The 97169-nt window shown below is 32.8% G+C and carries 90 protein-coding genes and 1 riboswitch; of the genes, 7 read left to right on the top strand and 83 right to left on the bottom strand.

Annotated elements, in window-relative coordinates; translation table 11 throughout:
• The 26 genes from HNR33_RS17330 to HNR33_RS17205 all read right to left on the bottom strand — a co-directional run.
• On the bottom strand, nucleotides 1-680 hold a 680-nt coding region (locus HNR33_RS17330; RefSeq protein WP_429085681.1), incomplete at its 3' end, for an amidohydrolase family protein.
• Nucleotides 681-725: 45 nt separating this feature from the next.
• Nucleotides 726-1592 carry an isocitrate lyase/PEP mutase family protein gene (locus HNR33_RS17325; RefSeq protein ID WP_429085677.1) on the bottom strand — a complete coding sequence of 289 codons (867 nt, stop codon included), beginning with the start codon at nucleotides 1590-1592 and terminating at the stop codon, nucleotides 726-728.
• 21 nt (nucleotides 1593-1613) lie between these two features.
• Entirely contained in the window at nucleotides 1614-3029 is a 1416-nt protein-coding gene (locus HNR33_RS17320; RefSeq protein ID WP_429085674.1) for a glutamate mutase L, read from the bottom strand.
• 1 nt (nucleotide 3030) lies between these two features.
• Nucleotides 3031-4188, bottom strand: coding sequence for a 2-methylaconitate cis-trans isomerase PrpF family protein (locus HNR33_RS17315; protein ID WP_429085671.1), 1158 nt, complete (start codon nucleotides 4186-4188; stop codon nucleotides 3031-3033).
• 27 nt (nucleotides 4189-4215) lie between these two features.
• Complete coding sequence (locus tag HNR33_RS17310; RefSeq protein ID WP_429085668.1) at nucleotides 4216-6075, bottom strand: cobalamin-dependent protein; 1860 nt, start codon at nucleotides 6073-6075, stop codon at nucleotides 4216-4218.
• Nucleotides 6075-6593 carry a LeuD/DmdB family oxidoreductase small subunit gene (locus HNR33_RS17305; protein WP_429085665.1) on the bottom strand — a complete coding sequence of 173 codons (519 nt, stop codon included), beginning with the start codon at nucleotides 6591-6593 and terminating at the stop codon, nucleotides 6075-6077. Before HNR33_RS17305 ends, HNR33_RS17310 begins: the two co-directional genes overlap by 1 nt.
• A 4-nt stretch (nucleotides 6594-6597) precedes the next feature.
• Complete coding sequence (locus HNR33_RS17300) at nucleotides 6598-7803, bottom strand: 3-isopropylmalate dehydratase large subunit (protein ID WP_429085663.1); 1206 nt, start codon at nucleotides 7801-7803, stop codon at nucleotides 6598-6600.
• 16 nt (nucleotides 7804-7819) lie between these two features.
• Nucleotides 7820-9226, bottom strand: a complete 1407-nt coding sequence (locus HNR33_RS17295; RefSeq protein ID WP_429085661.1) for a hypothetical protein — start codon at nucleotides 9224-9226, stop codon at nucleotides 7820-7822.
• A 2-nt stretch (nucleotides 9227-9228) separates the two neighbouring features.
• Complete coding sequence (locus HNR33_RS17290) at nucleotides 9229-10125, bottom strand: NAD(P)-dependent oxidoreductase (RefSeq protein ID WP_429085659.1); 897 nt, start codon at nucleotides 10123-10125, stop codon at nucleotides 9229-9231.
• Between the two features lie 433 nt (nucleotides 10126-10558).
• Complete coding sequence (locus HNR33_RS17285) at nucleotides 10559-11617, bottom strand: PTS sugar transporter subunit IIC (protein ID WP_429085656.1); 1059 nt, start codon at nucleotides 11615-11617, stop codon at nucleotides 10559-10561.
• A 27-nt stretch (nucleotides 11618-11644) separates the two neighbouring features.
• Nucleotides 11645-12625, bottom strand: coding sequence for a xanthine dehydrogenase family protein molybdopterin-binding subunit (locus HNR33_RS17280; RefSeq protein WP_429085654.1), 981 nt, complete (start codon nucleotides 12623-12625; stop codon nucleotides 11645-11647).
• A gap of 1 nt (nucleotide 12626) precedes the next feature.
• Entirely contained in the window at nucleotides 12627-13901 is a 1275-nt protein-coding gene (locus tag HNR33_RS17275; RefSeq protein ID WP_429085651.1) for a xanthine dehydrogenase family protein molybdopterin-binding subunit, read from the bottom strand.
• A gap of 18 nt (nucleotides 13902-13919) precedes the next feature.
• Nucleotides 13920-14384, bottom strand: a complete 465-nt coding sequence (locus HNR33_RS17270) for a (2Fe-2S)-binding protein (protein WP_429085648.1) — start codon at nucleotides 14382-14384, stop codon at nucleotides 13920-13922.
• 38 nt (nucleotides 14385-14422) lie between these two features.
• Nucleotides 14423-15295 (bottom strand): FAD binding domain-containing protein, encoded by an 873-nt coding sequence (locus HNR33_RS17265; protein ID WP_429085645.1) that lies wholly within the window; start codon nucleotides 15293-15295, stop codon nucleotides 14423-14425.
• Nucleotides 15296-15810: 515 nt separating this feature from the next.
• Nucleotides 15811-17382, bottom strand: coding sequence for a sigma-54 interaction domain-containing protein (locus HNR33_RS17260; protein ID WP_429085642.1), 1572 nt, complete (start codon nucleotides 17380-17382; stop codon nucleotides 15811-15813).
• Nucleotides 17383-17563: 181 nt separating this feature from the next.
• Nucleotides 17564-18823 carry a Glu/Leu/Phe/Val family dehydrogenase gene (locus tag HNR33_RS17255; RefSeq protein ID WP_429085639.1) on the bottom strand — a complete coding sequence of 420 codons (1260 nt, stop codon included), beginning with the start codon at nucleotides 18821-18823 and terminating at the stop codon, nucleotides 17564-17566.
• A gap of 371 nt (nucleotides 18824-19194) precedes the next feature.
• Nucleotides 19195-20007, bottom strand: coding sequence for an Asp23/Gls24 family envelope stress response protein (locus tag HNR33_RS17250; protein WP_429085637.1), 813 nt, complete (start codon nucleotides 20005-20007; stop codon nucleotides 19195-19197).
• 216 nt (nucleotides 20008-20223) lie between these two features.
• Complete coding sequence (locus HNR33_RS17245) at nucleotides 20224-22239, bottom strand: methyl-accepting chemotaxis protein (RefSeq protein WP_429085635.1); 2016 nt, start codon at nucleotides 22237-22239, stop codon at nucleotides 20224-20226.
• 366 nt (nucleotides 22240-22605) lie between these two features.
• The gene (locus HNR33_RS17240) at nucleotides 22606-23361 is read right to left on the bottom strand and encodes an ABC transporter permease (protein WP_429085632.1); all 756 of its coding nucleotides are present in this window, start codon (nucleotides 23359-23361) and stop codon (nucleotides 22606-22608) included.
• On the bottom strand, nucleotides 23358-24311 hold the full coding sequence (locus tag HNR33_RS17235) for an ABC transporter ATP-binding protein (RefSeq protein WP_429085629.1): 954 nt from the start codon (nucleotides 24309-24311) through the stop codon (nucleotides 23358-23360). Before HNR33_RS17235 ends, HNR33_RS17240 begins: the two co-directional genes overlap by 4 nt.
• Before the next feature lies 1 nt (nucleotide 24312).
• Complete coding sequence (locus HNR33_RS17230; RefSeq protein ID WP_429085626.1) at nucleotides 24313-24771, bottom strand: GyrI-like domain-containing protein; 459 nt, start codon at nucleotides 24769-24771, stop codon at nucleotides 24313-24315.
• A gap of 16 nt (nucleotides 24772-24787) precedes the next feature.
• The gene (locus HNR33_RS17225) at nucleotides 24788-25645 is read right to left on the bottom strand and encodes an AraC family transcriptional regulator (RefSeq protein WP_429085623.1); all 858 of its coding nucleotides are present in this window, start codon (nucleotides 25643-25645) and stop codon (nucleotides 24788-24790) included.
• A 282-nt stretch (nucleotides 25646-25927) separates the two neighbouring features.
• On the bottom strand, nucleotides 25928-27145 hold the full coding sequence (locus HNR33_RS17220) for an FAD-binding protein (protein ID WP_429085621.1): 1218 nt from the start codon (nucleotides 27143-27145) through the stop codon (nucleotides 25928-25930).
• 19 nt (nucleotides 27146-27164) lie between these two features.
• The gene (locus HNR33_RS17215; RefSeq protein ID WP_429085618.1) at nucleotides 27165-27956 is read right to left on the bottom strand and encodes an electron transfer flavoprotein subunit beta; all 792 of its coding nucleotides are present in this window, start codon (nucleotides 27954-27956) and stop codon (nucleotides 27165-27167) included.
• A gap of 21 nt (nucleotides 27957-27977) precedes the next feature.
• Entirely contained in the window at nucleotides 27978-29117 is a 1140-nt protein-coding gene (locus HNR33_RS17210) for an acyl-CoA dehydrogenase (protein ID WP_429085615.1), read from the bottom strand.
• Nucleotides 29118-29470: 353 nt separating this feature from the next.
• Nucleotides 29471-30112, bottom strand: coding sequence for a redox-sensing transcriptional repressor Rex (locus HNR33_RS17205; protein WP_429085612.1), 642 nt, complete (start codon nucleotides 30110-30112; stop codon nucleotides 29471-29473).
• A gap of 244 nt (nucleotides 30113-30356) precedes the next feature.
• On the opposite strand from HNR33_RS17205, the gene abc-f reads away from it, so the two are divergent.
• Nucleotides 30357-32273 carry a ribosomal protection-like ABC-F family protein gene (abc-f, locus tag HNR33_RS17200; protein ID WP_429085610.1) on the top strand — a complete coding sequence of 639 codons (1917 nt, stop codon included), beginning with the start codon at nucleotides 30357-30359 and terminating at the stop codon, nucleotides 32271-32273.
• 407 nt (nucleotides 32274-32680) lie between these two features.
• On the opposite strand, the gene tsaD is transcribed toward abc-f, so the two are convergent.
• Nucleotides 32681-33730: a tRNA (adenosine(37)-N6)-threonylcarbamoyltransferase complex transferase subunit TsaD gene (gene tsaD / locus HNR33_RS17195; RefSeq protein ID WP_429085608.1), complete on the bottom strand. Its 1050-nt coding sequence runs from the start codon at nucleotides 33728-33730 to the stop codon at nucleotides 32681-32683.
• Between the two features lie 527 nt (nucleotides 33731-34257).
• On the opposite strand from tsaD, the gene HNR33_RS17190 reads away from it, so the two are divergent.
• On the top strand, nucleotides 34258-34425 hold the full coding sequence (locus tag HNR33_RS17190; protein ID WP_429085605.1) for a hypothetical protein: 168 nt from the start codon (nucleotides 34258-34260) through the stop codon (nucleotides 34423-34425).
• A gap of 54 nt (nucleotides 34426-34479) precedes the next feature.
• Here the strand turns inward: HNR33_RS17190 and HNR33_RS17185 are convergent, their stop codons facing one another.
• From HNR33_RS17185 to HNR33_RS16985, 41 genes are all read right to left on the bottom strand, one after another.
• Entirely contained in the window at nucleotides 34480-34701 is a 222-nt protein-coding gene (locus HNR33_RS17185) for a hypothetical protein (protein WP_429085603.1), read from the bottom strand.
• Nucleotides 34702-34763: 62 nt separating this feature from the next.
• Complete coding sequence (locus HNR33_RS17180) at nucleotides 34764-35492, bottom strand: Yip1 family protein (RefSeq protein ID WP_429085601.1); 729 nt, start codon at nucleotides 35490-35492, stop codon at nucleotides 34764-34766.
• 71 nt (nucleotides 35493-35563) lie between these two features.
• Nucleotides 35564-36784: an ABC transporter permease gene (locus HNR33_RS17175; protein WP_429085598.1), complete on the bottom strand. Its 1221-nt coding sequence runs from the start codon at nucleotides 36782-36784 to the stop codon at nucleotides 35564-35566.
• 20 nt (nucleotides 36785-36804) lie between these two features.
• Nucleotides 36805-37518, bottom strand: a complete 714-nt coding sequence (locus HNR33_RS17170) for an ABC transporter ATP-binding protein (protein ID WP_429085595.1) — start codon at nucleotides 37516-37518, stop codon at nucleotides 36805-36807.
• Entirely contained in the window at nucleotides 37515-38807 is a 1293-nt protein-coding gene (locus HNR33_RS17165; protein ID WP_429085592.1) for an efflux RND transporter periplasmic adaptor subunit, read from the bottom strand. The genes HNR33_RS17170 and HNR33_RS17165 overlap by 4 nt, the downstream gene beginning before the upstream one ends.
• Before the next feature lie 354 nt (nucleotides 38808-39161).
• On the bottom strand, nucleotides 39162-40442 hold the full coding sequence (locus HNR33_RS17160; RefSeq protein ID WP_429085589.1) for a uracil-xanthine permease family protein: 1281 nt from the start codon (nucleotides 40440-40442) through the stop codon (nucleotides 39162-39164).
• A gap of 147 nt (nucleotides 40443-40589) precedes the next feature.
• A complete protein-coding gene (rimI, locus tag HNR33_RS17155) occupies nucleotides 40590-41033 on the bottom strand; it encodes a ribosomal protein S18-alanine N-acetyltransferase (RefSeq protein WP_429085587.1) in 444 nt (147 codons plus the stop codon).
• Nucleotides 41026-41748 (bottom strand): tRNA (adenosine(37)-N6)-threonylcarbamoyltransferase complex dimerization subunit type 1 TsaB, encoded by a 723-nt coding sequence (gene tsaB / locus HNR33_RS17150; protein ID WP_429085584.1) that lies wholly within the window; start codon nucleotides 41746-41748, stop codon nucleotides 41026-41028. Before tsaB ends, rimI begins: the two co-directional genes overlap by 8 nt.
• A gap of 331 nt (nucleotides 41749-42079) precedes the next feature.
• Nucleotides 42080-42547: a tRNA (adenosine(37)-N6)-threonylcarbamoyltransferase complex ATPase subunit type 1 TsaE gene (gene tsaE / locus HNR33_RS17145; protein WP_429085581.1), complete on the bottom strand. Its 468-nt coding sequence runs from the start codon at nucleotides 42545-42547 to the stop codon at nucleotides 42080-42082.
• A gap of 196 nt (nucleotides 42548-42743) precedes the next feature.
• Complete coding sequence (locus HNR33_RS17140; protein ID WP_429085578.1) at nucleotides 42744-43346, bottom strand: ECF transporter S component; 603 nt, start codon at nucleotides 43344-43346, stop codon at nucleotides 42744-42746.
• 119 nt (nucleotides 43347-43465) lie between these two features.
• Nucleotides 43466-43583: riboswitch (FMN riboswitch) on the bottom strand.
• A gap of 51 nt (nucleotides 43584-43634) precedes the next feature.
• A complete protein-coding gene (locus HNR33_RS17135) occupies nucleotides 43635-44795 on the bottom strand; it encodes an amidohydrolase (RefSeq protein ID WP_429085576.1) in 1161 nt (386 codons plus the stop codon).
• Between the two features lie 38 nt (nucleotides 44796-44833).
• Nucleotides 44834-47086 carry an ATP-binding protein gene (locus HNR33_RS17130; RefSeq protein ID WP_429085573.1) on the bottom strand — a complete coding sequence of 751 codons (2253 nt, stop codon included), beginning with the start codon at nucleotides 47084-47086 and terminating at the stop codon, nucleotides 44834-44836.
• A gap of 193 nt (nucleotides 47087-47279) precedes the next feature.
• Entirely contained in the window at nucleotides 47280-49433 is a 2154-nt protein-coding gene (locus HNR33_RS17125) for a Tex family protein (protein ID WP_429085571.1), read from the bottom strand.
• Nucleotides 49434-49579: 146 nt separating this feature from the next.
• Nucleotides 49580-51715: a methyl-accepting chemotaxis protein gene (locus HNR33_RS17120; protein WP_429085568.1), complete on the bottom strand. Its 2136-nt coding sequence runs from the start codon at nucleotides 51713-51715 to the stop codon at nucleotides 49580-49582.
• 147 nt (nucleotides 51716-51862) lie between these two features.
• A protein-coding gene (gene prfB / locus HNR33_RS17115; protein ID WP_429085565.1) for a peptide chain release factor 2 occupies nucleotides 51863-52967 on the bottom strand; the annotation gives its coding sequence in 2 pieces (ribosomal slippage) (nucleotides 51863-52891 and nucleotides 52893-52967; 1104 coding nt in all).
• A 17-nt stretch (nucleotides 52968-52984) separates the two neighbouring features.
• Entirely contained in the window at nucleotides 52985-55726 is a 2742-nt protein-coding gene (gene secA, locus HNR33_RS17110) for a preprotein translocase subunit SecA (RefSeq protein ID WP_429085562.1), read from the bottom strand.
• An 82-nt stretch (nucleotides 55727-55808) separates the two neighbouring features.
• Complete coding sequence (locus HNR33_RS17105) at nucleotides 55809-56402, bottom strand: DUF5317 domain-containing protein (RefSeq protein ID WP_429085559.1); 594 nt, start codon at nucleotides 56400-56402, stop codon at nucleotides 55809-55811.
• A gap of 127 nt (nucleotides 56403-56529) precedes the next feature.
• On the bottom strand, nucleotides 56530-57063 hold the full coding sequence (gene hpf / locus HNR33_RS17100) for a ribosome hibernation-promoting factor, HPF/YfiA family (protein WP_429085556.1): 534 nt from the start codon (nucleotides 57061-57063) through the stop codon (nucleotides 56530-56532).
• A 1319-nt stretch (nucleotides 57064-58382) separates the two neighbouring features.
• Nucleotides 58383-58607, bottom strand: coding sequence for a DUF1653 domain-containing protein (locus HNR33_RS17095; RefSeq protein ID WP_429085553.1), 225 nt, complete (start codon nucleotides 58605-58607; stop codon nucleotides 58383-58385).
• Nucleotides 58608-58627: 20 nt separating this feature from the next.
• Nucleotides 58628-59941: a GGDEF domain-containing protein gene (locus tag HNR33_RS17090; RefSeq protein ID WP_429085550.1), complete on the bottom strand. Its 1314-nt coding sequence runs from the start codon at nucleotides 59939-59941 to the stop codon at nucleotides 58628-58630.
• 237 nt (nucleotides 59942-60178) lie between these two features.
• Nucleotides 60179-60832 (bottom strand): hypothetical protein, encoded by a 654-nt coding sequence (locus HNR33_RS17085; RefSeq protein WP_429085547.1) that lies wholly within the window; start codon nucleotides 60830-60832, stop codon nucleotides 60179-60181.
• 194 nt (nucleotides 60833-61026) lie between these two features.
• A complete protein-coding gene (gene flgN, locus HNR33_RS17080; RefSeq protein ID WP_429085544.1) occupies nucleotides 61027-61527 on the bottom strand; it encodes a flagellar export chaperone FlgN in 501 nt (166 codons plus the stop codon).
• Entirely contained in the window at nucleotides 61514-61906 is a 393-nt protein-coding gene (gene fliS / locus HNR33_RS17075) for a flagellar export chaperone FliS (protein WP_429085542.1), read from the bottom strand. The genes flgN and fliS overlap by 14 nt, the downstream gene beginning before the upstream one ends.
• A 29-nt stretch (nucleotides 61907-61935) precedes the next feature.
• Nucleotides 61936-63582, bottom strand: a complete 1647-nt coding sequence (gene fliD, locus HNR33_RS17070) for a flagellar filament capping protein FliD (protein ID WP_429085539.1) — start codon at nucleotides 63580-63582, stop codon at nucleotides 61936-61938.
• 17 nt (nucleotides 63583-63599) lie between these two features.
• A complete protein-coding gene (locus HNR33_RS17065; protein ID WP_429085537.1) occupies nucleotides 63600-63974 on the bottom strand; it encodes a flagellar protein FlaG in 375 nt (124 codons plus the stop codon).
• A 264-nt stretch (nucleotides 63975-64238) separates the two neighbouring features.
• Nucleotides 64239-65426, bottom strand: coding sequence for an HD-GYP domain-containing protein (locus HNR33_RS17060; RefSeq protein WP_429085535.1), 1188 nt, complete (start codon nucleotides 65424-65426; stop codon nucleotides 64239-64241).
• Nucleotides 65427-65898: 472 nt separating this feature from the next.
• Nucleotides 65899-66096, bottom strand: coding sequence for a YjfB family protein (locus tag HNR33_RS17055; RefSeq protein ID WP_429085532.1), 198 nt, complete (start codon nucleotides 66094-66096; stop codon nucleotides 65899-65901).
• Nucleotides 66097-66136: 40 nt separating this feature from the next.
• Nucleotides 66137-67234 carry a dTDP-glucose 4,6-dehydratase gene (rfbB, locus tag HNR33_RS17050; RefSeq protein WP_429085530.1) on the bottom strand — a complete coding sequence of 366 codons (1098 nt, stop codon included), beginning with the start codon at nucleotides 67232-67234 and terminating at the stop codon, nucleotides 66137-66139.
• A gap of 20 nt (nucleotides 67235-67254) precedes the next feature.
• Nucleotides 67255-68133, bottom strand: coding sequence for a glucose-1-phosphate thymidylyltransferase RfbA (gene rfbA / locus HNR33_RS17045; RefSeq protein ID WP_429085527.1), 879 nt, complete (start codon nucleotides 68131-68133; stop codon nucleotides 67255-67257).
• Nucleotides 68134-68271: 138 nt separating this feature from the next.
• Nucleotides 68272-68811 carry an acyltransferase gene (locus tag HNR33_RS17040; protein WP_429085524.1) on the bottom strand — a complete coding sequence of 180 codons (540 nt, stop codon included), beginning with the start codon at nucleotides 68809-68811 and terminating at the stop codon, nucleotides 68272-68274.
• Between the two features lie 19 nt (nucleotides 68812-68830).
• Complete coding sequence (locus HNR33_RS17035) at nucleotides 68831-69907, bottom strand: DegT/DnrJ/EryC1/StrS family aminotransferase (RefSeq protein ID WP_429085521.1); 1077 nt, start codon at nucleotides 69905-69907, stop codon at nucleotides 68831-68833.
• 12 nt (nucleotides 69908-69919) lie between these two features.
• Nucleotides 69920-71650, bottom strand: a complete 1731-nt coding sequence (locus HNR33_RS17030) for a glycosyltransferase (RefSeq protein ID WP_429085519.1) — start codon at nucleotides 71648-71650, stop codon at nucleotides 69920-69922.
• Between the two features lie 91 nt (nucleotides 71651-71741).
• Nucleotides 71742-72434 (bottom strand): acylneuraminate cytidylyltransferase family protein, encoded by a 693-nt coding sequence (locus HNR33_RS17025; protein ID WP_429085516.1) that lies wholly within the window; start codon nucleotides 72432-72434, stop codon nucleotides 71742-71744.
• 11 nt (nucleotides 72435-72445) lie between these two features.
• Entirely contained in the window at nucleotides 72446-73603 is a 1158-nt protein-coding gene (neuC, locus tag HNR33_RS17020) for a UDP-N-acetylglucosamine 2-epimerase (protein ID WP_429085514.1), read from the bottom strand.
• Complete coding sequence (gene neuB / locus HNR33_RS17015) at nucleotides 73600-74598, bottom strand: N-acetylneuraminate synthase (RefSeq protein ID WP_429085511.1); 999 nt, start codon at nucleotides 74596-74598, stop codon at nucleotides 73600-73602. Before neuB ends, neuC begins: the two co-directional genes overlap by 4 nt.
• A 2-nt stretch (nucleotides 74599-74600) precedes the next feature.
• A complete protein-coding gene (locus HNR33_RS17010; RefSeq protein ID WP_429085509.1) occupies nucleotides 74601-75233 on the bottom strand; it encodes an acetyltransferase in 633 nt (210 codons plus the stop codon).
• Nucleotides 75233-76282 carry a nucleotidyltransferase family protein gene (locus HNR33_RS17005; protein WP_429085506.1) on the bottom strand — a complete coding sequence of 350 codons (1050 nt, stop codon included), beginning with the start codon at nucleotides 76280-76282 and terminating at the stop codon, nucleotides 75233-75235. Before HNR33_RS17005 ends, HNR33_RS17010 begins: the two co-directional genes overlap by 1 nt.
• A gap of 11 nt (nucleotides 76283-76293) precedes the next feature.
• Nucleotides 76294-77439: a LegC family aminotransferase gene (locus HNR33_RS17000; RefSeq protein ID WP_429085684.1), complete on the bottom strand. Its 1146-nt coding sequence runs from the start codon at nucleotides 77437-77439 to the stop codon at nucleotides 76294-76296.
• 36 nt (nucleotides 77440-77475) lie between these two features.
• Entirely contained in the window at nucleotides 77476-78456 is a 981-nt protein-coding gene (locus HNR33_RS16995) for an NAD-dependent 4,6-dehydratase LegB (protein WP_429085503.1), read from the bottom strand.
• 88 nt (nucleotides 78457-78544) lie between these two features.
• Complete coding sequence (locus HNR33_RS16990; RefSeq protein WP_429085500.1) at nucleotides 78545-80407, bottom strand: motility associated factor glycosyltransferase family protein; 1863 nt, start codon at nucleotides 80405-80407, stop codon at nucleotides 78545-78547.
• Nucleotide 80408: 1 nt separating this feature from the next.
• Nucleotides 80409-81020 (bottom strand): DUF8042 domain-containing protein, encoded by a 612-nt coding sequence (locus HNR33_RS16985; protein WP_429085497.1) that lies wholly within the window; start codon nucleotides 81018-81020, stop codon nucleotides 80409-80411.
• Nucleotides 81021-81190: 170 nt separating this feature from the next.
• Here HNR33_RS16985 and HNR33_RS16980 point away from each other — a divergent pair, with 170 nt between their 5' ends.
• Entirely contained in the window at nucleotides 81191-82249 is a 1059-nt protein-coding gene (locus tag HNR33_RS16980) for a hypothetical protein (RefSeq protein WP_429085496.1), read from the top strand.
• Between the two features lie 517 nt (nucleotides 82250-82766).
• On the opposite strand, the gene hag is transcribed toward HNR33_RS16980, so the two are convergent.
• The 13 genes from hag to HNR33_RS16915 all read right to left on the bottom strand — a co-directional run bounded on the left by hag (nucleotide 82767) and on the right by HNR33_RS16915 (nucleotide 94095).
• Complete coding sequence (gene hag / locus HNR33_RS16975) at nucleotides 82767-83609, bottom strand: flagellin Hag (RefSeq protein WP_429085493.1); 843 nt, start codon at nucleotides 83607-83609, stop codon at nucleotides 82767-82769.
• 182 nt (nucleotides 83610-83791) lie between these two features.
• The gene (gene csrA / locus HNR33_RS16970) at nucleotides 83792-84019 is read right to left on the bottom strand and encodes a carbon storage regulator CsrA (protein ID WP_429085492.1); all 228 of its coding nucleotides are present in this window, start codon (nucleotides 84017-84019) and stop codon (nucleotides 83792-83794) included.
• 3 nt (nucleotides 84020-84022) lie between these two features.
• Nucleotides 84023-84475 carry a flagellar assembly protein FliW gene (fliW, locus tag HNR33_RS16965; protein WP_429085490.1) on the bottom strand — a complete coding sequence of 151 codons (453 nt, stop codon included), beginning with the start codon at nucleotides 84473-84475 and terminating at the stop codon, nucleotides 84023-84025.
• Nucleotides 84476-84543: 68 nt separating this feature from the next.
• Nucleotides 84544-85095, bottom strand: a complete 552-nt coding sequence (locus HNR33_RS16960) for a DUF6470 family protein (protein WP_429085488.1) — start codon at nucleotides 85093-85095, stop codon at nucleotides 84544-84546.
• 30 nt (nucleotides 85096-85125) lie between these two features.
• Nucleotides 85126-86070 carry a flagellar hook-associated protein FlgL gene (flgL, locus tag HNR33_RS16955; protein WP_429085486.1) on the bottom strand — a complete coding sequence of 315 codons (945 nt, stop codon included), beginning with the start codon at nucleotides 86068-86070 and terminating at the stop codon, nucleotides 85126-85128.
• 25 nt (nucleotides 86071-86095) lie between these two features.
• Entirely contained in the window at nucleotides 86096-87568 is a 1473-nt protein-coding gene (flgK, locus tag HNR33_RS16950) for a flagellar hook-associated protein FlgK (RefSeq protein WP_429085484.1), read from the bottom strand.
• Nucleotides 87569-87576: 8 nt separating this feature from the next.
• Nucleotides 87577-89028, bottom strand: coding sequence for a flagellar hook-associated protein FlgK (gene flgK, locus HNR33_RS16945; protein WP_429085483.1), 1452 nt, complete (start codon nucleotides 89026-89028; stop codon nucleotides 87577-87579).
• Between the two features lie 17 nt (nucleotides 89029-89045).
• A complete protein-coding gene (locus tag HNR33_RS16940; protein WP_429085481.1) occupies nucleotides 89046-89540 on the bottom strand; it encodes a flagellar protein FlgN in 495 nt (164 codons plus the stop codon).
• A 17-nt stretch (nucleotides 89541-89557) separates the two neighbouring features.
• Entirely contained in the window at nucleotides 89558-89848 is a 291-nt protein-coding gene (gene flgM, locus HNR33_RS16935) for a flagellar biosynthesis anti-sigma factor FlgM (RefSeq protein WP_429085480.1), read from the bottom strand.
• A gap of 75 nt (nucleotides 89849-89923) precedes the next feature.
• Nucleotides 89924-90337 carry a TIGR03826 family flagellar region protein gene (locus HNR33_RS16930; RefSeq protein WP_429085478.1) on the bottom strand — a complete coding sequence of 138 codons (414 nt, stop codon included), beginning with the start codon at nucleotides 90335-90337 and terminating at the stop codon, nucleotides 89924-89926.
• 106 nt (nucleotides 90338-90443) lie between these two features.
• A complete protein-coding gene (locus HNR33_RS16925; RefSeq protein ID WP_429085476.1) occupies nucleotides 90444-91199 on the bottom strand; it encodes a ComF family protein in 756 nt (251 codons plus the stop codon).
• Between the two features lie 7 nt (nucleotides 91200-91206).
• The gene (gene recD2 / locus HNR33_RS16920) at nucleotides 91207-93432 is read right to left on the bottom strand and encodes an SF1B family DNA helicase RecD2 (protein WP_429085474.1); all 2226 of its coding nucleotides are present in this window, start codon (nucleotides 93430-93432) and stop codon (nucleotides 91207-91209) included.
• 72 nt (nucleotides 93433-93504) lie between these two features.
• A complete protein-coding gene (locus HNR33_RS16915; RefSeq protein WP_429085472.1) occupies nucleotides 93505-94095 on the bottom strand; it encodes a hypothetical protein in 591 nt (196 codons plus the stop codon).
• A 229-nt stretch (nucleotides 94096-94324) separates the two neighbouring features.
• Between HNR33_RS16915 and HNR33_RS16910 the strand changes: the two genes are divergently transcribed.
• The 4 genes from HNR33_RS16910 (at nucleotide 94325) to HNR33_RS16895 (ending at nucleotide 95483) form a co-directional block, all read left to right on the top strand.
• Nucleotides 94325-94447 (top strand): hypothetical protein, encoded by a 123-nt coding sequence (locus HNR33_RS16910; protein WP_429085471.1) that lies wholly within the window; start codon nucleotides 94325-94327, stop codon nucleotides 94445-94447.
• Between the two features lie 23 nt (nucleotides 94448-94470).
• Nucleotides 94471-94608 (top strand): recombinase family protein, encoded by a 138-nt coding sequence (locus tag HNR33_RS16905; protein WP_429085469.1) that lies wholly within the window; start codon nucleotides 94471-94473, stop codon nucleotides 94606-94608.
• 152 nt (nucleotides 94609-94760) lie between these two features.
• Complete coding sequence (locus HNR33_RS16900; RefSeq protein WP_429085467.1) at nucleotides 94761-95240, top strand: hypothetical protein; 480 nt, start codon at nucleotides 94761-94763, stop codon at nucleotides 95238-95240.
• A gap of 78 nt (nucleotides 95241-95318) precedes the next feature.
• The gene (locus HNR33_RS16895; RefSeq protein WP_429085465.1) at nucleotides 95319-95483 is read left to right on the top strand and encodes a helix-turn-helix domain-containing protein; all 165 of its coding nucleotides are present in this window, start codon (nucleotides 95319-95321) and stop codon (nucleotides 95481-95483) included.
• A gap of 369 nt (nucleotides 95484-95852) precedes the next feature.
• Here the strand turns inward: HNR33_RS16895 and HNR33_RS16890 are convergent, their stop codons facing one another.
• Complete coding sequence (locus tag HNR33_RS16890) at nucleotides 95853-96134, bottom strand: hypothetical protein (protein WP_429085464.1); 282 nt, start codon at nucleotides 96132-96134, stop codon at nucleotides 95853-95855.
• A 372-nt stretch (nucleotides 96135-96506) separates the two neighbouring features.
• Nucleotides 96507-97169, bottom strand: a 663-nt coding sequence (locus HNR33_RS16885; protein WP_429085462.1) for a transposase, incomplete at its 5' end; no start/stop codon positions are given.

Below are 97169 nucleotides of genomic sequence, written 5' to 3'. Positions count from 1 at the left end.
GCTGTTGGTCCTCCGTTTATGTGTGATACTACATCTGGATTTGTGTTCATTACATCATCTGCTGTTACTGTACTGCTTCCTGGTATTGATGTTCCTCCTGTATGCATCATTACTTTAAAGCCATTTTTCTTTGCCCATTCTACCATTGGTGCTGCTTCTTCTGGTTTCTTTACTGAGCCTAGTCCTACTTCTCCTACTAGCCATACTCCTTCTTTTGCTAGCTCTTCAAAGTCTTTCTCTACTAAACCTTTTTCAAGTATTACTGCTCCACCGTGTAGTTTTACTCCACCTGGTCTTGCATTTTTTGAGCTCTTATGTCCTACTATTGCTAATGCTTTTGTTCCTGCTGGATCTTTTGGTCTGCCTGGTGTGTGTGGCTCTCCTGCTGATATCATTGTTGTTACTCCACCATGTAGTGAGCTGTTCATAAATCCTATTGTGTTTTGTCTTGGTGTAAAGTCACCTAACACAGGATGTACGTGTGAATCTATAAATCCTGGTGCTACTGTTGTTCCTTTTGCATCTATTACTTTGTCACATGCAAATTCTTTTAAGAGGCTTTCGTCTCCTACTTTTTTTATCTTGCCATCTTCTACTATGATTGTATTTGCTTTTGATACAGGATTCTTTACATCTCCTGTAACTAAGATACCTATGTTTTTTATAGCTAATATTGACATAATACTGCCTCCCTTAATTAGAATCAGAGAATCTTAATTTGTTAATTATTCTCTAACAAACTTTTCTTCAAGCTTTGCAAACTCACCTAAGCCTACTAAGTCATTGAAATCTGGGAAAGTTATCATTTTATCAATAAAGTTTGCAGTTGTTTCATCAGCCTTTAAAGCATCCATAAGTTCGAACATAGCTTTTGATACAACATAAGTTGATGCAGTTGGGTATATAACTAAGCTGTAGCCTAATGCTTCTAATTCACTGTTCTTAAGAAGTGGTGTTCTTCCGCCTTCTACCATGTTTGCTAATGTAGGAACTTTTATTTCTTCGTGTACTCTTTTCATTTCTTCTTCTGTTTCTAATGACTCAACGAATATTACATCTGCACCCGCTGCTTCATAAGCCTTAGCTCTTCTTATTGCTTCATCTATTCCGTGAACTGTTCTTGCATCAGTTCTAGCGATTATAACGAAATCTTCGTCTTTTCTAGCTGCTTTAGCTGCTTCGATCTTACCAACCATTTCTTCCATGCTTACTACTTTTCTTCCTAACATGTGTCCACATCTTTTTGGAGCTACTTGGTCTTCTAATTGAATAGCAGCCACTCCTGCAGCTTCGTACTCTTCAACTGTTCTCATAACTGTTATAGCATTACCAAATCCAGTGTCTCCATCAGCGATTACTGGAACATCAACAGCACTTGCCATTTTTCTAGCTCTATCTAACATTTCAGTCATGCTTAATAAACCGATATCTGGCTTTCCTAATGCACTTGCTGCTTGACCATATCCTGTCATATATACAGCTTTAAATCCTGATTTTTCTATAACTCTAGCAGTTAAAGCGTCATGCGCTCCTGGTGCTACTAATATTTCCTTAGCGTTTAATAATTGTCTTAATACAGTTGTCTTTTTCATTGTTTTACCTCCTAGTATTGTTTAAATTCCAAATTGCTTTCTAAGAACTTGGAACGCATATTCTTCATCAATTTGTGATATAATGCCTCCAGTATACAACAAGTAGTTCTCATCTATTAGTATTTGTGGGTCATTTGGCAAAAGGGAAATTCCCTTATCTTTTAGTGCATTTTTTATAATGCTCTTACTTTCTTCAGGAGTTCTGTAGGCAAATATCCCACCTACACCTATGATTGTTCTTACATTTCTTAAGTCTCTTCCTACAGGCATTCCTGGCGATACACCTGTTATAGGATCTGCCACTGTTGAAATATAGCCTGCATGTCTTTTTAACGCAACCTCTACAGCTGTCTCTGCTAAAAATGTATCAAACATATATTCTTTGTCATCTTCTGCAATATGCATTGGATTTTCTTCCATACACTCACAATAATTAGTGAATTCTTCTAATAGCTCTTCATCTTTAATGCCTCTTTTGAATAATATGGCTTTAGGGTTAACTGTATCAAGTATACCCATAGCACTAACACGCATTCCTAAGTTTCCTTCAACAGTTCTATATGAAATCTGCTTCTCATTGCTTACTATTAAACCAATCTCTTCATCCTCAAGATTTGCAAGACCAGGTATAACCGAGTGAACATCAGTTGTAGCTCCACCTAAGTCAACAACGATTATCTCTCCTATCCCCTTATCAAGATACGTTCCCTTTGCTAATAACTCTGATGCCATAAGAACAGCTCCTGGGGTAGGTATAATCTTGTCGTTAGTTATTTCTTCCTGTAGTATACTCAAGCCTTGAGCTTTCGTAATCTGTTTAATAAATTCTCTATGAATAGACTCTCTTGCTTCATCAACTTTTAGCTGATGAATAGTTGGCATGATATTAGGAACTCGTATATGCGCTATACCACCTTCTCTTAATATTCTTGCCGCCTTACCTTGAGCGCTGATATTTCCAGCTATTACTACAATACCTTTTACCTTGCTTTCAACTATTAACCCAGCGTTCTCTATAAGTGATGATTCATCACCAAAGTCAGTTCCCCCAGCTAAAAGTATGATATCAGGGTTTATCTCCTTTAAAATCTCCACTCTATATTCAGGAGGATCTTCATTAGATACTATTTCAAGTATCTTTGACCCTGAGTTCATAGCTACTTCCTTTGCAGCCTTAGCAGTAACTCTTGCCATATATCCCATAGCCACCATTCTTAAGCCTCCAGCTGCACTACTGGAAGAAAGCACATGTTTAGCTTCTATCTTATCTTCATTTAGAAGCTCTTTTATCTTGTCACGACCTGCTTTTATTCCTTTGTACACATTATCGACTGTAGTTGGCGACTGCACAGTCGCCACTAATTCACAGTCTTTAAATAGCCTTTGCTTTGTATAGGTGCTACCTATATCTATGATCAAGTAGTCATATTTACACATGTTATTCCCTTCCTTCAACAGTGTAACAAGTTCCTTCCATGATTCTTCTTGCAGTTCTGCTTATTGCAGCTTTTTCTAACTTCCAGCCTTCAGCTTCTTTGCTTGCAGCAACATCTATTGTTATTACACCTGCTGGATGCCCTATTCTAAGAACACTGTCTTTACCTCTGTTCTTAGCGTTCATTGCCTCATTTACAATTGTTCCTTCTATTCTTGCTGCTGAACCTGTACATATAGTAGCTGTCCCTGCATAAGTCTTATGAACAACCTGCATGAACATCAATCTAGAAACAAAATCTACGTCATTTTCGCTTATTTGCTTACCTTTTGTAAAGTCAACATAGTCTTGCGCTGGAGATACGAAAGCTATCATTGGGAATGCTGGAGCTTCTTTAACGGCATTCTGCCACTCACTAACTAATCCCATCATAACTGCTGCTTTTCCTCTTATCTCTTCTAGTGTAGCTAACATTGCTTTATTTTCATCAATTTGTGCTGGAGTTTCAATTCCTGTTAATCCTAAATCTTTTGCTCTTACAAATACAACTGGGTTTGCTGCATCTACTAAAGAAGCTTCGATTTCACCATATCCTGTTACTTCGATTTTATCTATTGGGTTTCCAGTTGGAAGAAACTTTCCTGTAGCTGCTCCAGCAGTATCTGAAAAGTCAATTGTTATCTCTGAGCCTGTTCCAGGAACTCCAGCTATGCTATAGTCTCCTGTAACCTTAGCTTTACCGTTTACAACTTCAACTTTTTCAACTAATATCTTTCCTGTGTTTGTGTTGTGTACTCTAACAGTTGTGTAAGGCTCTTCAACCTTTACAAGCCCTTCATCTACTGCAAAAGGTCCAACTCCTGCAGAAATATTTCCACAGTTTCCTGAGTAATCTATTTTTGCTGCAACATATGATACTTGTCCGAATGTATAGTCTACATCAGCATCTGGTCTAGTAGATGGTCCAATAATAGCTAGCTTACTAGTTAATGGATCTGCTCCACCTAAACCATCAATCTGTCTAATGTCAGGACTTCCGAATATCTTTAATATTAATTCGTCTCTTTCTTGTTGGTCTTTTGGTAGGTTTTCTTCTTTAATAAAAATCCCTTTACTTGTTCCAGCTCTCATTATAACAACAGGTGTTTTTATCTGTTCCATATTTGACCCTCCCTTATTAAAAACAAATTATTTATTTTTTTTCTTCTCTATTTGCTCTTCAATCCATTTTACACATTCATCAAGATCTGTACCAGGTCCAAAGAATCCATCAACACCAAGGAATCCTGTTCCCTCATCATGGATTTTCTTTTCATACATAGCATGCTCTTCTTCTTTTTCAGCAATTCTTCCGCCTGCCATTAGAACTACATCATCTCTAATTCCAAGCTCTTTTAATCTATTTTCTACCCTTGGGAATAGTGTCATTCCTAATCCAAGTAGGTTACTTACTCCAACAACACTTGCTTTAGTTTCTGCTGCTACTTCAGCAACTGTTTCAGGCAAGTTCATACCTCTTAAGAATATTACTTCGTATCCTGCTTTTTGTATTGCCTCTTTAACCATGTTTATTCCTACAACGTGAGCATCTGCTCCAACAGTAGCTAATACTATCTTTTCTTTCTTAGTTATAGAATACTCTTTTGGAGCTTCTACATTTTCTTTAGTTAATGGCATATATTTCTCATCTACACCTAATGGAGTATATCCTGGAAGATATCTTCTGATACCATCTGCATCTCTATTTGTCTTAACAAATCTCTTAAGATCCCATCCTCCAGCTCTAGGAGTGTCAAGAATACCATTTTTACCTGCTTCTACTATTAAATCTATAAGCTCATGCTCATCATATTGCTTCCAGAACTCTTCATTAATTTCTTCAGGCTTTAACATAGTAGTTCTCTTTAATGCTGCTGTTAAAACTGCCATTGCTTCAGTCTTAATTTCTTCTTTTCTTTCATCTATAAATGGATCATGAATTTCAACCTTATAAGTTCCTTCAAATACATTTTGTGTAGCCCAGATAGCCTTAGCCATTGACTCACCAGTAGGTATCCCAACATTTTCAGCAGCCTTTGGTCTATAGAAGTTAGCTCCAGCTAGCTTAGCAGTAACTGCCATTCTTGCAAAGTGAGCTTGCTCTGCTATCAAGTCTGCTGGTGGATTTTGGAACGTTTCAGGTACTGCTATGATAAATTCACTCCAAATAGTTTCTCTAAATGCTTTTACTAAAGCTAAGTCAGCAAGAATATTGATACCAGCTACGTTCATTTGAATAGCACTTAATGCTCTATCTAATCCAGCTTTAACAGCTAATCCTTCAGATAATAAAATCATAGCTAAAGCCATACCATCTGTACCCATTATATTGTTGATGTGCTTATGAGTATCAAGCTGAATAAATATGCTATTTTCAGCACAGATTTGAATTGCCTTGAATCCATTTTCAACTTTTGTTCTGAAGTCATGAATTCCTCTTCCTCCAAAGTGAACGTGAACAACTGGGCCTAAGTCTGTACCATCGAATCCAGCTATTAATGCATTTAGTACGTTAAGGTGCGTAGTATCTCCAGTAGCATTTATTCTTATTGGATGCTTTGAACCTCCACCCATTTGAACAAATTCTCTTTCACCAGCTGGTGTAATTCCACCTTTTCCTCTTGATTGCTCAATTAGCTCTATACCATCAAGTGGATCTATATGTCTAGTTGCTTCTGAGTGTACGAACTGGAATAATGTAATCCCAAGCTTTTCAGCCATTTCGTACATATGTCCCGACTCCCTGAAAGTTTCTTCTGCACTATTTCTTCCAAGAATAGGGTTCTGAACAGGGTTTCCTGTTTTAACTGCTTGTCTTCCAAGCTCTGTTAATCTATATCCACTTCTAACTACTCCATTAACTTCTCTTGGATAAGCGTCAGGTAATCCTTGAACATCTCCATTTTCATCAACATATGGCATTTTAACACCAAAAGCTTTTTCATACGCCTTAATTCTTTCAATATCTTCTTTAACAATTCTCTCAGTATTTGGTCTTGCTTTAGCCATTAGATAGCACCTCTTTCCATTAGTTTCTTTCTAACTTTATTTATTAATCCACCAGCTTGAAGAGTTTCAAGTGTAGTTTCTGCTATTTTATCAAGCTTATACTGATTATGTGTTCTCAAGTTGGTTATTAAACCATTTATCAAGTCTATTTCAAATTCATCGTTATCTTGAGCTTCATTTTTTATTTCGTTTATATATTCACAAGTAACTACAGGAAGTCCTATATTTATAGAGTTTTTCCTAAAGATTCTTGCGAATGACTTAGCTATTACAATTCCTACCCCTGAACTTTTTAATGCAACTGGTGCTTGTTCCCTGCTTGACCCACAACCAAAGTTGTCATCAGCAATTATAATATCACCATCATTAACCTTCTCAGGAAAATCTGGAATTATGCTTCCTCTTAAAGTAACTTTTTTAAGCTCTTCTACCGGATATGACATAGCATATCCAGGAAGTATTTGGTCAGTATCTACATTTTCATTTAGCATAAATGCTTTTCCTTTTATCTTGTCCATTTCGCTACCCCTCCAATGGAATTACAGTACCTGGGCTTGTTATGCATCCCTTTACTGCACTTTCTGCTACAGTTCTAGGTGAAGCTAAGTATATATGAGCTTCTTTATGTCCCATTCTGCCTGGGAAATTTCTATTAGTTGAAGATATAGCTACATCTTCTTTTGCAAGCAATCCTTGGTGTGCTCCAAAGCAAGGACCACATCCAGGGTTAGTAACCATTGCTCCTGCTTCTCTAAATATCTTAGTTAAACCTTCATCTTCCATCCTGTCTAATATTCTTTTTGATGCAGGAACTATTATCATATTAACGCCATGAGCCACTTTTCTGCCCTTTAATACTTCAGCAGCTATCTTCATATCAGAATATCTTCCATTTGTACAGCTTCCTATAACTGCTTGGTTAATTTTCTGACCTTCAACCTCTTTAATAGGCTTAACATTTCCAGGTGATGACGGACATGCAGCTACTGGTACAATATCTGATGCTTTAATTACATAAGTCTCAGTCACAGCACCTATTTCTTCGTCGCCTTGATCTATATATCCTATCATAGCACCCATCTCTATCATCATGTTTGAAATAGTCATTTTTTCATCATTATCTAACCCAAGAATAGTACTACCACTGAATATTACTGCTTTATCAGTAAATCCATTAGTTCCAAACTTTCCTATTACGTGTAATATTATATCTTTAGCATAAACTCCAGGATTTAATTGTCCTTCAACATTTATTAGATAAGTTTCAGGAACTTCTAAGTCAAGCTCTCCTAACGCCATAACAGCTGCGAGCTCTGTAGACCCTACTGGTATAGCCACTGCACCATATGCACCTGCAGTACAAGTATGAGAGTCTGCTCCTACTATTATATCGCCTTTTTGATATAGATTTTCTTCATGAATTACCTGATGGATAACACCTTCAGATCTTCCATAAACTATCGAACCAAATCTATCACAGAAATCATGTACAGTTCTATGTTGAATTCTTGAATCTACAGAAGCACAAGGGATATTATGATCCATAACAAACGCTACTTTTTCTTTACTGAAAACCTGTTTTACTCCTATTTTTTCAAATTGCTCTATTGCTAAAGGTCCAGTTACGTCATGAGCTATTACTAAATCAACCTTTACACTTAGCTCTTCTCCTACCTGTACCACTTCTTTATTAGCTTTTTTAGCAATTATTCTTTCAATAATATTCACTCACGTCACCTTCTTTCTATGCTTCGACTAATACAATACCTAATTTATTAGCTATATCAACAGCTTCTTGTCTAGAAGGAGTAGCATCTCTAAGCACTAATCTTCCGCCACCTCTATTTAAAGCGTCTACCATGTATGTTCCTTGGTCAGTCTCTATTGTAACTCTTTGAACTTGGTACTCTTCATCTTTAACTATTTCAACTTCTATTCCTTCTTTTTCTACAAGATCTATTACTTCCTTATACATTTTACCGTCAGCTGTAGATGAACCACATACTGCTCCCATTAGTACTCCAGGAACATTTATTCCTCTACGAGCAAATAATTCTGGGTAAAGCTCTATTTTAACTTTTTTAATTTTCCCTTTTGCTAAGAAGTGAGCTATTCTTCCTGTATTTGTTGGAGAACCAACAGCCTGGCTGCTTCCTCCTACAACTGCCTCTCCTAATGTATTAGTAATTGGTCTAGCCCCTTCAGCTAATTTCTTAGCTACTTCCTTAGCTTTAACAAGTGTTTGTTCAATTTTAGCTTTTTCCTCATCTTTAATTGATTGAGGTATAAGTCTTTCAACTGGCTCTTTTGTTTTAAAGAATGGCTGCATAAATTCTACTACAGTAGGAACAATAGCCTTTCCTGATATAGGATGAACTTCAGTAGCCATAGCTAACATTACGTCAATAGGTACATTTACTTCCATATCAGTTTTTGCTGCTAGTCCTGCTGCTAATGTTCCCATAAGTATAGCTCCACCTATGTGAGTTGCACATAATGCAGGAACCATAACTCTCGGAGTACAAGGAACACCTATAGTAGGAGAAATCGCTATTACCATTGCTCGTTCTGTAGCTCTTGCACTTCCACCATATAGTTCTACTGTTGCAGCAGCTACTGCAGCTGAACCAGCACCGAAGCCTTCCATGTTACATCCAGTTGTTGTTTTACCAACTCTGAACATTGATCCTACTTTTAGTAATATTGCTGCTATTTCCGCTACTCTTTCTCTTTCATACCCTGTGTCATACATAGCTTTTATAAACCCTGTATAAGGACATGAATCGCCAGTACCAGCACATGGATTTAATCCTATACCATGATTTCCTACTTGAGCTGCAATAGTGTTCACCAAAGCTTTATCAACAAATTCATCTTTAAATAATCTAAAGCCTTCCATATTGTTTAGTTGTGCTCCAGTTGTTCCAAGTAACAAGCTGCTTCCAGTAGTTAAACCTATTTCAACAGCATGTAGGTTATGCTCAAACTCTTTTAAAACTTCTTCTAATATTTCTTCTCTATTTTTACCTGTTTGTACTTCTGCTTCAGCAAGTACTACATCAACAAATCTTACACCTTTTTTATCTGCAATCTCTATTATATCCCCGAGAGTTAAAGGCATTTTTTCTTCAATCATAGTTTTAATATCCATAATTAAGCTTGCTCCTCTCTTACTTCGATATTTCCCCATTCTTCATATAGTTTTAATACCGCTGATATATCTTCAGTACCTAATCCTTTTGCTCTTGCAATTTCATACATTTGTTGAGCTAAATTTCCCATTACCAACGGCATTTTCATGTCTTTAGCTGTATCAACAGCAAGTTGTAAATCCTTATATTGTAAATCTATCATAAAACCAGGTTCAAAATTACCTTTAGCTATAAAGTTTGAATATTTCGCAGTTAAAGCATAAGAACCACCTGAGCTTTGGCTTATAATATCATATAAAACCTCTGGCTTAAGTCCAGCTTTTACTCCTAGTGCTAATGCTTCTGATACAGCTACCATATTAGCTCCTAGTAGTAAGTTATTTACAAGCTTTACAGTATCCCCAGCACCAACATCACCAACATGGTTTACTTTTTTACCAACACAATTTAAAACAGGAAGAACTTTTTCAAATGTTTCTGTTTTTCCTCCTACCATGATAGTTAATGTACCTTTCTCAGCTCCTGAAGCTCCACCACTTACAGGTGCGTCCATTACTTCCACACCTTTTTCGCTTGCTTTTCTAGCTATATTTTGTATAGACTTCGGAGTGATGCTGCTTAAGTCAACTACTATCGCACCTTCTTTTGCTCCTTCTAACACTCCGTTCTTTCCAAGAATAACAGCCTCAACTATTGCCGAGTTTGGAAGAGATGTAAAAATAACATCTTTTCCTTCTGATACTTCTGCAGGTGTATTAGCTTCTTTTGCTCCAGCATCTACAAGCTCTTTTACTGCATCCTTATTTAAGTCAGATACTGTAAGCTCATATCCACCTTTAAGCACATTCATAGCCATTCTTTTCCCCATAACTCCTAAGCCTATAAAACCAATTCTCATACCATACCCTCCTAAAGTTTATAATTAATTTCAAAAATAATCATTCATATGCTTCTATCATATAGCAATAACCATGCCAACTATATTGTTAATAAATAAGCTAATTTTCGTCAATGTATTTATATAATCATTTCATATTTGAAATGCTAATTTGCTATTTCGTGAGTTGATTGTGATTTACTGTTTTTTACGAATTTCAAACTTGAAATGACATTTCAAATTTGAAACGGTATTTCGGCGTGCGTTTCATTACATTTTGTTAACAATTATATAATTTATCTAATCCATATTTTCTTAATAAGTCTATTTGATGTTAAGTTTCTAATTACATCAAATAGAAGTGTACATGGTACACTTCTATTTGAATTAAATTATGTGGTTATGTTATTTGTCTAGCTTTTAGAATCTTAAAACCTACTTAATAACTAAATGATTATAAGTTAATTTTTAGGTCGCCTTCTTTAATCCAGTTTTTCTTTCTCATAAAGTTAGCTATTAATGGAGTAAGAACTGCAGGGATAGCAATGTGTAATAATAATATACCTATATACATTGATGCTCCACCTTTTCCTGCAGCTTCCATAGAAGTTATTGTACTAAGCTGTCCAACTAGACCACTAGTTCCCATACCTGCTCCTATTGGAAGGTTTTCCATTTTAAATATTAATGTTGATAAAGGTCCTGTTATAGCTCCTACTAATATTGGTGGAATCCAAACTTTCCAGTTTCTCACAATGTTAGGCACTTGAAGCATTGATGTTCCTAATCCTTGAGCAACAAGTCCACCCCAACCATTTTCTTTAAAGCTCATTACAGCAAATCCAACCATTTGAGCTGAACATCCTGCAGTAGCTGCGCCAGCTGCTAGTCCCCCAAGACCAAGCATCATACAAATTGCAGCACTACTGATAGGAAGAGTTAACGCTATACCCATTATAACTGATACTAAAATACCCATGAAGAATGGTTGTAATCCTGTAGCATACATTATTAACTTACCTAATCCAGTCATAAATGCAGCAACACCAGGTCCAACAAATGTTCCAACAAGAACACCAGAAATAATAGTAACTGCTGGTGTAACAAGAATATCAACTTTTGTTTCTTTTGAAACCATTTTACCAAGCTCAGCACCAATTACTGCTGCTAAGAATGCTCCAACTGGTCCACCTAATGCGTTTCCAGCTGCTCCAGTAATAACAGAAGAGAATAATACTAATGGTGGAGCCTGTAGACCATAAGCTACGGCAACCCCTATGGCCGCACCAGTCATATCTTTTGCTATAGGCCAAATAGTTTCGCTTAAAAATGGGATTCCTAATTTACCACCTATAGTGTTCATGATAGTACCAATTAATAAAGACGAGAAAAGACCTAGTGCCATGAAGCTTAGGGCATCAACCAAATACCTTTGAACAGAAATTTCAATGTTCTTTCTTTTCAAGAAGCTCTGTTTTTTTACTTCATTTGCCGTGTTTTCGTTTTTACTCATTTTACAACCCCCGTTTCAATTAATTTTTTATTTTTTCTTTAATGCCTCTATTATATTTTCAGGTGTTACAGGAACTTCAGTAAACCTAACTCCAATAGCATCATAAATAGCATTTAATATTGCTGGTATTACTGGTATTAAAGCAGGCTCTCCTAATCCCTTAGCACCATAAGGCCCTGTTAATGCTGGGTCTTCTACAAGTATTGAATGAATTTCTGGCATATCCATCGCTGTATATACTAGATATTTAGAAAATCCAGGATTTTTAATAACTCCATTTTCTACTTCAAGCTTTTCTAATAGTGCAAGTCCTATTCCCATAGCACAACCGCCTTCAATTTGTCCTTCAGCCATTTTTTTGTTTATAGTCTGACCAACGTCATGGGCAGCAACTACATTTAACACTTGTACTTCTCCTGTATCTGTATCAACTTCTACTTCTGCAATGTTAGTTGCGTATGCATAACAAGCATATGGGATACCTTGCATATCAACAGGATCTAACAAAGTTGTCTCAGGGTTGAAAGAACCACTTCCTAATGCAATTTTACCTCTTTTTTTCATTTCACCCATAAGAACTGAAAAATCCATTTGCTTTGATTCATCATTTTTAACAAATACTTTTCTATTTTTTATATCAACTTGTTCTGCCTCTACGCCTAGAACATCTGCAGCTACTTCTAATAAAATATTCTTTGCCATCTTAGCAGCTTCAACACATGCATTTCCTGAGATATATGTTTGTCTACTTGCAGATGTAGCTCCACCTTCTGGCGTAACTCCTGTGTCGGCAGCAGTAACATTTACATCTTCATAGTTAACTCCTAATGTTTCAGCTACAATTTGTGCCATTACTGTTGAAGAACCTTGACCTATATCAGCACACCCAACTAATGCTGTTACAGATCCATCTCCATGTACCTCTACAAAGGCTGCAGCAGGATTTGGTAATCCTGTGTTACCTATTCCATACCACATACAGCCTACTCCAGTTCCTCTTTTTTTCATCCTACTTCACCTCTCCTTCGCCTGTTATTACTTCTTTAGCTTTTTCTACTGCTTTTTCAATTGTTTCAACTATACCCACACCATCAGTTAATAACTGTCCTGTAGGTGTGTAAGAACCAACTTTTAATGCATTTTTTAATCTCAGTTCAATTGGATCCATACCTAACTTTTTAGCAAGTAAGTCCATTTGTCCTTCATGAGCTATAGATGCCTGAGGTACACCAAATCCTCTGAACGCTCCTGCCATTGGATTGTTAGTGTATGCAAAAGTAGCAGTCATTTTCACATTTGGTACTTCATAAGGACCAGTTAAATGAGTCATAGCTCTTGCTATAACAGCAGGACCGTATGATGCATATGCTCCTGTGTCTCCAGTAATATGGGCCTCTAGAGCAAGTATTTTTCCGTCTTTTGTTGCTCCACTTTTAAGTTTCATAGTCATTGGGTGTCTCTTTGAAGAAACCATCATTGATTCTTCTCTGTCTCTAACAAATTTAACAGGTCTTCCAGTATAATATGCTAAAAGTGATGCATGACATTGTACAGATATATCAAGTTTTCCTCCAAAACCGCCACCTGTTACAGCTTGGATACTTCTAACCCTGCTTTGTGGGAATTTAAGCATTCTTGCAACTTCACCTCTATCGAAATGAGGATTTTGAGTTGAACTCCAGAATGTTACGATACCATTTTCATATTTAGCAATACCAGCTTCAGGCTCGATGAACATATGAGCAAAATAATTTGTTTTATATGTCTCCTCAACTATTACGTCACACTTTTCAAACGCTGAATCCACATCTCCTCTTACAAGGTTTTTTGTTTGAAGAACATTTGTGTTTCCGTGGATTTTATGAGAATCTTCTTTAAAAGCATCTTCTATAGTAAATATAGGCTCTAATTCTTCATATTCTACTTCTATTAGCTCTAATGCAGCTTCTGCAATTTCTTTAGTTTCAGCAGCAACTATTGCTAATGCATCACCTATTCTTCTGATTTCGTCATCAACTAGTATAGGTTCGTCTTTAAAAATAATACCTACTCTATTATCGCCAGGAATGTCTTTGTACGTTAATACAGCTGCAACTCCTGGTAACGCTTTTGCTTTACTAGTATCAATATTTTTTAAAATAGCAGAAGCTACTTTACTCCTTTTTACTGCTCCATAAAGCATATTTTCTAATTCCATATCAGCTGCAAATAAAGCTGTACCTAGTACTTTGCTTAACGAGTCTTTTTTTCCGACACTTTTACCAATTATGTTTAACTTATCCATACAACATCCTCCTTTCAATTACTTATCTCTAGCTATTTCAACAGCTTCAATTATTTTTTTGTATCCAGTACATCTGCATATATTTCCAGACATTGCTTTTTTGATTTCTTCTTTAGCTGGATTAGGATTCTTCATCAGTAAAGCCTTAGCTGAAAGAATCATTCCTGGTGTACAGAATCCACACTGTACAGCACCAGCATCAATAAATGATTGTTGAAGCTTGTCTAACTCTCCATTCTTCGATAATCCTTCTAATGTAATTACAGAACATCCATCAACCTGTGGCGCTAATACTATGCAAGAGGTTACTGCTTTTCCGTCCACAATAACAGTACATGCTCCACATTCACCCTCTGAACATCCTTCTTTAACACTTGTAAGTTTGAAATCTTCTCTAAGCATATCTAATAATCTTTTATTTGGATCTATCTCAATAGTTACATCTTCATTGTTAAGGTTTAACGATATTTTTACTTTTTCCAAGTTATAATCCTCCTCTATATATACTTATACTCTTAGTGTTAATTTAAGTCTGCTAAAATATTAGCAAACATTTCTCTAGCAATACCCTTCATGCTCTCTCTCTTGTATAGCGCTAAGTTTTTGAAAGGTGAATTAGTAACACTTACATCAGTAATTTCAGATATTTTTTCTATACATTCTTCTATATTTTGCTCATTTAATTCTTTGCCTATTAATAATTCTTCCACTTCTCTAACTCTTACTGGATATCTAGATATAGCACCTAATGATATTTGAGCTTTTGTGCATTTATTGTCAGCATCTTTCTCAATCATTGCACCAATGCTTATTACAACTATTGCTAACGCTTTTCTTTTTCCTAACTTTCTAAAGCTAGTTGCAGCATTTTCACTTGGTACATCAAAGAATATTTCTGCTAAAACCTCATCTTTTTTAATTTGACTATTTCCTTCTCCCTTGTAGAAGTCTTCAAGCTTCATTGTTCTATCGCCTTTAGCACTTTTCAATACTACAGATGCGTCAAGAGCCATAAGTGCAGCTATAGAATCTCCAGCAGCAGAAGCATTAACGATATTTCCTCCAATAGTTCCTAAATTTCTTATTTGTGTAGAACCAACTTCGCCACAAGCTATAGCTAGAGCCTTAGCTTTTTTTACTAACAACTCACATTTTTCTAATTCACTAAAAGTTGTCATTGGACCAATTTTAATAAGACCATTTTCTTCTTTTACGTACTTTAGTTCATCAACTTTACTTAGATTGATTACCGTCTCAGGACGTATAACCTTTTTGTTGATTTGAACAATCAAGTCAGTTCCTCCAGCAATTACATGAGTGTTACAAGTAGCATTTTCTAATAGCTTAACAGTCTGCTCCACTGTAGTTGGAGCATAATAATTAAATTGTTTCATTTTATCCCTCCTGTATAGTCAGCATATTATAATGAGCATAAAGCTTATTAGCTTTATAAATCCAACAGGATTTATATTAACAAAATACCCACATTAATACAATATCAAACGCGATAATTGTCGAATTATAGTGTTCTTATGGAAAACGTTAACAATTCTGACTCCTGTTGATAACTTTTTCACATTTTATTAAAGCAATAAGTATGCCAATTTTAAAATTAGTACTAAAGTCATTAATAAAAGCTTATTCATCAAAATAATAAGAATCTTTAAATGGAAAAAACGCTCCATAGCTATTTCAGTTTTGAAATATTATAAGAGCGTTTTTTGTATACATTGAATTTACTTAAGTGTAAAGCGTTTCAAGAATGCAATGCAGCGTTTCATTATTGAAACACCATTCTACTCTATATCCCTTGAATCATTTTTTTACATTAATAAAGCGAAACTGATTGTTAGATATGTGATTGCAAAGCATTTCAGTTCTGCAACATAGTTTTTCGTCATTGAAACGTTTATTCTTCTATACCGTATTGTTTTATCTTCCTCCATAATGATGTAGTGCTAATCTTTAAATATTCTGAAGTTTTTGTTTTAATTCCGTTATTTATTTTTAATGCCTTCTCAATTATTTCCTTCTCATAGTCTTTTAACATATCATCAAGACCATTCTCATTTACTTCTTGAGAGCTATACCCTTCCTTGAGCTTTCTAGGAAGGTGTTCAACTTTTATTATTTTGTCATTTCCTATGACATTAAATGTTTTCTCTATACAGTTTATAAGCTCTCTAACATTGCCTGGCCAGTTATAGCTGACTATTATACTCATGGCCTCTTCATCTATTCCTTCAACGAATTTTCCAAATATCATGTTCATATTTTTAATAGTGTCGTTCACCATCAAAGGTATATCCTCTTTGATATATCTCAGTGGGGGCAAATGAACATCAAGAACATTTAGCCTATAATATAGATCTTGCCTAAATTTACCTTCTTTTACTAAAGCCTCCAAGTCTTTATTTGATGCAGATATAACACGAATATCTAATTTGACGGTTTTGCTACTTCCAATCCTTGTAACTTCCCTTTCCTGTAAAACCCTCAATATTTTTGACTGAAGATCAAGATGCATTTCACTGATTTCGTCCAGAAATAAAGTTCCTCCATTAGCTTGCTCGAAAACTCCTGGAGCTCCTCCTTTTTTGGCACCAGTAAAAGCACCTTCTTCGTATCCAAAAAAATTACTTTCCATAAGATTTTGAGGAATAGCTGCACAGTTTATGGCAACAAATGGCTTACTAAACCTGTCACTTGCATTGTGTATAGATTGAGAAAAAACTTCTTTACCAGTTCCAGTTTCACCGAAAATCAATACATTAGAACTGGATTGAGCTGCTATTTTACAAACTTCTTTTGCTCTTTTTATTTCATTGCTGTTTCCTATAATATCGGAAAAATTGTATTTAGCATTCTGATATTTTTTCACTTCATTTAATAAATTTTGATTCTTGAGAACGTGGTCTTCGTTATTAAATCCAAATCCAAAATTAACTCCCATAGGTATCCTAACAGCACTTGCTCCACTTATATAGTTTGATTCACCAATTATTGGTTTTTGCTTTTTCATGGCTTCATTAGCATCTTTACTTATTGTACCTAAAAACTTTGTATTCACTTCTCCATTTGAATTGACTGACGCGAGTCTTTTCCCTTCCCCATCAAAAACAACAGCTTCTCCACCAGCTACTCTTGCAATAAAAGGAAGAGCATCAATAAGAGATTTCTTTAGTGAATTACTATATCTTACACGTTCAACGTTACTACAACACAATACATAATCACCTATAGGGATACACCATGTTTCAGCACCAATCTCCAGCTGAGACATTCCATATACAGTCTGTTGCTCATCTGCCGTCTGTTTTGCCAAATCATAACAAACACCCTTTAGTTCTTCTATTTCTCGTCCAGATGAATCTACAGTCTTTATCCTTTCTCCGTTCTTATCAGTAAGCGCTGCATATCCAGACGTAACTCTTGCAACAGTAGGAAGTGCATCTAGAAGTATCGTTAATATTTTATCCATAATGTGGAAATAGAACCTCCTCGTTGTTTATTTGCTTTCAGTTTTTTGTCGAATAATATATTTTTTAAGTTGTATACATTATATCAGATTATTAATTTTTTTTAAACAAAAGAGGTTTTAAACATAAAAAAGAACCCTGAAATTTTTTCAGAGTTCTTTTTATATCAAACTATTTTATATTCTAGTACCATCCTCTAGCTTTCATAGCATCTGCAACTCTCTTAATAGACATTACATAAGCAGCAGTTCTCATGTCAACATTGTATTGATCTTTAATAGCATTGATATCATTGAAAGCTTTTACCATTAAGTATTCTTGTTTTTCTTGTACTTCTTCAAATGACCAGTAGTAGTTTTGTAAGTTTTGTACCCATTCAAAGTAAGAAACTGTAACTCCGCCTGAGTTAACTAAAATATCAGGAACTACTAATATTCCTTTTTCATTAAGAGCCTTGTCAGCTTCAGGAGTAGTAGGTCCATTTGCACCTTCACATACGACCTTAGCTTTTATCATATTAACGTTATTGCTTGTGATAGAGTTTTCTAGTGCACATGGTGCAAATATATCACATTCAATTCCGAAAACTTCGTCTCTATTTAATTCTTTAGTTCCGTGTCCAAAACCAGTTATGAATCTATTTTTACTTTTAGCTGAGTATTCCATCAACGCTTTAACATCTATTCCGTTTTCATCAACTAAGCAGCATGAATAGTCTGATATAGCAACAACTTTAGCTCCCATTTCATGTGCATAGTACGCAGCAAAGCTACCAACGTTACCAAATCCTTGAACTACAACTTTTGAACCTTTTAAATCCATTCCAAGATATTTAGCAGATTCTCTCATCATAAGAGCTACACCATAACCAGTAGCTTCATTTCTTGCTAATGAACCGCCAAATGCAACAGGTTTTCCTGTAATAATTGCAGGGACATTTTCGCCTCTCATCTTAGAGTATTCGTCAACCATCCATGACATGATTTGTGGATTAGTGTTTACATCTGGTGCTGGTATATCTTTCTTTTCACCTATTACTGGTGCTATAGCTTTTATATATTCTCTAGATAATCTTTCTAGTTCTCCTTCAGATAATTCAGATGGATCAACAGTTATTCCACCTTTTCCTCCACCATATGGGATACCAACAACGCCACACTTAAATGTCATCCATGTAGACAATGCCTTTACTTCGTCAAAATTAACTCCTGGATGGAATCTTACTCCACCTTTTGCTGGACCAACTGCATCACTATGTTGAGCTCTGTATCCAGTAAACACTCTAATGCTTCCGTCATCCATTTTTACAGGCATAGATACTTCTAAAGCCCTTAAAGGTTGTTTTAATAGTTCAAATACAGCTTCATCTGCACCAAGTACATCACAAGCTGATTTGATTTGTTGCTGAACAATTTCAAAAGGATTTAACGTTTTTTCTGCCATTTAATAGGCCCCCCTTAAAACTAAATTTATTTTAGTTTGTAGTTCATCAATTTCCTTATTAGTTCAAACATAATAATCCAGAGCATTATGTATCAAGCATTGTATCTAAGGAAATTAACGAGCTATTAATGCCAATTCTGCAAAGCTGTAATCCTGAACAAATAAAACGTTTTCATAAAAGCTTAGAATTTCCCTTAAGCTACTCACACTGCAATTATAGCATATAAGATTTATCATGTAAACATTATCAAAGGACAACATTTGTTACGTTTTTGACATATTATAGGATAAAATATGGACTATTAATAAAAAAATACTTACCTATAAGCCTCTTTTTAATTAATAGTCTAACTCATATAATAGTTCCTACACTAAAGCTTTATCATTTTTTTAACATTTACATCAACAGAAATAATATTTAAGGATGTCATATAATCTATTTCTTGAATTACTTGATATTGTAGATTCTTTATCATAGAGACAATTGGAATTCCATGTATGACTTCTATATCTATATTTATCATTATTCCTTGCTCAACTGTTTTTAAAGATATTGCAAGCAGTCTAGATAATCCAAACACATTTCTGGCTGAATAGTTTATTAAGTCCTTAATAACCTTATCGGATATGGTATATTTGCCCAAATAGCTAAATGTAGGCCTAACTACAGTTTTTTCATAGGACTGATCTCTTATATCTTCTTTTTTCTTCCAAATTTTAAGAGAATCAATAAAGTATCCTGAAAAATCTTTCTTTACTTCAAATGTGGGTACTGGTATTATATGCTTTCCTTCTTTTCTTCTTTGTCTTTGAGCAATTTTTATTTCTTCTTCTGATGAAATCTCTTCTATATATATTCTCTTTTCAATATCAGGCAGCTTCAAGGTTTTCGTTATTTTATCGATCATTCTATCTGATGTGCCTAGTATCAGAATTACATCAGGCATCATTATATCTATTGCTTTTATTACTTCAGTTCTATGCTCTGCATCCATAAATATAGCTCTTTTTATAGCACTAATTACTGAACCTTCCCTCTTTGCTGACTTTCCTGCTATAATTTTATTACCTTTTATAAAAAGACCATCATCAATGATGTACTCAATATCCATCTCTTTAGCTATCATTATAGCTTTATAGCTCTTCCCACTTCCACTTGATCCAATTAAAGCAATAGTCTTCATTAGTACTCCTCCAATATTGTTGAGTATATCACCATTCTAGCATATTATACATATATAAAAAAGTAATATACGTGAAGTGCACCCCAAAAGTTAAATTTATTGTCTAGCTTTTGAGGTGCACTTTAATGTCGCTTTTTTATAGTACATAAAGAACTCTTAAACTTTCTCTATGTACACTTTGTAAAAATGATTTTATTCTCACACATAATAAGGTTTTTATATCTTGAATTTGTTGATTTCGTCATTGAGCTTTAGTGATAATTCGTTGAGTTTATCTGCTGCTCTTGCAACCTCTTCAACAGCCATAGATTGTTGCTGCATTGATGCCGTTACTTCCTCAGAAGCAGCTGCAGTCTCCTCAGAAACTGAAGATATTCCCTCTATTGACTCTACAATGGAATCCTTGTCCCTGTTCATTTCAATAACATAATTAGCAATCAGCTCTATTTTTTCAGTTATTTTTTCTATAGCATTAGAGATCAAGTCAAATGAATTATTAACTTCTTCAACTGCAACAGTCTGTTCGTCAGCTCTTTTCTTAACGTCTTGCATTATACTAACTGTATTTTCACTTTCTTGTTGGATGTTTACAATTATCTCTTTTATCTGGTCAGAAGAAAGTCTAGAATCATATGCAAGTTTTCTTATCTCATCTGCAACTACCGCAAAGCCTTTTCCATGTTCACCTGCCCTAGCGGCTTCTATTGAAGCATTTAAAGCTAATAGATTGGTCTGTTCTGCAATAGAGTCAATAGTTTGTAGTATATCCCCTATATGCTTTATGTTTCCATCTAAGCTCATTATAGCTTCTTCAATGGTAATTGTCCCTTCATTATTCATCTTTGATTTTAATTTAAGCTCTTCAACAACCTTTAAGCTTGTGTTACTTGTTTCAAGTACATCTTTTGCTGACATATGCATATCATCAGAATCACTTGTAAGACGGATAAATTTTTCAGACAGATTAGATACAAGAGTTGCTCCTCTTTCAGAATCAGATGCCTGCTCAGAAGCTCCTTTTGCTATCTCTTCAACTGTTCTAGCAACTTCTTCAGCAGAAGCACTAGTTTCTTCTGATGTAGCAGCTAAATTTTGTGCTGATGCAGTAACTTCAACTGAAACCTGTTGTATACTTTTTATTAACTTAGCTAAGTTGTCAGCCATAACATTAAAGCTTTCAGCTAACATTCCAATTTCATCACCAGAACTTACCTTCGTCATAATAGTAAGATCACCATTTTTGATTTTCTCCACATTTCCTGATAACAGCTTTATTGGTTTAGTAATTGTTCTAGAAAAAATGTATGAAATAAGAACAGCAATTATCAATAATACTGCCCCAATAGCTAATATCATTCTAAGAATAGTTGACGTTTTCTCTGCTAACTCACTAAGATATATACTTGAAACTATCTTCCAGTCTAGTCTTTCCAGATCATTTATAACAGCTAATTTCTTCTTTATTTTACCATCTTCGTTAAAATCATATTCTATATACTTTACATCTTCAGATCTGATTGCATCATCAATTTCTTTTACAGAAGAAGGCTTGCCTACTAGTTCTTCATTTTTATGAATTAATATAAGTCCATCCTTGCCATACACGATAGGATATCCATCTTTACCAATCTTTATATTTGTTATTTTGCTTGATAATGTATCTAAAGATACGTCTATCCCAATAACTCCAACGAATTCGTTCTCATTACTTTTATTATATACAGGAATAGTTGCGGAAATGACCATTTTTTTTGTTGCCTTATCAACATATGGTTGCGTCCATATCAACCCCTTCTTTGCAACAGCTTCGTTATACCATTCCGCTTTAGTAGGATCATAATCTGATGAAAGCTGTGCTTGCGGATATATGTACATCGTCTTATCTTTAGCTCCAAGATATATGTTAGTTACATCTTGGTAATTTTCCTTATAGTTCTTAAAAGATTTAAGCATCCATTCACTAGAATCGGCATTTGATAAAATCGACTGTACATTTGAATCAGTTGACATAACTTCTAAACTTTGTTCTAGTCCATCAAGATAACTATTGATAGATCTATTAATCTCATCGCTTAAAGAAGTAGTAGATGCTCTGAATTGATCCTTCATTATATTAGTCGATATTAAATATGAGCCAATACCTAATACTAAAATTGGAACTGCAATAAGAATGACAAACATACTAATAAGCTTTGTACTAATACCAATTTTGATTTTTTTATTTTTTTTCATAAACTCCCTCCTTTTTTTGTAATTTGCTGCATAATTATGCCAATTCGACATTTTGCTACATTTTTCTTACATCTTATACTTCATTATTTTATCATGATAGTGAATATAAATACTATAACATTCTGTATATACATTGATACATCAGTGTTTTTTGTAAAAACTCTACATAGTTATAATATTTAGAATATTCTTTTTATATTTATACCACGATTTTTGTCGATAAAACAAATATTAAAAAAGAAAATGGCAGTTTTGGTTTATGTTTCAAAACTGCCATTCACGTCAAATTTTAGCGTATAAAAATCATCTGCCAAAGCTATAGCTTTTCTATTTCTCATAGTACGTGCATAATATATTAACTTAAAATCATTGTGCCGTTTCTTTATTCAATCTCCATAGTGCCAAAGTAAAACTACAGGCGGACATTAAAACAAGCAGAAAAATAACAGGTAAAATAAATTTAAAGGAAATAAAATCATCTAGTATCAAACTTCGTAATGCGTTGATGATAAGGGTAAACGGGTTAAGGTTTACCACTATTCTTAGTACACCAGATACATTTTCCACAGGAAATAATGCAGTGCTTAAAAAGAAAATGGGTAGTACAATTAAGTTCATAACTGTTTCATAAATCATTTCATTTGGTAGCAGCAAGCTGATAGTATAAGCCAGTCCTGACATGAAAAAAGCTGTTAAGAAAATCAATACTGTCATAAGTAAGATACCAGCGACACCCATGGTAAACTTTACCCCGAACAACAGACTTAAAACACATAGAATTATCACCTCAAGAAAAGTACACATAACGGCTTCTAGCATTTGTCCCAACACGATAGAACTTCTTCTAACCGGAGCTATAAACACTCTGTAAAAACTACCGCTTGATTTCATTAGAAAATTAATCATACCACCACTGCTGCAAGCAGCCATTGTGACAAGAATAATAATGCCCGGCAAAATATAAGCGGTATAGTTATCAATTCCTATATTTTTCATTGTTCCATTTGCAATTGTACTATATAGCACAAGCCAAATTATAGGCTGTGAAATAGTAATAATGATTGATATAGGGTTTTGAAAACGCCACTTCATGTTTCGCCAAAGCATATTAAAGACACTCATGACAACACCCCTTTTCCACTTGTTTCTACAAGATTTAAAAATATATCATCCAGACTTGGCTGTGCAATTTCGATGCCCCTGAACGGTGTATTTTGCTCTAACAACCAGCTATTGACAGCTCGAAATTCTTTTTGACTATCTTCTATTGCCACTATAATACAGTTATCCTGTACGGTAACTGATTTTAATGATATGGCATTTTGCAAGAGATCGGCACAGATTTTTGCTTGTTCTACTCTATCAAAGCAGATACGAAGAACATCTTGATGCATATACTTTCGCAGATCATGAGGAGACGCCTGAACGACCTCATGTCCATCCTTCATAATGCAGATTGTATTTGAAAGTTGATCAGCCTCCTCTAAATAATGAGTGGTCAGAAAAATGGTTGTTCCAAAATTATCGCGAATCTTCTTCATCATATCCCACATATCCATTCTTGACTGAATATCCATACCAACGGTTGGTTCGTCCAAAAACAAAATTTTCGGCCGAGACATCATGTTCATAGCAATATCCACCCTTCGCTTTACACCACCAGAATAAGAGGAAACCGGATATTTCACATAATGTTTCAATTCAAAACAACGAATCAAATCTTTCATTCTCTTTTTAGCTGTGTCGGAACTCATTTTATAGAGCCTTGACTGAAACATCATATTTTCTTCCATTGACAGGTGAGTATCAATAGAAGTACGTTGAGCGACACAGGCAATCTGTTCACGAATATAGGTGCAGTCTTTTTCTATATCCTTTTCTAGGACTTTTATTGTACCGGAAGTTTTAACAAGATAGGTTGTCAAAATATTAATAAGTGAGGATTTACCCGCACCATTTTGCCCAAGAAGAGAAAAAATCTCCCCATTCTCTACCTGTAAACTCAAGCTATCTAAAGCCCGTACGCCATCTTTATACTGCTTTACCAGATTTTCAACCTTAATTGCCATCATACTATTCCACCTCTTTTATAGGGAACAGGATCTCAGTAACATACTTGCTGGGGTTGCCTTTCAAAATCATCCCCGGCCCTTTGATAAACACCTCTCTGAATGGGAGCCGCAGCAACAAGTTATTCTTCTGTGCATATTGGTCGATAGCTGCATATGCGTTCTGCATCGTTTCATAAGGACCTACATGAGTAGCACATACCACTTTAATACGAGGCATTTCTTTTACCTCAACACCGCTTGCTGTAGGAGTTTCGGCAGTAGGAACACATAACTCCAATTCACCAACTTTCGTTTCAGAGTTCATAACATAGTAACAGATAAAAGGAGCACCGTTTGCCTTGCCGCCAATGGACTTGAACACATTTGGGAAAACCTTGTTTGCTTCCGTAACAATGCCCTTATAACGCATATAGGCTACACGAACAGGTTCAATATCTCTGATTTCAATATTGTAATTCATTTTATTCCCTCCAAATCTATTCTTTTTCTATAGCAATCCAAATTTCAGAATGCCCACCTTTTGGTTTCTCATCGCTGACAGGATAGACTTCAATATCTGGAATCTCTGCATACTTATAACCCGAAAACGGAAGCCATTCCGTCAGAAAACGTTTATACATGCTTTGAATGGACTCAGGATAGCGTCCATCACATTCTAAAACAACCCAAGTAGCAGCTGGAATTTCATATTCTACCATGCCCTCTGGTACAGGCTTATCCGTAACCACTGCAATACAGTAGAAAATATATTGTGGATTCGAATAAATACTAACACCCAAAAGGGTTTTGTGACTTTGCTCTGACAGACTGCAAATTTCTGAAAGTTGATTACCTTTCCACATTTCCTCCCAAAATCTTGGAACTATTTTTAAATTTTTCTCCATTTCTTCCTGCAGAGTAACTCTGACGCCCACAATCCGAAATGCTTCTTTTGTTTCAATTCGATACCGCATACTTTCGCCTCCCGTAACAGTAACCTTAAAACTGATTGGCGGATAAGCCTCTAATAGAACACCTTGAGCTCGTGCAGCAGCTGGAGAAATGCCATGAACATTTTGGAACGCACGATTAAACGCAGTAGGCGACGCATATCCGTATTTAAATCCTATTTCTGTAATCTTTGTGTCACAACCTTGTATTTCAAAAGCTGCTTGTGTCATTCTGCGGCGACGTATATATTCCGATAGTGAAATTCCTGCCACATATGAAAACATCCTTTGAAAATAGTAGGTCGAGCAACAGGCAATTTTTGCAGCTTCATCATAAGAAATTTTGCTGGTCAAATTGTGCTCTATATATTCGATTGCTTTACTGAGTTGCATAAGCCATTTCACATTAATCATCTCCTTGATAAAAGGTTATCAGAATAAAAATTTTATATCCTCTCTTTTTTTGCTCAGTTTTGTAAACTTTAAATATGATATATGATCTTACCTCTCACATGAAAAAAGAGATACCATTTCGTGTGAAACAGTATCCCTTATCTTTGTAACTATTCAGTTTTTATCTTGTTCTTGTTTGCTGATACCCCATAAACGTTGACTTTACTGTGTTTTCCTCACCAGCCTTATGGAACATTAGTGTTAACTACCTCTTATTAATTAATATTTAATTTTCTATGATAATGCTTTTATAGCACTAACTATATCATCTACATTATCTAACGCTTCAATAATAGCTGGTATTATCTCATTAACATCACCAACTATCCCAAAATCAGCAATTTTAAAAATAGGAGCATCTGGATTCTTGTTTATAGCAACTATACAATCAGCTTCTTGCATACCTGCTAAATGCTGAATAGCTCCGGAAATACCACAAGCAATGTAAAGTTTAGGTCTAACAGTCTTTCCTGTCTGACCAACTTGATGTGAATGTTCAACCCATCCCTCATCAACAGTTGCACGGGAAGCACCTACAACTCCACCTAGCTTTTTAGCAAGCTTTTCAACTAACTCAAAGTTTTCTCTAGTACCCAATCCTCTACCACCAGATACGATAATTGGAGCTTCTTCTAGTGCCACTTCACCTTTTCCACTCTTAACAACTTCAATAACCTCTGCCTTTATATCTGACTTGCTTAGATCAACATCTATTATTTCAATCTTTCCTTGTCTTGTTTCATCATATTGTGCTTTCTCCATTACTCCAGGTCTAACAGTAGACATCTGTGGTCTATGGTTAGGACATACAATTGTAGCCATAAGATTTCCACCAAATGCAGGTCTAGTTTGAAGAAGCTTGTTATCTTCTTCATCTATTTCAAGTCTCGTACAATCTGCTGTTAATCCTGTTCCCAGTCTAGCTGATAATCTTGGTCCTAGATCTCTTCCTATATTTGTAGCCCCAATAAGCATGATTTCAGGCTTTTTATCACTAACTAATTCTGATATTACCTTTGTGTATCCATCTGTAGTGTAAACATTGAGTAATTCATTATCAACATACAATACTTTATCAGCACCATATTTAACTAGTCTTTCAGCTGCTTCATCTAACTTACTTCCTAATAACACTGCAGTAAGTTCTACTCCAAGTGTATCTGCTATTTTTCTTCCTTCACCCATTAATTCAACAGCAACATTTAAAAGCTTACCTTCTCTTTGTTCAGCAAAAACCCAAACACCTTTATATAAAGAAACATCCACTCCGTTTCTTTCTTCTTCTTGCTTTTCAATAGCATTAACAGGGCACACCTCTACACATGCGCCACACGCTGTGCAGTTATCTTTTATAACTGCTTTGCCATTCTCCATGCTTATAGCATCGAATGGACAATTTTTTTGACATATTGAACAACCAATACATTTTTCTTCAATAACTCTGATAGCCATATTTTTCACCCCTCTATTATCAGATAATTTGTCTTTCTTTAAGTCCTACAACTAATCTTCTAGCAATTTCTGAAGCTGTTCCAGTTAATTTTTCTCCACCAGTCTTTTTAGATTCTGGTGTGAATGATTTCTTAACCTGAGTTGGAGAACCTAATAATCCGATCTGAGTTGTATCAACATCTATATCATTAACAGTCCAAATCTTAACCTTATTTTCTCTATATGCACTATATATTCCTTTTATTGATGGATATCTTGGCTCGTTAAGTTCTTTGATGGCAGTGAGTAAAACTGGCATTTCAGATTTTATTACAAAATATCCGTCTTCTAATGCCCTTTGAGCTTTAATTTCTTTACCATCTATGTCAAGCTTTTCTACATAAGTAATCTGAGGAATTCCAAGATGTTCAGCTATTTGTGGCCCAACCTGAGCAGTATCTCCATCTATCGCTTGTCTTCCACAGAATATAATATCAAAGTCCCCTATTTTCTTAATAGCTGCAGCAAGAGTTGTTGATGTAGCCCAAGTATCAGCACCTGCAAAAGCTCTATCACTTAAAAGAATGGCTTCATCAGCACCCATAGCTATAGCTTCTTTTAAAGCAACCTCCGCCTGAGGTGGTCCCATAGTTAACAAGATTACTTCCGCATCATCATACATATCCTTTATCTTTAATGCTTCTTCCAAAGCATTTTTATCGTCAGGATTTATAATACTAGGCACTCCTTCACGTATCAGTGTACCTTTTACAGGATCAATTTTAACTTCATTAGTATCAGGAACCTGTTTTACACAAACAATAATTCTCATAGCATCTCACTCCTTTTTTTCCTATTTCAATACATTAGCTGCTATTACCATCTTTTGAACTTGTGAAGTTCCTTCATATATCTCAGTTATTTTAGCATCTCTCATCATTCTTTCAACAGGATAATCTCTTGTATAACCATATCCACCATGGAGTTGAACAGCCTTAGTAGTAACTTCCATAGCTACTTCAGCAGCAAAAAGCTTTGCCATGGCTGCATCCTTGCTATAATCTAATCCAGAAGCCTTTCTATATGCAGCATTATAAACCATAAGTCTAGCCGCCTCTATTCTGGTAGCCATGTCAGCTATCATCCATTGGATACCTTGGAACTGTCCTATAGATCTTCCGAACTGTTGTCTCTCTTTAACATATTTAACGGCTTCATCTAATGCACCTTGAGCTATACCTAATGCTTGTGCAGCGATTCCTATTCTTCCTCCATCTAGAGTAGCCATGGCAATACCAAAGCCTCTTCCTTCTTTTCCTAATAGATTTTCCTTAGGAACTCTGCAATTTTCAAATATAAGTTCAGTAGTAGAAGATGCCCTAATACCCATTTTATCTTCTTTTTTGCCTATTTTAAATCCAGGATAATCTTTCTCAACTATAAATGCACTTATACCTCTAGTTCCTTTTGGTTTATCTGTCATAGCAAAAATAATGTAAACGTTTGCTTGTCCCCCATTTGTAATGAATATCTTAGTACCGTTTAATACATAGTCATCACCATCTAAAACCGCAACTGTCTGCTGTCCTGCTGCATCTGTACCAGCATTAGGCTCTGTAAGTCCAAACGCTCCTAAATACTCACCTTTCGCCATTGGAATCAAGTATTTTTGCTTTTGCTCTTCAGTACCAAATTTGTATATAGGCCAGCAAGCTAATGATGTATGTGCAGAACATATTACGCCTGTAGTACCGCAAACTCTAGAAAGCTCCTCAACAGTTATTGCATATGCTACCTCATCTCCACCTGCACCACCATATTGTGTCGGTATAGGAATGCTTAACATGTTATACCTCGCCATCTTTCGTACGTTTTCCATTGGAAACTCTTCTGTTTGATCAATCTCTGCAGCCATAGGCTTTACTTCATTTTCAGCAAATTCTCTGATAACCTTTCTTACCATTTCCTGCTCTTTAGTCAAGCTAAAATTCACTGTCTTTCCCTCCTCATCATAATCAATTAATATAAAAAAATGTTGATATTTTTTTAACTATTTTGGACAATCTAAATATTCATCTACCTCAATTATACTTTATAATTATTTTTTATTCCATATGGTTTGTTAATTATTTATCTTACAAATCCTTAACAATATAAGTGTTTTTCAATATACATGCTATAATTTGTTACATTTCGGTAATATTTTTTTGACTATTGTATGTAAGAATAGATTTAATACAATTATTATATTTTTGTATCCATGCAAACATCTATATTCTGTTAATAATATAACGTTAATTTTTTAATCTACTAAAAAAAATAAAGACCATCATTATTAGTGATGGTCTATTTCTGAAGTTTATTCTCTTTCAATAAGTAAGATAATATAAACAAGCTTTCATTTAAATGAACATTTTCTACAACCACATCATCTGGTACTCTTAAGTCTGTTGGAGCAAAGTTCCATATCCCATGTATTCCGCTATTTGTGAATTTATCCGCAACATCTTGAGCTTGGTCCTTTGGAGTAGTAATTATACCAATCTCAACCTTATGTTCAGCTATAAACTTCTCAATATGATCAATGTCTAGAACTTCAATATCTCTAATCTTTAATCCAATAACCTTTGGATTCTTATCAAACATTGCTAAAAGCTTAAAACCCGAATCCTCAAATCCTTTGTAATTAGCAACTGCTTGACCTAAATTACCTGCACCTACCAAAATAGTGTTATAAGCTTTTTCTAGTCCCAAAATTTTTCCTAATTGTTTATGTAACTCCTCAACATTATATCCATACCCTTGTTGTCCGAAGCCTCCAAAATTATTTAGGTCCTGTCGTATTTGAGAAGCAGTAAATCCTGTTATCTTGCTAAGCTCATGAGAAGAAATTCTATTAATGTCTTTATCTAACAGCTCTCCTAGATATCTATAGTATTTGGGTAATCTTCTTATAACGGCCATTGATACTCTACTATCTTTTCCCATTCTTTTTCACCACCTACTTTTCTCAATTTCATAAGTCTACAAATATTTTTTTAACATTATATCATCAGGATACCTATATGTCAATTTGTATACATTGCATTTTCAGCGGTTTGACAATGCATTGCCTTCATAATACCAATTTTTGTTTATTTTTTATCTATCTATTATATTTCCCTTTTATTTTATTTCTAAACTATTTTTGATAAAATTAAAGTAATAATGTTTTGATCAAGGAGGAAATACCGTGATAATTCTATCATGTAATAATATAGCTAAGAGTTATGTAGTAGATAATATAATTGAAGGTATAACATTTGCAGTAAATGATGGTGAAAAAATAGGTCTGGTAGGGCTAAATGGTGCTGGGAAGTCTACACTTTTCAATATACTAGCTGGTAAAATCGGCATGGATTCAGGTGATATATATATTTCTAAAGATTGTACCGTTGGATATTTAGAACAAAATACCCAAATTGAAAGTGAAAATTCAATATTTGATGAAGCTTTAATAGTTTTTCAGCCATTAATTGATATGGAAAAAAAACTAAGGAGCTTAGAGCATAATATAAGTATTGAAGGACAAGACCCAAACTCAAACAAGCTTGAAGCGTTGATGGAAGAGTATGCTCATCTGACAGAAGAATTTCAGAATAAAAATGGATATGGATATAAAAGTGAAATAAAAGGCATATTGAAGGGGTTAGGATTTTCAGAAGAACAGTTTTCTCAACCAATGTCTCAATTAAGTGGAGGTCAAAAAACAAGAGTATCTCTTGCAAAGCTTCTACTTAGAAAACCTGACATATTACTATTAGATGAGCCTACAAACCATCTTGATATACAAGCTATAGACTGGTTAGAAAAATATATAAAAGAGTACAAAGGAGCTGCTATAATAATCTCTCATGATAGATATTTTCTAGACAATACTGTTTCAAGAGTTTTTTATCTAGAAAATAGAGGCTTAAAGATATATAACGGTAATTATACTGTTTTCATGAGAAAAAGAAAAGATGAACTTGAACTTTTAGAAAAAAAATACGAAGAACAACAAAAGGAAATTGGCAGGCAAGAAGAAATAATAAGAAGGTTCATGTCATATGGTGGACAAAGGTATATAAGACAAGCTCAGAGTAGACAAAAAATGCTTGATAAGATAAAAAGGATTGAAAGCCCAGTCTCAGAAAACAAAAAATCAAGGATAAAATTCGAACCCAAAGTAAAAAGTGGAGATGATGTTCTGACTGTAGAAGATTTGGCAAAATCTTTTGATGATTATCAGCTATTCAGTAATGCAAATTTTAAAATATATAGGGGAGAAAGAGTAGGACTTATCGGTCCAAATGGTATCGGGAAAACAACATTATTTAAAATGATACTCCGAACCGTAGCTACCACAGATGGAGTTATTAACTTGGGGCATCATGTAAATATAGGATACTATGATCAGGAACAATCTAATCTTAATAGCGATAAAACTATTGTTGATGAAATATGGGACGAGCATCCTTCAATGGATCACTACCAAATCAGATCACTTCTTGCACAATTCCTCTTTATAGGAGACGATATATTTAAGGAAATATCAGAGTTAAGTGGTGGAGAAAAAAGCAGAGTTGCACTAATGAAACTCATGCTTTCTAAAGCAAATTTTCTATTGATGGATGAGCCAACAAATCATTTGGATATAGATTCAAAGGAAGTGCTTGAAGATGCCCTACTAAATTATGAAGGTACTCTCTTAGTAATATCTCACGACAGATATTTTTTAAATAAGGTAACTAATAAAATATTAGATTTATCCAAAGATGGTATTAGTGAATATCTTGGAAACTATGCTTATTACCTAGAAAAGAAAAATGCCCCTGTTTTTGATGAAGATCAGTACGATGATGAAAAAACAAAAACTCAACTCAAAGCAGAGCGCAAAAAAGAAAAAGAAAAAAAACAGCGTGAAAGGAAACAGCGTGATAAAATAAAGCTTTTAGAGAAAAGTATCTCAGAGCATGAACAAAGAATTAGTGAGCTTGAAGAGCTGATGTGTAACCCTGAAGTGTATTCTGATCATGAAAAAAGCCAAGAGCTTCACCAGGAAGCCCTTAATCTGAAAAAAGAACTTGAGACAATTTATGAAGAATGGATGGAGTTGACTGAAGAATAAAGAAAGATTAAATTAGATGGAATATTAATATTCCATCTAATTTTTATTTTTATAATATAAGATGTCGCTTTATGTCAACAACATATAATTCATATATTCCCATTATATTCTAAATCCCTAGGTAAAAAAATTAGTTTCCCCAATTAATCCACAAAATATTCACACAATCCACAGGTTTATCCACATTATTATGTGATATTATAAGTAAATCGTAATAATCTTTCCACATTATCCACATTGCTGTTGTTATTTATCATGTTAAGATGTGGACAAGCTGTGAATAAATAATTCGTAAATTGATGTCGAAAAATTTAGCTTTTAATTTACATAACATTATAAACATAAGAAAATTTAATTTATAGTACTATTAGATATATTCAAAATAAAAAATGTTATTTCGATATTAACTATTTAAATGCATCACCTAGCTTTAAATTCGGTATTGCATTTAGCTCTAGATTCGCTGTGTGTCCCTTTAAATATCCATAATACGCTGCACACCCTATCATAGCTGCGTTGTCTGTACATAATATCTTAGAAGGATACCTAATGTCCAAATTTTCTTTTTTTGACGCTTCATTTAACCTATTTCTTAGGCCTTCATTTGCAGCAACTCCACCTGCCATTACAACTGTTTTTGTATTATTTTTCTTGGCAGCTTTCACAACTTTATCAACTAGTACTTCTATTACTGCCTGTTGAAAGCTTGCTGCTACATCTTCAACTGAAATCTCTTCATTCTTTTGTTTTGCACTATTTAAGTAATTTAATACTGCTGATTTAAGTCCACTAAAGCTAAAATCAAAACTCCCTTCCTCTAAATATACTCTAGGAAAATCTATAGCATTCTTATTCCCCACATTTGAAAGCTTGTCAATCAATGGACCACCAGGGTATCCTAAGCCTAAAGCTCTAGCTACCTTATCAAATGCTTCTCCAGCAGCATCATCTCTTGTCCTTCCCATTAGTTCATATTCTCCATAATCTCTTACATTTACAATATGAGTATGTCCTCCGGATACTACAAGACATGTAAACGGTGGCTCAAGATCCTTATGCTCAATAAAATTTGCATATATATGACCTTCTATATGATTCACAGGGACTAATGGAAGATTTCTCCCAAATGCTAATGCTTTAGCCGTTGAAATACCTACTAATAATGCTCCAACAAGACCTGGCCCATAGGTGACTCCAATATTATCTATATCATCAAATGTTACATTTGCTGTGTCTAATGCTTGTTGAATTATAGTATTTATATTTTCTATATGCTTTCTTGATGCAACCTCTGGAACTACTCCTCCAAACTTTTTATGTATTTCTATTTGTGATGATATTATATTTGCTAAAACCTCTCTTCCGTTTTTTAAAACTGCAACTGATGTTTCATCACAAGAGGTTTCAATAGCTAATGTTATAATATTTTGTTTTTTATCAACTCTATTACTATCCAAGGCTTTCTCCTCCAATTTACCTAAAGTCTAATACGTTATATATACAACGTTGAAATTTGAATATGAATAAAAAAGAACATTCATGCCACGAAGGCTTTGAGAAAATTATAAGCTTATGAACTAAAAAATCTTAAAATTTGCAAACTCACTCCGAAAAATACTCCACTCAGACATAATGAAGTTCCAAAAATCTACGATTTTGTTGTAACTCCTTAGTCAGCGTAAGCTGAGTTTAATAAATATAAAAGCAGATTTTTTAGTTTCTTTCACCTAGTTTTCTTAGCAAAATCTCATAAGCATTCTCTTATCTTTTTTATTCATATTCAAATAGTAGCTTTTGTTTTGAATTTAATTATCTATATTATAACCTAATAATAACATAGATACTATAATCCTATGTTTATAAGTAAATTACTTCCCTAATATAGAAGCTTATGGTTAATACTACAGAATGTTTATATCATATATAAATTTATAAAGCAAATAATAATTATAAGGTAATGAATTTACCTTTGGGAGTGAAGTCTATGGCAAGAGATAATAAAGGTTTCTATTGGAAAATATCTTCTGCAAATGTCATGTCAGATGGTATGTTAAAAGAAGTAAGCTATGGAGACTTTGCACTTATGTCAGCTTTGAAGAATAAACCTCCTGAGTCTAGACATATTCACCAAAATCTCAACGAGTTTAGATAACAGAGACTATAAATAAAGCTGGGTACTATGAAAGTACCCAGCTTTATTCCAATATCAGTCAAGATCCTTATAGTCAAGCTCCATTGCCATATTAGTAAGTATCTCATCAGTTAAGTTGATATCACATTTGTGTTCATTAGTAAAATGTACACAATTCTCACAGCTTCTTTCTATCTGTCCTAGCGTCCCAATAGACGAAGTCATCGAAGCATTATTTGAAAATTCGTGCTGACTGCATCTATATGCCACTTTTTTTAATTGTTCTTTACTTGCCATAAAAAAACCTCCTTCTACAATATGTGTAATATTATTATTTGTATAAAAGAGGTTTTTATGTACTACATCATTTTTTGACTTACCATGTTTCCTGCTGCACCTAATCCAGCTGATATAAGTATATATACAATCCATGTTCCTAGAACAAGAATAGCTGCTTTTCCTTTGCTTACATTATAGGCTTTAGATATACCTATAATTGCTAATATCTGATACCAAATTATAAATATATCAATGTTAGCAAATACAGTATATATAAAGGTTCCCATCATTGACTCTGGAAGAAGGATTGCAAGAGATGTCATTATATTGAATTCACCAACTACTAATGACAATATAGTCGTAATAATGGCTCCAAGAAGCACTGGAAAATATGAATAAGCAACTATAGAAAATGACTGCTTAAATGTTCCATTGCCATCTACAAATCCCGAAAGTCCGTTAATTATTGCAGATTTTAACAGCCATGCTAATATTATTGTTACTGCAGTAATTATCATTGTTGAGTAGGCTTGAACGCTTAGTATGCTATCTAGCATAGGTGGTACTTCTACTCCCATATTTGAATACTGCTGTAGCATAATATCTCTTAAGAATTCTTTATAAAGTCCAATTCTCGCAAAGAATAGTAGTATTATGCCTGCTGGAATAACTAGCATAGGGAATAATATTTTTGGATACTGAGCAAGATTTTCAAATGCTTTATTTGGGCTGGTAAAAACATATTTCAGTCTTTCCCACCAACTAAAGGGTTTACTTTCAACTGAGTTTTGATTTAAATTTTCTGACATTATTTATACACCTCCACCCTTATGGTTATATTTTACATCATTGCATTGTTTCTATGCAATATTGTATTCTATTATTCATATCTTAATGCATCTATTGGATCAAGCTTCGCTGCCTTATTCGCAGGATAAATGCCAAAAAATATTCCTACTGCTGCTGAGAACAGCACCGCTATCAATATAGTGCCTATTGAAACTGTAGGAGGTATTCCTATGGACATGGCAATCAAGCTTTGGAATATCAGTCCGAGCAATGTACCTATGAGTCCTCCTGTACCTGATATGATCATGGCTTCTACTAGGAATTGTACTAGTATGTCTTTTCTAGTGGCTCCTATTGCTTTTCTTATCCCAATCTCTCTAGTTCTTTCTGTAACTGATACAAGCATGATATTCATTACTCCAATACCACCTACAACAAGTGATATCCCAGCTATTGCACCTACAACTTTAGATAGAACTCCTAATATCTGGTTCATCATATCCATTTCTTGCTTAGCACTATAATAAATATAATAATTTTTTCCAACATTTCTATGCTTTCTTTCAATAACCTTAACGATTTCTTTGCTGACTTCATCTATTCTATCACTATCTGCAATTCCAACTTGGAGTCCGTAATATTTATCTCCAAAACCCATTTTCTTTGTTATTGATATAGGCATGTAAAACGATGTAGTTTCACCCATGAACTGTTGATTCAAATTTTCTATTGTACCTCCTGGAGTCTGATAAACTCCTACAATAGTCATAGACATCTTAGAGTATCCTGTATCAATTGTAAGCTTTTCTCCTAAAACGTCGGTTCTCTTAAATAGCTTTTCAGCAAGCTTTTTATCAATAACACATACCTTTCTTGAACCCTTTATATCCGACTCAATTAAGAATCTTCCTTCTATAACATCTAAGTTTGTTAGTTTTCCAAAGTCTTCATTAACACCATATATATTTAGTGGAGAATCTTCCCTTCCTTTTAAAGCCGTACCAGACAAGGAAAATGATGCAGATATTCCAGTTATTTCATCACCAAATACTCTTCTAATAGTTTCTATATCCTCATCATCATAACGCTCTTCATATCTAGGATCTTCGTCCCAATTCATCATGAGTGCTACCCGGTTTGCACCATATTTTTCAAACTCACTTCCTATTTGAGCCTGGCTACCTTGACCAAGAGCAACTATAGTTATAACTGAGGATATACCTATAATTATTCCAAGCATCGTAAGAAAAGAGCGCATCTTATTTCCCCAAAGGCTGGACAGTGCAACGCTTATACTTTCCAAAAAGTTCATTCTATCACCTCAAATTACTTTCATTCATTAGCTGTCTGTGGCGCTATTATTATTTGATTTTCAACCTGTCTATCTTCAATCAGTCTACCATCTCTAAACACTACTATTCTTTTAGAATGCTGTGCAATATCCGGCTCGTGAGTTACAAGTATTATAGTAACCCCTTCCTTGTTAAGCTGCTGAAATATAGCCATAATCTCTTCCCCTGATTTAGTATCAAGATTTCCTGTAGGCTCATCAGCTAGTAGAATCGCAGGATTATTTACTAAAGCTCTTGCAATCGCAACTCTTTGTTTTTGTCCGCCGGATAGCTCATTTGGTTTGTGATGGACTCTTTCTCCCAGTCCAACCTTTTCTAGAACCTCCATAGCTTTTATTCTTCTTTCCTTTATACTTACTCCTGCATACATCATAGGTAACTCCACGTTCTTCAATGCTGAAGTACGAGAAAGTAGATTAAAGGATTGAAAAACAAAACCAATCTTTTTATTTCTTATAGCTGCTAGCTCTTTTTCATTAACCCCTTCAACACTAACACCATCCAGTATGTATCTGCCAGATGTAGGTCTGTCCAAGCAACCTAAAATATTCATGAACGTAGATTTTCCAGAGCCTGAAGGTCCCATTATAGATACAAACTCTTTTTCGTGTATATCTAGGTTTACTTCTTTTAAAGCTTCCACTTCTATTGAACCAGTTCTATATATTTTCCCAAGATTCTCTATATTAATCATTTCTGCTCACCTTTATCGTTTAGAATACTAACATCCATTCCATCCTTCATTTTATCGTTTGGATTAATAACAATCTTATCTCCAAGCTTAATTTGGTCAGATATTACTTCTTGCTTTAAGTCTCCCATTATTCCTACTTCTATTGGTATTTCTTTAAGCTTGTTATTCTCAACTTTAAATACGACCTTTGTGCCGTCTTTGTTTTCATATACAGTTTCATAAGGTAAAACCAAGGCATCTTTCTTATGAGCTGTATTTATTGATACATTAGCTGAAAAGCCAGGTTTTAAGTAATCATCCACGTTATGTATGTTTATCCTTATTGTAACATTTGTTTCTTTACCTGCATTTGTATTCATAATTGTTGCAGCTGGTGCAATATATGCTACTTCTCCCTTTATTTCCTTATTCTTAAAAGCTTCTCCAGTTATATCTACTTTTTGTCCTAGCTTTATGCTATTAATGTCATATTCACTGATATTTACTTCTATTTCAAGATTAGTTATATCATCCATCACGAATAAAGGCGTTGCAGATGTGGCTGTAATCCCTACTCTAGCATTTGAAGATACTATTGTACCATTCATAGGACTTTTTATTATTGACTGCTCCAGTGCCTCTTTTTGAGCCTTAAGATTTATTTCCTGAAGTTCAACATTTTTTCGTTGAAGCTCTATACTTGATTCAGTGTCATCATTTTCAAGCATATCATTAAGCTGTTTTTGAGCTAGTTCATATCCGTTTTTTGCAGTAATTAATGCAGTTTCGTCTGCTTCAAGCACTGTTTTGCTTATTGCTCCTGCTTCATACAACTGCTTAGAGCTTTTCACCTTTTCCTGTGCTTGATCATAGGCAAGCTTAGCATTTTCTACAGACTTTTCAAGCTCAAACGTACTAACTCCAGCTTCGGCTTTATCCTCCATGTTTTTAAGTTTTTGCTTTTCAAGTTCTAGGTTTATTTCTGCTGTCTTTATCTTGTATTCAAGGTCTTTAGTATCAAGTCTTGCAAGAATATCGCCTTCAGAAACCTTATCTCCCTCTTTTACAAGTACTTCTTCAATATTATAAGGAAGATTAGACACTATGTTTCTTTGATCCTTTGTCTTGATAATACCTTCTGTAGTTAATATAGAATCAAAGTTATCTTCTTTTTCTACGTTTACTACACTCACATATACACTTGGTTTTTCTTCTTTGTTTACTGCTTTCAGCACACCAACAGATATTATTGCTATACCTAGGACTACAGCTGCAGTAATAGCTACGATCTTTTTCTTATTTTTTGCCATAATTTTACCTCCCCATATTTCTTTCATCATGCCTTATGGCATTGCATAAAATAAACTCTCAGTAAGCAATTTAAGCCTACTTAAATAATAGACTAATATTTAGATAAAGATACTTCATTTTCCTTCAAAATATTCTAATCTTAATAAAAAATTAACAATTGAGGTCAAAAACAAAAAAAGCCTAATACATCACCACTACACTCCTGCCTGTCCACACTTGCCTTACACTTATCTAAAAGCTGAAATCAATCTTAATACTCATTATATCAAATTGGGAAAATAATCATAGTATAATTGATTGCAAGCCTATGCTATTCATGCTTAATTCACATTTTAATCTACCACTATTTGCAGTTATTCTGTTGGCAGTAACTTGTTTAATATGATACCTATTATTGCTGCCAATGCCATTCCCTCTAATGTAAAATCCAATCTCCCTAATTTGATTGGAAGTGTAGCCCCACCTAGACCAAGAACCAATATAACTGCTGCAATGATTAGATTTCTTGAACTTGTGAAATCTACTTGATTTTCAACAAGTGTTCTAGCCCCTATTGCAGCAATCATACCAAATAGAACTATAGATATTCCTCCAATTACTGCTGTAGGAATAGTGCTGATAACTGCACCAAGCTTAGGACTTAGACCAAGAATAATTGCAAATATGGCTGCTATTCTCATTATCAATGGATCCCATACTCTAGTAAGTGCTAATACTCCTGTATTTTCAGAATAAGTTGTATTTGCAGGACCACCAAACATTGCAGAAACAGCTGTTGCTACACCATCACCAACTAATGTTCTGTGAAGACCTGGGTCTTTTATAAAATCTCTTTCAACTGTAGAACCGATTGCAAGTACATCTCCTATATGCTCTATCATTGTAGCTAATGCTATAGGAGCAACAATCATGATAGTTGAAAAATCAAACTTTGGGAGAGCAAACTTAGGAAGTCCATAAACTGGAGCAATCGTAATAGGTGTAAAATCTACATTACCAATAAATACAGCAACAATATATCCACCTATTAATCCAATTATGACTGGAACAACCTTTAAAAATCCTTTTGCAAAAACACTTACAATTGTTACTATCAAAAAGCTTATAATTGCAAGGCCCCAATGATTTGAAGCCATGTCTATAGCTGTAGGAGCAAGCTTTAGTCCTATTACTATTATTATAGGTCCGGTAACAACTGGTGGAAAAAATTTTATTATCTTTTCTATACCAAAAAAATATATTAGCACAGCTAGTATAAGATAAATCAGTCCCGCTACTACTATTCCCCCTCTTGCGTAAGCTAACCCCTCTGCAACCTGAGCCCCCTGTCCATTTGAAAGTGCTTCTGCAACATCAGTTATTCCAGTTTTTAAAGCCAATACTGCAAGCATCGGTGCTATAAAAGCAAACGAAGACCCTAGAAAAGCAGGTATCTTTCTTTTAGTAATAAAGTGAAATATTAGTGTGCCTACACCTGCTAAAAATAAAGATACAGAAATATCAAGTCCAGTGATAATAGGAACTAAAACTGTGGCACCAAACATTGTAAATGTATGTTGTATCCCTAATATAATTTTCTTTGTTTTAGATATATTACTAGAATCTCTAATAGTATAATGCTTATCCTTACTCATGCATTATCCCTCCTCCTATAAATTGAATATTTCCTTAAAATACTCATTTCTTCTTTATTTAGTATTGTTTACTTGTAGGCTGAATAACATTCAAGTAAAAACAAAAAAGCAAGCAAGGACCATCCTAACTTGCTTGTTCCTACTTGCTTACTCTTTCCACATGATTATTGCATCTTCTTTTGTATCTGAATAATACCCAGGTCTTATGCCACATTCCTTAAATCCGTATTTCTTGTACAATGACTGTGCTACTATATTCGACTTCCTAACCTCTAAAGTCAGACTAGTTATTCCTCTCTCCTTGCAAATATCTATTAGCTTTTCTACAAGAAAATTACCTATACCTTGTCCTCTGTACTGGGACTCAACAGCTATGTTTGTTATATGACCTTCATCTATTATTAACCATACTCCTCCGTATCCTACTATATGTCCATCTCTTTCTGCAATTACATATTTAGCTAATTTATTAGTTGTAATCTCCAGAACAAATGCTTCCTTCGACCACGGTGTCGTAAACGACAGTTCCTCTATTCTAAGAACTCCGTCTACATCTTTTTCTTCCATTTCTCTAACCAGTATATTACTCATTTTTAACACCACAACAGCTATTTCTATTATTATATTCTCTTTGAGCTTGAGATTCTCTCAAATAATTTGGCGCCAAATCAAATAAGTCATCTGTATTTCCTTCTGTTGCTTTTGCCATTGCAAGCTCTGCTACAGAAGCCGCTCTGGCCATGTTAGTAGACTTTGGTGCAAAAATAGCTCTATCTCCTAGTTCTTTGATTAATCTATCCTTATATACAAGAGTTCCATCACCATTAAAAACTATATTTTCACTTCTTTCCTTTAATATCTGAATAAGTTCATCTACCTCTAATACACTCTGCTCCATAAGCATGCACAGGCCTCCACTGGACCATTTATATATTCCAGTAAATACTCTATCTCTTCTTGCATCCATTATAGGTACTACAATACCTTCACTAAACGGCAGATTAAAAGCTAATGCATCAAGAGTAGGTACTCCTATTACAGATTTATTAGTTGCATGAGCCAAGCCTTTTATAGTAGCAATACCTATTCTTAGACCAGTAAATGAACCTGGTCCTTGAGCAGCGGCATATACATCAATATCTTCTGGTTTTAGATTACAGCTATCTAACATTTCCTTTATCATGGGCATTATAGTTTGTGAATGAGTCATTTTTTGATTTAATATGTATTCAGCAAGTAGCTTATCATCATCAAGTATCGCACAGGTTGCTACAATACTAGATGTATCAATAGCAAGTACTTTCATATTTTATTCATCTCCTAAATATTAAATTAATGTTTAAATTTGAATACAAATAAAAAAGATAAGAGAATGCTCATGAAATTTTGCTAAGATAACTAGGCGAAAGCAACATAAAAATCTGCTTTTATATTTATGAAACTCAACCTACACTAGCTAAGGAGTTACAACGAAATCGTAGATTTCTGGAACTCCATTATGTCTGAGCGGAGTGTATTTCGGAGCGAGTTTGCAAATTTTAAGATTTTTTTGTTATTAAACCTATAATTTTCTCAAGATCTTCGTCACATGAGTGTTCTTTTTTATTTTATTAAAAAGCTGCTTTTTGGGAATCTAACTATTTATACATTTCATGTAAACCTTCTATTATCCTTTCATATTCATCCCCATATCCAGATATCAAGATTTCTCTCTCGTCTGCTGAACTTCCTTTTTTTATCTCTATATAAAGTTTATCTTTTGGTAAAATATCTTCTATTATATTAGCCCATTCTATAATTGTCACACCATCTGAATAAAAATATTCTTCATATCCTAAATCATACATTTCATCTATATCATTTATTCTATATACGTCAAAGTGGTATAATGGGCATCTTCCTTCATATTCGTTTATAATAGTAAATGTGGGACTTGTAACATATTCATCTACATCAAGTCCTTTTGCTATTGATTGAGATAAAGTAGTTTTTCCCGCACCTAAATCTCCTGTCATACATATTATTTCTCCACCATTAAGTAACCTTCCTATATTTTCTCCTAACTTTTCTGTGGCTTCAACACTGTTTATAATAATTTTAAACAATTACTTCATCCTTTCCTTCTCTCTAGGCTTTAAAAATATTATATCCACTTTACAGTGGATATACAAGTGCCCTAAGCACACAAAAAGGCATCTCAAATTGAGATGCTTTCTATTTCAAAAAAATATATATATATGAATAGAAAAGATAAGAAAATGCTAATGAGATTTTGCCGTTCTTTTTTATTAATATTCTCTCTTATCTATGAAGTGCTGGAGATACTCTTTTATAAAGAGGCAAAGTAACTAGCGAAACTAATACACCTTTTGCAAAGTTGAAAGGAACTATTCCAAACAATATAAATGTTCTATAGTCTACTACAAATTTGTTTACCTTAGCACCAAGCTCAACATATGCCTGTATAGGCATCCCATACAGCTTCGCATAGAATGGTATAAGTAAGTAGTAATTCATCACTGAAGCAATTAAGGTCATTACTATTGTTCCTGCTATCATACCAATAACAGCCATTTTAAAGCTCTTATTTTTACTGTATATATAGCCAGAAGTAAACACTAATACACTTCCAACTATAAAGTTAGCAAGCTCTCCAACTCCCATTGTTGAAGTCCCCTTTATAGCTATATGAAGTATGTTCTTTATTAGTTCTATCAATACTCCTGCAACGGGACCTAGTGAAAAAGCTCCAATAAGCGCTGGTAAATCGCTCAAGTCAATCTTAAGAAATGTTGGAGTAAACCAAAGTGGTATCTCTATATACATTATTATAAATGCAATTACTGATAATACCGATATTTTGGTCATCATTCTTGTAGATATTTTCTGTTTCATTGTCAACATAATAACCCCTCCAAGTATTATATTTCTCTTCAGAGCCATTAGACGCTAAAAAGCCCTGAAGCATCGTATCAGGGCTTGAATATCAAGATAGTCAACCTAGCATACACTAGATTAAACTTTCTAACCTTCTTCCATCCAGACTTTACTGTCGGTCTTGGAATCTCACCAAGTCAACTGCAAAAGCAGCTCGCGGACTATACCGCCGGTCGGGAATTACACCCTGCCCTGAAGATTATAAAAATATTTAATTTACAGTTTAATTATTTCATACAAGTATTATTTTGTCAATTATCTTTTATATATAATTTTTCCATCGATTATTGTAGCAAATGTTTTGCAGTCTATATCTGTAAGAGGATTTCCATCAAATATTACTATATCAGCATCCTTACCTACTTCTATGCTTCCAACTCTGTCGTTAATGCCAAGAATTTCCGCTGCATTTATAGTTATAGCTTTCAGTGCTTCTATTTCATCTAGCCCTGATTTTACTGCCAATCCTGCACAAAGCGGAAGATATTGCAGTGGTATAACAGGTGAATCTGTCATTATAGCTATCTTTACTCCTGCTTTTTGTAATACCGCAGGTGTTTCAAATGTCAAGTTTCTTAATTCAAATTTAGATCTATCAGTCAAACTAGGTCCAACAATGGCATATTTACCCTCTTCAACAATATGCTCGGCTATTAAATGCCCTTCGGTACAATGATCTAAAGTAATGTCCAAATCAAACTCCTTTGCTATTCTTAAAGCAGTAAATATATCATCAGCTCTATGAGCATGAGCTTTTAAAGGGATTTCTTTTCTTATAACCTTGACCATAGCTTCCATTTTCATGTCGAACTCAGGAGCTTTGGAAGGATCGTCCTTAGATTTTTCAAGTTTTTCTGCGTATCTCTTTGCTTTAATAATAGTTTCTCTAAGTACAGCTGCTGTAGCCATTCTAGTCATAGGGGATTTTTTTTGATTGCTATATACCCTTTTTGGATTCTCGCCAAAAGCTATCTTCATAGCTAGAGGCTCCTTTACTATCATGTCGTCTACCCTATCTCCATAAGTCTTTATAGCAGCAAATTGCCCTCCAACAACATTGGCACTTCCTGGACCTGTTGCAGCACATGTTACTCCCCCTTCATATGCCTCTTTAAAGCTTATATCCATTGGATTAATACCATCTATTGCTCTTAAATGAGGCGTTACAGGATCAACCATTTCATTTCCATCATCACCCTCAAATCCAATGCCACTTTCCCACATTCCAAGATGACAATGAGCATCTATAAACCCTGGGGTAACCATTCTTCCTTCCGCATCAATGACTTCGGTATCTAACGGCGCTACAATATCATTTCCTATTTCTTTTATCTTGCCATTTTCAATTAGGATACTTCCATTCTCATAATTTTTGTCTGCCATAGTATAAATTTTAGCATTCTTAATCAGTAACATAAAAAGCCCCCCTAAAAATTCTATAATTTAAATAAACATCAAGATAAGATTACGCTATTTACAGCTGAAGCTAATTCATCAATAGTACATGGTTTATGTAATACATAGTCGATATATCTTATCGTGTCTTCCTGCAATCCACCAGGCCATCCAGTCATCAATATGAATTTAATATCTGGATATCTATATTTTACAAACTTTGCTACTTCTATTCCATTCATAACAGGCATAGCAAGATCACATATTATTATATCATATTTACATTCTGACAGCCTATCCATAACTTCTCCACTATGCAGCTCAGTTTCTGCTTTTACATTTATAACATCAAGCATTTTAACAATAGTTCCTCCAACTTGCTCTTTATCATCAATAACGAGTGCTTTCAAATTGTCAAATTTCATCAGCTCATTTGTTTTAGTATTTATTTTATCTATCTTTTTATCTGATTTATGCTTATTAAAAGATATCTTAAATCTAGAACCATACCCTAGTTCGCTTTCTAACTCTATATCCCCATCATGATCTTCAACTATTCTTCTAACAATACTAAGTCCAAGTCCTGTTCCTCTAGCCTCTTTTGTGCTAAAAAATGGTTCGAAAATCTTCTCCCTGATTTCATGAGATATACCTGTTCCTGTATCTTGTATTTCGATAAAGACTTTATTAGCTTTATCATATGTTTTAATAATCAAAAAACCTCCATTATCCATTGCATCCATAGCGTTCATCAAAATATTTAGCACCACTTCCCTTATTTCATGTTCATTACAGTATATCTCACTTTTAGAGTTAAGCTCTCTTATCATTTCTAACCTAATTCCATTGCTCTCATATGTATTTTTCCACCTGGGTCTTGCCATTTCAATGCTGCTTTCAACTATAGAGTTTAATAAGTGTGGTGCACGAATATTGTTGTAGTGCTTTCGGTTAAAGCTCTGTATTTTATCCACTATAGCTTTTCCGTCTAATGCAGATTTGTATATTATTTCAAAATATTCCTTTATCTCTTTATCTAATTGCTTTGTTAAAGCAATCTGAGAAAAACCTAGTATTGCTGTCAACAAATTGTTAAAATCATGTGCAATTCCTCCAGCTAACTCGCCTAATGCTCTTAACTTTTCTGCTTTGATTAGTCCATTATGGTACTCTTCATTATCTTTTTGCTTTTTAAATAACGCAAGCATTGTACTTCCTACCGCCTCTAAAAAAGGCATGTGTTCATTAAAAAGAACTGAATCTTTACTAGAAAACAACAGTATTAGTGCATTTATATCCTTTTCTTTTCCTTTTATAGGTATTTTTATTACCGTCTTTATTCCGTATTTCTTGCTTATATGAGCCTTTTGCAGTTCCTTGAATCTTGTTGATGTTTCAATAGTTACACCATTACTCGAAACTTCTAATGTGTTGTTTTTATCATATTTAATTTTCGATAGTTCTTCTAAAAATCCATAAGGTAAATTATATCTCCCGATAATATCTTTACTGTCATTTTCGCCCATTAGGCTTATAATATAGCCAAAATCAACTCCAACTATATCAGTTAACTTCTTTAGCGATGTATTCAGAAGTTCATTTCCACTCTGCATATATGACATGTCTAGTATAAGCTCATTTATAAGCTCAAGCTTGTTCTTTTCTCTGTATAGTGCATTCCTATCAACAATGTCGCTTTTTAAAAATCTGAATAAAGTTTCAATTTCTTTGAACTTTTCAGGTCCATAGGAATATATAGTATCATAATTATTTATAACAAACATATCATGCAAGGAAAATAATTTATAAAAATGCTCTTCAGTAAAATTATCAAACATATATTTTGTAAAGATCATAATTTCTTTATCTTTAGCCAGACTCTTTATTTTTTTATGAAATTGATAGAGCTGCTCAATCGTTGTTCTTCTAAAATAAAAGTCATCTCTTACGCTGTGAATTATTATTTTATGATAGCCATTATCGTAGCACTTTTTTATCAGATCATCATAATACTCTAAAATGCTATCTACATCAAACTTATTGTCCCACAAATATATTTTTTCAGCTGAAATCATTACTAATTTCCCATTCTCTATAAGCGATTCATAATCCATACCCCATGATTTAATTACATTCTTCTTTTCCACAAGACCTTCTGGAGAATTATATACGCATATATAACATCCTCCATCATTTAAAACATCAGAAATTATTCCTTTTAACGGATTATTATTTGTTTCAATCAAACTAGAGCTGATAACTCCACAGAACATACCAGGTAAATATTTCAAACTCTTAAGCCGTCTATTCATAAGAATCTCCCCTATTTGATGATTTTTACCAGTTATACCAATTATATTATTCTATAATCATACTGGAATTCCTTTTTTTTATAATACACAAACAAATATTATTTTCGAAATGATTACTTTTTTGGAAAATTAAGTGTACACAAAAAGACATACCAATAGTATGTCTTTTTGAAAAACATTAAGAACCAAGTTTTTACATCTTCACTTGCTTAATACTCAAAGAAATCTTTCCTCTTTCTATATCTAAACCTATAATTTTAACTTTGACTTCATCACCAACAGATACAACATCCATTGGATTTTTAATAAATTTATTGCTTAACTCAGAAATATGCACTAATCCATCTTGTTTTACTCCTATATCAACAAAAGCACCAAAATCTACAACATTCCTTACTGTTCCAGTCATAATCATATCCAGCTTTAAATCTTCCATTTTTAGAACATCACTTCTGAAAATAGGCTTAGGCATTTCTTCTCTAGGATCTCTACCTGGCTTTTTAATCTCTTCAATAATATCTTTCAGCGTAGGAACACCTACTTCTAATTCACCTGCTAATACTTCTATGTCTGGTATTCTTTCTTCTATATTCTTAAGCTTTCCTTGTCTTATGTCATCAGTGCTATAGCCTAATTTTTCTATTAGTCTCATAGTTATTTCGTAAGATTCAGGATGTACAGCAGTATTATCTAGAGGATTATCCCCATCAGAAATTCTTAAAAACCCTGCACATTGCTCGAATACTTTATCACCTAACCTTTTAACTCTTTTTAGTTCTTTTCTATCTTTAAACTTCCCATTTTCCTCTCTATATTTTACAATATTCTTAGCTACTGAAGAAGATATGCCAGAAACATATTGTAGTAACGATGGTGTAGCAGTGCTTAAATCTACTCCAACACTGTTAACACAATCCTCAACTACATTTTTTAATGTTTCCCCTAATTTACTTTGATTCAAATCGTGCTGATATTGCCCAACACCTATACTTTTAGGGTCAATTTTAACTAGTTCAGCTAAAGGATCTTGTAATCTACGTCCTATAGAAATTGCTCCTCTAATTGATACATCTATATCCGGATATTCTTCTGTAGCCAATTTCGATGCAGAATACACAGATGCTCCTGCTTCACTAACAATTGTATAGTACACTTTCCTATCAATTTCTTTTATCATATCTGAAACTAATAGCTCTGTCTCTCTTGATGCAGTTCCATTTCCTATTGGTATAATGTTTATATCATATTTGTTTATTAGATCTTTCATAACCTTTTTTGACTCTTCTACCTTATTATGAGGCTCATTAGGATAAATAGTAGTATAATCTAACAATTTTCCAGTCTCGTCTAATACAACAAGTTTGCAACCTGTTCTATAGCTCGGGTCAATAGCTAAAATTCTAACATTCTTTACTGGTGGAACCAGCAATAATGGCTTAGTGTTTTTGCCAAAAACCTTAATTGCTTCTTCTTCGGCTCTTTCTGTCAATAAATTTCTAATTTCTCTTTCAATGGAAGGAGATATCAAACGTTTATAAGCATCTTCTATAGATTCTTTAAGTAAAGAAATTGTCACAGATTTACTGTTTATTATAACCTTTTTCATTAAATAATTAATTATATCTTCATCAGGGCTTAGCACTTTAACCTTTAGCTTTTTCTCTTTTTCTCCTCTATTTACAGCTAATATTCTATGGTTTGCAATTTTATTTACTGCCTCATTGAAACCATAGTACATCTCATAGACTGTCTTTTCTTCCTGATCTACTGCTTCACTATTTATGATACCTTTATTAAAATTCATTTCTCTTATTCTTTCTCGATACTCTGCGTTATCAGAAATGATTTCAGCTATAATATCTTTTGCACCATTTATAGCATCTTCTACAGTATTTACTTCTAATTCTTCATTAATATACGGTGAAGCTAATTGTTCAATAGTCCCACTTACAACCTCTTGCTTTAATATTAATTCAGCCAATGGTTCAAGTCCTTTTTCTTTTGCAACTGTGGCGCGTGTTCTTCTTTTTTGCCTGTATGGTCTATACAAATCTTCAACCTTTTGAAGTACGTCAGCTTTTAGTATATCTGCCTTTAGCTCTTCTGTCAGTTTTCCCTGTTCATCAATTAACCTTATAACCTCTTCTTTTCTTAATTCTAAATTTCTTAAGTATGTAAGTCTATCGTCAAACTCTCTTAATACTTCATCACTTAATCCGTCGGTCATCTCTTTTCTATATCTAGCAATAAACGGTATAGTATTACCTTCGTCAATAAGCTTTATAGTGCTTTCTACTTGAATTTTCTTTAATTTTAGCTCCTGTGTCAATTGAGATACGATATCCATTAGTTTTCTCTCCTTTTATAATAATTTCTTCCTTTATTATATACTTTGATAAAAAAAGACACAAGTAATACAGCAGTCTCATATATACAACAGTGTTTTGCAAAGATTAAGGCTAGAGGTTTTTTTCTCTAGCCTTAGTTTTTTATTTAGTCAATTTTGAATTCTTTAATCATATCTTCTAGTTTTTCTGCCATTTCATTTAGCTCTTCTGCTGATTGATTAATTTGATGTATAGCTGATTGCTGCTCTTCTGTACTAGCTAATACTGTTTGGGTTCCTGATGCTGTTTCTTGTGATATTGCACTAACTTGAGAAATAGAACTCTCTATTACTTTCATATTTTCTGAAAGCTCTTCAACGATAACTGCAAAGTCCTCTACACCCTTAAATACCTTATCAGTTTCATCTACTATGTTGCTAAATGACTTAGTTGTTTTATCGATTACTTGATTTCCTTTATTGACTTCAGCTATTCCTTCTTCCATAGACTTAGACACAAGTTTTACTTCAGTTTGAATTTCGTTTATTATATTAACTATATTTCTAGAAGCTTCTAGCGTCTGTTCAGCAAGTGCTCTTATTTCTTCAGCTACTACTGTAAATCCTCTTCCATATTCTCCAGCTCTAGCAGCTTCAATAGCAGCATTTAGAGCGAGAAGATTTGTCTGCTTTGATATATTATCTATAAAAGTTATTATTTTTCCTATTTGATTAGTATGTTCTGTTAGGCTATCTATCTGATTTGCAGATTGATTAACCTTATCTGCAATAGAATCCATTGTAACCTTTGTCTGTTCTATATCCTTTGAACCTTCTTTAGCTATCATAGATGCTTCACTTGTAGCCATTAGTATAGATTGTGCATTTTCGTCTACATTCTTTACGTTATTAGTAATACTCTCTACTATGCCTATCGCATCTTCAACACTTTTTAACTGCTTGTCTGTTCCCGAAGCTACTTGCTCTACTATCTTAGATATCTCAACAGAAGCCTCTACAGTTAACCCTGCGCTTTCATTTAGATTCTCAACATTAGACTTAAAGTTATTTACAGCTTGATTAACACTTGATATTACTTTGTATAATGAATCTAGCATCTTGTTGAAAGCATTCTCAAGATAGCCTATTTCATTAGTAGACGTAACCTTTACTCTCTTAGTTAAATCACCTTTTGCAATCTCATCAGCTATTAAAGCAAGATTTTCTATTGGGGCAGAAAATTTCTTAGCAGTAAATGAAGTTAATATTATAGTGACTAATATTGCAAGTACTATTATTACAAGTGTTCTGATAAGATTTGTAACCGCTCCTGCATTGATTTCATTTTGGTTTTGTTCTATAATAACTCCCCAACCAGTCGATGAAACAGGAGTAAATGCTCCTACTACTATAGTATTTGAATCATTTGCATAAGTATCTATATTTGTTTTTCCTTCAAGTGCTCCAATAGCTCCTTTTATTTTGTTTTCTTTAGCATTGAATTGTGTTACTACCTTGTTATTAAAGTCAGGATGCGCTATAGTTATACCTTGCTTATCAACTATGTATGCGATACCAGTCTTTCCAATCTTATTTTCTGTAGCTAAGCTGGTAATATCCTTTAAGCTAATATTTGCAGCTATAACACCTTTTGTTTGATTTAATGCATTTTTTATTGGCATTGATACAATAACTGCTGGGATTCTATCATCCATATACGAATCCGATACATATTTTTCTCCTTTGGAAGCTTTAGTAAACCATTCTTCACTTCTAGCATTTATACCTGCTCTCATGTTTTTGGTTGAAATAAGTTGATTTCCTTTAGTGTCATAAATTTGAATAGAATTAATATACTCTAGGTTGGTAGTCGTTGATATAAGAATAGTTCTAGCTTTTTGTATATCCATATTGGTAAAATCATGTGTAGTTGATAAGCTTTGTAAAACATCAAACGAGCCGTCTATGTACATATCTACCTGTTTCGCAATAGATTTGGCCATATTGAGATTCATTTCTTTTATATGGTCTGAGCTTTGCTTTCCTTCAAAATAGAAGTTTAAAAACCCTGTAAACAGTATAGGTATGATAGTTAGTAATAAAACTATTATTGCTATTTGATTTTTAATCCTACTTTGTACGTTAAGTTTTTTAGTACTAGCATTTTTCTTAAAACTCAAGTTTAGTTTTTTACTTGATTTCTTTGTAGAATTGTTGCTTCCCCTGTTTTTTTCGTTTTTTAGCTTTTTGAATTTAAGCTTTGAAAAAGTGATCTTTTTGCTTTTACCCTTAAATATTCCCATATAACCACTCCTTTGTCAAAAAACAATATGATAATATAATTTATACCATAAAATATATACAATACCTATTCTATTTCTACAAATTTTACTCTAATCCTTTATTTTAAGAGAAGAAAAAAGAAAAAAAAGCCGACACATTAGTGACGGCTACTTAGCTCTATTTTTAAGATATTCATTTATAAACAAATCTATGCTGCCATCCATTACACTTGAAGTATTTCCAGTTTCAGTATTTGTTCTATGATCTTTTACTAGACTGTATGGATGAAAGACATATGATCGTATCTGTGAACCCCAAGCAATTTGATTGTATTGACCTTGAAGGTCTTCAATTTTTTCCTTCTGCTCAGCTTCTTTAAGCTCAATAAGCTTTGCCATCAGCATTTTCATTGCTGTTGCCCTATTACTATGCTGAGACCTTTCGCTCTGACACTGCACTACTAGACCTGTAGGAACATGTGTTATCCTAATAGCAGAGTCTGTAGTGTTGACATGCTGTCCACCAGCACCACCCGATCTATATGTGTCTATCTTCAAATCGCTAGGATTTATATCTATATCTATCTCATCACCTAGCTCTGGAAAAACATCAACTGATGCAAATGAAGTATGTCTTCTCCCTGAAGAATCAAATGGAGATATCCTAACAAGTCTGTGAACTCCTTTCTCAGCTTTTAGGTATCCATAAGAATTAAGTCCTTTTATAAGCAAAGTCACACTCCTTATACCACCTTCAGTATCTGGCAATATATCAAGAATCTGTACTGAATATCCTTTACTCTCACTCCATCTCTTATACATCCTTAAGAGCATCTCTGCCCAATCTTGAGCCTCAAGACCTCCAGCTCCAGCATGTATAGATAGTATGGCATTATTTTTGTCATGCTCTCCACTCAATAAAGTATTTATTCTGAATACATCTACTTTTTCTTCAGCAGCTGCAATACTGTCTACTATATCCTTTTCTAATGATGATTCTTCCTCTTCAACAGCCAACTCTATCATGATTTCAATGTCATCAAGCTGATCAACTATTTCCTCATATTTATTGAGTTTATCTTTTAAAATATTAGCTTCTTGAACTATTTTTTGAGCTTTTTGAACATCACTCCAGAAGTCGGACTCTAAAGCCTTAGCATCTAGCTCTTCAATCTGATTTTTTAGTTTAGACAAGTCAAAGGGAAACACCTATTTCTTTTACTGTCTCTCTAAGAGTTGACAGCCTGTCTTTATAGCTTTCAATTTCTAACAAATTATCTACTCCTTCCTCTATTCGTTTTGTCCACAACACTTTTTATATTTCTTACCGCTACCGCATGGACAAGGGTCATTTCTTCCTATCTTTTCACCCTTTACTACTGTCTTCGGCTTATTTTCACCATCTCCGTGATTTGTAGCTGTAACCTCGACTACTCTTTCTCTTTCAATATTCTCAGCTCTTTGAAGATGATATAAGCTCTTAACAGTCTCTTCCTGTATACCTTTGATCATTTCCTCAAACATATCAAAGCCTTCTATTTGATAAGCTCTTACAGGGTCTTCATTTCCTAATGCCCTTAGCCCTATACCTTGTTTTAGCTGATCCATAGCATCTATATGATCCATCCATCTAGTGTCAACGGCTCTTAATAATATAACTCGTTCAAGCTCTCTAAGAACAGACTCTCCAAGTTCATTTTCCTTATCATCATACAGTTTAGCTGCTATATTGATTAAAATCTCCTTTAGGCTCTCTTTTGTAAGTTCTTCTGGTTTCTCAATATTAAACAACCCTTTTATAGGGATTAAGTTTGCTACATAATTCTCTAACCCTCTTAAGTCCCATTCTTCAGGATATTTTATTCCTTCTGTATATATACCTATTGCATTATCAATAATATTTTCAACCATTGTAAGAACATGATCTCTTAAATTTTCACCTTCTAAAACTTTTCTTCTCTCTTCATATATAACTTCTCTTTGCTTATTCATAACATCATCATATTGTAGTACATGCTTTCTGACACTAAAGTTTCGAGCTTCTATTCTTGTTTGAGCTCCTTCAATTGACTTTGAAAGCAGTTTATGTTCAAGTGGCTCATCATCTGGCATGCCCAATGATTCTACCATTCCCTTTATTCTTTCACTTCCAAACAATCTCATCAAGTCATCTTCTAATGAAACAAAAAATCTTGACGATCCTGGGTCTCCTTGACGTCCAGAACGACCTCTTAACTGGTTATCTATACGTCTTGATTCATGTCTTTCTGTACCTACTATGTGAAGTCCTCCGGCCTTAATAACATTTTGGTTTTCATCCTTTATTGCTTCTTTTGCTTTGACTAAAAGATCTCTATAAACCTTTCTAGCTTCTATTATCTCTGGATCATTAGTGTCTGCAAAGCTGTCAGCTAATGAAATCACATGGTCACTATAGCCTTTTTTCCTCATTTCACTTTTTGCAATAAATTCTGGGTTACCACCCAATAGTATGTCGGTACCACGACCTGCCATATTAGTAGCAATAGTTACTGCTCTAAATCTACCAGCCTGCGCAACTATTTCTGCCTCTCTCTCATGCTGTTTAGCATTTAAAACCTCATGCTTTATTCCTTCCTTTTTAAGCATTTTGCTTAAAATTTCTGATCTTTCAATAGAAATAGTACCTACAAGTACTGGTTGACCTATGTTATTCTTTTCCTTTATTTCATTTACAACTGCTCTGAATTTTGCTTCTTCGTTCTTATATACTGAATCAGGTAAATCCATTCTAATAACTGGCTTGTTAGTTGGTACCTCTATAACATCGACATTATATATCTCTCTAAATTCATCTTCTTCAGTCTTTGCCGTACCAGTCATACCAGAAAGCTTTTTATACATTCTGAAATAGTTCTGGAAGGTTATAGTTGCTAAGGTCTTAGATTCTCTTCTAACATCTAATCCTTCTTTTGCTTCTATTGCTTGATGCAGACCCTCACTATATCTTCTACCAAACATAAGTCTTCCAGTAAACTCATCTACTATTACAACCTCACCATCTTTTACTACATAATCAGTATCTCTTTTCATAAGATTATGTGCCTTAAGCGCTTGATTTATGTGATGAGATATTTCCATGTTCGAAGCATCAGCAAGATTCTCTATACTAAAGAATTTCTCTGCTTTTTCTACCCCTTTTTCAGTTATAACTACATTTCTAGCCTTTTCATCAACTGTAAAATCTACTGTCTCTTCCTTATGTTCTCTGTCAAATCTACTGCTCTTTTCCTCATTAGGGTCGATTATTCTTCCTTTAAGAGTTTGAACAAAAGTATTAGCAGCAAAATAGAGTTTTGTAGATTTATCTCCCATTCCTGAAATGATGAGTGGAGTTCTAGCTTCATCAATTAAGATACTATCTACCTCATCGACTACTGCAAAGTTTAAGTCTCTTTGAACCATTTCAGATTTATATATGACCATGTTATCTCTCAAATAATCAAATCCAAACTCGTTATTTGTTCCATATGTTATGTCACAGCCATAGGCTTCTTTTCTAGCAATGTTATCCATATCATGAAGTATACATCCTGTGTTGAGTCCTAAAAATTCATAAACCTTGCCCATTTCTTCACTTTGATATTTAGCAAGGTAATCATTTACAGTTACTATATGAACTCCTTTACCTGTCAAACCATTTAAATAACCAGGCAATGTAGCCGCTAACGTTTTACCTTCACCAGTTTTCATCTCAGCTATTCTACCTTGATGCAATACTATTCCACCTATTAGCTGCACCCTAAAAGGTCTCTTGCCTAGTACTCTATCAGCAGCCTCTCTGACTACTGCAAATGCTTCTGGCAGTATATCGTCTAGTGTCTCACCATTATCTATTCTATTTCTAAATCCATCTGTCTTAGATCTCAATTCTACATCCGTTAATCTTTTCATGTCTTCTTCTAAGGATTCTATTTTCTCTACTATGGGTTCTATTCTTTTTATTTCTCTATCACTATAGGTGCCAAAAACCTTTTCAAATAGCTTTTTCATGTGCTTTCACCTCAAATTAAATAATTTGCTTTATCAATATATTTTATCACTAATGTCAATATGTTACAAGAGTACACGTGCTCTACAGTCTGCCTCTATACTTAAACCTTATCATATTCGCCCTATCATAGCCTTCATTTAACATAATACTCTGTACAAACAAGAACAGGCCAAGAGCTATTATAATATCTCCAACACTAAGTATCTGAGGATATGGATAAGGCTGCGGAACTGTTATAATGTCTCCTAAAAACGCATATTTTGTACTCTCTGCTAGTGGTGTATATAATGTAACTTTTCCACCTTCAACCATAGTAGCTAAGTCACTAAACCCTATTAGCTTTAGCGATTCAACAGATATAGGTGTTTTCCCGCCATTTGTAAAAAATACAAATAGATTTGCAAGCGTACCAATAATTACAACCCAAAGTGATCTGTAATTTATATTAAGTAGTATACCTATAAATAATAATACGTAGGATGCTATGTATATTTCCTTTATATATTTAAGCACAATGTGATTACCACTTAAGCCAAATAAAATTATACCTACCTGTAAAATAACGGCCAGTATAAATGTCCAAACTTTTGTAAATCGTATGTGTGAAAACCTTGAAAGCTTCCCTCCTCTGATTAATCCAATAACTATTGAAGCTAATAAACTTTCTATAAGCAATGTGAATCTCCCCCTTTTGCTATTATCCCTATAGTAGTCTAAGTTCTATATTTTATTATAAATCCCTTTTTTTAGTCGCAGCAAAAAGCGGTAGAGATTTTTTCTCTACCGCTTTTATATCTATTTTTTAGAATTGAGGCTCTATTAAGCCATAATTTCCATCTTTTCTTTTATAAACTACATTCACTTCATCAGTATCAGCATTTCTAAATACAAAGAAGCTATGTCTTAGTAGCTCCATTTGAAGTACTGCTTCCTCTTCGTCCATAGGCTTTAATGCAAATTTCTTTGTTTTTACTATACTTGGCTCCTTATCTTGATCTGCTGGAGGAAGTGCTTGAATGTTTTCAAATCTAATTGTCTCTAGACCCTTATTTCTTTTTTGAAGCTTTGTTTTGTGTTTTCTAATCTGTCTTTCTAATACATCCACTACATTATCAATTGAATTATACATATCTTCAGTTGCTTCTTCTGCTCTTAAAATAGCTCCTGAAAAAGGAATTGTGACCTCAATAATCTGTCTATTTTTCTCAACACTTAATGTTGCATCTACTGGTACATTCTCAACAAAGTATTTATCTAACTTACTTAATTTCTTTTCTGTTACATCCTTTAGAGCGTCTGTTACCTCCATATTTTTTCCGCTAATAGTAAATTTCATATACTCCAACTCCTTTCAGTATAAATATTTGAAAAAAAGATAAAGATATTAAGTATCATTAGTATTTATTTTTATTATATATTTCAACAAATTTTCTTTATCTCCTTCAAACTTTCGAAATATTTTGTAAAATTTTCATCAATATATTTTGAAATTATTTATTCTTTATTTATATATATGATACCCACAACATGTCTTAATTAACATTAATTTTATTTTTCATATTTTTTACTTTACTTTAATGATTTCCGCATTCAACAAAATATCTGAAATTTATCCTATAATAAATTTACATTAATAAAATACCTGTCTTCAAGATGCACCATTATTAGATACTGGTTAATGTCTTACTGCATATTAAGTTAATGTTTCTACATTAAATTAATATAATGTAACACCATTTTACAATTACATACTATTTAAAACAATAAAAAATATGATATTTATGCACTTATATGCATAATAAATTACTTGTTTATCCACAGCATTGATGTTATTATTATGTGGATATAATATAGTGTGTTTTGTGGATAATGTGTATAAGTCTGTGGAAAACTGTTAATTTGTACATGCTATAGTGTGGAAAAACACGTGTGTACACAGTGGAAAACTGTCATTTCTACAAGTTTTGAGATATTGTTTGTAATTTTATCAATTTTTTAACGATTATAGTTATTCTTTTTATTGTGGATAATAAATATTAAGATACTATATATTGATATTAAAATACTTATAATTCAGCACATATAGTATAAGTATATGCAACAAAAAACAGAGATATTAGCTTCTATTTTGAATATTTATCCGATTAATTTTTCTGATGAATAAATAGAACCCCATATAGTAGAAAGGAGGTTTATATTTTCATTGTTATTTTTTTAATATTCTGAAAATAGTGTTTACAAATAGAATTTTTTGCTGTATAATTTAATTAATAGAACAAGGTAGCTCTATACCGACCAAAGATTATGAGTAAGTTGTTTATTTTTTTATTAGTGTAAGTTTAGTTAATTGAAGGATGCAATATAAGGATTTAATGTTAAGCTAAGATTTTAATAAATAGTTTGAAGATTATAAGTGTTTAACAAATTTAAAAATTACAATTAGACGTAAAAATATAAGAAAGGATTATAAAGGTAAAAGATAATTAGAAAGAGTGATAAATTGTTCAATGATGTTCCACCAAAAACGTTAGCTGGTTGGTACACCTACCTTAGTATCTATTATTAAAAGGACGGATTTTTTCTTAGATTTGAAATTATCCGTCCTTAGGTCTTTTTTGTATTTATAGTTACAGAAAATCATCTAACTGATAAGCCCTATTCCATAAGTTCAAATCTGTTAACTAATTTCCCCTCAACTTCAACCTTTTCTAGGAACATAGAGAGTGGTCTTACCCATATCCCATATTCTCCATAAAGTGCTTGATATACTACTAAATCTTCTAGCGTCTCAGAATGTTTTGCTAGGTTTAGTACAAGATAATCTTTACCTTTAAAATGCTTATATTTCTTGCCTATTTTTACATCTGTGCTATTCTCCACACAAATCTCTCCCTTGTAAGTTAATAAGACTTATTTTCCCATACACAAACTTTATTACGGCCATAACGCTTTGCTTGGTATAAAGCATTATCTGCATCACCAAATAAGGCCTGTGGATCTGCTTTCTTTTTGGGGATTATACTAGCTAAGCCAATGCTTAAAGTTTGATAATTGCTAATTGGTGAATACTCGTGCTCTATTTTAAGGTTGTGCAGTGCTTCTATAATATTATTTGCTATTTTTTTCGATTGTTCTATACCTATACTAGGAAACAACACTATAAATTCATCACCACCATAGCGAGCTACAGACCCTCCGTATTTTTCTGCTTCACTTTTTAGTAATAAAGCTATTTTGGTTAAAAGTTCGTCTCCTTTAAGATGTCCGTAATTGTCATTATACTCTTTAAAATAGTCTAAGTCTATTAAAAGTAACGAAAGCTCTTGATTACGTTCAATGCCTTTTTCCCATTCTTCTTCAAATATCTCACGAAACTTTCGTCGATTAAGTATCAACGTCAGATCATCAATATTCGAAAGTAATTCTTTTTCTTTAGCATATTTTTCTGCACTTTTCGCTTTAAATCCAAGATGTATTGCTACTGTTCCAATAATTAAATTAATAATGATAAAACTAAATATCCATATTAGGTATTCGTCTAAAACTGTATTATACTTTGACATAAATATATCTACACCTATTAGCCCTACATAATTTCCCTTTTCATCATAAAAAGGTGCATATCCAGTTATATAATCACCCCATCTATCTTTAACAACATGACAAGATGGTTTTTTACTTTTATACGCATTTAAAAACTCTTCGTCCATTACGTTATACCTATCTTTGTCTACATACCATCGGCCACCAGTGTCCTTCATTCGCACCTCATCGCTTATCACTGCATCTAATAAGTATATGCTCTGTAAAGGAGTTCCTGCTTTTGCATTGTATGTCTCTTCTTCACCATGCTCAACAGTATATTTTTCTTTTGAATCTAATAAAGGAGCTTCAAGATAAACATATTTAATATCAGAGTCTTTGATTACTGCTCTTACATCATTCTCAAACTCCATATTTATAGGATCCTTTAACACTTGGTTAAAATCTAATTCAAGCAGTCTTTTGATGTCTTCTTCTTTTAAAACAAACCTTTGTGCTATATCTTTTGCTAACAGCATTGCTTTATTACCTAGCTGTTCTTTAATGTTTTCTGCAATCCTGGCATATGAAAAATATGATAAGAACACTGTTAAACTAACCCAAACAACTATAATTACTATCAAATACTCTCTGTAGTATAACTTTACTTTGCCACCGACTAATTTTTTCACTATACAATTCTTCACCTCAGCGCAATAATTTTGTAAATATAATTATATACATGTTATCTTAATTTTCTTTATATTTCAACATTTTTCTACATAATTTTACAAATATTATGTTGCTGGTAACATAAAAAAAGACTCCATTACAGAGTCCTTATAATTTACTATATTTTTTACAACATGAGAAGTTATTGACTGCTCTATTGCTTTTAGATCATTGTTACATGAAACTTGTAAAAAAGATTAATTAGTCTTCACACAATCTACATCCCCATAGTTCCATACTGCTCTATCCTTCTCTAATTTAGCCAGGAACCATTTAGGCAATTCGAAAGAATCGTGTAAATAGCCTTTAATTAGATCAATTCTAGCATCATTACTATTCCATTTGTTAGGATGTGATTTTAAAAATACTACAAAATCTTTTGGTTTTACTCTAAAAATTCCCTTTTCACCAAATCTTTTACCTTTTATGTAACCATCCCTTACCCATCTGTATATTAAATTAGGATCTTTGTTTAACAAATATCCAATATCACCTGTAGTCAAATACTCTCCATTTCCTATTCGAGAAGGTCCCAAGCCTAATTCTAGAGCCTTTTTTTTAACAGATAATTCTGTTCTATTTAACAGTGTTGCAATATAATCTGTCGTCAGTATCCCCCACTTTTCACTTAACAACTCAATGTCTTCTAATGACCAACACGCTACTTTATTTGTTAATCCTAATCTCTTTGCTTTCTTAAATATAGAATCTCTAGTTCTATTAAGGGTCTTTGCCATATCATTTAGACTTGTTGTAGTATAGTTTTTTAATAAATATTCTACTTCGTTTTTTTCCCATCTCTGGTATCCCATATCCCAATTCTCCTTTACATTTTTTCTTATATTTGCCATATGGATATAATAGCATATTTTTACTATTACTGAGGTCGGAATTTTACTTAATAAACCCTAAATAGTTCTAAAGTCTTACGTCCAAATCTTCTAATAAAAAAACTCCTTGAACAGATATATCTGTCCAAGGAGTTCTTATAATGTATAACTATTTATTCAGTCTAACATTATTCTATTTTTTAATATTAAAGCAATTAGTTTTTCTGATCAATAAACATTGTTCCATACGAAATAGCATTGTAGCTCTTATTCATCTTTTGACCTTGCCTAAGATTTTTAAGCTTTTCTTTTGTCCCTTCAAGCTTTTCCTTCATTAATAGATTATTTTCATCATCAATTACATTTATGGCTTTTAGTGTAGCATTTATTTCATCTATTCTGATAATTAGGCTATCAATGCAAGGGTACTCTGTACTGTTTATCTGACTTATAGAATCTATGCCTAGATTAACTTTTAGCTCATTAAGTTTGAGTAAATAAGTTGAATCTATTTCGTCTATTGCATTGATTTTGCTTTGAAAAGTATTTAAAGTAGATTCAATGTCTTCCATATTCTCTTTTTCAATTGCTTCTTTCTGCTTTAGCTTAAGGTTTAAAAAGCCTTTCAATTCTTTAAGTTTTTTATCTGTTAATGAAATCATTTCGCGTATACTGCTTTCCACCATGTTATCTACTCCTAGCTTATAGAGCTCCATATTTTATCTTTCTAGCTTTTTTCATAGCTTCTTTCCATGTGTCTCTTATTTCTTCTATTAAGAGTAGTGCTTCATCTAAAAGCTGAATGTCTTTTTTTATATTAGCATCTACCAACTTTTCTAAAATAAAGTTATAAATATTTCCGAGATTATGAGATACTTCATAGTTCATATCTAGTGTATTATTTAACTCTATTATTATATCCTGCGCTCTCTTTATAGAATTATTAGCTTTTTCTACTTCTTTATTCTCTATGTGATGCTTTCCTAAATTGATAAACTTTATAGCTCCATTATAAAGCATTAAAGTCAATTCTTCAGGTGATGCTGTCATGATTGAATTCTGCTGATATTGTTGATACATATTATTATAAGTCATTACTATATCCTCACCCTTTCAAATTAATCTTACATACCACCCAACTGCTGTGCTATCCAAGAACTTTGATTATTCATCTGCTGCACAAGTTTCTCCATAGTAGCAAATTTCTGATAATATCTATCTTCTGTTCTAATTAAATCTGCATTTAACGCATCTATTCTACTATTTAGGTCACTTACATCTTCATCTAGTAAACTTATACTACCGTGAACAGTAACAAATTCTATCAGCATATTGCGACTAACGCTTTTAAATAAGCTTGATTCATCGCCTGTACCGGCCTTATTTATTACTTCTTTCATTCCATCTATCATCAAGCCATACATCCTAGTTATAACGCCACCTGTTCCTTGAACAGTTGTTGTATTGCCATCAGCATCCGTTTGTGTAATTGGCCCTGCTTCTTTAAATAACAATTCTAAAACTCCATCTACATTTTCTGATATAGCTTTTTTAAGCTTCTCTTCATCTATTTCTAGCTTTCCACCTACAGATCCTGCTGCCCATTTTTCAGTAGATATACCAATTTTATAAAGTGCATTAATCGAATCATCTTCTATTCCTTCAACTGAAGCATATAATGAGCTTCTAACCTTCTGCATAGTGCTAGATATTATAGAATCATTTCTTAAAAGTCCACTCTTTGCTTTTTCTTCCCATAATTCTATTTCTTTTTCACTCATGGCCTCTTTTTGTTCTTTAGTTAATGGAGAAAAATCTCTGTATTGCTTTTCACCAACAAGCCTACCCATTTTTTCTACTATCTCATTATACTGATCAACAAAGCCTTTTATCTTATCATACACTCCATCAGTATCTGTGTCTACTTTTATAGTTGTAGTGCCTTCAGCTTTTATATCAAAGCTAATGCCATTTATGGTAAATTGGTTAGTTGGTTGTTTTATGCCTGTTGCGCCAGCAAAATCTACTAGTGCATCAACACCATTATATTCTGTCCCTATTGAAAGATTTTTAGTTAACTTTGTTCCATCTGATGAATATGAGGTAACATTGAGCTGTAAAGCATTAATAAATGATTCTCCTTTAGATCCAGATACAGCACTTATATTAAGTACCGCATTTTCACCAGTGGTGTTTGTTTGCATGAAAAGTCTACCTATACTAGAATCATAAGATGCCTGTACCCCCGCATCTGATGAGTTAATCTTCTTGACTATTGAACTCATATTATCGGTTTTATCAATAGTAATTGTCTTTTCATTAATTTTAAACTCAAAAGTATCACCATCGTTTAATCCTGCTAATATATTATTTAAATCAGTATCCACATTTGCTCCACTAGCAGCCTTTACACCATCAGCTAGTCTATGTACTTTAACCTCGTAACTTCCATTGATAGCACCTGAAGTCGTGCTTACTTTGGCTACACTCTCGTTCGATGAGATAGCTTTCTTTACCCAGGTTAAACTACTCAAAGATTTACTGTACATATTACCTGTATATGATGTACCTGTTAATCCAAATTCTTTCTTAGTATTTAATATAAAATTTGCGAAATCTTTGTTAATTGAGTTATACAACTGCTGTCTCCATTGTAAGCGCTGTTTATCCTGTTCTACTTTATCTACTCTTGTTCTTTCTGCCTTCATAAGATCCTTTATCATTTGTTCTGTGTCTATTCCAGACAAACCAGTTAATCTTATTGTACTCACAATATCGCCTCCTTAGTTTAAATCTTCTTATCAACTATTATCCCTGCCATTTCCCATAGCTTTGCAACCATATCAAGTATTTTTTCTGGTGGGATTTCTCTTATTACTTCATCTGTGTTTGTATCTATAACCTTTACCATTATCTCTTTGGTTTTATCATGGATAGAAAACTCAAGCTTTCTATCATAGACATTTACACTCTTATTTGCTGATTCTATAGCATGAATCAATTCTTCCTCACTAACTCTTTTATTAAAGCTCTCGTTCCCAATATGTGATGGCACATTTACAGTTCTATTTTTGCTAACTACTTTAACTGGTTTATCTTCCCCTGTAAGACGCTGTGAGCCATATACTAATTGAGATGATGTAACCCCTTCAACTCGCACCATAACTCCTCCCTTTATATTTCTACTTCTAATATCGACAAGAATAAGAGTATACTTTAGATTGATAAACAAAATAAATAGAAAAATTGAAATCATGCGGCTATAATAACAAGTACTAACTCATTAATGAGATAGACTTAATAAAAGCATTAGGAAAGCACCTTAAATTGTATGTTTTATGCAATATAAGGTGCTTTCCTATGAGTAATAAATGATGAAAATATTTAATATTTTCAATTCTTATCTGCTTTAAAATAATTATATTATTTATAAGAACTCTACTGAATTTCTATACACACTTTTTAAAGAAACATTAGTAATTTGACCATCTGTTGTTCTAATTAAAATACTTGGATTTACTAGATCTATCATTATAATTTCTCCTATACTTCCTTCCTTCGAGGAAAGCTTTATTTTTTGTCCAATAAAATAGTCATATATTCTCTTTTCAAAAATATATAATATATCTAAATCAACTTCATTAAAATGTTCTTCCTTTATTCTATTTACGGCCTTTAGTGGGTTTTCGCCTTCATGTAAAGTATAATGAGTATATAGGTGAGAAATATATATAATTCTTGAGAACAATGGTATTTTAGGTACCTCTATTCTTAGAGGAAATCCTGTTTTATTAAAGTTTTCATGGTGACGAAATATTACTTTTTCACCTTCCGCATCTATGAAGTCAGAGTTTTTTAATATTGTGACACTATGTATTATATGTTTATTATACTCGCTTTGACTATCTTCCGATAAGTTGCAATGATTAAATCTTATATCAGCCGGCACTTTTAATAATCCTATATCAGCAACCATAGTCAATATAAACAATTCCTTATTTCTTTCTTTTTCTAGCTTAAGCCATTTCCCAATCATATAGCTTACAATAGCCATACTATAGCAATGCATGTATAGAGACTTGTCTTCCTTTTTCATTTTTTCTATTACCTGAAAAATTCCAGTAGTAGCATTAAAGATTTTCATAGTTTTTTCAATCTCGCATTTCAATTCATTAATTTCATCATAAATATCCTTATCTATCTTATCAAATATCTTTTCTATATTCTTTTTAGATTTAAGAAGATCTTTTCTAAAAAAATCTTTGTCTTCTACATAGCCTGTCTCAAAAATATCATCTGTTATATCCTTATTGTTTTCCTCTTCTTTTACAGGTTCACTATCAATATCTTCAATGATTTCTTCTTGAGAATCTAGTATTTCTTGTAGCTGAGTACTGCTTATTGACTCTTCGATTTTTATTCCTAAAGTATTAATATCATTTTCGCCAAGTATCTTTTGAGCTCTATTAGCTGTGGTAGAATCTTTAATTCTATATCCTTTAGCTAAGACAACACTTCCATATTTATTACGAACCTCCTCATCTACAATCATTCCCTCTTGAATCATATGTATAGGAACTAAAAACTGTCTAAAAAAAACCTCTTCTTTCTTCAAAATAATAACACTCCCCTTTAGTGCTTTTCATAAAACATATTACACGCTTTAATACTTCTGTTTATTTTCAAATGATGATTTAATATATAATTATGGCATTTCCTCCTTATTCAAACTGTTTTACTCCACATCCCATAATTGTATTGTCTAGGGATATTTTATCATAATTTTCCTACACTAAAGTCCTATTTCGTGTCATTATAGGCAAAATAGTGCTCTGGTCTCACTTGTCATTCCAACACATTCAATTACTCTTTATAGCTCTTCTTTGTTAAATGTTCTAGTAATTTATACTTGGATGAAAAAATCTCTTGGATAAATAGTATACATCCAAGAGATTTCTCAGTTTACCTAAAGATAGATTCTCAAAATTTTTTGTCCTACAGTTTTAATTGAAAAACAGTACTAAAATATTGCTTTACATGTAGATTTCGACACATTGCATAAAAATTATAAAGACTCAAAAGAGTCTTTATAATTTGATGTCAACATTACCTCCTACATGTGGAGATACAGACATTTCCATTGCTTTAGTTGATGTTTGAAGCATCTTAGTTAAATCTACTGCTTGTGCCTTAGATGCGTCCATTGACAGCTTTAATACCGAAAGGCTAGCCTGATGCTGTACGTTTGACTGGCTAACCATAGTTGACATTGCTGCTATATCCATGTTATCCACTCCTTTCAAAATTAAGTCAAAGTGCAGTCACTTAGTTATTCGTACTAGTAACTGCAGTTTCACCAAGTGTAATGCTGTTTATTCTATTGAAATACATGTCTGTATAATATTTCATGTAGTCTCCCGAAACAATATCCTCCATCCACTCTTGATTGTCTAAATACCACTGAATGGTCATAGCAATACCTTCTTTGAATGTATAAGAAGGACTCCAGTGTAATTCTTTTGTTATCTTAGAGTTATCTATAGCATATCTTCTGTCATGGCCTAATCTATCTGTCACATAGGTTATTAACTCTTCACTTCTATCGAGATATTTTAATATGAGTTTCACTATTTCAATATTTTCTTTTTCATTATTTCCACCTATATTATAAACTTCTCCTAGCTTACCTTTATGTAAAACTGTCTCAATAGCTATGCAATGGTCTTTTACATGAAGCCAATCTCTTACTTGTTTTCCGTCTCCATACACAGGAAGAGGTTTAGCTTTTAACGCATTATTAATCATAAGTGGTATTAATTTTTCAGGGAACTGATAAGGTCCATAATTATTAGAGCAGCGAGTAATATTTACAGGAAGCCCATAGGTTTCATGATACGCTCTTACCAGCATATCTGCTGAAGCTTTTGATGCTGAATAGGGGCTATTAGGAACTATGTTATTTTCCTCAGTAAAATATCCCTCTCTACCTAATGATCCATATACTTCATCGGTAGATACTTGTATGTATTTAACTCCTTCTCTGTAGTCTCTGGAATACTTATTACAAGGCTCTATTTTCCAATAGTTTTTTGCAGTATCAAGTAATACTTGTGTTCCTAAAACATTAGTTTTAAGAAAAACCTCTGGTTCTTCTATACTTCTATCTACATGAGATTCTGCTGCAAAATTAATCACTACATTTATATCATAGTTCTCAAATATTTCTTCAAGTAATACCTTGTCACATATATCACCCTTGATAAATTGATATCTTTCATCTTCAGCAATATCTTCAAGGTTCTTTAAATTGCCTGCATATGTTAACTTATCTAAATTAATAATATTATAATCATATTTTGAAAGCATGTGTTTTATAAAGTTTGACCCTATGAACCCTGCTCCACCCGTAACTAAAATGTGCATAGCATACTCCTCCAAAAAACTTAATAGATTTCCAATTCTCCTGCAATGCTTAATAAATATTTACCATATTCAGTTTTTTCATATTCTTTTCCTAAAGACACTAGCTCTTCTCTAGATATCCATTTGTTTCTATAGGCAATTTCCTCTAAACAACTAATATAAAGACCTGTTCTTTCCTGCATTGTTTTAACAAAATTACATGCATTAGCGAGACCGTCATAAGTACCAGTATCTAACCAAGCAAATCCTCTTCCTAATAATTCAACTCTAAGTTTTCCTTCGTTAAGGTATGTCCTATTTAAGTCTGTAATTTCTAATTCCCCACGTGCAGAAGGTTTAAGATTTTTAGCTCTTTCTACCACACTATTGTCATAATAATAAAGTCCTGGAACTGCATAGTGAGATTTAGGTCTGTTTGGCTTTTCTTCTATTGATAGTACATTGTTATTATTATCAAATTCAACTACTCCAAATTCTCTAGGGTCAGGCACGTAATAACCAAATATTACTGCATCGTCTTTAACTTTAGATGCATTTGCAAGTCTGGGTACAAAGCCTTGTCCATAAAATATGTTATCTCCTAGTATCAGGCATACACTATCCTCACCTATGAATTCTTCTCCGACTATAAAAGCATCTGCAAGTCCTTTGGGCTTTTCTTGGATTTTGTATTCAAATCTCATCCCAAGATTAGAACCATCTCCAAGTAAATTTTTATAAAAATCTATATATTCTGGGTTTGAAATAATAAGGACTTCTTTGATATTCGATAACATAAGTACTGATAAAGGATAGTATATCATTGGTTTATCGTAAATCGGTAGTAATTGCTTACTAATTCCTTTTGTTATGGGGTAGAGTCTTGAACCAGAACCGCCTGCTAGGATTATTCCTTTCAATTTCAATTAACCTCCATTTAATTTCGTTTATACTATGTTCAACGTTAACTTATTTCTTATATTGTTTATCTATTCCAATTTTTATCTATTAGCTATTATACTCACGCTCTCTTTCCATAATAAAGATAAAACACTTACTTACCAATATTTTTTTCTATATTCTTCAGCTAATTTCAAGATTGTATTTTTATCTCTAGCTTTCAGCTTTTTTATAGGACAACCAGCATATAAATGATACGGTTCTGTTTTACTATTAACCAAACTGTTTGCACCTATCGATGTTCCCTCTTCAATAATACTACCTGGCAATACAACAGTATTAGCTCCGACTAATGCATATTTTTTTATATTAATAGATGCAGTAAATACATTTTTAAATTCGTTTAATACAGTAGGATTATTTAAATATGCCCCCATATAGTCGTCACTACTTGTAAATATTTTTACGCCTGACGAAATACCAGAAAAATCCTCTATGATAAATTCATCATTTCCTGTTATAGTCACATAGCTAGCTATATGAACATTGTTTCCAATAACCACTCTTTTTTTAGCAATTATTAATACGAAGTCATCAATTATTACATTGTTCCCTATTTCAATATTTTCTGGATAAATTAGCTTAGAAGTATCATATATTTTTACATTCTTACCTATTTTTTTAAACTTACTGTTCATTAAAACACCTCCTTCGTTATCATACATTGTTGTTAACTATTTCTATTATTTGCAATTGTTCATTATATTTTAAAGAATCAGACAATGGTAAGCAAAGTATCTTTTTTGCTACCTCGTTTGATACATGCATTTTTTCACTATTTACATAACCCAAGTTATCTAATGAAGGATAAAAATATCTTCTAGGATAAATGTCATTGTTATTTAGATCTTTTAAACAATTACAGAGGTTTTCTTCATCCTCAAATACAACAGGAAAATAGCTGTAGTTATGACTGCAATTATCATTATAGCTTTGTAGAATAATTTTATTGTTATTGCTTAGTATATTATAATAATTGTCGTATACTTTTTTTCTTTTGCTTAATATTATATTAATATCATCCAGCACACAAAGTCCCATAGCAGCTTGAAATTCATTCATTTTTCCATTTGTACCTAAGTATTTGATTTCTTTAGTTTCATCTATACCAAAATTAATCATTGCTTTTGCTTTCTCATATAATTTATCGTCATTGATAATTAAAGCTCCACCTTCAATAGTATGGAAGATTTTAGTAGCATGAAAACTCAAAGTAGAAATATCTCCATAATTTAATATGCTTTTCCCATTATATTTTACTCCAAAAGCATGTGATGCATCATATATGACTTTTAGATTGTATTCATTTGATATTCTGGAAATCTCTTCTACATCGCATCCATTGCCAAAAACATGCACTGGGACAATAGAAGATGTTTTTTTATTTATTCTTTCCATAATCTTATTACAATCAATATTAAAAGTTTTACTATTAATATCTGAAAAAACTGGCTGCAATCCTTCCCACACTATACTACTAGCAGTCGCCACAAAAGAGAAAGGGGTAGTAATCACTTCTCCTTTTAAATTAAGTAATTTGTATGCTAAGTGTAATGCTAAAGTTCCATTAGAAACAAGAACAATGTTCTTCACACCTAAATATGTTCTCAGTCTTTTTTCAAGTTCCTGAACAAATTGACTGTTATTAGTTATTTGCCCAGATTGAAAAATACTTTCCACATACTCTTTATATTTATCTAAATTGGGTAGATATGTTTTCGTTACATTAATCATTGTCATCATTCCCTAATAAGTATTATTAATAGCTTCAATAGTTTTAGTTAACATAATTTTAAAGTCAAACCTCTTCTTTGCCTTGTCTTGTCCTCTCTTAGCTATACACTCCAAAACATGTTGATTCTTTAAAAAATAATTAATCTTACCTGCAACACTATCTAGTTGATTACAACTATACAATATAATATCCTCTCCATCATTAAAATTTTGTCTAATATAATTATTACTTTCAGTGACTACTGCAGCACCATTTATCATACTTGAAAGAATTCTTTCAGTAACTCCTTCGTGTAAATGACCTGTCATATTCAATACAATCTTGCTATTATTCATCAAATCTAACAATTCTTGAAATGTACAATTAGGATGTATTTGTAATTTCTTGTTTACATTTAGTTTTTCATATTCCTCAGAATTTCCAAAACAAACTACTTTCAAGTTTGTTTTTCCTATTTCTTTTACTAAATTATATCTTTTATACATTCTTATATAACGTTCAACAAGAGAATGTAAAGTAGCCCTTTCTTCAATTGTTATGTTTCCTATAAAGTGGCTCTTTAATATCTCGTTTAAGTTCTTCTCTATTGTGTCATTATTCTTTAAAGCCATATCTACTGTCTGATTTAATATTTCTCTTATTTCCTTACCAAAATCATTCCACGAATCTTTTATTTGACTAGGATTAATTAAGCTTCCAGAAAATAAAACATCTATTTCTCTATCATTATACTTTTTTTCAATATAATTTTTAGTTTTATAAGCATGATAAGAGGCAAAAATAGCATTTTTGTGTGGAAAATATTTATTCATATATTGAACATTCTCTTTATCTATACATACAAAAAGTGCTTTCTTAGGAGAATTTATAATACGTGATAACTGATTTACAGGATGATCTCCCAAAACTCCAATAAATGGTATTCCTAGTTTATCATATAGATTTTCATTGTTAATCTTTAAATCTATAGCTATACAATTATTAGAGAAAACGAAATCGCATTTATTATGTATAATCTTTCTATTAATCTCTTCAGCAAAATTAGGATTTAATAAGTCAATTATATCAACATTATAACCCATGCTTTCAAAGGCTTCAGCCATATAATCTATCAAAACCCGTAGAACATCATATTGCGATTGTCCTTTAAACATTACTATTCTACCTAAACTATCACTAAAACATATATTTTCATCTCTCACATAGGTATTTTTATAGTCAAATGTGTACTGATACTTTCTATATACATAAGTTTTTCTTATAGGCTTTTTGTTCAATTTATTAATGAAATCAAAGTCCTCAAACTTTGAACAAAAATTAAGATCAATCTTTTTATTAGCAATATTATTTATATATATCTTGCCATTAATAGTTTCATTTTCAATATTTTTAAAATTCCATAAATTAAAATAAAAATTATAATGCTTATCCTCAAAATCAAAATAATTACTTTCTTCTTCATCAATAAAATAAATAAAATCATCTATCAATGAATTATAACACCTATACCAAGCGAATATTAAATCTCTTAAGTTAGATAAGACAACTATCTTATTGACATTCATATGTTGGTTTTTATAAAACTCAATGATATCTGGTAGTTCGCTAAAATCAAAATCTGTCTCTTTTATGTTATCGTAAAGATACATCTTATAATCTCTTTTATCAAACTCGTCAATGATTTTATTAAATCCTTCTATGTCTTTTAAATTATTCAGAAATACCAATAGAATATTATCCATTGTTTCCACCTCCATTGCAAAAACTTAAAAGCCCATACTAACACAAAGCAACAAACAAATAATACTTTACGTGAATTTGCATAATTTGCTTTTATATTTTCATTAAATTATCTGCAATAATAAAGTCAATCTCATCATCTATATCAATTGAGCTTTTTTTGTCCATTATGTATGCATAGCTCTTTTCTCTGTAAAAATCTTTATACTTTAAAAAATAGTCGGTATTGCAAATATAAATCGCCCCATTCAATCTATAATACTTAGGCAGTTCTTGTCTTATAGTCTTAGTATCTTTGATCAAGAAGCCATCTATAGATAGCGATTCATCCAATTCATTCATATATAATGGTGAATGTTCGGCTTCGCAAACACTTACAATTGAGTTGGCTTCTTTTTCAAATAGCAATTTAATAGCATCTACTATATCTTTAGACGTTCTAAGAGGCGATGTTGGTTGTAATAACATAAAGTAATCATACTCTTTTCCAATTTCTTTAAGTATATTTATTGTATAATCTATAACATCATTTGTAGTTGCTGTATCTGTTGATAAATATTCGGGTCTTAAGGAGGGAACCGAGGCACCGTACTTTATAGATATGTCTGCATATTTATGTGAATCAGTTGATACCATAATATCATCAAAAATATTGCTATTTTTTGCTGCTTCAATACTGTAAGCAATCATAGGCTTTCCATTTAACTCTCTTATATTTTTATCTTTCAGTCCATTAGAACCACTTCTGGCTGGAATAATTGCTAGAAATTTTTTATTATTATACATAATATTCACCTTTATAAATCATAGAATTTTTTCTTTAATTCAATTTTTTTGATTAAATATTTCTTTAATATATATAACACTTTTTCTGAAACTTCTCCCTCACCATAAAGATTTTTACTATTCTTAACCTTTTCTTTAAAGTTATTTGATAACCCTAACTCTATTGATTTTTGTATTTCATTTTCTAATGGTTCACTATTTATTATGGTTTCTCCTTGTATTCTTCCTTTCTGTCTATCTCCAATGTTTATTACTGGAACTCTAAATGATGGTGCTTCTATAATTCCACTTGATGAGTTTCCCATAACTAAATCTACATACTTCATTGCTGATAAATATCTTAGTTGACCCATTGAAGTAAATGCAATCGCCTTTGTCTCATGTTTTTTTACATAATCATCTATCATAGAATTTATAATCCGTCCATCTGTATCTGAATTTGCTTTTGTAAATATTATTTTTAAATCAGCAAATCTATCTAGTGCATTAAGTAACTCTTGAAATTGATTTTTAGATGTACTATTTTCAAAAGTAACCGGATGGAACGTTACCAAAGCTGTTTTTTCCCCAAATTTGAAGTTTATGTCCTTTTCAAGTTCGTTTTTATCCAGTAATTTTAATTCCTTTATACTTTCAATACCTATTGCACCAACATTAAATACTCTATCTGGACTTTCTCCAAGTTGTATTACTCTTTCTCTATATGCTTCAGTACTAGTGAAGTGTAAATAGCTCATTTTAGTTATTGAATGCCTAAATGCTTCATCAAATGCTCCTTCGGTAGTTTCTCCTCCATGTAAGTGAGCTATCGGTATTCTAGCAACAGAAGCTGCACTAACAGCAGAAAATATTTCATACCTATCGCCTAGCACAACTATCATATCTGGTTTTAATCTTTCAAACGCATCTGCAAATCCTATCATTGCTAACCCCATTGATTTGGATATACCAACTGGGGTATCTGAGCTTAATAGTACTTCTACCTTTTCATCAATAATAAACTCATCTGCTTCTATTTCTTTAAAGGTTAGTCCGAATTCTGGTGACAGATGCATACCGGTTGCGATTAATTGAAGCTTTAGTTCTTTATCTTCATTTATTCTTTTAATCAAAGGTCTCAAGAGGCCATATTCTGCTCTTGTCCCTGTAATTACACATACTTTCTTCATATTTCTATCAACTCATCTTCACTAAAATCTCTTTTTGCTACTTTTCCAATCACTTCATCCCACCTCATCGGAGATAGTCCATCTCCTGGTCTCTTAACAGCTAGATTATATTCGGTAAATTTTTCACCTTTTTGAATATTATATCTTGCTACTATGCTTTTCCTTGCTATATCTATATTTTTCGCTTCAGATTCAGCCAATCTTTTAACCCCGTCTCCTAGAGCTTGTTCAATATTTCTGATGCATCTAACCATTTTTTTAAGTTCATCCGGTTCTAAACTTGCTCTATGATCTGGTCCTTCCATAGTTTTATCAAGAGTAAAATGTTTTTCAATAACTGTAGCACCTAATGCTACTGCAGCTATTGGAACTTCAATACCTAATGTATGGTCTGAGTATCCAACCTTTACTTTAAACGCATTTTTTATAGTGTTCATGGCTAATAAATTAACATCTTTTATAGGTGCAGGATACTCTGTGTTACAGTGTAATACAGTTATGTCTGTAGTCCCATATTTTCTAAGTATTTCTAGAGCATTTTCTATATCTCCGAGGTTTGACATTCCCGTAGATAATATTACTTTTTTCTCTAATGCTCCTATTTTTCTTAAATAAGGCAAATTTGTTATTTCCCCTGAAGGTATCTTAAATATTTCAACACCTAGATTATTGAGTAAGTCAGCACTTTCTAAATCAAATGGTGATGATAAAAACATTATATTTTTAAGCTTGCAATAATTAATCAACTCTTTATGTTTTTCATGATCTAGTTCTAACTTTTTTATCATTTCAAATTGGTTTTCTTCTGAACCAGTTGTCACTTCTTGATAATCAGCTTTTCTTGCATTTTTAGTTACTAATTTTTCGGCTTTAAAGCTTTGAAATTTAACTGCATCTGCTCCCGCTTCACTAGCTTTATCAATTAGTCTCTTGGCTAGTTCTATACTTCCATTATGATTTACTCCTGCCTCTGCTATAATAAACGTTCTTTTCATACTTACACCTCTCTACAAGGATTCCCATATGCTTTAGAATTATTTCTTACATCTTTTACAACCACAGATCCAGCTCCTATAATTGTGTTTTCACCGATTATAATATTTTGAACTATTGTTGAATTAGTTCCTATATGTGTATTACAGCCAATAACTACATTTCCGCTTATAACTGACCCCGGTGCTATATGACAAAAACTGCTTATATGACAATCATGCTCTATTACCGCGCCAGTATTAATTATACAATTGTTTTCTATTAAAGTCTGAGAATTAACTATTACACCTTTTCCAATAAAATTACCATGTCCTATTTCTACCTTATCTGATAATATAGCAGTACTATCAATTATATTAGGAAAAGCATATCCGATATCAAAGGCAGCTAAATATAGTTTTTTTCTTAGTGTAACATCGCCAATGCTTCCTATACTCAAAAATGCATTTCTAACTCCATTTTTATAATAATATTCTAGTTTATCATCTGTTCCTAGTACCTTGACACCACATATCTCGTTTCCTACATTATCTGGTAAATCAAGTATTCCCACTATATTGAACTCTTTAGACCTATTGATAGAATCAATTACACTCTTACAGTGTCCTCCGCCACCAATTAAAACAATATCTTTCATCACTTTATTCCTAGCCTTTCCAGCATAATCCCCATCTCCTTAAATTGCCCCATATCAAGCCAAGAACCTTCACTTATGGGATATACTCCTATTTTATCACCTTTAGAGATATAGGTATTTACTAAATCTGTTATGTGATAAAACTTATCTTCTGGAATATCATTAAGTACTTCAGGTTCCAATATATACATACCAGTATTAACTAAATAATCATACTCAGGTTTTTCATCCATTTGCTTCACATCACTATTCTTATCTATCCGAATTACTCCATAGGGAATAGTATAGTGCTTTAGTGAAGTAATTAATGTTATCTTGGCTTTATGTTCTTTATGATATTTCAGCATATCTGAATAATTTCCTTCAATTAATATATCGCAATTACTAAGAAAAAAAGTGTCCTTTATTTCATTTTTTAATAAATATAATCCTCCAGCTGTTCCAAGTGGTTTTTCTTCATCTATATAGTTTAATGTATATTTTTTTTCAATTTCATTAAAATATGCCTTTATCATATTTTTCTTATAATTAACTGTCATATAAAAATCATCACAACCATATTCGGCAAATCTATTTATTATCTGCTCAACTATTGGAATATCCCCTATAGGTATAAGAGGTTTGGGTAATATCTTTGTATATGGATCAAGCCTAGTCCCCTTTCCTCCAGCCATAATAACCACAGGATTGTTCATTTTAGCATAGTTAAGTCTTCTATTAAATTTATCGTTCCAGAAAATAATGTCTATAACTTCATGTTTATTATTTAAGACAGGTATTGCCTCAATACTTTGTTCTTCAAGAATTACTTTCGCATTTTTTACATCTTCTTCAAATACGAATTTAGGGTTTTTTGCCATAATTGCTTTAACTGGTTCTTTCAAACTACCACTCTTAAGTATCCATCTTCTTATATCGCCATCGGTAAGAACTCCAACAAGTTTATTGTACTCAACAACTAATAGTATTTTTTTTGCTGTTTCATCTAAGTTTTTAATTGCATCTTTAATCGGCATTTCTTTATCTATAAATAATTCTTGTACTCTCAAAGGGATACCCCCTATTTTTTCAGTCCTTTTAAAATATTGCAAATATGTCTAATCTCTTCCTTTTTAAGATTTGTACTACATGGAATGTTCAATATTCTATCTATGTAGTAATTTGCTTTTTCAATTTTATACGTCTCATTATTTTCATAAGGTCTTTGCTCATGAATCAACCCCCACACAGGTCTCGTTTGAATATTGTTATCCTTCAATTCATTTAATAGCTCGTCTCTATTCATACCAAATCTATTTTTATCAATCACTAATGAGTAAAACCAATGATTTGATCTTGTATTTTGGTTGAAATTTAAGATTGATAATCCTTCTATTTCATCAGTTTCTTGCTTATATACATTATAATTATCTATCTTTATTTTAATAAAATTCTCTAGCTGCTCTAACTGTGCTACGCCTAATGCTGCCTGTAAATTTGTCATTCTATAGTTATATCCTACTTCATTGTGAATATAATATAACTCATCATTTTTTGCTTGAGTCGAAAGGTATTTAGCTTTATCAGCTAGACTATTATCTTTAGCTACAAGCATCCCGCCGCCACCAGTGGTAACAATTTTATTTCCATTAAACGAATACACGCCAAAGTCACCTATAGTTCCTGCAAATTTGCCATTATATTTTCCCTCTGTGCAATATGTTCCTAAAGCTTCTGTAGAATCTTCAACTACCTTTAGGTAATATTTTTCAGCTACAGCCATGAGTCTTTCCATATCAATCATATTGCCAAATACATGAACTATCACTATGGCTTTAATAATTTTCTTCGTCTTATTATTAATCAGTCCATTTTGTGTTAGAGTGCACTCTATCTCGCAAAACTCTTCTAACTTATCTAAGTCCATATTCAATGTATCATCACAATCCATGAATATTGGTTCTGCACCTAAATATCTAACTGGATTAACTGCAGCAACAAACGTCAATGTAGGTACTATTATTTCATCATTATGCTCTACTCCTGAAAGCTTTAATGCTAAATGAATACCTGCTGTTCCGCTTTGACATGCCACCGCAGTTTCAACCTTCAAGTATTTAGATATGTTTTTTTCAAATTCAGATATATATCCCCCACCCGTAGATACCCATTCTGCTTCTATTGCCCTAGTCACATAATTCAATTCATTTCCTTTTAAATTTGGTATAGATAATGGAATAAACTTATCGATTTTAACTCACCTCTATATGTTATAGATATCGGTTTTATATTTATCTAAATTGTTCTTAAGCCATTCTATAGTCTCAGATAATCCAGACTTAAGAGTATATTTTGGTTTCCAACTAGTTAACTTCTTTATTTTTTCATTAGATCCTAACAGCCTGTTAACTTCGCTGTTCTCTGGTCTTAGTCTTTGTTCATCACATATAATCTCAGCGTTTGGATTAATCTGATTAATCATCTCTTGGGCTAATTGTCCGATTGAAATTTCTTGTTGGGTTGCTATATTTATTTCTTCTCCAATTGTCTTGTCTGATTTAGCAATTTCTATGAATCCTCTGGCTGTGTCTTTAACATAATTGAAATCTCTGGTTGGAGTTAATGAACCCAGCTTTATTTCTTCTTTACCTGCTAACAATTGCGTGATTATGGTTGGTATTACTGCTCTAGCAGACTGCCTTGGTCCATAGGTATTAAAAGGTCTAACTATGGTTATAGGCATATTAAAGCTCCTATAGAATGATTCAGCTATTCTATCTGCACCTATTTTAGTTGCTGAATAAGGAGATTGACCTTGAAATGGGTGTTTTTCATCTATCGGAACATATTGAGCTGTACCATATACTTCTGATGTTGATGTAACTAATACTCTTTTAGTTACTAAATCTCTAGCAGCTTGAAGAATGTTTAAAGTCCCCTTAATATTTGTGTCAACATATGAATCAGGAGAATGATAACTAAAGGGTATAGCTATGAGTGCAGCTAAATGGAATACTTCGTCAATTCCTTTCATAGATTCTCTTACACCGTTCGGGTCTCTAATATCTCCTGTGAACACTTCTATTTCATTTAATATATCTTTAGGAAATGTATCTAACCATCCCCAAGAGTTAAAGGAATTATAGTATACAAACGCTTTGACCTTTTTTCCCTCTTTAACAAGCGCTTCAACTAGGTGGCTTCCAATAAAACCATCTGCACCTGTTACTAAAACTGAAGCCATAGTTATACCTCCTATATGATTAACATTAGCTAAGAATTATTACATTTTATAAGTATTTTAGTAGATTAATCATCTACTATATATTCAATTAGTTATTTATTGATGCTTCACTTATTACTTCTCTCATCTCTTCATAAATAGGCTCAATATCATCTACATCATTTTTGCAAGAATCTATAAATTCTTTAAAGCTATTTACAATTCGTTTACCTTTTAACGTACTATCTTTTTCCTCATTTAAACTATCTATACTGTCTGCAAGAATCTTATATCTTACTCTATTCATTGGCAATATAAAGGTTTGAAAAAATTTATTTTTTTCTATTTTTGATAGTGATTTATCCAGTTTTATATACATCTTTTCTGCCTGATTAAAATTTCTATTTTTTATAAATGTATCAATACTATCTAAGATACTATAATACTCTTTTATTATTTTAGTAGCTTGTTTAAAATCTCTATCCATTCTTTTAGATTGAGATAATAAATATTCTTTATCATAGCTAGTTTTTTCGGAACTTAGCCAATTTTCTTCCACTATGCTTTCTTTAAGACGTTCTTTTATGACTTCTGCTAGCTCAATAAATGTGGTCCCTTCTATAGAAGCTCCACCTTTAGTAGTATTTATTACATTAACACCGTTGAATTCTTTTAGATAAAGCTCTATTTGCCGTCTCATTCGGTTAAATCCTTCATCGGTCAGTACTTCATTTCCATATACATCTTTTATCCAAATTCCTTTTTCTGTTTCCTTTTCTGTTACATCTGTACTATAATCAATTCCTTCCGAATGTCTCTTTTTATCTTTATACGCTAGATTTTGACCAACAAGTATGATTGTATCAAATCCTAAATAGTATAGTAATTGTAATGTAACTACTGCAATTGATGGAGCATCAAAAAGACTTACTATTTTTTCATTGTCCTTAGCTTTTAAGTAAAATCTAGCTACTGTATCTTGGCTTGTAATCATATGACATTTTTTTCCAGGGTAGTTTTGTAAGGTTTCATATCCTACGCTAGTACCAAATATTAATGGAATATTAGTTATTCCTAACTTTTTAACTTTCTCAAATACTATTTGGTTTTTTTCTGTAGGGTCATATGTACATGCTACATCAGGATAAACATTGTGATGTATTAATGTGTTTATAGCAGAGCCCACACTGAATATATAGGCCAGCCCATTTTCTTTTATATATCGTATATTTTCGATTTCTTCATTTAATGAAGGACCTGCGGCTACAAGTAAGGCTGTTTTTCCTTTGAAGTGACCTTTTCTTTCTAAAATCAAATTAGGACTAGATAGCACTTCTTTAAAGTTCTTCATACTATTTTTAATCCAACGTTTTTGATAAGCATATTCCGTTAGTGTACTAGCTCTTTTGTTTTTAGCTACTTCTTTATATAAATCTAAAAATTCTTTATAATACTCTGTAAAAACTTGTTTATGTATAGGTAAGCTAACCATCAATACTTTCCCATCAGACTTAGCTATAAACTCATTTAAAAAGCCAGCTATATCTATTTTATCACTTCCTGTAATCATCCCTTTTAGTTTCTTTGAAGGAATATCTTTTATTTCCTTATTTGATAAATAAGCATATAATATCTCTGTTACAGGTTCATATATATAATAATTCATATTCGGATGTTTTTCTAAAAAAGCATCTATATGATATCCAAGCCCTATTCCATAGAATAAAACACTAGTTCCTTCTTCTATATCTTTATACTCTTCTACGATAGTTTCTGCTTCTCTCAAAGGATTATATTTGCTATGTAAATATACTAGCTTATCTTCTTTTTTTATAGTTAATGTTTTCTGTCCATTTTTTGTTGTTTCTATTTTAACTAGGTTCTCATCTAAACTATCCTCTACATCTTTTATTTTTCCCCATACTAAAGGATATACATTTTTCAATATAGTGATATTATCAACTAATAACATTTTAATTATCTCCTTTATAAACCGAGTATTCAAGTCCTTCCTTCATGCTCTTAAATAAAGGGATAATTTCATAAGATAATATATCTGCCAATAAAACTATATCTTTATTCTTCATAGCTTCCTCTAGTTGTTCTAGTTGCTCTTGTAAAGCATAAATATTTTTTGCATAAAGGTTCCATTCCTCATAATTGGAAACTATATCTCCTATTCTAGCATTAGTATCTATAGTAATAAATGTATCCATAATCCATGCAATGCCTTCCAAAAAATCAGCAAGCTTAGACCAAGAGCCTTGTGTAGGAGTTTTGTAAAACTCGTTAGAAAGCATGTTTATCTCTGGAATAGCTCTATTAAAATAATCTATTGTTGATAACATTATATTTTCGGTTAGTTCTTTCAATGTTCTTGATACTACTTTAACCTCTTTTATATTTTTAATATTATCTAAAAAATAGCCATTATAGTCTTCGTATACCTCTTGACCATCTACTATTAAATGGCTAAAAAAGTAATCTGTCCTTTCTAAAGCATTGTTTATTTCTTGAAGAATATCATCAATGATATTCTTATCATTGTTATATTCTAATACTTTGTCTAATATATAAACTTTCATCTCATACCTCCAAATTTATTGTCTTTTAGACAATCTTCTTAATTATTATCGACAGGAAGTAGAAAAATCTTAAGGCAATATTGTGGAATAAGCACTTGAAAAATCTTGAAAAATCTTCCTTTATATTATATACTATTAATAAGAACATGTGTTCCAAAGAAGGTGTAATAGTGTCTATTTCAAAAGAAAATATTAATGATTATATTATTAAGAACTATCCTGAAACAGATACAAATGAACTAGCAGCAAGACTTAATATGACTGTATGCGCTTTGAGATCAAGAGCAAATAGATTAGGCATTAAAAAAGATGATTGTTATATGAATAACTTATATAACAACCTCCAAGAAAAAAGAAAAGAGAATTTTGAAAAAAGCATTACCTCACTTAGTCTAAACCAAACAGAAAGAAACATAATTATAGGAAGTCTACTTGGAGATGGTAGCTTCGCGCTATATGGTAGAAGTAAGAATGCACACTATAGAGAACATGGAGGGAACAGCCAAATAGACTACAGAAAATGGAAGGCAGAAAAATTGAAAAATGTAGGGTTTAAATTTAATAACAACTGTAAATACGGTAAGCTTTCCTCTATTAGCCATCCAATATATACTGAGCTTTATAATTTATTTTACATAAATGGAGTAAAGACTATCACTCAAGAAAATATATCTTTATTAGATCATCCTATTGGCCTTGCTTGCTTGTATATGGATGATGGGAGCCTTATAATAAATTCTTCATCAAAGGTTAAAGATGAAATATATATTTTCCCTCAAGTTTTATTATATTCTTTATCTTTTTCACTAGAAGAAAACATAATCCTTAAAAAACATATTGATAATCAGTTTGATATATGCTTTGATTTAAAGAAAAGACCTGATGGACAAAATTACATCCTTAATATATCTAGAAGAAATGAACTTATGAAATTTATTGAACTTGTAAGTCCATATGTTAAAGAAATCGACTGTATGAGATACAAAGTAAATGTAGAAGAAAGATTATTACAAAAAAGAAAAGAACTTGCTCAAACTAATATTTACAATAAAATTAGCATTGGGTCTCTTAAAGTAATTGATAATGGTTATTCCCAAAATGATGAATATATAATAATTTGTTTGAAGAAAAAAGGCTGTAAAGATAAGGAAATAGCCGAAAAATTAAATAAAACTTATTGGGGAACTGTGGACAAAATTAGACGATTACGACAAGAGGGTAGACTTTAATATATAAAGTAATCTTTAAATGCTAAAAAGTCAGAGAAAATATTTTCTCTGACTTTTATATATCTTCAATTATTAAGATATTTTAATAAACTATCTTAATAATTGAAGTACTCCTTGAGGTGATTGGTTTGCTTGCGGACCATCAAATATCTTTCGATATCTGCCAGACTATATCTTCAACCGATTCCTTAATTCTCAATTCTAAATTAATTTCGGTTGTCGGGTACTTCGAGGACACCTCTGCCCCTACAGACCTCATAGCCGTACAATTTTCGGAATGGCGTGGTCACCGTTCCCTACGATTTGCCGTAGGCCGTTCGTCTTAGTCGTTGAACCTTCTCCAACCTTTCGGTACAGGAGCTTGGCTGCTGATTATCCATTGTTACATCCTTCTTTTTTTCAACCTTTCACGCTTACCGTTTCCAGTTCCGTTGTAGGAAAGAAGACTTTAGAAAGTTCCAGCAATTCACCCGATTTACACTTAAAGGTTACCCCTTAAGGGACCCTTTCAAATTCTCTATCTTAGAAGCTGTAATACTCCATTTGGTTGAGAATTTGCTTGAGCCAACATAGCCTGTGCTGCTTGTTGTAGAATGTTTTGCTTAGTGAATTCTACCATTTCTTTTGCCATATCAGTATCTCTAATTCTTGATTCTGCTGCTTGTAGGTTTTCTGAAGCATTGTCTAAGTTTTTGATAGTGTATTCAAGTCTATTTTGATTAGCACCAAGCTTAGAACGTAATCCTGAAATAAGCTCTATTGCATTATCGACTTTAGCTAAACCAGAATTTATAGAAGTAGGAGTTCCAGATGTGAATTTAATATCGTTTACTCCCAAATCAGTAGCTGATACTCCATTAGAGCCTGATGTATGTATAGCTAATTTTAATGTTTGGCTTGTATTAGCACCTATTTGGAAAACTCCTTTTCCACTAGTAAAAGATCCATCAAGTAATTTTTTACCATTGAATTCAGTACGTTCTGCTATACCACTAAGCTCTTTGTTAAGCTCTGTTATTTCATCTTGAATTGATGTAATGTCTTCAGTTTCTAATGTTCCAGCGTTACCAGCTTTAACTACTAGCTCTCTCATTCTCTTAAGGATATTGTGAGTTTCAGTTAAAGCACCCTCAGCTGTTTGGATTAAAGATATAGCATCTTGTGAGTTAGCTGATGCTTGATTTAAACCTCTTATTTGGTTTCTCATTTTTTCAGAGATTGATAGACCAGCTGCGTCATCTCCTGCTCTGTTGATTCTTAATCCTGATGATAATTTTTCCATTGCTTTTGTTTGGTATCCACCTGTGATACCTAATTGTCTGTGTGTATTAACAGCCATTAAGTTGTTATTAATTCTCATTTTTATTCCTCCTTGAATTTTGTTATTATTTTGGCATCCTTGCCATATCGCCTATTGACGAATTTTGTAGATAATTTTTATATTCTGGCCAGATTATATAAAAATTTTGTTTTCTCAGTATATATATCGACATATGTTTACGCTACTTTAGTGTTTTATTAATTATTTTTTATAAAAAATTTTTATTTTTTGAGAATATTCTTTAATTGACTGAAATCTGCATCATTAGATGCTGCTGCTTGCTTGTTTTCTATCTGTATTGACTGGAATACTTCTTTTCTATGTATATCCACTTCCTTTGGTGCTTTTATACCTAATTTTACTTTTCCATCCTCTATACCGACTACTACTATCTCTATATTGTCGTTTATTATGATGCTCTCCTCTGTTTTTCTGGTAAGTATTAGCATATGCTATTCCTCCTTACCTTTAACTTTTGACTCTTCTAATATAAAATGCTTTGTAGTATATCTGTCATTGTCAAGCACTATCTGCTTTCCTAGCATTTCTTTTGTGTTTATTATCAAAGGTCCTAAAAGGTTTGCAGTCATCTTTGCAGTATCCTCAGGTATTACTACTATAGAGTAAACTAATACATCTTTTTCTTCTTTTATTTTAAGTTTTTCTATGGCTATCTTTGGTATGTCAAATTCATAGTCCTCTTTAAAGAGAAAAGGGTTGATTATGATAAAAGCAAGATCAGTGTCATCTAATGACTGGAGCCATTTAAATGGTATTTCATCGTCTTGATTATCTATTATAATGAATCTCTTTTGTTCTTCAAAGCCTGGTACACCATCAATAAAGTTTATAATATTTTTTTCATCTATCGTTATATCTCCAAAATGTCTTGTTGAAAGTTTCATTTTTAGCCTCCTTTTTTAAGGTAAGGGGACACCCCTAAATTCACAGGAATGTCCCCTTACATCTAAAATTATATCCTTGTATCTACATACTTAATCTCTATGTCTGGATACTGCTTCATATATATCTCTGCTTTACCTGGGCTGTATTCCACTACAGGATTTCTAGGAGTATAGCTATATTCTACTCCCCCTAGCTGCCAATCAATGTTTAAATGACCTGTTACCTCTATCTTTGGTCTGCTGGTTGGCATCAAAGCAAAATTAAACTCGTGCTGCTTAGGCATAGCATTCTTGAATGCTATTTCTGGTATAGCATCAGGCATTTTCCTTTGAATCTGAGCCATTCTGTTCCCATCATCTACTATTCTAGCTATACCTTCTAAGGCTTGTTGTCGTCCTAGCTGTGCATATTCAGCAGCAAACTCCGCCCAGCTCTTACGTCCTGCTTCTGAAAAAGGTTGAGATTGATCTATTAGTACTTTTGGCATTTCCCTATCTACTATCATCTGAGGTTTAACCTGTCTTATAGACTGTTCCCCTTTAGGCTGCCTTATGTCCAGATATGCATTTGTTGTTTTGATACCTATTTGACCTTTTATAGTAGTTATACTAAGAGGCATACTTATCATCCTTCACTATAAAGCAATTATCTATCTTAAAAAATCTACCAAGCTAGGCTGTATTATCCTTGATCCAGCTGACATCGAGGCCAAATATACACTTTCTGCCATCTTAAAATTCATAATAACCTCTGCCATGTCTGCATCTTCATTTTCTGATAGCAGTCTTGTGAAGTTTACGTCATCTGACTCTAATCTATTCTGTGTCATTTCAAGGCGGTTGGTTTTAGCTCCTATTTCAGCTCTCACTGCTAAGGAATTTTCTAGTATATCTTCTACTTTGTTCATGCTTCCTCTTATGACATCTGTATCTGGAGGATCAGAATCCAATGCAGTTATTATATCATCAAATAATTGTACAACATAGGCTTTATCACCGCTATTGACGTTAGCAGCATCATAATTTTCTGCGGCACCCACACCAAAAACCTTAATCCCTATTGTATTTACTGCTATGTTTTCAGAAACCCCTACATTATAGTTTGAAATCTCAGTGTTTTCTAAATCTACTACATAGTTACCATCTTTATCTAATAATGTTTCATCTGTTTTATATCCGGTAAACACATGACGTCCTGCATGTGTAGTATTTGCTGCCTGAATCACCTGATTTCTTAGCTCCTTCATTTCTGCAGAAATAGCTTGTAAGTCTTCTTCTGAATAAGTCCCATTTGCTGCCTTTTCTGTTAACTCAAAAGTTCTCTTCATTACTTCTCCAATCTGAGTTAAAGCATCTTCAGTAGTATTCATCCAAGCTATAGCGTCTCTTAAATTTGTCTTATATTGCTCTATCTTAGATTTGTCTGTATACAGCTTTAAGCTCTTTGATACTCCTATAGGGTTATCTGAAGGAAGCTGAAACAGTTTACCTGACTGGTACTGCTTTTGAAGTTTGTCCATTCTTCTCTTGTTCTTATTCAAGTTACCCATCATATTTCTAACAAGCATATTATTTGTTATCCTCAATATATTCACCTCTACCCTTTGCAAATCTTTTATATTATCTACCTACTAAGCCTAACCGGTTTACAGTCGTATCAAGTATGGCATCTAATGTATTTATCATCTTTGCTGATGCATTATAGGTCTTCATAAACATAATCATATCTTGTACCTCTTCGTCCAAATCCACTCCTGATACAGAATCTATTCTTGTTTCAACACTATCTACTATTATTTCTTGGTTATCTTTCATTCTTATGGCGTATTGGCTGTCAACACCAAGTGTTGATGTTATAGATGTTATGTAATCTTCTGGTGTTCCTTGGGCATACATACCTCCACTGAAAAACTCTTTGCTTTCTCTAAGCTTTAGCAGTTCTTGTATGTTTTTATTATTTTCTATGCCATTTGGATCAGTTGGTGTAGGAGGATTCTCTGGATTTCGTCCTGCAGCTATGTTATTTACGCTATCTTTTATTGCTTGAGCTAAAGAAATATTATCTGCCCTTATACTTCCACCACCCAGTGCTTCAAAAAAATCTCCACCTGCAGAACCATCAGAAGTATAGCCTTCTCTGTGTACTTTGTTTATCTGCTCAGCAAACACTCTTGCAAACTCATCAAGTCTCTTTACATAATAAGGGACTCCACCATATTCACCATTCTCGCCTTGTCCATCTCTTGCATCTAACAGTCCTTTTAACTCTCCACTTTTCAAAGTTACTTTATTGCCGTTTTCCCATTCAACTTGAGCAAGCTTTACTCCTGTTAGTCCATCATCAACCGTGTTAGGAGGATATTTTAGCTTACTTAAATTTGAATGATCTACTAAAGAAATTCCTCCTATAGCCACTCTGTACTGACCATTTTGCTCACTTACTTGCACATTTACTATCTTAGATAGCTCTCCTACTAGTAGATCTCTTTGGTCTCTTAAGTCATTAGCCGTTTTACCATCTATTTCTTGTTTAAATATCTGCTCATTTAAGTTTTTTATCTGGTATCCTATGTCATTTACTTTTTTAATCTGAGCACCTACCTGATAATTTATGTCTTTCTGCAAATTATATAATTTATTTACAGTCTCATTGAGATGATTTGTCATAGCAATGGCACTTTCTTTAACTGGTATTCTATAGGAATCATCACCAGGGTTATTATTCAAATTCCCTAATGACTTAAAAAAGCCATCCACATAATTACTTAGCCCCTCGTTGTCAGTTTCTTTTAAGACATGCTCTATATCCAAAAGAGTATTTCTTTTTATCTCCCACTCACCTAAGGGAGCATTCTCTGTTCTAAATTTATAATCCAAATACGAATCACGTACTCTATCTACTGATCTAATATTAGTACCTGTTCCTACAAACCCAATACCTGGCAGACGATGTGGGGTAGTGGCATCCTGAGTAGTTACTTGCCTTGAGTAGCCTTTTGTATTAGCATTTGCAATATTATGATTTGTAACATATAGTTTTCTTTGACTTGCTAATAGTCCTGAAACTGCCGTGTTAAAACCTAACCAACTCATATTATCTCCTACCTTCCTACTATTCCCATTTTATTAACAATATTCTCTACCATCTCATCTATGGCATTTATAATCCTTGCATTTGCATTGTATGCATGCTGATATTTAAGCATTTCTGTCATTTCTTCGTCCAAAGATACCCCTGATAGCGACTTTCTTCTGCCATCTATCTGATTTATTACCATCTCATGAGAATTCATCATAGTTATTGCCTCATTACCAGCTATTCCAAGATCAGTTATTATATCTCTATAGAAGTTATCTGGAATTGTATTACCATTGAAAATCAATTCATCTCTTATTTTAGCTATATCCTCTGCTACCTTTCCATTTCCACCATCTCCAGATCTTGAAGCCGCTATTTCACTTAATGAATCTAACACGTCATTTAGCTTTATATTTCCTGCCCATTGCGAATTAGTGGGATCTTGTTTGACAAAAAAGTCTATACCAGTATTTCCAGTAAGAGTAATACCTGTTTTATGCAAACCGTTGATAGCTTCTGCTATACCCTTTACATACTCATTAAGCTGCTTTTTCAAAGTAGGAATTACATACTTATATTCGGTTGTGTCAGATATTGTAGACTCTTGTCCGAAACTTCCTCTAGCGTATAATAGTCCTAAAAGCTCTCCACCTTTTATATCCTTTTCTTCAATTAATCGTTCACCAGTATCCTTCCAATGTACATCAACAAAAGGACTCCCATTATTTTTAGCTTCTAATTCTCTAAAATCACCATCAGATATTATATGAGCTCCTCCAAGAGTTACGTTTATAGCACCATTATTACTAGTATAGTAGTCTATCTCTGTAATCTGTGATAGTCTATCTAAGTAACCATTTCTAGTGTCTCTATAATCGTTTGCACTGATTCCCGAAGCTTCTAATGACATTATTTTAGTATTTAGTTCTGATATACCTTTTGTCAGCTGATTAATCTCTTCTACCATATTCTTTACATTTGTATCTAGATTGTACTGCAAGCTCTCTAGCTGATTATACATGTGGTTTACAGAGCCTACGAATTCAATAGCATGTTCTTTTAAAAGTCCTCTTTTTGTCAAACTATCAGGCTCCTTAGACACCTCTCCCCAAGAACTCCAAAACTTGTTCATAACTCCTTGAAGTGCATCTTCTGAAAGCTCTCTAACTATACCTTCTACTTGGTCAAAAACATTAGCTTTTGAAGCCCAATATCCAAATTGTGAAGCTTCTTTTCGAATCTTTGCATCTAAAAACTCATCTCTAATCTGTCTTATCTGCTGAACATCTACCCCTGATCCAGTATAATTCTTTAGACTAACTCTGGTGTACCTTGAGTCAGCATGTATTGCCTGTTGTCTCACATATAAAGGATTGTCCCCATTTGCTATATTATGTGATATCGTATTAAGAGACCTTTGACTTGCAAAAAGTCCTGAAATACCTATATATAATCCTGAAAATGATGAACTCATATGAATACCTGCCTTTCTTAAGCCTTAGCATCAAAAAAGCTTACATTTTGTGATGATTTTTCTTTTCCTGTTTTATTATTATATGTTCCTTGTTCTGAGGTGCTTGTCAGCAACTCAATATTCAAGTTTATAAATTCTAGTGAATCTTGTATAAGTACGTTATTCAACTGATTTTTCTCTTTCAATTTATTTAACGTATCTAAAAGTTGGGACTTGATGATTTCAATATCATTAGCTGCCTGCTTATCAAGGTGCTCCATTATATTAGTCATGTTTAATTCTTCTTTTAACCCTAGCTGCTTTCTAATATTTTCAACCACCTTTTCTCTTTTGCCCTCTAGTTTCCCTATATTTATTATGATTGTATTCTCAAGTTGAGTTATCTTATCTAGATCTTTTACATGACCTGCTGTTATTACTTCAGTCTTTTTGTTTGTGACCTCAAGCATTTCCTTATATACATTTAGTTCCTCTAGCAAAACCTCATTCAGCTCATCAAATAGTTTTTTCATAGAATCACCGCCTATCATTAGATTCTTTTATCCATGTTTATATTATCTAACATCTTTTGAGCTATCTTACTAGCATCTACCTTATATGTTCCCGTTTCTATTTGATGCTTAATAGCTTCAACTTTTTCTGTTCTTACATCTGGAGTATCCTTTAAAGCATTCATAGCAGCTTGGTACTCTTTTGCCTTTTCTGATAGGCTTAATTGATCCTTTTTAGTTAATCTACCTGCTTCTTTGACTCCTTTTTTTGCATCCTGCCTTTTATAAGCCTGAACTATCTTATCTATGTTGTTATTAAATATTTTCATAAAAGCACCCCATCCTTATCGACTCTTCTAAATATATTATCGGTATGAATGGGGTTATACTTTAGATTTTTTATTTTATCTTTTATGCCGCCCTGCTATATACATCTTATCGCTCTTATTTCCTCTTCTAACATGACTAGGTTCTTCTTTTGGTGTTATTGCTCCCTTAAACTCTTTTTGCATTTCAGCTATACATTTATTGCAAAATCTGCCTGTCTTTATTGGAGTACCGCATCTTTCGCAGTCAAGTATCAGATTTGGGCTATCGTCTTTAATCTCCAGTTTTCCTTCTCTAAGAAATTTCAATATCTTTTTAGTATCTACTCCTGTTTCTTCTGAAACCTGTTGTACGCTTGCCCCAGGATATTCATAGAGATAATCCTTTACTTTTTTAAACATTTCATCTTCTGTATTCCTACATATAGGACAAAAATCAAATCCATCGTCAGCAAATATTCTTCCACATTTCTTACAGTTTATTATTCCCATGTTTACACCTCCAACACTTTCACTATGAGGAATTAAAGTTTCATTCGATAATACATGCTAGAATCCCTTCTTTTTCTACAAATATTTTTAAAATAGTAACCAAGACCTACATATTGATATTTCTTCCTGTAGCTATAGATATGACATATATCTTGCCTGCTCCATTTTCTAATAACATCTTAGAACATTCATCTGCAGTAGCACCAGTTGTCAATATATCATCAACTAATAATACTATCTTATCTTTAAACACATTTGAGTTCTTTATTCTAAATGCATCCTTAATATTTTGCTGTCTCTGTAATCTATGAAGCTTATTTTGAACAGAGGTTTTTTTAATTCTCCTGAGATTTTTAAAATCTAATGGTACATCAAACTCATCTGAAATATATTTCGCCAACAGCTCTGACTGATTAAATCCTCTTTCAGCTCTTTTATCTCTATGTAATGGAACTGGAACTATAACGTCAAATCCTTTTATATCTTTATCTATAATAGCTTGTACCATTAAATGTCCAAAAGCTTTATACAAATATGCCTTCTTGCCATATTTGTACTTATATATAGACTTTTTAATAAGTCCTTCATATTCAACAGCTGCTACTGCTGTTGTAAAAAAATGAGGATGTTTTATGCAGTCTGGGCATTTATTAGGTATATACCCAGCTTCTAATGGTTTCCCACATATCTTGCATATATGACTATCGATAAACTTAATTTGTTCTTTGCAGTCTTCACAGATATGATCATCACCAATATCTTCATCATATTTTTCACATAGAAAACATATGCCTTCTTCCGGAAATAAAAGATCTAAAATTGTGTTATATAATTTTTTTAATAAGCTTTCTTTTTTATTCATATTACACCTATTTAATCATCATATCAAAAACCTTTAATAGCCTGTTACTTAGACCAGAATATCTTTTGGTTATTCTATTGTTTTTTATCATTGTATGCATATATTTTTCCATACCTACTAAAACAACTAGCTCTTTCGCTCTCGTAATTGCAGTATACAGAAGGTTTCTCGTTAGCAGCATTGGTGGACCCCAATACACAGGCATTATAACTACTGGGAACTCACTTCCCTGACTTTTGTGGATAGTTGTTGCATATGCAAGCTTAAGCTCATCAATCTGATTAAACCCATATACTACTTCTTTGTTATCATCAAACAAAACTGTCATTTCGCTTTCTTCTTCATCTATACCAGTTATAAAGCCAAAATCTCCATTAAACACACCTTCTCCTTCTTGAATAACAGCACCATCTTCAAGCATCTTCCATTTTGTTCTGTAGTTATTTTTTATCTGCATCACCTTATCGCCAACTCTGAAAATAAAGTCTCCTGACTTTTTCTCAGCTTTCAAATGATGCTTAGGGTTTAGTACCTCTTGAAGCTTATCGTTTAATGCATTTACTCCTACATCACCTTTTTTCATAGAGGTAAGAATTTGAATATCTCTAACTGGATCGTAACCATTGAACTTCGGAAGTCTTTCTTTACACAACTCAAGAATTGTCTCAACGATATTCTCTGAATTAGTCCTAGTCATAAGAAAGAAGTCTTTGTCTTTCACATTTAAATATGGACTTTCTCCTTTGTTAATTCTATGTGCATTTACAACTATCATGCTCTCTTGGGCCTGTCTAAATATTTCATCAAGCTTAACTACTTTAACTATTTTGCTATTTATAATATCTCTTAATACATTACCAGCACCAACAGATGGCAGCTGGTCTATATCTCCTACTAGAATAAGTCTAGTGCCAGGCATTATCGCCTTAAGAAGGTTGTTCATCAATAATATATCTACCATGGACATCTCATCTATTATCACTACATCTGCTTCTATAGGAGTTCCTTCGTCTTTAGAAAATGCCATACCAAGTTCATCATCTACAAAGCCATATTCTAATAATCTGTGAATAGTTTTTGATTCTCTTCCCGTTGCCTCTGTCATCCTTTTAGCAGCTCTTCCTGTAGGAGCAGCTAATGATATTGACAGTTCGTTGTCTTCAAACAGCTTTATTATACTATTAATAGTAGTAGTTTTTCCTGTACCTGGTCCACCTGTTATTACTAATACTCCGTTTTCTACAGATTGCTTTATTGCTTCCTTTTGATTACTTGCAAACATAATATTCCCTTGCTTTTCTAAAGCTGAGATCTCTTTGCCTATATCTATATCAAGCTTTTTAACTTCAGCATGAGATATTTCAATTATTTTTTTACTAACATTTGTCTCAGCAATAAAAAAAGGCATGTAATACACACAAAGCTCATCATCGAATCTATCTAGCTGTATCTCTTGACTCAATGCAAGACTCGTTACTCCATTTTCTATTAAGTCCTTTTCTACGCTCAATAGTTGTGCTGTTTTTTCTATTAACTCGTCCTTCGGCATATATGTATGTCCCTCAGCTGAAAACTCCATTAGCTTAAACTTTATCCCTGCATTTACTCTATAATTTGATCTAAAATCCACACCCATGCTTTGTGCTATCTTGTCCGCCATCTTAAATCCAATACCAACTATGTCCTCTGACAGTCTGTATGGATTTTCCTTTATCTTGTTTATAGTTTCACTTCCATATTTTCTATATATACGGATACCATAGTTTGGACTAATCCCGTAACCTTGAAGAAATATCATGATATCTCTAAGCTCACGTTGTTCAACAAATGCCTCTGCAATTTTCTCTGCCTTTTTTTCTCCAATGCCTTCTACTTCCTTTAGTTTGTCTGGACTGTATTGAAGTACATCTAGAGAATCAGCACCAAACTTTTCTACTATCTTCTCAGCAGTTTTAGGACCTATGCCCGGTATAAGTCCTGAAGAAAGGTATCTTACAATACCGTTAAAAGTAGACGGAACAACAGTAGCATATGTTTCAACCTTGAGCTGCTGTCCATAGTTCGTATGATATGTCCATTCTCCTTGTACTCTCAACGTTTCACCTAGATTTAAAATAGGTATAAAACCTACAATAGTTACAATGTCATCCTCTGTCTCTAAAATAGCTATCGTATATCCATTACTCTCATTTTGAAATATTATTTCTTCAACTGTTCCTTGTAAAGTTACCACTGGCCACCCTCCGAGTAAATATGTTACATATATTATATCATACTTACTTTTTTAAATTTCCAATTTTTATTTTTAACTTCCACATAGTTTAATCATATCTATGATTTCATTTCTTAACGCAGCTATATCTCCTTTTGTAGCTGGTCTGTTGTATTCTTTATAAAAGTCTCCATTAGTTTCTTTAACTACTTGATTCGACCGTTCATAATATGCATGTTTTACAAGCTTTGCATCTTTTATGTGTTTACTTACTGAATCATAGCTTTGAATAATATTAACTGCTGAATCATTCTCTAGAATTATCTGCACATGGTTTTCTTTCTTGTCTATTCTTTTTAAACGGTTTAGATTAAAATATCCAAATGAGCCGTCATTTTTTGATATTGGCTTTCTTACTTTTAGTGGGACAAAAATATTATTTTTATCAAATGGTATTGGGACAATATTTTTACATCCTATAACTCTTCCATAGTACCGCCTTGAAGCATTTAGGTCTATCATAAAGTATCTTGCAAGTAATGTTAACACACTTCTAATACTCTTATATATGTAAAGATCGTTTGAGCTACAGACTTTAACTTTAGTTGAATTGCCTTTCATATCTATATACAATGGGATAATTGCCATAATTCCATTCGAGATTAATTTTTCAATATTCTCCATAACTTCCAACTCCTTTCATTATATTTTAATTATATCCAAACATACGTTCGGTGTCAAGTAAATGAGTACAGGGATGGGTTAAGTGAAAGATTAAATTCTAGTTTGAAAGACTTACTTCCATAGGAAAAGAAATTAGTTCTACACCTAGAATTCTTGTATAATAAGTATGACAGTTGGACCTCCTGTGCGGAAAGGAAGGTAGATGTAAAAAAAGCCAACAAGAGTCAGCATGTCAGCCAGAGAATTCCGGGTTGGACATACTTATGATGATTTTCAAAAACTTATGAAAGAAAAGCCAGATACTCCTGTTATGGGAATGGATACTGTTGAAAAAAATAATATCATCATATAATTTATAGAAAGGATCTGTGAGAAATGTTAATAGGCTATACAAGAGTAAGTCCCCAAGAGCAAAATTTAGATAAACAAATAGACCAATTAAAAGAAGCTGACTGTGAAAAAATAATTTGTGAAAAAGTTACTGGAACTAAAAAAGCCTGTTCCAGGTTGTAGAAACACTAGAAAAGAAGCATGGATAGATACTACTACTCCACGATGTATAGGGAGTCAATAAATGATATCCTATCTAGATTATATATCTTAAATACTAGCCCTTTCTTTAAATTATAGTAGAATATTGCAAATTTCAGTCATGAGGTGATTTAATGTTAAAATCAAATCGTAAAATAATTGCATATATATTTTTATTTGTCGCTCTTATTTTGATAATCAACTATTCATTTGATTACTTATATCCAAGGGAATTAAAAGTTGTTTTGCAAAATAATAATTTAATAAACAAAAATTATAATATTGTTAAAATTTTAAAAGATAAAGGCTTTGAGTCTGAACTACAAAATATAACTATAAAAAAATCTGAAGAAGCAGGAAAAATGAAAGAAATCGAACAATTACTTCACAAAAAAGTGAAAAGAGTACCCTTATTTTTTGCCCCAGATTATTATAGCGTTGAAATTATATATGATTTTGCTGGATATTTAAATTTTTCAGTAAGAGGTAAAAGATATCTTGAAATAACAGATGAAAACAAGACAGTCTTTAGTAAAAAGAAGTCTAAGCATTATAAATATATATTTTGCGATGAAAAATTTAATTTCGAGGATTTTTGGCTATTACTTAAGTAGATGATAATAAGCTAGTAATTAATCATAAAATTTAATTGCACATATTATAGTCATTTAAATAAGTATAGCTTATACTCAATGCAACACAATCACAGAGGAAAAAAAGGTGGTCGTCCCGCCAAGTCAAATCAAGATATTGATCTAACTTTTAAGATGTATGACAGCAAGGAATACTCTATCTCTGACATATCAAAAGCCACAGGAGTTAGTAAAACCAGCTTATCAGCTTATATAGATACATAATGTTAAGAAAAACTAGCAAAAAATTAAGTTAATTGCGGACCATTATTTCCAAAAACACTTATACTATATGGAAGTTCTTTTTTAGGTAGATAGATGCTTGACTTTGCATCTTTGAATAGAAAAGAGCCATACCTTATAATACTAAATTTATAGATATGACTCTTTACATTTTTTAAATTATATACCTATGAAATTAATCTTAAAAACATCAGTAATTTTCAATATTTATAGCCTGCTTGCTCTTTATGTAAATCGTGCATTTTTAGATTTAAAAACAATAAAATGAAGATCAAAAAAATATACACAATATTTTATACTACCCAATAATTATCTTCCACCAGGTCCTGGCAAACCTGGAAAATTGCCTTTTCAAACATTTATGTGAAAAGTATATTCAGAATTTCCTTCTAAATAAGTAAAGTCTGTTCTTGCTCCAAAAAAATTGGTACTACTATTTAAATCAAAATAATAATCATTATAGTCATGTACTGAAACTGTATCACCAACTTCAAATCCGTCTCTTGAATAATATGTTACATCGTAAGAGAAAAAATCATGGAAAAAATCACAATCAAACTTACACAGTTCTTTAGTAATTTTTTCATCATTTAACCTCCCTCTATAAATTAAATTTTTCTTTAAAATACTCACTTATTCATAGAATTTCTCCACTTTTTAAAAGAAGCTATTTGTATATTTGTTGAATATATTGGATTTTATGGAACTTAGGTATGACTTTACATAAGGCTACGCTTAAGTGAAATCAATTATGATCGCCAATGGATCTCCACAATAGCTCATGGTGATTACCCTCCCATGTCTCGCAGGATCAAATTGTCCCTAAATTCCTTCGTTCTATCTATCCATGAGGTGGAGGCTGGAAATGCTCCTTGACGGGATCAATGTCCTTATGGAATGTATTCCTACCAGCTGCTCCTAGCTTCTTTGATCAAAGTTCAAAAATCTAGAATATGTTATCAAGTGTTACTGTTTAAAAATTGAATATTACCTATAGAATAGTTATTATGCTACTTGTAAATCTAATTGTAAAACATTCATATCATTTAATAATTTTTGTGGACTATATGTGGTGCCTTTTTTCCCTAAAGCAAATAACACTCTAATTAATTTACAACATAACGTAATAAGTGACTGTTTTTTCTTTAAAGGATTATTAGTCCTTGTTGTATAGTATTTATGCAATTCTCTAAACACAGGATTCTTACCTACAAGTGGCATAATCGCTCTAAACAAGAGTGCTCTTAAATTGTGTCTTCCTCTTTTGGTTATAGTTGTTTGACCCTTGTGCTTTCCTGAACTATTTTCTTTTAAGTTAAGTCCAGCAAGCTTTTGTATTTGTTTTGAATGAGCATAATTATTTAAGTCCCCTACTTCTGCTAAAAAACCAGCTACAGTAGCTACTCCTATTCCTAACATGGACAACATTGCTTCTGTTCCTGGAATATCAGATAAAATATGTTCAACCTGTATCATCAATTCTTCCATTTGAGAAGATAATATCTCATATCTATCTAGTAGATTATTAAGCTGTTTTCTAGCCATTTGAAGACCTTCATCAATACCTATAGATACTTTAGCAGCATCAAAGAGTTTCTGTGCCCTTTTAGCGCCTACGGCTCTTTTTATATCTTCTTTCCAAATACTAAGAATTTGATGCTCACCAAG

The sequence above is a fragment of the Brassicibacter mesophilus genome (genome assembly GCF_050433385.1).
Taxonomy (GTDB): Bacteria; Bacillota; Clostridia; order Tissierellales; family Proteiniboraceae; genus Brassicibacter; species Brassicibacter mesophilus.
This window is presented reverse-complemented; position numbering and strand designations above follow the sequence as displayed.

Excerpts from the sequence above, each read along its gene's own strand:
- HNR33_RS17120 (WP_429085568.1), bottom strand. The coding sequence starts at position 51,715 with ATGGGAATATTTAAGGGTAAAAGCAAAAAGATCACTTTTTCAAAGCTT.
- HNR33_RS17010 (WP_429085509.1), bottom strand. The coding sequence starts at position 75,233 with ATGAAAGATATTGTTTTAATTGGTGGCGGAGGACACTGTAAGAGTGTA.
- HNR33_RS17205 (WP_429085612.1), bottom strand. The coding sequence starts at position 30,112 with ATGGGAAAAGATAGTAGAGTATCAATGGCCGTTATAAGAAGATTACCC.
- flgM (WP_429085480.1), bottom strand. The coding sequence starts at position 89,848 with ATGAAAATATTTAATAACAACATAGATAAGATAGTTCAGGCTTATAAA.
- HNR33_RS16900 (WP_429085467.1), top strand. The coding sequence starts at position 94,761 with ATGTTAAAATCAAATCGTAAAATAATTGCATATATATTTTTATTTGTC.
- HNR33_RS17325 (WP_429085677.1), bottom strand. The coding sequence starts at position 1,592 with ATGAAAAAGACAACTGTATTAAGACAATTATTAAACGCTAAGGAAATA.
- HNR33_RS17255 (WP_429085639.1), bottom strand. The coding sequence starts at position 18,823 with ATGGCAGAAAAAACGTTAAATCCTTTTGAAATTGTTCAGCAACAAATC.
- HNR33_RS17130 (WP_429085573.1), bottom strand. The coding sequence starts at position 47,086 with ATGAATAGACGGCTTAAGAGTTTGAAATATTTACCTGGTATGTTCTGT.
- HNR33_RS17165 (WP_429085592.1), bottom strand. The coding sequence starts at position 38,807 with ATGGCAAAAAATAAGAAAAAGATCGTAGCTATTACTGCAGCTGTAGTC.
- HNR33_RS16915 (WP_429085472.1), bottom strand. The coding sequence starts at position 94,095 with ATGGAGAATATTGAAAAATTAATCTCGAATGGAATTATGGCAATTATC.
- HNR33_RS17065 (WP_429085537.1), bottom strand. The coding sequence starts at position 63,974 with ATGGTGCGAGTTGAAGGGGTTACATCATCTCAATTAGTATATGGCTCA.
- HNR33_RS17285 (WP_429085656.1), bottom strand. The coding sequence starts at position 11,617 with ATGAGTAAAAACGAAAACACGGCAAATGAAGTAAAAAAACAGAGCTTC.
- fliS (WP_429085542.1), bottom strand. The coding sequence starts at position 61,906 with ATGACTTATAATAATATGTATCAACAATATCAGCAGAATTCAATCATG.
- HNR33_RS17275 (WP_429085651.1), bottom strand. The coding sequence starts at position 13,901 with ATGGATAAGTTAAACATAATTGGTAAAAGTGTCGGAAAAAAAGACTCG.
- HNR33_RS17260 (WP_429085642.1), bottom strand. The coding sequence starts at position 17,382 with ATGGATAAAATATTAACGATACTTCTAGATGCACTTCCTACTGTTGCA.
- HNR33_RS17185 (WP_429085603.1), bottom strand. The coding sequence starts at position 34,701 with ATGGCAAGTAAAGAACAATTAAAAAAAGTGGCATATAGATGCAGTCAG.
- flgK (WP_429085483.1), bottom strand. The coding sequence starts at position 89,028 with ATGAGTTCATCATTTTCAGGATTATATATAGGTATTTCAGGACTTTTT.
- HNR33_RS17030 (WP_429085519.1), bottom strand. The coding sequence starts at position 71,650 with ATGGATAATATTCTATTGGTATTTCTGAATAATTTAAAAGACATAGAA.
- HNR33_RS17170 (WP_429085595.1), bottom strand. The coding sequence starts at position 37,518 with ATGATTAATATAGAGAATCTTGGGAAAATATATAGAACTGGTTCAATA.
- rfbB (WP_429085530.1), bottom strand. The coding sequence starts at position 67,234 with ATGCACATTTTAGTTACGGGTGGAGCAGGGTTCATAGGGTCAAACTTT.
- HNR33_RS17235 (WP_429085629.1), bottom strand. The coding sequence starts at position 24,311 with ATGATGGCAATTAAGGTTGAAAATCTGGTAAAGCAGTATAAAGATGGC.
- HNR33_RS17215 (WP_429085618.1), bottom strand. The coding sequence starts at position 27,956 with ATGAGAATTATTGTTTGTGTAAAACAGGTTCCTGATACTAATGAAGTT.
- HNR33_RS17305 (WP_429085665.1), bottom strand. The coding sequence starts at position 6,593 with ATGGACAAGATAAAAGGAAAAGCATTTATGCTAAATGAAAATGTAGAT.
- fliW (WP_429085490.1), bottom strand. The coding sequence starts at position 84,475 with ATGAAACTTTCAACAAGACATTTTGGAGATATAACGATAGATGAAAAA.
- HNR33_RS17190 (WP_429085605.1), top strand. The coding sequence starts at position 34,258 with ATGGCAAGAGATAATAAAGGTTTCTATTGGAAAATATCTTCTGCAAAT.
- HNR33_RS17035 (WP_429085521.1), bottom strand. The coding sequence starts at position 69,907 with ATGATTAATGTAACGAAAACATATCTACCCAATTTAGATAAATATAAA.
- HNR33_RS16960 (WP_429085488.1), bottom strand. The coding sequence starts at position 85,095 with ATGCCTCTTAGTATAACTACTATAAAAGGTCAAATAGGTATCAAAACA.
- HNR33_RS17310 (WP_429085668.1), bottom strand. The coding sequence starts at position 6,075 with ATGGCTAAAGCAAGACCAAATACTGAGAGAATTGTTAAAGAAGATATT.
- HNR33_RS17245 (WP_429085635.1), bottom strand. The coding sequence starts at position 22,239 with ATGAAAAAAAATAAAAAAATCAAAATTGGTATTAGTACAAAGCTTATT.
- HNR33_RS17220 (WP_429085621.1), bottom strand. The coding sequence starts at position 27,145 with ATGGCTATCAGAGTTATTGAAGAAAAATGTATTGGTTGTTCAATATGT.
- hag (WP_429085493.1), bottom strand. The coding sequence starts at position 83,609 with ATGAGAATTAATAACAACTTAATGGCTGTTAATACACACAGACAATTA.
- csrA (WP_429085492.1), bottom strand. The coding sequence starts at position 84,019 with ATGCTAATACTTACCAGAAAAACAGAGGAGAGCATCATAATAAACGAC.
- HNR33_RS16985 (WP_429085497.1), bottom strand. The coding sequence starts at position 81,020 with ATGAAAGTTTATATATTAGACAAAGTATTAGAATATAACAATGATAAG.
- HNR33_RS17175 (WP_429085598.1), bottom strand. The coding sequence starts at position 36,784 with ATGAACTTTTTGGAAAGTATAAGCGTTGCACTGTCCAGCCTTTGGGGA.
- rimI (WP_429085587.1), bottom strand. The coding sequence starts at position 41,033 with ATGAGTAATATACTGGTTAGAGAAATGGAAGAAAAAGATGTAGACGGA.
- HNR33_RS16895 (WP_429085465.1), top strand. The coding sequence starts at position 95,319 with ATGCAACACAATCACAGAGGAAAAAAAGGTGGTCGTCCCGCCAAGTCA.
- HNR33_RS17295 (WP_429085661.1), bottom strand. The coding sequence starts at position 9,226 with ATGGATATTAAAACTATGATTGAAGAAAAAATGCCTTTAACTCTCGGG.
- HNR33_RS17180 (WP_429085601.1), bottom strand. The coding sequence starts at position 35,492 with ATGTCAGAAAATTTAAATCAAAACTCAGTTGAAAGTAAACCCTTTAGT.
- HNR33_RS17280 (WP_429085654.1), bottom strand. The coding sequence starts at position 12,625 with ATGAAAAAAAGAGGAACTGGAGTAGGCTGTATGTGGTATGGAATAGGT.
- secA (WP_429085562.1), bottom strand. The coding sequence starts at position 55,726 with ATGAAAAAGCTATTTGAAAAGGTTTTTGGCACCTATAGTGATAGAGAA.
- HNR33_RS17265 (WP_429085645.1), bottom strand. The coding sequence starts at position 15,295 with ATGAAACAATTTAATTATTATGCTCCAACTACAGTGGAGCAGACTGTT.
- hpf (WP_429085556.1), bottom strand. The coding sequence starts at position 57,063 with ATGAAATTTACTATTAGCGGAAAAAATATGGAGGTAACAGACGCTCTA.
- HNR33_RS17135 (WP_429085576.1), bottom strand. The coding sequence starts at position 44,795 with ATGTTACTGATTAAGAATGCTAAAATTTATACTATGGCAGACAAAAAT.
- HNR33_RS16940 (WP_429085481.1), bottom strand. The coding sequence starts at position 89,540 with ATGAAAAAACTATTTGATGAGCTGAATGAGGTTTTGCTAGAGGAACTA.
- HNR33_RS17085 (WP_429085547.1), bottom strand. The coding sequence starts at position 60,832 with ATGGCAAATATAAGAAAAAATGTAAAGGAGAATTGGGATATGGGATAC.
- HNR33_RS16925 (WP_429085476.1), bottom strand. The coding sequence starts at position 91,199 with ATGAATAAAAAAGAAAGCTTATTAAAAAAATTATATAACACAATTTTA.
- HNR33_RS17290 (WP_429085659.1), bottom strand. The coding sequence starts at position 10,125 with ATGAGAATTGGTTTTATAGGCTTAGGAGTTATGGGGAAAAGAATGGCT.
- HNR33_RS16995 (WP_429085503.1), bottom strand. The coding sequence starts at position 78,456 with ATGGCTTCAGTTTTAGTAACAGGTGCAGATGGTTTTATTGGAAGCCAC.
- HNR33_RS17125 (WP_429085571.1), bottom strand. The coding sequence starts at position 49,433 with ATGGATATCGTATCTCAATTGACACAGGAGCTAAAATTAAAGAAAATT.
- HNR33_RS16930 (WP_429085478.1), bottom strand. The coding sequence starts at position 90,337 with ATGGGAATAATAAACTGTAAGAAATGTGGAAGAATATTTGCTGACGAT.
- HNR33_RS17230 (WP_429085626.1), bottom strand. The coding sequence starts at position 24,771 with ATGAATTACAATATTGAAATCAGAGATATTGAACCTGTTCGTGTAGCC.
- flgN (WP_429085544.1), bottom strand. The coding sequence starts at position 61,527 with ATGGAGCTCTATAAGCTAGGAGTAGATAACATGGTGGAAAGCAGTATA.
- HNR33_RS16990 (WP_429085500.1), bottom strand. The coding sequence starts at position 80,407 with ATGTTATTAGTTGATAATATCACTATATTGAAAAATGTATATCCTTTA.
- HNR33_RS17055 (WP_429085532.1), bottom strand. The coding sequence starts at position 66,096 with ATGGATATAGCAGCAATGTCAACTATGGTTAGCCAGTCAAACGTACAG.
- HNR33_RS17240 (WP_429085632.1), bottom strand. The coding sequence starts at position 23,361 with ATGAGTGTCTTTAATATGCTTTGGCGAAACATGAAGTGGCGTTTTCAA.
- HNR33_RS17040 (WP_429085524.1), bottom strand. The coding sequence starts at position 68,811 with ATGAACAGTAAGTTTAAAAAAATAGGTAAGAATGTAAAAATATATGAT.
- HNR33_RS17320 (WP_429085674.1), bottom strand. The coding sequence starts at position 3,029 with ATGTGTAAATATGACTACTTGATCATAGATATAGGTAGCACCTATACA.
- HNR33_RS17140 (WP_429085578.1), bottom strand. The coding sequence starts at position 43,346 with ATGTTGACAATGAAACAGAAAATATCTACAAGAATGATGACCAAAATA.
- HNR33_RS16905 (WP_429085469.1), top strand. The coding sequence starts at position 94,471 with ATGTTAATAGGCTATACAAGAGTAAGTCCCCAAGAGCAAAATTTAGAT.
- neuB (WP_429085511.1), bottom strand. The coding sequence starts at position 74,598 with ATGAAAAGAACGTTTATTATAGCAGAGGCAGGAGTAAATCATAATGGA.
- HNR33_RS17025 (WP_429085516.1), bottom strand. The coding sequence starts at position 72,434 with ATGTATAATAATAAAAAATTTCTAGCAATTATTCCAGCCAGAAGTGGT.
- flgK (WP_429085484.1), bottom strand. The coding sequence starts at position 87,568 with ATGAGTTGGTTAGGTTTTAACACGGCAGTTTCAGGACTATTAGCAAGT.
- neuC (WP_429085514.1), bottom strand. The coding sequence starts at position 73,603 with ATGAAGAAAGTATGTGTAATTACAGGGACAAGAGCAGAATATGGCCTC.
- HNR33_RS17160 (WP_429085589.1), bottom strand. The coding sequence starts at position 40,442 with ATGAGTAAGGATAAGCATTATACTATTAGAGATTCTAGTAATATATCT.
- HNR33_RS17315 (WP_429085671.1), bottom strand. The coding sequence starts at position 4,188 with ATGGAACAGATAAAAACACCTGTTGTTATAATGAGAGCTGGAACAAGT.
- HNR33_RS16910 (WP_429085471.1), top strand. The coding sequence starts at position 94,325 with ATGTCAGCCAGAGAATTCCGGGTTGGACATACTTATGATGATTTTCAA.
- HNR33_RS17250 (WP_429085637.1), bottom strand. The coding sequence starts at position 20,007 with ATGAAGACTATTGCTTTAATTGGATCAAGTGGAAGTGGGAAGAGCTAT.
- tsaB (WP_429085584.1), bottom strand. The coding sequence starts at position 41,748 with ATGAAAGTACTTGCTATTGATACATCTAGTATTGTAGCAACCTGTGCG.